Raw genomic sequence first — 115,343 nt, 5'->3', positions numbered from 1 at the left:
TTCAGCGCGAGTTTCGTACATGGCGGCTCGCTTACCACTGCGCTCATAAACCTGAGTGAGAAGGTCAAGCGCCAGCGCATGCTTTGGCTGTTTTAATAAAAAGTCGCGCAGAAGCTTCTCAGCTAATTCTGTGTCTTTTGCTTTGAGTGCCGCGTTAGCAAAGTTAAGCGTAATGACAGGCTCAGTCGGCTGCTGAATGTACTTGCCTCGTAGCCAGCTTAGAACCGTCTCGTAGTCTTCTTGCGCCAACAGAATATCGGTTTGTACATCAATGTAGAAGGGGTCATCAGGATAGCGCTCAAGTAGTGGCTGCATGAGCTTATAAGCTAAATCAATGTTGCCGTTGTCTAGCGCTCGTATGGCTAAACCATATTGCCCGGCTTGTTGGTTAATTGAATTGCTACTGGAGCGCATAGATTCAAAATCACTGTTCGTGGTGTTGCCAATGTACCGAGCCTGAACTCTGGTTTTAGCCAAGGCAAAGTCAAGGCTGGGAGCCACATCTACCCGTTGCATATTTTCAGCGCGAGCACGTGTGTCGGCTATGCGGGACTCGGGCAACGGGTGCGTCATAAGCATTTCCGGGGGCTTGCTGACATAGCGGTATTTTTCTGCCAACCGCCCGAAAAAATCGGGCGCGCCACGGGGATCAAAGCCGGCGGCTAACAACGTAGAGAGGCCTATACGGTCAGCTTCCATTTCATACAGCCGAGTGTAATTAATTTGCGACTGACCAGCCATGCCCATTGTGGCGTATAGGCCTGCAGCACCGGCCTCAGGGTTGGCCATACCGATTAAAATAGAGCCAATGATACCGGCTATGGTCATGGGCATACTGCGCTGTTGTTCCTGCATCCGGCGAACTATGTGACGTTGAGTAATGTGCGCAACCTCGTGTCCAAGTACCGCTGCGAGTTCTGACTCGGTTCTGGCTTCGTTAATCAGTCCCGTATGCACACCCACGTAGCCGCCCATGAAAGCGAAGGCGTTTATCTCTTTGTTATTTATCCAGAAAAAGTTAAAAGGGTAGCGCACGCCGCCGGTATTCCTGACCAACCGCTGGCCCATGCTGTTTAAATAACTGTCTAATACCGGATCGTGAACAATGGGCGCTTGTGAGCGTACCTGACGCATGTAAAAGTCACCGACAACACGTTCACGTTCAATACTCATGAAAGCCGCGCCGGTAGTTCCAATTTCAGGTAAACGTCGATTATCCTGCATGGCGCTTCCGGGAGCACTAAAGCTGATTGCAAAACTTAATAAACAAGCGGTGAAAGTGTGTATTATTTTGGTGGACATCAACTACTCATAGGCCAAATGAAATGGATTTAATCTGTTCTTAAGAACAAAATTCTTATCTTTAGTTCCTTTTTACTCTATGGGGTTATGGAAAGATTGCAAGGACTGATATTATCATCTCAACAAAGGTTAAGAGATAGTGGTTATGTGGGAATACATTCAACAGTGGTATCAACGGAAATTTTCTGACCCTAATGCAGTAACGTTGTTTCTGTTGCTGGTTGTTGTGGTATTGGTCATTGTGTTTTTCGGTAGCCTAATTGCACCGTTGTTAATTGCTATTTCTCTGGCGTATTTGCTGGATTGGCCGGTAATGCGACTGATGGGGCTTGGCTTATCTCGTTTAACTGCCACGATTATTACCTTCTCGTTATTTCTGGCATTAATGATGGTTACTTTGCTGACTCTGGTACCGGTTATATGGCAGCAAAGTACCACTTTGATCCAGGAAATGCCGGAGATGGTCACGAATTTGCAAATTTGGTTGCATAAATTGCCGGAAATGTTCCCGACTATTGTCGATGACAGTCAAATTACTGAATTTACACAGGAAGTAAAAAGACGAGCAGTGAGTTTAGGGGAAAGCCTGTTAACGGTTTCATTAACCTCTATCGTGGACGTCATGGCCATGCTGGTTTACCTTATCATCGTGCCGCTTTTAATCTTTTTTATGCTAAAAGACCGCGATATATTGATTGCTCATTTCAGCCGCCTATTGCCCTCAAATCGTCAGTTAATTTCGCAGGTAGGGCAAGAGATGAACCTGCAAATTATGAACTACATTCGCGGCAAAGCGATTGAAGTGGTGGTGGTGGCGATAGTTACTTTTGTCACCTTTAGCTTATTTGGACTGCGCTACTCGGCGCTGCTTTCCATTATGGTTGGTTTATCGGTTTTAATTCCATATGTTGGCGCTGCGGTCGCAACCATTCCGGTGGTGTTAGTGGCTTTATTTCAGTTTGGACCAACGGCGGCATTTGTTTGGGTCACCGTGGCTTATCTGATCATTCAGGCTTTGGATGGTAACTTACTGGTACCGCTACTGTTTTCAGAGGCAATAAGTTTAAACCCAGTCTACATTATTGCTGCGGTATTAATTTTTGGCGGCATATGGGGGTTCTGGGGCGTATTTTTTGCTATTCCGCTGGCCAGTCTGGTCAAAGCGGTATTGACAGCTTGGGACAGTGGAACCGGGGAAAAAGCAGAAGAGCAAACACCGCTTTAGCGCGGTGTTTGCTGATTGGAACTTAAGCTTGCTTAAGGTGTTCCAGCACCACGTCGTGGTGCTCTTTGGTCTTAAATTTATTAAATACTTTTGAAATGCTTCCGTCCTGCTCTACTAAAAAGCTAATACGGTGAATACCGTCGTATTCTTTACCCATAAACTTTTTCAGGCCCCATACGCCAAAATCTTCAGCCACTTTATGGTCTTCGTCGCTTAACAAGGTGAAGTTCAGCTCATCTCTGTCAGTAAATTTTGCTAAGCGCTTAGGCGCATCCGGGCTTATACCAACAGAGACAACGTTAAATTCCTCAAGCTGCTTGCGGCTGTCCCGTAAGTTTTGTGCCTGCACTGTGCAACCCGGTGTCATTGCTTTTGGGTAAAAGTAAACCAGTACCCTGTTCTTTTTTAACAACTCCGATAAGGTTACTGAGTTCTCGTTCGCATCCGGTAAAGTAAAGTCAGGCGCTTTATCGCCCTGTTGCAGTGTCTGCATTGCATTCTCCTGGAACTTAGTTAACAGTGCGAACATCATAGCGGACAGATGCCGTCTTGGAAAATACCATACCGGCAAAAGTTTATGGAACCTTCTTGGCAAGTTAGGTTCCTATCACTTGTGTTTCGTCAGGGCTGGCATTACCATTGGAGCCCCAATTTAGGACTTGGAGAATGTATGCTTAAGGGCAGTATTGTCGCTTTAGTTACCCCTTTTACAAAATATGGCAATGTTGATTACAGTGAACTCGAGTTTCTGGTTAATAAACATTGCGAAGCGGGTACCGACGCTATTGTAGCGGTTGGCACGACAGGGGAGTCAACAACCTTAACGCATGAAGAACACATTGATGTCGTTAACGCCATGGTCGAACTGAGTGCCGGGCGCATTGATATTATTGCTGGAAACGGTTCAAATTCGACCAGCGAAGCCGTGCAACTTACAGAAAAAATGACCCAGGCGGGTGTCAGTGGCTTCTTAAATGTTACGCCATACTACAATAAACCTTCTTTAACTGGCCTGGTTGCACATTATAAGGCCTGCGCCGATGCCACGGATAAACCTCAAATTTTATATAATGTTCCGGGGCGGACTAGCCTTGATATGACACCGGATATGGTCGAACAGTTGGCAAAAATTGATAACGTTATTGGTATAAAAGAAGCGACCGGTGACGTGAGTCGGGTACAGGAACTTAAAAAACGCTGTGGCGATGATTTTATCTTATTAAGCGGTGACGATCCTACCGCACGCGAATTTATGTTCGCGGGTGGTCATGGTGTTATCAGTGTTACTGCTAATATTGTTCCTGCCAAAATGAAAGAACTGGTAACTGCGGCACTCGCTGATGACAAAGAAAACGCGAATCAGCTCGATGCTGAGCTGGCACCTTTGCATAATATGTTATTCGTTGAATCCAACCCCATTCCGGTAAAATGGTCGCTTGCATTAATGGGCTGGGTCAGCGCAAATTATCGTCTGCCATTGACACCTCCGGGAGAGAGTAATCAACAATTGATTGAGTCAGTGTTACAGAAAGCAAACCTACTGAATATTCAGGAGTCGTAATGAAATTGTCTCGCCTTGCGTGGATGGGCGTAGCTGCCGTAGTTGTAACAGGTTGTTCGTCGGTAGAAAAAGAACGTGCCAGCGGCGGGTTTGAATATGTGAACATTCAACCTACTGCCACACTGAATATTCCGGATGGTCTGGAGAAGCCGGAAAAAGGAACGCAATATCAAATTCCGGATACGAACATAGCACCGGCTCCAGTCGGTTATAAAGTCAATATTATGGCTCCGCAACAGGTTCGTCCTATTGGACTGGGTAGTCGGGTGTTAGAAACTGAAACCGAAACCCGGGTGTACTTTGACATTGTCGACGGTATGGGCGATTCAGTAACCGAATTTGTTCGTCAGGCGGCATTTGATGTACTCGAAAGACGCGACGTTAAATGGGAAGAAGCCGGTGATAATCGTTGGCTTACTGAACAAATGACGGTACAGCAAACCATTGAGGGCGACAGCGGATTTTTCGGCATTGGCGGAGAGAGTGACAGTGATCTGGAAAGAACTTTCCGTTATGAATTGACTCAGGAAACCGAATCGCATCAACGCAGCACCGCACTGCGAGTCGATATTAACGACTTCACTCAGGTTGTTGGTGGTGAGCAGCAAGAAGTTGCGCCTTTGGTGGTTCGTAATTTGGAAGCTGACTTACTCAACGCGATTATTTCGGAAGTTAACCGGAAACAACAACTGGCTGTAGCTCGTGAAAAAGCGGCCGGTATCGAAACCAGCTTGTCAAAAGCTGCAGAAGGGAATTCGGTTTTCATTGTTGAAGACAGTTTTGAGCAAGCATGGCCATTAGTTAATTTAGCTCTTCAGAATATTGGTTTTGAGGTTGAAGATTTAAACCGCGAGACAGGAACCTATTTTGTTGAGTACAGCGAACCCGGCAGTGGCTTCCTGTTCATTGGTGGTGATGACTACGAAGACCTGGGCATTGCTGCAGGCGAGTACGAATTCCGTTTACTGGAAGATGGTGAGAATACCTCGGTTACTGTTTACCAGGGTGACGAAATTGTCTCTGACGAATGGGTTAATCAAGTATTTGAAGCCTTTAAAAACGCTGTTAAACAGCAAAGCCAACTTTAACTTAAGCGCGAGTGGAAAGATTCATGGAAAAACGCAGTGAACTGTATCGGGGAAAAGCAAAGACGGTCTACCATACCGACGATCCTAACCGCCTGGTGCTGGAGTTTCGTAATGATACTTCAGCGTTCGACGGCGAAAAGGTCGAACAGCTTGACGACAAAGGCATGGTGAACAATAAGTTTAATCATTTTATTATGTCGAAGCTGGAAGAAGCGGGTATACCGACGCAGTTAGATGAGCGCTTGAGCGATACCGAGTCTTTGGTTAAAAAATTAGATATGATACCGGTAGAATGCGTTGTCCGTAACGTGGCAGCAGGTTCTCTGGTGCGCCGTTTAGGTGTTGAAGAAGGCAAAGAGCTAAACCCACCGACATTCGAATTTTTCTTAAAGAACGACGCGCTGCACGACCCTATGGTCAACGAATATCATATCCAGGCCTTTGGCTGGGCAACAGCAGAGCAAATTGAGAAAATGAAAGACCTAACCTTTAAAGTGAACGACGTTTTAAAAGCTCTGTTTGCTGATGCGGGTCTGTTGTTGGTGGATTACAAGCTTGAGTTTGGCGTGTTTGACGGCCGAATTATGCTTGGCGATGAGTTTACTCCGGATGGTTGCCGCCTTTGGGACGCAGAAACTCGCGAAAAGCTCGATAAAGACCGTTTTCGCCAGGGCTTGGGCGGTGTTGTTGAAGCCTACCGTGAAGTGGCTAAGCGCCTTGGCGTAACGCTGGGCTAATCTTTATTTTTGTTTGTAGTGTCCTGGTCGGAGTCATCTTCAGTTTTGGATGATTTCGTATCAGGCCATTTAAACTTAGCGGTATACTTCAGCACCATGAGGTTACTTACAACCACGCCTACTACCAGTAATATTATTAACCACACTAAATAGCCGTCCATCCGTCGTCCTCCGTTATTGTATCAATGTACTGATTCTTTATTTGTGTCAGGTTATCCAGGATAATGGGTTTCCCCTCTATGGCTAACGAGCCTATGGTTTCTGCTAACAATTCGAGGCTTAATTGCTTACGGCACTTCTGTGAGAGTGCGCGGTAGCTTAAGTGCCAGGGCTCCTGTGCTACACCGCCCTGATAGCGTGCATAAGGAAAGAAAAAGCCACTTTCGTGGGCATGCCGGGTTAGCCATTGCCAAAGTTCGTGACAAGGGCCGGATTGGTCAATGTACTCGCCGGGAACTAATTGCAGTTTCAGTTCTCTGCCCTGAAAAGGGCGGGGGTCGTAAATATCAAAATCACTTCCCCAGTGGTGACGGCTACTGCCCGGTAATGCAGACCAATGCAAAATGGCGTGCATTTTCTCTACGTCGTCTAAGTTTGATGCATCCAGTAGCTCGCCCTCTTTGGAGCGAAGGGGAAGCTTACCCCGCCATTTTCTATTCCAGATAGACAGTTGCCGGTCCAGTGAGCGGAAGCCACTGGCTATGGCTAACTCAATACCGTCAGCAGCCGCTGCTTTTTGCATGGCGAGATAAGCTTCTGCTGCATCGGGATACAGTTTATGCCCATCGACTGCGGTTAAGTGTGTTTCGCAGGCACCTGTCAGTTCTGTGCTGCTTAACATAAAAGCTTCTCCAGACAACGGTAATAAACGTCACTGAGTTTATCTAAATCATTGACTTTAACGCATTCGTTCACTTTGTGAATGGTAGCATTTACGGGTCCCAGCTCAATGACCTGAGCTCCGGTCGGGGCGATAAAGCGTCCATCAGATGTGCCGCCTGCAGTAGAAAGTGTGGTTGAAAACCCACATTCGTGTTCAATTGCCGCCTGCACGGCTTCAACTAACGCGCCTGACTCCGTTAAAAAGGGTGGTCCGTTAAGCTTCCACTGCAGGTTGTATTTTAACGAGTGCTTATCGAGAATGGCCTCTACTCGTTGCTTAATTTTCTCGGCTGTGAGCTCGGTCGAAAAGCGGAAGTTAAACTGGGTATCAATACGCCCGGGGATAACATTGCCTGCACCGGTTCCCGCCTGAATATTAGAGACCTGAAACGTGGTTGGCGGGAAACTGGCGTTACCTTTGTCCCATTCTTCATTAATCAGCTCGCTGAGTGCCGGGGCAAGATCATGAACCGGATTTTTCGCCAAATGTGGATAAGCAACGTGACCCTGTATACCTAAAACAGTCAAATCTCCGGTTAAGCTGCCTCTGCAACCGTTCTTAACGATATCACCCAGGGTGTCCGTACTAGACGGCTCTCCGACAATACACCAATCTATGTTTTCGTTACGTTCCTGCAGTGTTTCAATGACACGCTTGGTGCCATTAATAAAGGGGCCCTCCTCGTCACTGGTTATGAGGAAGCTTATGTCGGCATCGACATTCGGATAGTCTTTAATAAACCGTTCCGTCGCGGTTACCATCGCCGCCAGGCTGCCTTTCATATCAGCGGCTCCGCGTCCGTATAAATACCCTTCGTGTGTCGTCGGTTCAAACGGTGGAAACTGCCAGTCATTGATGTCGCCGGGCGGAACAACGTCGGTATGGCCAGCGAAGCAAAACAGTTTACGGCCTTGCCCACGCCTTGCCCACAAATTAGTGGTGTCTTCAAATATCATAGACTCAAGGTTGAAGCCCTGAGCCGCAAGCCGCTCACCGATAAGTTGCTGACAGCCTTCGTCTTCTGGTGTAATCGACGGGCGGGAAATGAGCTCACGGGCAAGCTGTAATGTCTCTGAACTCATAAGTAGCGTTCGCTCCAGAGTTTCTCATTAAAACCACAATGAACAGCCTGGCCGGACTCAACTAATGGACGTTTAAACAGCGTTGGTTGTTCGGCAACTAATTCCGCTATGGCATTAGCGTCGTCAAAAGATTTTTGCTCATCTGACAGGTTGCGCCAGCTGGTGCTGCGCTTGTTCAGTAAAGATTCTGCCGGCAGTTTTTGTAACCAGCCGCTGACGGTTTCTTTTTGCAGTGGCTGCTGGCGAACATCAATAAATTCGTAATCGACTTCGTTTTTATCTAACCATTTAAGTGATTTTTTAACGGTGTCGCAGTTTTTAATGCCATAAACGCGCAACATAGGTAGAGCTCCTGTCGATGTTAATAAGTAATAAGCGGACTGTCTTTCGCAGTAATAAATCCAGCGTTTAGCCATTGCGGTGATTCGCTACCGTGCCCGGAGTTTAATGAACAAAGCAAGACAGCAAGGCGTTGTTGTGACGGCTTTAAGCTGCGCAGTAGCGACTGGTTAATCTTAACCAGAGGATCGCCATACTTAACCTCTGCCTGTTCGCGACAAAGCACAGTTAAAGCTGCATGATGTCCGAACGCATCGCCGGAACCTATGACTAATTGTAAGGAATAGGTGTCGTTTAAGCGTAACGACAAGTAATCGCCACTACTGCTGATGTGGGTCAATGAGCCATCGGCGGGGGCGTATAGTGTGCTGCCGGTCACCTCAATGACAATACCTTTGCCAAGCAGGCCATGTTGGCATACTGCGGCTGAAGGTTGTGCTGCTATGATGCGACCGGTTACCGGCGCATAAAGAGAAGGAAGCTGACTTGTTGTCACTGCTGACACCATGCGACTGACTAATTCAGGTAGTATAGTGGCAAAGCTAAAGCTTCCGTGCAACTGTATCCACATTAACTGTGGATATCTTTGTGAACTACACGGTTGTAACAGTGTAACTTAATGAAAAATAAAGATAATATTAAAAGTGCGAATATCGTACAATAGCTCAGTAATCGATTATAATTACAGCAGGTTTGTTTAAGAGGTCACCATGAGTCGTTCATTTTTAGCGGTTTTAAGAGATGGAAAGAGGTATGCCGATAAATGGCCTCATCATTCAGTTGTTGCCGCTATGGCAGAATCGCGAATTATCCCCATAACTCGCAAAGCTATTAGCTGGACTCCGGGAATAGCGGTACTCAATGCTGTTCTGACCTGGCAGTTTATGCCGCAGGAGCAATTGGCTCCGGGGCTGATGCTGTCACTCATTATGTTGAGCTTACCCTTGCAGGGATTGTATTGGCTAGGCTGGCGCTCCAGACAACCATTAAAGCCAATGTTACGGAGTTGGTATAAAGAGCTGAGAGATAAACTGAGAAAGCAGGGCGTTGAGTGTCAGCCACAGGGTGAGAAAGGCCCTGAATATATGGATTTGGCGATTATCTTGCGTAAAGCACTGGAAACATTGCCGCCGGAAGAGCATTAAGGCCAGCCGACGGCAAAATAACTATCAGTCTTTAAAGGTAGACCAGACGGGCGCATGATCCGAAGGTTTTTCTATGCCTCTTAGCTCATAGTCTATACCGCTGTCTTTGCATTGCTCGGCAAGAGCTTTAGTGGCAAGGATAAGATCGATGCGTAAACCGCGGTTGTCATCAAAGCCTCGTGAGCGGTAATCAAACCAGCTGAACTGGTTATCCACATCCGGGTTCAGCTGACGATAAGTATCAGTAAAACCCCAGTTCATTAATCTTTGTATCCATTCCCGTTCTTCCGGAAGGAAGCTGCATTTTCCGGTTTTAAGCCAGCGCTTGGCGTTATTCTCGCCTATACCAATATCCAAATCGATACGGGATATATTCACATCCCCCATAACAATTACCGGCTGATCAGGCGAAAGGTCGTTATCCAGATAGCTCATTAAGTCCTGATAAAACTTTTCTTTAGCCGGAAATTTCGTAGGGTGGTCACGGCTTTCGCCCTGCGGGAAGTAGCCATTTAAAATACGTACATGTCCACCCTCTGCCAGCGGATAATCACCCATTATCATGCGGCGCTGCGCTTCATCATCGTCAGTAGGGAAGCCAAACTGCGGATTCTCCAGTGGTTTTTTACTGAGCATGGCCACGCCGTAATGACCTTTCTGGCCGTGGTAAATAACGTGATAACCCATGGCTTCCACGTCTTTTAACGGAAACTGGTCGTCGTGTACTTTGGTTTCCTGCAGGCCGATAACATCGGGCTGATGTTTATCAATTAATGCCTGTAACTGATGCAGTCGCGCTCGTATGCCATTGATATTGAATGAAATGATTTTCATGAAATGTCCTGTAAATAAGCCTCTTTATCGGCTTAGGATAACACAGCAAAGCGCAAACTTGGGATGCGAAAGCGACAGAAAATTCGTATACTCGAGCGATGCTTTTAAGAGGGGGACTAGCGTGCAGAATGTGTTAAATAATTTGGGCATGATGATTCGCCTTCATTTTTACGAATTAGCTATGGCGATCATTGCCACTTTATTGGTTATTTATGGCGCTGAAGTAAACCGCATGGTGAAAAGGCAGGTAGCGCACTGGCACTTTGTGTTCAGGACTTTGGTCTTTATTGTGGTTTGTGCTTTTGGTTACGGTTGGCTGACCGTCTGGTTTACGCCTGTTTTAGCCGGCTGGTTAAGTCTTATTCCTTTGCATCTGCTGGCGGTCAGTACCATTGGAATATTATTCTTCTTAGGTTTTCTCGCAGAAAGAAAACGACAACTGTAAAACAGGGAAGTTGTATGACGGATTGGATTAATATAAAAGCAGGCTCGTCGGCTTATCAGCATATTCAGGAGCAGGGGCTGAGAGCCGACGACATCAGTTTGCTGTTAGGTGCCTCCGGCGGACCGAAGTGGTTTGTGCTTCAGGGATTTGATAAATGGATGTTCGGGGAATTCTTTAAAGATAAGAAAGCGCCGCTGAATACTCTGGGAACTTCTGCCGGGGCCTGGCGTTTCGCGGCATTGGGGCAACAAGATCCAGTTGCTGCCAGCGATTTATTTTGTCGTTTGTACAGAACCCAGACTTACAGTGCAAAGCCCGACAGAAATGAAATTACCAGCGAAGCCAAAGACTTGCTGGCCAAGTACGTTCCTGATCAGGCGGTAACAGAAATACTGGGACAGTCAGCGGTTCGCCATCATTTTATTGTGGCACGTTGCCGGGGCTGGACAGCAGCCGAAACAAAAAAGCAGATGCTGGGATTACTAAGTTCAGCTTTCGCCAACAGCTTGAACCGCCGCTGGTTAGGCCGGTTTTATGAGCGTGTTATCTTTCATCATCCACAATCAGACTTAAGCTTTGCAAAAAGCTGGAACGACTTACCGACACACCATGTTGAACTGACCCAAAATAACTTTCAGAAAGCGTTGCTGGCGACCGGTTCAATTCCTTTGGTACTGGACGGTGTGGCCGATATTCCCGGAGCACCTAAAGGTATTTATCGTGATGGTGGTGTTACCGATTATCACTTTGACCTGGACTTCTCTGACGTGAATGGTTTGGTGCTTTACCCTCACTTTCATAAAGAAGCCATTCCGGGTTGGTTCGATAAACGATTGAGTTGGCGCAGAACCACCGGTAAGACATGGCCGGGTGTCGTGTTTATTACGCCGTCGGAAGATTTTATTCAATCACTGCCTTACGGGAAAATTCCCGACCGCACTGACTTTGCCAAGCTGGACGCTTCAACTCGTATTGATTACTGGGAAAAAGCGGTGGACGCGGGAAAACGTATGGCGGATCAACTTCAGGATTGGGTTGCTACCGGGAAAATACGAGAAAAAACAAAGTTGTGGTTACCTTAGCCTACAAACCATGCACGTCAAAACTGGCGTCGCAAATTTGTTCAAAGCGCTCGGCGGCAAGCTGGCGGGCGCTGTTTAATTGTCTTGCCGTCAGCTTGTGCAGAAAACCATCAATAATTTTAGCGGCTTCGTTTTCACCGGCCCGATCCGCTAAGGTTAGCCAGCAACACGCGTGGAAAATACTCTCTGGTAAATCCTTACCTTGTAAAAACATTTGCCCTAAGTACAACATAGCCTTGCTGTGACCAAATAACGCTGCACGCCGAAAGTGCTTGGCGGCTTCAAATCCTTGTTCTGCTTTAAGTAAGTCTGCGGCTCGAACGTAATGATGCTTTGCAAAACGTTGCCAGTATTCAGGGCCCCGGATGGTTGGCTTTTGTCGACCAGGCAAACGGGTTTGCGCCAACTCTATGAGTTGATCAACTTGTGTCAGCAGAGCTGTTTGCCATTCATTGACGTTTGCCTGGGTCATCCGAGTTTCGTTGTTTTTATGTTATTGTTTTTGCCAGTGTACACCAAGTTGCTACTGCGGCAAACTGGTTGCAAGAAAGCCTTTAAAGTGAGTCCGAATAAATGCCGACACGTATTTCCAATGAAAACCTCGCAGCTCTGCTGAATGTGGGAAGTCATTTAAGTCTGTTTATCTGGGAAGATGCTCCGGGATGGCCGGTGCGTTTTGTTTCAGACAACATAGAAGACCTTTTAGGGTATAAGAAAACGCGTTTAGAAAGCCATGAACTTCAGTACCGGGATCTTATTCATCAGGACGACTTGCCCCGAGTCATGGAGGAAGTCAATTCACTTCTTATCAAGAAGTCCGGCTCTTCATTGACTCATCAGGATTATCGCGTAAAGCATGCTAACGGACACGACGTATGGGTATCCGATACCACGGTATTATTACGCTACGAAGATGGAGAGAATCATCTTTACGGTTATTTAATTGATATTACTGAGCGGAAGCAGCTGCAAATTGCGCTAGAAATGGAACGTAATCGGTTACGTCTTATTTTGGACGCGACCCGTTTAGGCACCTGGGAGTGGAACCCACAAACCGGCGTTACCATTTTTAACCAACGCTGGGCCAGTATGTTTGGCTGGGACGTCTGCGAGCTGGAGGCGAATGTAGAAAGCTGGTCGAGCCGATTACACCCTGAAGATTACGACGACGTATGGCAGGCCATTAAAAATCACCTGGACGGAGTAACGCCTTTTTACGAGAGTCTTCATCGTATAAGGCATCGTGATGGTCATTGGGTTTATGTGCTGGACCGCGGAAAAATCATAGAGCGGGACAGCGAGGGCAGAGCCATTCGTTATACCGGAACCGTTACCGATGTGTCGGAACAGAAGAAAGCCGAGTTAGATGCGTTAAAAGCCGCTCATGCAAAAAATGTGTTTCTGGCGAATATGTCACACGAAATCAGAACTCCGTTACACGGTATACTGGGTATCGCGTCTGTGCTGGAGTCAACTGAGCTTAACCCACATCAACAGCAATTGCTGGGCACAATAAAAAATAGCGGCGATTATCTGCTGACGACGTTAAATGATGTGCTTGATTTAACCCAGGCCGAAGAGGGGCAGCTAAAAGTCAAAAGGGGTGTTCACTCGCCGGCAAAGGTGTTAAGTCATGTCATTCAGCTGTTTGAACAGCCGGTAAAAGAGAAAGGCCTGGTATTTATTATTGATATTGATGCCGATATTCCGAAGCGAACATTAATGGATCGGGCTCGTATTGCTCAGGTGGTCAGTAATTTAGTCAGCAATGCTTTAAAGTTTACCGAACGAGGCTCCATAGCGATTAAAGCAAGCTGGGAAGCTGATAGCGAAAAGCAAAACGAAGGCGACCTTATCGTAAAAGTAAAGGATACCGGAGTAGGTATTTATGATACTCAGCGTATTTGGCAGCTTTTTGAGCAAGAGCAGGATGGATTAAACCGTACGGAAGGCGGCAGCGGGCTGGGGCTTGCTATAGTGCGTAACCTGGTGCAGTTATTAAACGGTACGATTCAGGTGGATAGCGAACCTGAACAGGGGTCCTGTTTCACGCTTTGCATACCAATGAGCGTTCAGCCTGAAAGCTTAAACCAACCGGAGCCGAATGATGTGCCTAAGTTATCGAAAAAACAGGTTCTGGTCGTTGATGATAATAAAATCAACCAATTGATAATAAAAGAAATGTTGCTGTCACTTGACCAGTATGTTGATTTGGTAAGCGATGCCCATAACGCGTTAAAGATGATGCAGGCCAGAGACTACGACGTGCTGTTTATGGATCTTCATATGCCGCATATGGATGGTATGGAAGCGACCAGAACGTTGCGGAATATGCACATTCATCAGCCTTACGTGATTGCGCTTACTGCGGATGCCTATCCCGAAACACGAACCCAGGCATTGCGTTCTGGTATGGACGATTACGTGACAAAACCCTTTGTTAAAGCCGATATAGCGAGAGTGCTGGAGCGCTTTGAACTGATGTTATCCAGAAAGCCCACCGATTAGCACCGCCAGAGTGTCTGTTGTACCATAGGTCCAATTTTAAGCTTAATGTAAAGGATATAGAATGGAATTTAGCAGTAGCTCTCAGTATGTCGTGTCGCAAGAACTGGCGACAGCCGTCAATGCCGCCGTAACACTAGAGAAGCCTTTATTACTGAAAGGTGAGCCGGGCACGGGTAAAACTCGTCTTGCCGAGGAACTGGCAAATGCTTTAGATACCGAGTTGCTGCAATGGTCAATTAAATCGACTACAAAAGCACAGCAGGGCCTGTACGAATACGATGCTGTCTCTCGTTTGCGTGATAGTCAGCTGGGCAGTGAAAAAGTACACGATATTAGTAACTACATTCGCCCCGGTAAATTGTGGCAGGCGTTTACCGCGGAAAAACGTCCGGTTCTGCTCATTGATGAAATTGATAAAGCGGATGTTGAGTTTCCGAATGACTTGTTGCACGAATTGGACCAAATGGCGTTTCACGTTTATGAAACCGGTGAGCAAATTAAAGCCGAGCAACGCCCTATTGTGCTTATTACCTCGAACAATGAAAAAGCTTTGCCCGATGCGTTTTTACGCCGCTGCTTTTTCCACTACATTCAGTTTCCTGACAGTGACACATTAAAAGCCATTGTCGATGTCCATTTCCCGGATTTACACCGTGATTTACTGGATACCGCGTTAGCGCTGTTCTTTGAATTGAGAGATGTGCCCGGGCTGAAGAAAAAGCCGTCGACATCGGAGTTACTGGATTGGTTGCGCTTATTATTGGTTGAAGATATTGATGCTAATGAATTGCGTAAAAGCCGTAAACAAGGCGGCCTACTGCCTTTATCAGGTGCGTTACTTAAACACGAACAAGATGTGGAGCGCTTAGCTGAATACGCTCGCATTCAACGGCGCTAATTCGCATTATGTTTATAGATTTTTTTCAAACCCTGCGACGGCACGGACTAAAGACCAGTATTACCGAATGGCTGGATTTACTCAGTGCCATGAAAGCCAACTTAGCTTTCGCTGATGTAGAGCAATTTTATTATTTATCGCGACTTATTCTGGTAAAAGATGAGTCCCAGTATGACAAGTTCGACCGTGCCTTCAGCGAATATGTGGATAAAGTTGCCAAAGTTGATGTGACTGAGAAAATTCCGAAGGACTGGTTAGAGAATGCCTTGAAACGCAAGCTGAGCGATGAAGAAAAGAGTAAAGTTCAGCAGTTGGGTAGTCTGGATGAGCTCATGAAAACCTTTCAGGAACGTTTAAAAGAACAACAAAAACGCCATCAGGGCGGTTCTAAGTGGATAGGTACGGGCGGAACCTCGCCTTTTGGTGCTTACGGTTATCACCCCGGTGGTATCCGCATTGGACAGGGTGGCAACCGAAACCACAGCGCAGCTAAAGTATGGGACAAGCGGGAGTTCCGCGACCTGGACGATAATGCCCGGCTTGAGCAGCGTGGTTTTCAGGTGGCGCTTAGGAAGCTGCGTCAGTTTGCCCGCACCGGCGCCGCGACAGAGCTCGATTTAAACGGCACCATCGAAGCTACCTCAAAAAAAGGCGGTTTACTTGACTTGAAGTGGCAGTCTGAGCGCCATAATGCCGTTAAAATCATTCTGCTGCTAGACGTTGGCGGCTCAATGGATGACTATGTGTATCAGTGCGAGCAGTTGTTCACCGCACTAAAAAACGAGTTCAAGCATCTGGAGTTGTTTTACTTTCATAACTGCGTGTATGAAGGCGTGTGGCGGGAAAATTCGCGCCGGCGTGAGGAGCAAATTCCGACTGAGCAGTTAATTCAGACTTATGGCGAGGACTATAAGCTGCTATTTGTCGGCGATGCTACTATGGGGCCGTATGAAATAGCTTACCCGGGTGGCAGTGTCGAACACTGGAATGAAGAGCCCGGCGAAGCCTGGATGAACCGGTTGACTGGTCATTTTGAAAAAGTCGCCTGGCTTAACCCGCAGCCAGAGGAGCATTGGCGTTATTATATGTCGGTTAGAATGATTCACGATTTAGTGGGTGAAAGAATGTACCCATTGACTCTTGATGGACTTGAAAGGGCAATGAGCAGACTGCGATGACACCTTTACTGCCCGGGTGCCCGGACAATCAGTTTAAATTGCTGGAAGATGCTCACCGGGCGCTGATTGAACGAGTGAGGTTAATACGCCAGGCCCGGCAGCACATTGCGTTACAGTACTATTTGTGGCGCCCTGACAGCAGTGGGCTTACCCTGCTGAAGGAGTTACTGGATGCCGTTGAGCGTGGTGTGCGGGTTGACCTCCTGCTGGATGATTTGCACAGCAAACCGTTAGAACCTTTATTGCGAGATTTATCCTCCCGCGCTAATTTCAATATTAAGCTTTTTAATCCTTTTAAGCACAGACGCTGGCGCTGGCTAAACTGGTTAACCGACTTTAAGCGCATGAACCGGCGAATGCATAATAAATCGATGCTGGTAGATGCTGAAGTAGGTATTGTCGGTGGGCGAAATGTTGGTAACGAGTATTTTGGTACACATGCCGGGCAATTGTTCTCCGATCTTGATGTGATAGCAAAAGGCAAAATCGTTAAGACGTTACTTGAGGACTGGCAGCAATACTGGAACTGTTCTTTATCGGTTGCGGTTAACGCCATAAGGTCGTCGGATAAACCCCGATTGTTTGACGATATTTGGATGGGTTATCAAAAGCAACCGGAGCTTAGAGATTTACACCAGTTTGTGCTTTCTGATGAACACCTTACGGGCACTCCCCAAAGTGACACTGAAACCTGGTATAGGGCTACCGGGACGGTTGTCAGCGACGACCCTTTAAAAGCTCAGCCTGATAGCAAACCGAGCCGTCTGGTGACGCAGCAGCTGACGCAAACTCTGGGTTTGGCAAAGCGATCTATTGTTATGGTTTCTCCTTACTTTGTACCAACGCCTACGGGGGTTAAAGAGCTGGAGAATTTGTCGGAGCAGGGAATAAAAATCCGAGTGTTGACTAATTCACTGGCAGTAACTGACGTTCCGGCGGTACATGCGGGCTACCAGCGACATCGACGTCGTCTGTTGTTGTCCGGCGTAAAGCTGTTTGAGCTAAAACGCACCGAGGAAAAACCCTTACGCAAAGATATGCGCCCTTATTTCAGGCGTTCGGCGTCGAGCCTGCATGCTAAAACCGTGACAGTGGACAGTGAGAAAGTTTTTGTTGGGTCATTTAATTTTGACTCGCGTTCAGCGCAAATTAACACAGAGTCTGGGCTTTTAATTGAGTCAGCGGAGATGGCGCAGAGAATTAACGCGATGTTTGAGCACGAATTGCCGTTACGAACCTATGAGGCCCGAATTAATCGTTTTTATAAACTGTACTGGCTGGATAAAAGTAAAATACCGGCGTTACGACTCTACAAAGAGCCGGGAGCCGGTATTTGGCGACGCCTGGCGGTTTGGTTAACCGCCAGGTTACCGGTTGATCATTTACTCTAGCTTAGAGTTGCTATTAATTATAAGCGATTCAGTGGAACCTTCAGGTAGACAGTACCGTTATCTTCTGCAGGCGGGAGCTGTCCGGCGCGAATGTTTACCTGAATTGATGGAATAATGAGTCGGGGCATATTCAGTGTCGCGTCGCGTTCTTCACGCCATTTCACAAACTGCGCTTCTGTGGCTTTGCCGCCAACGTGAATGTTATTTTGTTTTTGGTCCGCTATCGTTGTTTTGCATTGATGTTGACGTCCTTCCGGCGGGTAGTCGTGGCAAATATACACTTCGGTGGTGTCTTCCAGTTCAAACAATTTTTGAATAGAACGGTACAGGGTACTCGCGCTGCCGCCCGGAAAATCACATCTGGCTGTGCCTACATCGGGGTTAAAAAGTGTGTCGCCGACAAACACTTTGTTTTCATTAATTACGTACGCAATATCTGCGGGTGTGTGTCCCGGTGTATGTATCACCCGAATTGTCATTGAACCTAGGTGAAAGGTCTCGCCATCTTGCAGAAGTTTGTCAAAATGTTCTCCGTTAGGGAGAAATTCTTTGTCCAGGTTATAAACCTGCTTAAACGTTTTCTGCACTTCTGTAATGTGTTCACCAATAGCAATAGGTGCCCGTAGATGTTCTTTCAAATAAGGTGCCGCGCTTAAGTGATCTGCATGAGCGTGAGTTTCTAATAACCATGCAACACTAAGCTTATTGTCTTTAACAAACTCGATAATACGGTTAGCGCCTTCGGTGTAGGTTTTCCCGGAGGCATAATCAAAGTCGAGTACCGGATCAATAACAATGGCGTCTTTACTTTCTGAATCGTAAACGACATAGCTGAAAGTTTCGCTGTCGTTATCTAAAAACGCCTCAATCTGAATTTTCTCTACCTCACTCATGGTTTTGACTCCACGCGGTTGCGGCCTTCACTCTTGGCCTGGTACAGAGCTTTATCTGCAGCAACGAGTAAACTTGAATGGTCAGCATAGTGGTAGCTGCTTGCTACACCAATACTAACGGTAATCTTCATATCCTCAACTAAATCGTCAAAGCGGGTTGTGGCAATACGCTCGCGCATTCTCTCACTGGCTTCTCTGGCAACTTCCAGTTCAGAGTTGGTAATGAGGACCGCAAACTCTTCGCCCCCCCAGCGGGCAACGTAGTCTACCTCTCTTATTTCATCATTTAAAATTTCAGCCAGACGAATAAGCACTTTATCACCGATAGTATGCAAATAGCGGTCATTAACTTCTTTAAAATAATCGACATCAAGAATGGCCAGACTTAGATAGGTTCCGTCGCGACGACAACGATTCAGTTCATGTTGCAGGTGCTCATCAAACGCCCGGCGGTTACCCAGGTTAGTCAGAGGATCTTGTCGAGCCATGGTCTCTAAATCGGCGGTTTTCTCTTTGACCATTTGTTCAAGTTGTAAACGAGTTTTGTTGTATTGATTAAGACGCGCGCGAACGATAATTAAAATCAACAGGGCAGTGATCAAAGAGGCAATAATCCAGAACCAGGGTTGCATCCAAAAATGAGCTGACTGTCGGAATGAAAAATAGTCGGGTTGGCTCCACTGGCCTCCTGGGTATCTTGCTCTTACCTGAAAAACATAGTCTTCTGCTGGCAAAGTCGTGTATTCAACCGAATTGAATGAGTTTTTATCCACCCAGTCTTCATCAAAACCTTCTAAGCGTACCTGATAATCAATGTGCTCAGCCATAAGGTAACCGGGAGCAACGAATTCAAATACAATGCGGTCAGTATCTGCGCCCAACTCTTCGCCAAAAATCACGGTTTTGTTGTCCGCTTTTACCGACTCAATATTGACCTCCGGAGGGAGGTTACCAATTTTGGTGATGGTATTCGGGTCAACGACAGAGACGCCTTTACTTGTTGCCAGCCAGATGCGGCCATCGGAACTCTCGAGAATTGAAGGGCCACCGGTATTAATTTGGGCACTTTCAAGACCATCAACTTCGGTATAACGCTGAAAGTCCAGCGTGTCTGCTTGTCCATTTAAAACCTCTGTAAATGAGTCATGTTCCACCATGATCGGCCCCCGGCTTGAGCCAAGCCAAAGGTTTCCATCGCCGTCAAAGGCAACGGACATAAAATTATCGAAGGGAAGCCCGGTATCACGGTTAAAAATCTGCCAGCTATCCTTATTGATATTGTGAACAATCAGTCCGCGGTCGGTTGCCAGCCACACATAATCGCCTCGCTCAGTAATATGAAAGGCCAGCTGTGCATTATTAAGGTGAGTTAAATCAAGGGGCGTAATTTGATAATTAAAGCCTTCATCGCCGGCAATAATGTCTATTTGCGCGACCCCACTACCGGAACTTATCCAAAGTGTTTCGTACTTGTCCAAATGCAGCGCCATAACAAAGTCATTAGACAGTGCATCTTCTAAAGGAATATTCTGCGATACCCAAGTGCTTTGCGTATTTTGATACAAATGGGTGACGCCATTTGGTGTGGCTAGAAAAATTCCGAGTTGCTCATCGATTGCAATTTGCCGCACTTCATTTGATTGGAGCAAGTCATCATTAGTAAAATGTTGGGTAACTTTTTCACCGTCCCAGATATAAAGACCGTCGGTGTAACTGCCAATATAAAGGTTTTGTTCGTCGTCATAAGCCAGAGATAACACGGACAAATCGCTTAATAGGGTGTCCGCGGCCAGCGGGGCGATATCAAGTTTATTAATAACAGACACCCCAACACTTGAACCGACAATAATTTCTCCGTTCTTATTCTCAGCTACAGCTCTTACATAGTCTCCTGTGAGCCCATCTTTAGTCGTATAAGAGGCAAATAAGGAGTCTCTGAGTTGCACAAGGCCCCCGTGTGTTGCCACCCAAACGCTGCTTTCTTTGTCCTGAATAATGTCGAGCACGTGATTATTCGGTAAACCCTGTTCAGTGCTGAATTTTTCGATACCCGACTGGTTTATTCTTATCAAGCCGTCCTGGTAGGTTCCTAGCCAGATTTGGTTGTCGGCAGTCTGGAAAATAGTACTTATTCTGCTGTCAATTTCAGGTTTAAAAGCTTCAAACTCGGTATCATTAACCTGTTTATAAAGGCCTTTCTCTGTACCGACGATTAAATGGTTATCGTCTAGCTCGAATAAAGTGATAATAACGTCCTCTGGAATCGTTGTTATATCGATAAACTTCGACTTACCCGCTTTTTTAACCTGGAGACCTTTATTGGTTGCTGCCCAGAGGCTTCCGTTGGAATCGACCAGTGAGTCAAAAAGGAACGTGGAATGTAAACCATGCTCGGTGGTGAACTGGGCAATACGCTCATTATTTTTATAAACAAGTATGCCCAGTGTTGCAGTCGAGACCCAGAGGTTACAGTTGCTATCAATGGCTAAATCGTTAACAAAAGGCGGTGCTGACTGAAGTGTTTGCCAATGGCCATCATAAAAACGGGCTATGCCGCCTCGGTTACCGGCAACGTATACGCTGCCATCGCAAGGGCTATAAGCTAAGGTGTACATACCTATATCGGGTAACCCGGTCTCGCGTAAATTATCGTAGATATCAAAGCGACGACCATTAAAACGGGTAGGTCCCTGCCAGGTTGCAAACCACAAATAGCCTTTATCATCTTGAATAATTTCGTTAATAGAGTTGTGAGGCAAACCGTCGCGGGTTTCCCAGTGTCGAATCAAATAGTCGCTCAGTGGACGTTTTTCATTTTCTGCACTATTTTCATCAACAAAAGCTGTCGCCACTGACACTTTCAGAGACAGAAACAGGGCAACCAGCAGTAAGGAAAAGTGATACTTCATAGGTCTTCAATTATTGAACAGCATTTTTGAATGGTATGTTGTCCCTGACTGGGTTGCAATAACTCAAAAGGACTACAATCTAAAAAATGAATTGATGAGTACATTAGTGTGATAAATCAAATTAAAGGAGCAACAAATGACGAAAGCCTATGCCGCGCAATCAGAAACTTCTGAGTTAGCCCCTCATCCAATAGAGCGTCGTGAATTGCGTAGTGACGATGTTGCTATTGATATCACATACTGTGGCGTATGCCATACCGATATTCATTATGCAGAAAACGACTGGGGCGGAACGATTTACCCGGTTGTGCCGGGGCACGAGATTATCGGAAAAGTCACGGCTGTCGGCGATAATGTGAAGGGCTTTAAAGTAGGAGACTCGGTTGGAGTGGGTTGTATGGTCGACTCTTGTCGCGAGTGTTCTTCATGTGAGCAGGGGCTGGAGCAGTATTGCCTGAACGGAATGGTTCCAACCTACAACGGTGAAGACTTGCACGATAAAAGTGTGACTTACGGCGGCTATTCAGAAAAGATAGTGGTCAGTGATCGTTTCGTGGTGCGAGTACCGGAAAAACTCGACCCGGCAAAAGCAGCGCCATTATTGTGTGCTGGCATTACAACTTATTCTCCGCTGCGTCACTTTGGTGTGAAAGAAGGGCATAAAGTGGGTGTTATTGGTATGGGTGGCCTGGGTCACATGGGCGTCAAGTTCGCCAAAGCTATGGGCGCCGAAGTCACTATTTTTACTCGTTCGGAAAGTAAAGTTGCTGAAGCAAAACGACAAGGTGCAGACAATGTCATCATCTCAACCGACGATGAGCAAATGGAAGCGGCCGCTGAGACGTTTGATTTCTTGTTGGATACTGTACCGGTGCAACATGATTTAAACCCTTATATTAACTGTCTTAAAGTTGATGGCACTCATATTCTGGTCGGTTTACTGGAACCGGTTGACCCAGCGTTGCAAGCCGGAGCACTGGTAATGAAGCGCCGCGTATTGGCAGGCTCTTTAATTGGCGGTATTCCTGAAACTCAGGAAATGCTGGATTTCTGTGCGGAGCACAACATCCACTGTGATGTCGAAATGCTTGATATCCAGAATATTAACGAAGCTTTTGTACGTATGAAAAAAGGCGATGTGAAATACCGTTTCGTTATCGATATGGACACATTAAAGCAGTCTTAAACTGCAAATGAATTGACCGCGCTTTATTTGGCGTGGTCTAATTCAGACCGAGAAGAGGTGCGTACATCAGGGATTTTTGAACTTAGGCCGCCAAAGCCAGATTTAAGTCGAAAGAGAGGGGATGTCACGCCGAGGTAATATTGTCATTTTGGCGCAATGTTGCCGGTTGCAGGGTTTGAACACCCGCAACTGTCACCTTTAAGGTGGAGAGCTTCTGGTGTTTGCATCCCGCTTTGGTGGCTATATACAGCCGCTAATATCTTTCTGCAAAGCCTAAGTTCTCCGAACACTTTTTGTTTTGTTCGGGAGAAAACTGTGACTTTTATCGTTTCAAAGTTCGGAGGTACAAGCGTCGCTGATTACGCTTCAATGCTCCGCTGTGCTGAAATTATTCAAAGTAACTCATCTATCCGTCTGGTGGTTGTCAGTGCCTGTGCCGGTGTAACTAATCGTTTAGTCGCGATAGCAGACCTGCAGGGAAGGCAAGTAGAAAAGCGATTAAATGAGATATACCAGATTCATTACGCTATTCAAAAAAAGCTCAAAAATGCCAATCAGGTGAAAAAATCATTAGAGCAGCTGCACCATAAACTCGCTCTTCATTGCCAAAAAACTACGGTAGGCCGAGCTTCATGGCGGGATGAACTGCTGAGCTTTGGTGAGCGTTGTTCCAGTCTGCTATTTTCTTCACTACTTGTTGAACAGGGACTGCGCTCCAGTACTCTCGATGCCCGGCAACTACTTAAAACCAACAGTGATTTTGGTCGCGCTCAACCGGATGAAGTTACCACCAAATCTCACTGTCTGGAGCAGAAACAAAAACTTGAATCCGACGGCGTGTGGGTAACTCAGGGGTTTATTGGTTCTGACGAAAATGACCAGACAACGACTCTGGGCCGCGGCGGGAGTGATTACAGCGCCGCACTTTTAGCGGCAGGCTTTAATGCAACTGATTTACAAATTTGGACCGATGTTGCCGGCATTTATACTACCGACCCAAGAGTTTGTGCCAGCGCACGTGCTATCGCGGAAATGAGCTTTTCTGAAGCGGCAGAGCTGGCAACCTTTGGCGCTAAAATATTGCACCCCTCAAGCCTGGCTCCGGCAATAAAGAACGACATTCGCGTCTTTATTGGCAACAGTCAGGACGCGCTTGCTGGCGGAACTTATATTTCTGCCAGCCCGACAAGCCGACCTGATGTTCGCGCGGTTGCACTGCGCCGTGATCAGACCTTAGTGACAATTCATAGTTTGAATATGCTGCACGCAAGCGGCTTCCTGGCGAGGCTTTTTGAAATACTGGCTCGGTATAACGTGAGTGTTGATTTGGTTACCACTTCAGAAGTGAGCATTGCGTTAACTCTGGATGAAGGCGGCAGCGTTGCAAATGGACAGGCTTTACTACCCGCCGCAGCCCTGGAAGAATTGGAGCAGTTTTGCCGGGTGGAAGTGGAAACAGGGTTATCTCTGGTTGCTATTATTGGTAACGGTATTGGGCGCGACGCACACATTAGCCAGCTAACGTTTAACAGTGTTAATGATTATGCAGTGAGGTTAATATGTCAGGGAGCCAGCGAACATAATTTGTGCTTCCTTGTCGCAGACAGTGAAGGTGAGAATGTCATTCGCACTTTGCATGACAGAATATTGGGTTAACAATGTGTAAATAGCAGTTTTTTTGAACGCATAAACTATAGCTGAAGAGACTCTGACAAGGATATCGGCTCTTTTTGTTGCTTCGAGAATGAGTGTAGGGGGCAAAAGCAACCTCCTTTGAAGTCACCGAACAGTCGTCTGGTTACGAAATGTCTCAGCCACAGGTAGTGAAGTTTGGTGAAGGCAAATGTGAAGCCTAATCGCTTAATGTTACTTTCGTTCTGAGGACGAAACTGCCTATAATGCTCACTTTCTATTTGAGCAGAATGAAAGCGAGCATTTTTAATGGATTTCTTACAGTCGATCATCCTGGGGATTATTCAGGGAATAACCGAATTTCTTCCAATCTCCAGCTCTGCTCACTTAATTTTAATGCCGATACTTACTGGCTGGCACGATCAGGGCGTAGGCTTTGATCTTGCCGTTCATGTAGGTACCTTGCTCGCCGTAATTTTGTATTTTCGCAAAGATGTCAGTGAACTCTTTGTTGACGGACTTCGTTCTATTGCTGCACGCCAGCATGTTGGACAAAGCCGGTTGGGCTGGGCCGTTGTTGTTGGAACTATCCCCGCCTGTATCGCCGGAATACTGTTACTGGATTACATAGACACCGCACTAAGAGCTGTGGGTGTTATCATCACCACTACAGTTGTGTTCGCCGTGCTGTTAGCGGTCGCAGATCGTTTTGCGCGGGGCAGCCGGACTTTGCAGGATATTGGTTTTAAAGACGCGATTATTGTCGGTCTTGCTCAGGCTTTGGCACTTATTCCGGGAACCTCACGATCTGGAGCAACGATAACCGCCGGGTTATTTTTAGGTCTTAACAGGGAGTCGGCCTCGAAGTTTTCATTTTTTATGGCCATTCCAATTACGACTGCGGCGGCTTTGGTCAAATTATTAACCATAGCTTCAGAGTCTATAGCGGTAGATTGGTTAGGTTTTCTGGTTGGCGGCATAGTGTCCTTTTTAACCGCCATTACGGCTATTCACTTCTTCCTTAAGTGGCTAAATGCGTTCGGTATGTGGCCTTACGTTATCTACCGTCTAGTCTTAGCGGTTGTCTTGTACTTACTGTTCTTCTGAGTTGTTACTTTATGTACGAAAAAATAAAAAAGCAGTTATTTCACCTTAAAAGTAACAAAATATTTGAAGCGCTGGTGGTTGCCGTCATCATTATTTCGGCATTAGAAATTGGCGCAAAAACATACGAATTACCAGCCTTTGCTAACAGTCTGACCTTCGGTCTGGACCTTTTTATTACCTTGTTTTTCTTAATTGAAATAACCATCCGTTTCATTGCTGAAGACAATAAAAAAGCGTTTTTCAAAGACGGCTGGAATGTGTTTGATACTCTGGTCGTGCTGGTCAGTCTTATTCCAATTAATGACTCGGAACTGGCTTTGCTGGCGCGTTTAGTGAGGATTTTCCGGGTACTGCGGATGATATCCATTATTCCGGAATTGAGAACCTTAATAAACTCTTTATTAAAAGCGCTTCCGCAGATGGGCTATGTTGTGCTTCTGATGTTTATCATCTTCTATATTTACGCTGCGGTAGGCAGTTATTTATTCGCCGATATCAATCCATTTTTATGGGATAACATTGCCACTTCAATGCTTACGCTGTTCAGGGTGATGACCTTTGAAGACTGGACTGACATTCAGTACGAAACCATGGAAGTGTATGGCTGGAGCTGGATTTACTACATGACCTTTATTTTCCTGACGGCTTTTGCGTTCTTAAATATGGTTATTGGTATTGTGATTAATGTCATGGATAAAGAGAGTCGGAAAATTGAACTTGCTCAGGAAGGCTTGGATGAAAACGGTGTGGAAAAAGAACCGTCGATTACCGATCTGCAACAGGAAATTCGCGAATTGAAACAACTGATAGTGGCTCAGCAGGATGCCGAAAGAAAGTAAAAGCCTATACAGCGCGGAGCTTTTGATTAACGGTATTCCTGTAACGGTAAAGAGTAAGCGCATAAAAAATATGTACTTAAGGGTGCGTGCTCCCTCAGGTGATGTTGAGGTGTCTGCCCCCCGACAGTGTTCGTTAAATGAAATTGAACGCTGGCTGTTTGAACGTCACGACTGGCTGATAAAGCAACGAAAAAGAATTGCTTTGCAGCCGGCTCTGCCAGAGTTGCAGTTTATTTCAGGAGAGGAACACAAGCTTTGGGGGGAAAATCACCCCCTGGACGTTGTGGTAAAAAAACGCGGGACCTCGGTTAAACGGCTCGGTGATCGTTTACGGCTGATTTCTTTGCCGCATTACAATGCGGATCAGCGTAAGCAGGTAATGGATCGTTGGTATCGAGAGCAAATTACCCAAGAAGTTAAAGCGTTGCTGGATATCTGGCAGCCGCGAATGGGGGCATACAGCAGTAGCTTTGGCATCAGAGCAATGAAAACCCGCTGGGGCAGCTGTAATATTCGCAGCAAAAAGATATGGTTAAACCTGGAATTAGTTAAAAAGCCGGTAAGCTGCCTTGAGTACGTGGTAGTTCATGAGTTAACACACCTTTTTGAGCGTTATCATAACGCGCGCTTCTACGCGTTAATGGATAGCTTTCTTCCCGACTGGCGTGAACGAAAAAAGCTGACCAATCAGCTTCAATAAAAGGAATGAATTATGCAGTATTTACATACGATGGTGCGTGTACATGATTTGGAGCAATCCTTAAATTTCTACTGTGATTTACTCGGCTTAAAGGAAGTCAGCCGCAAGGATGTGGAAAAAGGCCGTTTTACCCTGGTTTTTTTAGCCGCGCCGGACGATATCGAAAGAGCAAAGAAAGATCAGGCTCCTATGCTGGAACTTACTTATAACTGGGATCCACAAACCTACCGAGGCGGTCGTAATTTTGGTCATTTAGCCTTTCGAGTCGAGAATATTTACGAGCTTTGCAAAAAGCTGATGGATAATGGTGTCATTATCAACCGTCCGCCGCGAGACGGTCACATGGCTTTTGTTCGCTCACCGGACAATATCTCTATTGAGCTTTTACAGAAAGGCGATAATTTGCCGCCGGAAGAGCCGTGGACGTCTATGGAAAACATTGGCGAATGGTAATTAAAGGGCAGATCCTCTATAATCTTCGCCACAAAACTATGTAAGTAAATGAAGCAATTTTTACTTTGGTCCAATAAATAGGAATGACTATGTCGACTGATAAAGCAAAGATTATTTATACTGAAACGGACGAGGCACCACGTCTTGCAACGTACTCGTTTCTGCCTTTTATTGAAGCATTTACTAAAGCTGCAGGTGTTTCAGTTGAGACTCGTGATATTTCTTTGGCTGGTCGTATTATTTCGCAGTTTCCGGAGTACCTGACCGAAGAACAACGTCAGTCAGATGCTTTAGCTGAACTGGGCGAAATGGCGAAAACCGCAGAAGCCAATATTATTAAGTTGCCAAACATCAGCGCGTCTATTCCGCAGATGACAGCCTGCATCAAAGAATTGCAAAACCAGGGCTACAAACTGCCGGACTACCCGTTTGACCCGCAAACCGATGAAGAGAAAGACGTTCGTTCACGTTACGACAAAGTGAAAGGCAGTGCGGTTAACCCGGTATTACGTGAAGGTAACTCTGACCGTCGCGCACCAAGCGCTGTAAAAAACTATGCGAAGAAGCATCCGCATCGTATGGGCGAGTGGTCTAAAAATTCTAAATCACACGTTGCTCACATGAACGAAGGTGACTTCTACGGTAGCGAAAAGTCTGTGACGTCAGCCAGCGATGATACTTTCAAGATTGTTTTTGAAAGTAATGGTGAGCAAAAAGTACTGAAAGAATCAGTGCCAGTACTGGCTGGTGAAGTGGTTGATGCGGCGACTATGAGCAAGAAGAAGCTACAGGCTTTCTTTGAAAAAGAAACGGTAGCGGCAAAAGAGCAGGGCGTATTGCTGTCATTGCACTTGAAAGCCACTATGATGAAAGTTTCTGATCCAATTATGTTTGGTCACGCGGTACGTGTTTTCTATAAAGATGTTTTAGAAAAACACGCCGATGTAATGAAAGAAATTGACTTTGACCCAAGCAACGGTATTGGTGACCTTTACGGCAAGCTGGATAAGCTGACTGCCGAGCAACGCGATGCCATTGAAGCAGACATGAACGCGGTTTATGCGAAGCAGCCTGAACTGGCTATGGTCAACTCGCATAAAGGCATCACTAACCTGCACGTTCCAAGTGACATTATCATCGACGCATCTATGCCGGCGATGATCCGTGATTCTGGTAAAATGTGGGATACGAACGATAGCCAGCAAGACGCAAAAGCAATGATTCCAGATCGCAGCTATGCTGGTGTTTATCAGGAAACCATCGATTTCTGTCGTGAAAACGGTGCCTTTGACCCTGCAACTATGGGTACAGTACCTAATGTTGGCTTAATGGCGCAAAAAGCAGAAGAGTATGGCTCGCACGATAAAACCTTTGAAATTCCCGCCGACGGCGTGGTGAAAGTTTTCAATAAAGCTGGTGATGTCGTTTTCGAACACAACGTGGAAGAAGGTGATATCTGGCGCATGTGTCAGGTGAAAGACGCACCGATTCGCGACTGGGTTAAGCTGGCGGTGAACCGTTCACGCTTAAGTGGTATGCCGGCAATATTCTGGCTGGACAGCAACCGTGCACACGATGCTCAGTTAATTAAGAAAGTGGAAGAGTACTTAAAAGAGCACGATACCGATGGTCTGGACATTCAGATCATGGCGCCGGTTGAAGCGACTCGCCATACGCTACAGCGTGTGAAAGAAGGCAAAGACACCATTTCTGTTACCGGTAACGTATTGCGTGACTACCTGACCGACTTGTTCCCAATTCTGGAACTGGGCACCTCAGCGAAAATGCTGTCAATTGTTCCGTTAATGAATGGCGGTGGTTTGTTTGAAACGGGTGCTGGCGGTTCAGCGCCTAAACACGTACAGCAGTTTGTTGAAGAAAACCACTTACGTTGGGACTCTTTAGGTGAGTTTTTGGCGTTAGCAGCGTCTCTTGAGCACTTAAGCCGTACTTTTGATAACAAGCGTGCGCTAGTACTGGCTGACAGCTTAGATGTGGCAACAGCTAAGTTCCTGGAAGAAAACAAATCACCGTCACGTAAAGTGGGTGAAATTGATAACCGTGGCTCACATTTCTACCTGGCAATGTACTGGGCAGAAGCACTGGCTAACCAGAACGATGATGCAGAACTGAAAGAACGCTTCAGTAAGCTGTTTGACAAACTGTCTGGCAACGAGCAGGCGATTATCAATGAACTGAATGAAATTCAGGGCGTTAAAGTGGACATTGGTGGTTACTACCAGCCAAATACCGATAAGGTATCAGCAGCAATGCGTCCATGTTCAGTATTAAATGAAACACTTGGCAGCTTATAATTTGTAGTAAGCTAGAAACTTAAGAAGCAGGCTTCGGCCTGCTTTTTTTATATCTGTATTTTTTGTCTGTACATTAGTACATTCTGAAACAAGGTTTTCATTAACACAGGTCTGGAGTAACGATTTTGGCAACTGGCAACTACCTTATTAATTTGTACGAACGCTGCTTAAAGCTACCTTTTGGGCGTAAGATTTTTTCGGCAATGTTTGCCCGAAAAGCGCCTTACTTTAAAACAATTAAGCCGCTTATTACTGAGTTAAGGCCGAACTTTTGTCAACTGACGTTTAAGAAGCGAAAGGCGGTACAGAACCATATTGGTACGGTACACGCTATTGCTGTTTGCAACGGTATGGAAATGGCGATGGGAGCATTAGCCGAAGCTTCGATTCCAAAACATCTTCGCTGGCTACCGAAAGGCATGAATGTGCAGTATCTGGCGAAAACAGACAGCGATGTGACCATAGAAGCATCTAGCTCAGAGTCCACCTGGCAACCGGGCGATCAGCTCATATCGGTAGAAGCCAAGCGCAGCGACGGCACGGTTGTAGCCGCCGGGCATATTACTGTTTATGTTTCAGAAAAGCCTAGTCGATAAGATGAAAGGACTGCTGTCTGCCGTTTAAGTAACTAACACCATCACCATCAAAAAATGCATCCTCTTCCAGCATGATGGTGATGGCTTTATCCTCGAATGTGGTTTTGTTATTAAGTTCTATAGAATAAGCCGTATTGGAAAATAGCGGGTATTCGCCACCGCCTGGTATAGCGTGCTGTTTATCCCACATGCCAATGGTAGGCCCTGATCCATGGCCGTAATAACCTATAGGATGGGTATAAATCATAGGCTCCAGACCCTCGCTTCTGGCCTCTTCCAATGCCGCAAGCAAAATGTCATTGCCTGTACGTGTCTCTTCAAACTGTTCTGTCAGAATATCCTGTAGTTTATTAGCGTTTGCTAACGCTTGTTTTAGTGCATCAGGTGCGTCTGACTCGCCTTCTTTTAAAACATAAGCATGTTGTTGAGTATCGGTGTTTAAACGCAGGTAGGTAATGCCAAAGTCTACGTGCAGTAAATCGCCGGGTTGTATGGTAACGCCGGTCGAACGAGGGTTGCCTGGTTGAGGATCATCGATGCGCTGCACACTCACTGAAGGATGGAACCAAACTGGCAGATTTTCTTGTGCAGCACGTTCACGGAACCACCACTGAAGATCTTCTGTGGTGGTTTCACCAACTGAAACCACTTTGCTTGAAAATCCCTCAGCGATAATTTGATGAGCAAGCTTAACGGCATTACGATAATAGGGCAGCTCTGCTTCTATTCGCTTTTCAAGCCAGGAAACGGCTAGCGGTTCAGCGCTCACAATTTTATTTTTTAGATTATCGGTTAAAGCGGCCACAAAAAGTTCTTTATCCGTTGCTGTAATGCCGTCGGCCTGAGCGAAATCTTTCGACTGATTAATTGCAATAGAATCTGGGCTACGCTCTGTAATAACTTCCGTCAGACGTTGCCATTGATTAGGCTGTTGCTCTGGATTCCAGGTACTTTTAAACACCTCACCAACGTTGTAACGGGCTATTGCTAAGGTTTCCAGATTTTCACCATTGCCCGGGTTATGGATAACTAAAATGGTTCTTCGTCTGGCAGATAACCAGTCGCTGGGGAGGAATGTTTTAATTACAGGATCCTCGTTATATTCGCGACTTATTAGTACCCACATATCAATGCCGGTCTGTTGCATTAACTCCGGAAGCAGTTTCTGCACACGTTGCTGAAGCAGCTCATCAACGATCTCTGCGCGTTGCTTAAGGGGCAGGGGATTTATATTTTCTGCAAGTAGGCTGGCGGAAAAAACAGTACCGTAAGTTAGGCTGGCTAATAAAATAAGTTTTTTTAGCATAAGTGCTACCGATAATAAAAAAGGGACCCGAAGGCCCCTTTCTAGCAGTTTTTCACAAAGAAGTGAATTATGGTTTGCCTACTGGCTCATTGGCATCGATGACCGCACCAGGGTGCTCGTCTTCACCATCGTCCGGCGCCAGCTTTTCCCATTTACGGGTAAACAGAGCCAATACGAATACAACCGCACCGACGCTCACACCGAATACGAAGATAGTCCAGTAAAGTTCTGGCATCGCCTGTGGGTTTTCCGGGTCAAGACCACCCGCCAGAAGACCAGCAATGACGTTACCCATGGCATAAGTCAGAACGAAAACTCCCATTAACTGTCCAGCCATACGCTTGGGCGATAATTTACTGACCGCACTCAATGCTACCGGGCTTAAACAGAGCTCACCTACAGTATGGATAAAGTAGACCGCGACTAACCAGTATGGAGCCACTTTCATGCCACTTGCCGCTGCTTGTGATGCAAAGAACATGACAATGAAACCAGTCGCCATAATGATAAGGCCAATCGCACTTTTGAAGCCATAGGATGGGTTAATCATGCGCTTGCTGAGGTTTATCCAAAGTGCTGCGAAGAAGGGTGACAAGGCAACCAAAAAGAAAGAGTTCAGCGATTGGAACCAAGTGGTTGGAATTTGAAAGTCGCCAACCATACGATCGGTTAAGTCTCGCGCAAACAAGTTGAATGAAGAACCTGCTTGTTCAAAGCCTGCCCAGAACATGGTTGAGGCAATACAGACCAGAAATAAGGCGCCGAGTCGCTTCATTTCATCTTTGGTCAACTTACCAAAAATGAATATTGATAGGTAATACACAAAAAAGATAATAGTGAAAATAACAGCGACATTACCAGCTACTAGAGTTGGGTCTATGGCAACGTAGTCAGTCAATGCTAAATACGTGAAAACCGCTAAACCAGCCAATAAGAGCCAAATAACTCCCCAGGTGCGCTTTGCCGCTTTGGGACCAAGAGGTTTAGGCGGTTTTGCTCCAACGTTGCCAAGTTTAGGTTTAGTCAGTTTGTACTGAATAAGGCCAAATGCCATACCAATAGCGGCTGCGCCGAAGCCCCAATGGTAACCGGCATTTTCCATAAGGTAACCGGTAACGATGTAACCGATGATAGAACCGATGTTAATGCCCATATAATAAAGGGTATAACCACCGTCGCGACGGTCATCGTCAGAGGCATATAGCTGGCCGACCATGGCGGTAATGTTTGGTTTCAATAAACCTGTGCCAAGTACCACCAAAATCATACCAACAAAGAAACCAGCCTTACTCGGTATGGCCAATACAATGTGGCCAAGCATAATAATGATGCCGCCGTACCAGGTGGCGCGCTGTCCGCCTAATAATCGGTCAGCTATCCAACCGCCAGGTAGACCCATAAAGTATACGGCACCGGTGTACAAACCGTAGATGGCTGTTGCAGAGGCGACGGTGAATGCTATACCGCCTTCTTGTAAGCTTGCGGTCATAAAAAGAACCAGCAATGCGCGCATACCGTAGTAACTCATGCGCTCCCACATTTCGGTAAAAAACAGGGTTTGTAAGCCCCCTGGTTGTCCGAAAAAACTTGCGTCTTTGTCGACTATTTTTGTTGGATCCATTGTTATTATCCGTTTAGTTATTGAAACTTTGGTCCTGTTCGACTTTGGTCTAAGTCAAAAAAAGTGGCGTTACTTTACTAGCGACCGCCGTGAAATAAAACCGAAAACGATGAAATACTCAATTTTTGGGGTGTTTATCCTCTGGTATGCCCTCGCGAAATGCCACTGGTTTATGGCTTTTGGCATGCTAATTTATTCGAACATGTCGGTCTCTGTAGTCCTGATAAAGTGATAGCTGCTATATTGAAAGGTATTAGTGATAAAAACAATAGATTTTAGATTGTCGACAATCTAATTTGATTTGCCTTGCAAACATGGTGTTTTTCATGGAAAATATCTGAATTAACAATTACTGTCGACAATTAATGCGAATAGTCAGTCCTTTAGAGCGTTCCGCCATTACTTCATCAGACCGCGTTTTGTTTGAAATACAACGCGCTATTGTCGAAGGAGATATTGCTGCGGGGTGCAAAATTAGCGAACCGGAGCTTGCCCGACGTTTCAATGTCAGCAGAGCGCCATTGCGTGAGGCTTTAGCCCGGCTCGAACGCTGCCATCTTATTGAACGAATACCCAATGCTGGTGCCAGAGTGGTTACCTTGTCTATGGAAGGATTAATTTCGTTATATCAAATTCGGGAAGAGCTTGAAGGCTTGGCCTGTCGTTTAGCGGCAGAGCAAATGCCTGATAATGAAATAGACGAGTTAAGACAGCTTTTAGATAAGCATCTGGAAACTCAACGGGTTCGTGAAGGTGAAAGTTACTATCAGGAAGCCGGCGATCTCGACTTCCATTATCGCATTATACTCGGCAGTAAAAATCAGTATTTAATTAATATGCTTTGCGACGAACTCTACTATCTTGTCCGTATGTATCGAGTGCAGATGGGTATGAATGGTCCGAGAGTTTCGCGCGCCTTCGATGAACATAAAGCCATTATTAATGCTATTGCTAACCGCGATGGTGAATTGGCCGATCTGCTAATGCGCCGTCATATAGGCGCATCTCGTAAGAATATTGAATTACGGTTACAAACAGAAAAGGAAACATCATGACTTATATGACAAGCCCGGGTGCTAAGTTGCGCCAAGCAATTGCCGACGAAAATCCTTTACAGATTGTTGGCACCATTAACGCCTACACCGCAATGATGGCAGAAAAAGTTGGGCACAAAGCGCTGTACCTGTCTGGTGCCGGTGTGGCGAATGCGTCTTTTGGCTTGCCTGACTTAGGCATGACATCGTTGAATGATGTTTGTGAAGACATTCGTCGTATTACTGCGGCAACCGATTTACCTCTGTTAGTTGATGCTGATACTGGCTGGGGCGGGGCATTCAATATTTCCCGTACGGTTAAAGAAATGACACGTGCCGGTGCTGCCGGAATGCATATTGAAGACCAGGTGGCTCAAAAACGCTGCGGACACCGTCCAAACAAAGAAATTGTGACTCAGGAAGAAATGGTTGACCGCGTTAAAGCCGCAGTTGATGCGCGCATTGATGACCAGTTTTTGATTATGGCGCGTACCGACGCACTGCAACAACAAGGACTGGAAGCCGCCATTGAACGTGCTCAGGCTTGCGTTGATGCCGGCGCTGACGCCATTTTTGCAGAAGCTGTCCATACACTTGACCAGTATAAAGCCTTCAGCGAAGCTCTGAACGTGCCGGTTCTGGCAAATATCACTGAATTTGGCGCAACGCCACTGTTTAATAAACAAGAATTAGCTGACGTTGGGGTGGAAATTGTTCTTTACCCTTTAAGTGCTTTCCGGGCAATGAACAAAGCCGCACTGAACGTCTACAATAGTATTTTAGAGAACGGTGACCAGAAAGCCGTGGTTGATAATATGCAGACTCGCGCAGAGCTGTACGACTTTTTGAATTATCACGATTTTGAAGAAAAATTAGACCAGTTATTTAAAAAGTAGACTGACATTTATGTCAGGTGAGATTAGACAACGTAGCCCGACATTTATCTCAGGTTTAATATCCCACCTGATGTGCACATCAGGCTACGGCAGATATCAAATACAAGAAATCAAGAAGGGAACAACATTATGGCAGAGAAGAAACTAAGCGGCGCAGGTTTGCGCGGACAGTCAGCCGGCGAAACGGCATTATGTACCGTTGGTAAAAGTGGCTCAGGTTTAACCTACCGTGGCTATGACATTTCTGAATTGGCGGAAAAAGTCAGTTTTGAAGAAGTGGCTTACCTTTTAGCTAAAGGTGAGTTACCGAATAAGCAGCAGCTAACTGATTACAAAAAGCGTTTGAAGTCACTGCGTACTTTACCTCAGGAAGTTAAAGACGTACTTGAGCGTATTCCAAAATCAGCACATCCAATGGATGTTATGCGTACTGGTTGTTCTATGCTGGGCAACCTGGAAACAGAAGAAAGCTTTGATGAAGCTGACGATCACATCGAACGTCTGCTGGCGACTTTCCCGGGTATCGTATTGTATTGGTATCGTTTTACTCATGACGGTGTTCGTATTGATACCGATTCTGAAGAAGAGTCTATTGGTGCACACTTCCTGCGCTTGTTACACGACAAAGCGCCTTCTGAGCTGCATGCTGCGGTAATGAATACGTCATTAATTCTGTATGCTGAGCATGAGTTTAACGCATCAACCTTTACGGCTCGTGTTTGTGCTTCAACCTTATCTGACATTCACTCTTGTGTGACCGGTGCCATTGGCTCATTACGTGGCCCACTTCATGGTGGTGCAAACGAAGCGGCAATGGAGCTGATTGAAGGCATGAAAGACGCTGACGATGCAGAGCAGAAGTTGAAAGGCATGCTGGAGCGCAAAGAGAAAATCATGGGCTTTGGTCATGCGATTTACCGTGACTTTGATCCGCGTAACGATGTCATTAAAGCCTGGTCTAAGAAATTGTCCGAAGAAGTGGGCGACAGTCGCTTATATGATGTGTCTGTACGTTGTGAGAAAGTCATGTGGGACGAGAAGAAACTGTTCCCGAATGCTGACTTCTTCCATGCATCGGCTTATCACTACATGGGTATTCCAACCAAATTGTTTACACCAATCTTTGTCATGTCGCGTGTTACCGGCTGGACCGCTCATGTGAAAGAGCAGCGTGCAAACAACCGTATTATCCGCCCAAGTGCCGATTATACTGGCCCAGAGCCGCGTAAAGTTCCGGCTTTAGAAGAGCGTTAATCTGTTCTTTGACTGATAAATAGTACAGGAGCAGTCATCTACTGCTCCTTTTTTCGTTTAACGATGACGATAAGTGGTAACTCATGACTTCATACCGTAAAAAACTCGCTGGTACTACGCTCGAGTACTTTGATACTCAAGCCGCGGTAGATGCGATTGAACCAGGGGCCTATGCGCGCCTGCCTTATACTTCCCGTGTATTAGCTGAAAACCTAGTCCGTCGCTGCCCGGCGGATATTCTGACGCAATCGTTAGAACAGTTGATTTACCGCAAAAAAGAACACGATTTCCCATGGTTTCCGGCACGCGTTGTCTGTCATGATATTTTAGGTCAGACAGCCTTAGTGGATTTAGCCGGATTGCGTGACGCCATTGCAGAAAAAGGTGGGGACCCCGCCAAAGTGAACCCTGTGGTTCCAACTCAGTTGATTGTTGACCACTCACTAGCAGTTGAGCACGCAGGCTTTGATAAAGACGCTTTCGAGAAGAACCGGGCTATTGAAGACCGTCGTAACGACGATCGGTTTCACTTTATTAACTGGACCAAAACCGCGTTTAAAAACGTTGATGTGATTCCTCCGGGCAACGGCATTATGCACCAGATCAATCTGGAGAAAATGTCACCGGTCGTGCAGGTTCGCGACAATGTTGCTTTTGTGGATACCTGTGTGGGTACTGACAGCCATACGCCAATGGTTGATGCCTTAGGTGTTATCTCTGTAGGTGTTGGCGGCCTCGAAGCGGAAAGCGTTATGTTGGGGCGTGCATCTTATATGCGTTTGCCTGACATTGTAGGTGTTGAGCTTAGCGGTAAGCTGCAACCGGGTATCACCAGTACAGACTTAGTGTTGGAAATGACCGAATTCTTGCGTAAAGAGCGTGTTGTTGGAGCCTATCTGGAGTTTTACGGTGAAGGTGCAGAAGCCTTAACGGTAGGCGACCGTGCCACCATCTCAAATATGACCCCGGAATACGGCGCGACTGCGGCCATGTTCTATATTGATGATCAAACCATTGATTACTTAAAGCTGACCGGTCGTGACGATGACCAGGTAGAGTTGGTTGAACACTTTGCCAAAGAGACGGGATTGTGGGCTGATAGCCTGAAGTCTGCCGAATATGGGCGGGTGCTTAAATTCGATTTATCAAAAGTTAAGCGTAACCTGGCCGGGCCATCGAACCCGCATTCGCTGTTACCGGCATCGGAACTGTCTGAGCGTGGTGTAGCTAAGCATATCGAAAACCCGGAAGAGGGCAAAATGCCTGACGGTGCTGTGATTATTGCGGCTATTACCAGCTGTACCAATACCAGTAACCCGCGCAATATGATTGCGGCTGGTCTCATTGCCCGAAACGCGAACAAACTGGGGTTAATCCGTAAGCCGTGGGTAAAATCATCGCTGGCTCCGGGTTCAAAAACGGTCAAAATGTATCTGGAAGAAGCTGAGCTGTTGCCTGAACTGGAAGATTTAGGCTTTGGCGTGGTGGCGTTTGCCTGTACTACCTGTAACGGCATGAGTGGTTCGTTAGACCCGAAAATACAGCAGGAAATCATCGACCGTGACTTGTTCTCCACAGCGGTGTTATCCGGTAACCGTAACTTTGACGGGCGTATTCACCCCTATGCTAAGCAGGCGTTTTTGGCGTCTCCACCATTGGTCGTAGCCTACGCCATAGCGGGTACCATTCGCTTTGATATTGAGAAAGACGTTCTGGGCATTGACCCTGACGGTAACCCGGTAACGTTGAAAGACATTTGGCCAAGCGACGAAGAAATTGATGCCATTGTGAAACAAAGCGTTAAACCTGAGCAATTCCGTAAGGTGTATGATCCTATGTTTGACCTGTCGGTTGATTATGGTGAGAAAAACAATCCGCTGTATGACTGGCGTCCACAAACCACTTATATTCGTCGTCCACCTTACTGGGAAGGCGCATTAGCGGCAGAACGTACCATGAAGGGTATGCGTCCGTTAGCAGTGTTAGGCGACAACATCACCACCGACCATTTGTCGCCGTCAAACGCCATTATGGCCGACAGTGCGGCGGGTGAATACCTGGCGAAAATGGGCGTACCGGAAGAGGACTTTAACTCTTACGCAACACACCGTGGTGACCATTTAACAGCGCAACGCGCGACCTTTGCGAACCCGAAACTGTTTAATGAAATGGTGAAGGGCGAGGACGGTAAGGTGATTCAGGGCTCGCTGGCACGCATTGAACCTGAAGGGAAAACCGTGCGCATGTGGGAAGCCATTGAACACTATATGGAAAATAAACAGCCGTTGATTATTGTGGCCGGTGCCGACTATGGTCAAGGCTCGTCACGCGACTGGGCGGCAAAAGGTGTGCGCTTAGCGGGTGTTGAAGTCATTGTTGCTGAAGGCTTTGAACGCATCCACCGTACCAACCTGATTGGTATGGGCGTACTGCCGCTGCAATTCGAAGAGGGCACAACTCGTAAAACACTGAGTATTGATGGCACTGAAACCTTCGATGTGAAAGGTACGCCAGAAGCCGGTGCAAGACTGACATTGGTTATTCATCGTGCCAATGGTGACAGTGAAGAAGTACCGGTGCAGTGTCGCTTAGACACTAAAGAAGAAGTGTCGATTTATGAGGCTGGTGGTGTACTGCAGCGTTTTGCGCAGGACTTTTTAGAAGCAGAAGCAAGCTAAGGAGTTCTAATAATGGAACAGAAACCACAAATCAAAATTCCCGCCACCTATATGCGTGGCGGGACTTCAAAAGGGGTTTTCTTTCGTCTGCAGGATTTACCCGAACCGGCACAACAGCCGGGTGCTGTGCGTGACGCTATATTAATGCGCGTAATCGGCAGTCCGGATCCTTATGCTAAGCACACCGACGGCATGGGAGGTGCTACCTCCAGCACCAGCAAAACGGTGATTGTGTCGAAAAGCACTCAACCAGAGCACGATGTTGATTATCTTTTTGGTCAGGTGTCTATTGATAAGCCGTTCGTCGACTGGAGCGGAAACTGCGGAAATTTATCCTCGGCGGTAGGGCCTTTCGCTATTGCTAACGGTTTGGTTGACGCAGAGCGTATACCTGAAAATGGTGTGTGCGAAGTTCGCATCTGGCAGGCCAATATTGGCAAAACCATTGTCAATAAAGTGCCTATGGTTAATGGTGAAGTGCAGGAGACCGGTGACTTTATTCTGGACGGTGTTACCTTTCCGGCGGCGGAAGTGCCGGTGGAGTTTATGGACCCATCTGCCGACGGTGAATCAATGTTTCCTACCGGTAACCTTATTGATGATTTAGAGGTCCCGGGCATTGGTACATTAAAAGCCACGATGATTAATGCGGGCATCCCGACCATTTTCCTCAATGCGGAAGAAATTGGATACGACGGCACTGAGCTGCAGGAAGTCATTAACGGCAGTCCGGAAGCGCTGGAGCGCTTTGAAACCATTCGTGCCTATGGTGCGGTAAAAATGGGCTTGATTGATTGTATTGCTGAAGCGGCTAACCGTCAGCACACGCCAAAAGTGGCTTTTGTGGCAACGCCAAAAGACTACACCGCATCCAGCGGTAAGAGCATTAAAGCCAACGATGTTGACTTGCTGGTAAGGGCTATGTCGATGGGGAAATTGCACCACGCCATGATGGGCACTGCTGCGGTAGCTATCGGCACCGCTGCCGCTATTCCTGGCACCACAGTTAACCTGGCTGCAGGGGGTAAAGACCGTACGATGGTGAACTTCGGACATCCGTCAGGCACCTTGCAGGTAGGAGCTGAATGCAAACAGGTGAATGGTCAATGGACAGCCATTAAAGCCATTATGAGTCGTAGTGCCCGAGTGTTAATGGAAGGTCAGGTGCGCATTCCGGGGGACGTTCTTTAAGTGGAAAAAACCACGCAAGTCAGGTTACTTAAAACTGCCATGATCACCGGCATTACCCTAATTTTATTAGGCCATGTTGTGCTGGCTGTGACTATCGGCAACGATGATATTGATTTTCGTGGTTATATTTTGGGGGCAGCAATGAATGCCGTTGGCATTATCCTGTCGCTGCCCACCAAAATTTACTTAACTCTGGTGCTAATGGAAAAGGAAGAAAAAAGTAATAAAAATACGCACTGGAGCGATATTAATTAGCTTTAACTTTGCAGACCTTAGTCTGTATATCCCCATGGAGTTGCAGGTGTTTCAACTGGCTCTGTTAAGTCAAAATCCACCCGAAACTCTCGACCTTCTCTAACCAAACGGTAAGTAAAGGTTTCATCGTGAATGTACATTTCCCAGGTGTTGGTATTTGATTGAGGGACGCCTAGTTCAATAAATAACTCTTTAGAATAGGCATCAACAGGAAAAGATTGTGCGGTTGCATAGCCCTTGTCAATCGTATGCCCGCCATACATAGTTAATGGGTCATAGTTGCCGTCAGGTTTACGGTGATCGTGTTTTAAGCTAATACCGGAACCTGTTTGCGTTAATATCCAGGTACGCGAGTGGTTGTCTCCAACATGAAAAGGAATTTCTATTCGCTGTTCACCACACTTACGAACGTGCATAACTAAGTCACCTTCGAACCCCTCTGACTTTGGTGTATCGACTGTTACCTCACCTGCATAAGAATTACCGCAAAGCTTGTTTATAGCAGCAAAAAATTCAGCCTGTACCTGAGTTGAAACTCTGGGAGCGGGTTTAATCACTTGATCCTGAGCGATCGAGCTGTGAGGCACTAGTGCCCCTAAAAGTAGAGTAAGAATGGAAAGCCAGATTTTCATTGTTGTTACCTTTTTGCTTTTTATAAGACCAATTTTTTATGCGATTTTCCTGAAACTAAGAGAACAAGGGTGATATTAATTGGCGCCAGAGTCCAGGCTTTTTACTTAAATTCACACGTATTCAGTGCTCAACAAGCAGATCAAGGCAGCCAAATCTCACTGAGTGGAGAATCTGGCTTAAAGTGATAGGCTATTTGAGCCTGCAAAAGTTCCGCGCACGCCAGTGCGTCAGTTAACGCATTATGCGGGGGGTAAAAGGGTAGGTTATAGCGGGTGCGACTGTCCGCCAAACGAATGGATTCCGGTTTTTTACCACGCAGTTTTTGCCATAAGGATAATGGCTTACGGTGGAATCGAGCTTCGATTTCCATTGTATCAATAAGCGGAAACTGGATATTTTCATGCAGACGTTCTTTTATCCCTCGTTGCAGGAAAGGGCGTTCAATGCCGTGGTAATGCACAACCCAGACTTTTCCGGCGACAAGCTCCAGTAGCTCATCAATTATACTTTCTAAATCGGGCGCATGCTCAATTTCGCTATGAGTAATACCATGAATAACGACAGATTCATCTGTAAGACTGCGCCGGGGTTTGACAACCCAGCTTTTTGCTTCCGAAAATAAAATTCGTTCCGTAGTCATAGGAATTGCTGCGATGCTCACGATGCCATCCTGTTCAGGATTTAACCCCGTTGTTTCAAAATCGACGGCAACCATAGGCGTTTTATTAATGGGCGTATCGGGCGAACTGATGCCCTGACTGTAATACCGTTTAAGCGCCTGAGAGTGGCTGAGCTGCTCTAAGGTCTCAAATTGTTTAGGCCAGTCAATGTTCTTAGATTTGCTGTTTTTTTGCTTTTGTTTGTTTTCCGGGGCGAGATAAAGCATCGCTTAGCCTCCCGAGTAGCGGTAACGCAAATATTTTTGTGCGTTACTTAGAATTTGAAAGGCGTCTTTTAGGTTTTTACGCTCAAAATGAGACAAGTCTTCCGGAGCAACGTTATTATCAGGCACTTCTCCTGCCGAAATGGCTAACGCCTGATGTCGAATTCTCACCATAGCAATCAGTTCCAGAGCATCACGTAAATCTGGCCCGCGACCTTGTGGCAAAATTTGTGACTCAATAATGTCTTCCAGGCGAGTAAAGGAGTTGCGCTGTGATGAACCAATGGCCAAAGCGTGAACACGGATCAAATCTGCAACTGGGCCGGTGCCGCGGCGTTTGGTATTGATGCTATCACGGTGTTTGCCATCTTTTTCCATGACGAAATCTTTAAAAAAGCCTAAAGGCGGAGTTCGGTTTAGCGCATTACGTGCCATAGAGCCTAAAAACCGTTTGTTACCTTTGGCTTTTTTCCGTATCAGTGAATTGAGCTCATCGGCAAATTTTTGCTGACCCCAGACGCCGTCCAAATCGAAAAATATGGAGGAATGCAGCAGTTTTTCGGGTGACGGATTTTCAATCCAGTCGGTAAAGTAGTTTTTCCACACTTTTAACGGTTGGCGCCAGGCATCTGTGGTGGCCATGATGCCGCCAGTACAATAGGTATAGCCGCAGGCATTTAAGCCGTCGGCCACAAAGCCGGCCAACTCTTTAAAGTAGGCATCGTGCTGTTTAGGGTCAAAGTCGTCATGTAAAACCATCGCGTTGTCCTGATCCGTGACAATACTTTGCTCGTCACGCGCCATTGAACCCAGAGCAAGAAAACAATAGGGGACTGGTGGCGGTCCAAATTTTTCTTCACCAAGTTCTAAAAACCGCTGCTTGAACGAACGACCAATAGTGGCCATCGCAGAACCTATCATGCGCGAGTTTGCATCTTCGTTAACCATGCGAACGAAGCTAGCACGGACACTTTCCGCAAGTTCAGCCAGCTCTTCAATAGAGTTTTGTTTAAAAATACCGCTCACAATAAACAGCGTGCTTTTTGACTCATGTTGCGCCACGTCCGATAAAGCGATAACGCCGACAACTTGACCTTTCTTCAATACCGGCAAATGATGAAGGTTGGTCCGCATCATCATTAATAAGGCTTCGAATACTCGGTTATTGTACTGAATAAATGTCAGGTTTTCGGTCATGATAGAGGAAACAGGGTGGGTGCTTGAGCGGTTTACAGCTAAGACGCGTTTTCGTAGATCTTTATCCGTTATAATACCTACCGGCAAATGCTGTGTCTCATCGAGAATAAGTAATGATGACACTTTTTCTTCTGTCATTTTAGCGGCAGCATCGTGAATACTTGCGTTTAAATCAATAGAAACCGGCTCACGGGTAATGATTGTATCAACCGTAGCAGAAAGCGATTCATTACGATTTTCCTGCTCTTTTACTGCTTGGTTTACGCGCCTGTGACCCTCTACTTCAACTGCATCTGCAAAGCTGTCATATTCATCGAACAAGCGATTAAATAAACTGCCGGGAATAAAGTAGATAAGCGTATCTTCTAATGCTTTGACGGGGTAGCGAACACGACCTTTACGCAGTAAACCTGCTTCACCAAAAAAGCCACCTTCGCTCAACCGATTAAACAGATCACCGTTGCGATTGTAGGTTTCTACTGAACCATGCCTAACGACGTGTAAATTAGAAATTGACTCATTATATTCAAGCAGTTGGGAACCTGCTTTGAAATAGCTGATTTCAGTACTTTTGGCCAGCTCAACAAGTTCCTCTTCAGGCAGTTCATTGAAGGGAGGGAAACGTCGTAAAAAATTAAGAATTTCCAGATGTTCGGCTTCCATAATTGCACCTGTTATAGCAAAAGCGGCGCTTTAGCGCCGCTTTTAAATGGGTAAAGGCGTAACGCGAGTCGCTACTTCGCAGGTTTACCAACTCTTGGTTCGGAACGTAATCCCTGAACTACAGCAAAACAAGCTGCCAACAGGACAAGAGTAAATGGTAAGCCAGCAGAAACGGCCATTGCTTGCAGGGCAACGAGGCCACCGCCAAGTATTAGGGCAATTGCTACTAAGCCTTCGAATGTACACCAGAATATGCGCTGAGGTACTGGAGCCTCAACTTTACCGCCGGCACTGATGGTATCGATAACCAATGAACCAGAGTCAGACGAAGTAACGAAAAATACCATAACCAGAATAATACCCACGAAGGAAGTTATTCCTGTCCATGGCAGGCCATCGAGCATAACAAAGAGTTGCAGTGATAAGTCGACGTTTGCAACTTCTTCAGCTCCTGATAAAAATTGATCTATTGCAGCAGTACCAAATACCGTCATCCAGAATACACAGGCCAAAGAAGGTATTAGCAGTACCGAGATTAAGAATTCACGTACTGTACGACCTCTTGACACGCGTGCAATAAACATCCCAACAAACGGCGACCATGCAATCCACCAAGCCCAATAAAACGATGTCCAGCCTTGTGAATAGTTTAAGTCTTCACGACCAACTGGGTTAGATAGAGCTGGTAAATTAACAATGTAATTGTAGAGGTTCTCCGCGAAGCCGGTCAGGATTGCGACCGTTGGGCCCACGATAATGACGAATAGCATCAAAATAGCTGCCAACGACATATTAACCTGCGACAGTCGCTGCACACCCTTTTCCAGACCCGCAAGAACTGATATCAACGCGATAGCGGTTATTCCGATAACGAGCAGAACCTCGGTGGTATCACCCTCAGCCCAGCCGAATAAGAAGTTCAGTCCGGCTGCAGCCTGAGACGCGCCTAACCCCAACGAGGTTGCAAGACCAAACAAGGTTGCGAGTATCGCTATGATATCGATGACATGACCTGGCCAGCCCCATACGCGCTCACCCAGAATGGGATAAAAAATAGAGCGAATAGTTAGTGGCAAACCTTTGTTAAATGAAAATAAGGCCAAGCCCAAAGCTAACACCGCGTAGATTGCCCAGGGGTGCAGAGCCCAGTGGAAAATGGTTGCTGCCATGCCGAGCCTAATTGCCGCAGCCTCATCACCACCAGCGCCACCAAGAGGTGCCCAGTCAGTGCGTAGACCGTTAGCCCCGGTTTCGGTTCCAGCCAATGCCGTGCTGAAATGCGTAATAGGTTCAGACACACCGTAAAACATGAGTCCAATACCCATACCAGCGGCAAACAGCATTGAGAACCAGCCCAGATAAGAAAAGTCAGGGCTTGCTTCAGTGCCACCTAAACGAACTTTACCTAATGGTGAAAAGATTAAGAACAAGCAAAGGAGCACAAAAATATTGGCTGCCCCGATAAAGAACCAGTCAAGGTTGGCTGTCAGCCAGTTTTTGGTGCTTGTAAATACGGGTTCGGCCTGATTTTGGAACATTAATGTTATGACGACAAAGGCAACAATGGCTAATCCCGAAATAGCAAATACGCGGTTATGAAAATCAAGGCCGAAAGGCCCTACTTTCATAACAACGTTGTCTTGTCCTACTTGATAATCGGTACTGATTGGATTGACTTCACCGTCAGGAATCATCGGGTCGTTAGCCTGGCGCTCGCGCTCGAGGTCTTTGTCCCCGCGGAGCACTTCCTCTTCTTTTTTATTCATTTGCTCTCCCCTGTATAAAGGTAAGTTTTTTTACTCTTTAAATTTAAGCGTTTATTCTTAATTTGCTGATAGAGTATAGAGCGCTACGAAGGTTTCTTAAAGTTAGATCGGTTTTTTACAGTAAAAATAATGAATGAATAACATTAGAAGTTACGGGATGAGGGGACTGACGTGCTTCTACAAAAGTCAACACGTCAGCTTTTAAGCATTTAGACTGGTAGTTAGAAGCTGGTACCGAACTGTTGCGGCTACAGTATCGACGTCCTGCTCGATTTCATCTCAATCGTATTGTTTATAACCAATGCTCCTTTATGAAACTCTCGGTCAAGACTGACTATACGATTATGCCAATCTGTTTTCCTCATCTATCTGAGCCCCCTAAAAGACTCCGTTTGTTTTATATTACTGACGCACTTATTGTGTCTAACGAAAAGGGTAATTAATCATGTTTAAGAAAACAGTACCTTTACTTTCTGCTGTAGCGATTGCGATATCGTTTTCAGCCGGAACGGGTGTTGCAAGTGCTCAGGAAAACTCATCTTATGAGGTAAATTCTTCAGAGCCTAAGTCGAACGATTTTTGGTGGCCAAATAAGCTCAATTTAGAGCCATTGCGTCAACACAGTCCTGAATCAGACCCTTATGGAGACGATTTTGATTACGCTGAAGCTTTCAGTCAGCTTGACCTTGAGCAGGTTAAAAAAGACATTGAAGAGCTAATGACCTCGGATCAGGACTGGTGGCCAGCTGACTACGGTCATTATGGCCCATTCTTTATTCGTATGGCCTGGCATGGTGCCGGAACCTACCGGGTTCAAGACGGGCGTGGCGGTGCAGCTGGCGCTCAACAACGTTTTGAACCACTAAATAGCTGGCCGGATAACGTCAGTTTAGATAAAGCACGTCGTTTGTTGTGGCCGGTCAAGCAAAAGTACGGCAGAGATATCTCATGGGCTGACTTGATGGTGCTAACCGGTAACGTTGCGCTTGAGTCTATGGGATTTGAAACCTTTGGTTTTGCCGGCGGACGTGAAGATGCCTGGGAACCTGATATTGTTTACTGGGGCCCTGAAAAAGAATGGTTAAAGGGTGACGAGCGCTACTCTGGCGACCGTGAACTTGAAAACCCTCTGGCCGCTGTTCAGATGGGTCTGATTTACGTTAACCCCGAAGGGCCTAATGGCAAGCCTGATCCGTTACTGGCCGCGAAAGACATTCGTGACACCTTTGCCCGCATGGCGATGAACGACGAAGAGACCGTTGCTCTTATTGCCGGGGGACACACCTTTGGTAAAGCACATGGTGCGCACAAGCCTGAAGAGTGCTTAGGTGCGGAACCAGCTGCTGCAGGTGTTGAAGAGCAAGGCCTTGGCTGGAAAAACAAATGCGGTAAAGGCAACGCCGAAGATACCATCACCAGTGGTTTAGAAGGTGCATGGTCAGTGAACCCGACAGCCTGGACAACTCAGTACCTGGATAATCTGTTTGGTTTTGAATGGGAACAAACGAAGAGTCCAGCTGGTGCGATTCAGTGGATCCCTGTTGACGGTCAGGCATCTGAGCTGGTTCCTGATGCACACGTTGAAGGCAAGCGTCACGCACCTATTATGTTTACGACGGATCTTTCGCTAAAAGAAGATCCTGAGTATCGCAAAATTGCTAAACGCTTCCATGAAGACCCTAAAGAGTTTGAACTGGCGTTCGCAAAAGCCTGGTTCAAGCTGACGCACCGCGATATGGGCCCTAAACAGCGTTATCTTGGCGATATGGCTCCGCAGGAAGATCTGCTATGGCAAGATCCAATTCCTGAAGTCGATTTTGAACTGATTAACGAGAATGACGTCGAGCAGCTTAAGGTTGCAATTCTGGGTTCAGGTCTTAGCGTGCCTCAGTTAGTTCGTACTGCCTGGGCTTCGGCATCAAGCTTCCGCGGTACTGACATGCGTGGCGGTGCTAACGGCGCTCGTATTGCATTAGAGCCTCAGGTGAACTGGGAAGCGAACAACCCGGCTGAGCTTAAGAAGGCATTGGACACGCTGAAAGACGTTCAGGAAGACTTTAATGATGAGCTGTCTGGCGACAAGCACGTGTCTTTGGCTGATGTTATCGTTTTAGGCGGCGCTGCGGCTATTGAGAAAGCGGCGAAAGATGCCGGTTACGATGTGACGGTGCCTTTTGAGCCGGGTCGTACTGATGCCTCTCAGGAAATGACGGACGTTAACTCGTTCTCGTTCCTTGAGCCTAAAGCTGACGCATTCCGCAACTACTATGCTGAAGGCAACCGTGTTTCACCAGCTCAGCATATGGTAGATAAAGCTGACCAGCTAACCTTAACGGTACCGGAAATGACGGTATTAGTGGGTGGCTTACGTTCGCTGGACGCTAATTATAACGACAGTGGTCATGGTGTTTTCACAGACCAGCCGGGGACGTTGAATAATGACTTTTTCGTTAACCTGCTAAGCATGGAAAACGAATGGAAAAAGTCATCGGACAACGAAGCGATATACGAAGGCTTTGATCGTAAAACTGGAGAACAGAAATATACTGCAACGACGGTTGATCTGATTTTCGGTTCAAACTCTGAATTGCGTGCTGTTGCAGAAGTTTATGCAATGAGTGATGCAGACGAGAAGTTCGTTAATGATTTTGTTCAGGCATGGACGAAAGTCATGCAGTTAGACCGCTTTGATCTGAAATAATATTTAAGTGTGTGAGCGGTGGTATTCTCTTCAGAACGAAGAGAGTATCACCGCTTTTTATCTTGTCACTTAAGCGTGCAGGCTGAGGCACCACAAATTAAAGTATTTTTGCCCGAAACTTCTTACCTTTTATTTTATTATTATTAATAAGCCCTAGAGCGTGCTTAGCCAAACGGGAATTTACGGCAACAAAACCAAAGGTGCTTTCCAGCTTTATCTTTCCAATGTCGTCAGCACTTAAAACCTTGTCCTTTGTTAGCGCGCCAACAATGTCACCCGGTCTCAACTTGTCCTTTTTTCCGCCACTGACTTGTATGGTGGACATAGTAGCTTTCAACGGTGTGTTGTCAGATAGCGCTGGCGCAGGCTGTACTTGAATAGGTTCGGCAAACGTATCCTCAAGCAAACGCATTTTGTAATCATCTTTTTCGGCAATTAGGGTTATTGCGACGCCTTCTTTGCCGGCGCGGCCAGTACGACCTATGCGGTGAGTATGGGTGTCTAAATCATGAGCCATATTAACGCTAATCACTAAATCAAGTTCGGCGATATCTAAGCCGCGGGAGGCTACGTCAGTCGCAATAAGCACCCGGGCACTGCCATTACTAAATTGTATAATGGCCTGATCGCGATCTTTCTGTTCGAGCTCACCATGCAGAGCCAACACGCTGAACTTATTGGCCCGAAGTGTGTTAAAAATATCTTTTACTTCGTTTTTGGTATTGCAGAAAACCAGACAGTTTTCGGGTTGATGCTCGCCCAATAAATTCATTACCAGCTGTGCGCTGTCTTCATTATTCATGGCATAAAAGAGCTGTTCAATTTGTGGCTTTGCTTGCTCTTGAATGGCCTCAATATTCCTTGCCTTAGTTGTCACTTGTTCTGCTAAGGCGGCGATATTTTTAGGGTAGGTGGCACTGAATAATAGTGTCTGTCGCGCCTTTGGAATGTGCTTAACGATAGCACTCAGGCTGTCCTGAAACCCCATTTCTAACATTCGGTCGGCCTCATCAAGAACCAGAGTTGTCAACATGGACAAATCGACATTGCGCTGCTCAAGATGATCAAGCACCCGGCCGGGTGTGCCAACCAACACATGAGCCCCATGTTCAAGCGAGTTAGTCTGAATACGTGATGGCTCGCCACCACACAAGGTCAGTATTTTGATATTAAGCATTGATTTAGCCAGCTTACGAACCTCGTCAGCAACCTGATGGGCGAGTTCACGAGTAGGACACAATACCAACGCCTGTGGCGAAAAGCTTTTTGCCTCCAGCTTTGCCAGCAAAGTCAGCGCAAAAGCGGTGGTTTTTCCGGAGCCGGTATCCGCGCGAACAACGGCATCGGTGTTGTTTAAAATAACCGGCAAGCTTAAGGACTGCACCTGTGTCATTTGTTGGTAACCAATTTCATCAAGCCGTGTCAGTAACGCCGACGGCAGGTTCAATTGGTTAAAATGAATGAGTTCAGGTGAATTCTCAGGGGTGTTTTTATCGCTAATTATGGGCATTAAAGGCGGCCATTTTCTGTGTCAGGTTTCTGTGGTTATTGTAACAGGGTTCTGGGCAAATATACTGAGGTAATCTGTGCAAAAACCTCAGTGTTTGCTGGAGTAAACCCCTAAAGCTGTTACGGTAGTCAATATTATCAGCATTCCGAGTACCTGCGTATAAGCCAGTACCTCACCTAAAATAATGACTCCGAATAGCGCTGCCGTAACGGGCTCTATTGTTGCTACTATGGAGGCCAGTGCTGGCAGGGTTCTTCTCAGTCCAATAATATAAAGAATAAAGGATGCACCGCCACCCAGTACTCCGAGAATAGCAAAGAGCGGCCAGTCAGTGGAGTCCAGAACTCTTCCGGCTTCCTCTATATCAATTAACGTGCCCAGAACCAGAGTCAGGGTAGAAAATGCGATTGCAAGAACGGCCTGAGGGCTACCTTGCCTGGCTGCGTATTTAAAACCAAAAATAAAAAGCGCCAGTGACATACCCGAAAGAAGCCCGGCTATAACGCCTATAGGAGTAATACCACCGCTGTCGACTTGATATACACGGGTGAGTAAGACGACACCAGCCATTACCAGCAGTATTGCGGCGCATTTGCTTATCGTGGGACGTTCAATTTTAACGGCGAAAGAAATTAGGTAAACAAATATGGGAGCGCAATACATAAGGGTTGCCGCAACCGCAACGCTGCTCTCGGAAATACTGAAGAAATAGAAAGCGAAATTTCCCGAGACTCCAAGCCCTGCGATGATAGACCAGAACCATAACTTACTGTTAGTCAGCCCACTATTGCCAGGTCTTAAAACCAACCACATCAGCACAAATATAAGCCCGACAGCACCCCGGCAAAAAGATACTAAAACGGCATTCCAGCCGTCGTTGATGAGAATGCCCGCTATTCCGCCGGACAGTCCCCAGAAAAGCGCCGCTGACGCCACCAGTATAATGCCTGAATTCGTCATGCTTCGGTCAACTTCTATTGAAATATTGAATAAGCCTAAAGTATTGAATTTAGAAGATAAGAAGGAGAATTTCAATTTTCAAATAGTGCTTAGGCATTGAATTGCCTCGCAAGCTTATTCGAGATTCAGGCACTATGGCGATATGTTTCGGTATTTTTTGTTGTACTTGCCGGCCGATAATCATATTAAATCAACTAAAAAACAACAAATAGTCAAAGAACTTTTCGTTATTATGACATACATTGCTTCGCTAAATGAAGCAGTGCTGCCTGGCAGCTTGGAAGTAGTAAGTGCGGGACACGCACGACATAACGGAGTATTAAAGAATGAAAAAAGCAGTATTAGCTACACTTATCGGCGCCGCGTTATTCAGTGGTGCAACTTTAGCCGCAGACCAAGGTTCACACTTTGATCGCGTAGAAGCACGTTACATTGATTACAGTGATGATGGCGATGGTTTTGGCCTTAGTGGTCGCGCAATGCTGAGTGAATCTATTTATTTCACTGCAGATTACTCTCAGCTTAGCGAAGGCGATGCGGATTTTGATCAAATCTTTGCTGGTGTTGGTTACAAGCATGACTTCAGTGAAAAGTTCACTGGTTTTGCTGATGCGAACCTTTATTATGTAGATGTTGACGCTCCGGTAGTCAGCGACGATGATACTGGTTATGCAGTGCAGGTTGGTGGTGTTTATCGTTTAAACCCAGCAGTTGAGTTTTCAGGTCTGGTACGTCACATCGATAACGATGTTTTCGCAGATTCTGAGCAAGAATACGAATTAACTGCTCGTTGGTACATCAATAACCAGTTCAGCTTAAGTGCAACTTATGTTGATGGTTTTGATAGTGACTGGTCCGATGGTTACTCCATTGGCGCTGCTTGGCACTTCTAAGCAAGCCAGTTAAGCCTGCCGCCTGTCGTTATAGACGGGCGGCAATTTACTTTAAAAATTTTCCTTAACTTCTTAAAGCTCGCGCTAGTTAAACTTCAATACAAACAACGCTTCATTTCCATTAAGAAAACCACAGATCAGTGATAAACATTTTAAGTACATAGAGGTCAAATACGGCCGTCCGATTCGACACCATAAAAACAGACTTGTTTAATTTCATCAGTTTGGATTCAGATAGAAGCCACCGATGAAAGTGGCTTCTGATCTGCTACAAGCAGACGTTAAAAGAAATAACGAGCCTGAAGTGTCACAACACGCGGTGCTAAATACTGCTTACTGGTCACTCCCACACCGTATGTATCGGTATGAACAGAGGCAACAGAGTCGTCGTCGAATAAGTTACGCACGTTCAGCTCTAAATCCCAATTACCATGTGAAGGAATGTAATTCACATTGAAATGAGCGATATCATAGCTTTCTACGACATCACGTTCAGGAGAATTAAACACACGAGCGAAATAGTCACCTCGGTGCGTATAGCCCAACGATGATCTTAATGTGCCCCCATTATTGAGCTGATGTGCATAGCTTAAGCGAACATTAGCGACTAAATCTGGCGTTTTCGCTAATTCGTTACCCGTTAAGTTGACAGCAGTTGCCTCGCGGGCGGCGTTAATTGCCTCGGTTGGGGCTCCATTTAAGATCAATCCGACTGAAGCATTTTCAGCTTCTGCTCTATCAATTGCATCGCGTCCGTCAATAACCTCTGACTCCATCCAGGTTAAGTTGGTATCTAAACGCCAGCCTTTACCAAGGTTCGCCTGAGCCTCAACTTCTAAGCCATAGACTTCTGCTTCAGGCAAATTTGATGCGCCTGAATTAAAGCGTTCAATACCACTTGATTCAAATAAATAGTCACTGTAGTCATAATAGAAAGCGGCGGTATTTAAACGTAACCGGTTATCAAATAAATCATTTTTGAGACCAAGTTCGTAAGCGATGATTTCTTCCTGATCAAATTTTTCAGGGAAAAAACGCGTGTCGGTCGAGCTATTTGAGCCTGCTGGTTTTACGCCACTTGCAACAGATGCGTAACCCATAGTTCGCTCTGTGAACTGATAGTCCAGCGCAAACTTCCCTGTCACGTTATCAGTTTCATCAGATGGTGTGCTGGTGATAGGAGAGCGAGTGGGAACACAGTTTAAACTGCAACGCTCATCAGAAAACTCGTTATTAGTATAACGTAAGCCTGTCGTCATACGCAGTGCGTCTGTCAACGCATAACTGACTTGGCCAAAAACTGAATACGATTGAAAGTTACGGAAGTCCGAGTTTATGAAATCAATATCTGCATTATTGTCGAACACATTGGGTCCTGCAACAACTTCACTGACTGGGTTGCCATCTCTGCCGCCGTCGTAAAAGTTACGTGTATTTGAGAAAATTTCAGTATCAAGGTAAAAAGCACCAACTAACCATGTTAAATCAGCCGTTGCATCAGGTGATATCAAGTTAATTTCAGCCGTATAGGACTCATCTTCCTGTCGCAAATTACCGATAAATTCCGGTATAGGAACTTCTCCTAAACTTGTCGGCTCTTCACCATCAGACAGAGGAAATGGTGCTGGATCATTGGCAGTCAAACTGCTTCTATCCATATCCAGGCGACGGCGCATGTCATAGTTTTGCTGGCTGAATATACCGCGTAACTGAGCCCAGTCCATAGCATAATTCATATGCAAACTGGTCATATCCATGTCTAATTTATAGTACTCACGGGTATCGTGGTAAACCACGCGAGGATCATCGCTAATTAAGTCAAAATTGCCTTTCAGCGCAGGGCCATTTGTATCTGAGCTGAACTGCATATGCTGAAGCTGAATATCGAAGTCTTGAGTGGGTTGCCAACGTAATTGTGCTCTAACTGTCGTGTCATTTTTATCGTCTAAACGATAATCATGAGTAAGCGCTCTATTTTCTGTGAAGCCGTCATGCTCTCGGTGAGATCCAGAGAACCGTACTGCCAAATTGTCGTCTAACTTCAATGTGGTAGCACCACGAAAGTTCATCGTGTCGTACTGACCCATTGTTGCTGATACTGAGCCATCACCATTTATAAAGTCAGGCTTTTTGGTGTGCACGTTAATGGCTCCGCCTGTCGAACTATTTCCATAAATGGTTCCGTCAGGGCCTCGAGTGACCTCAACACGATCGATATCAACTAAGTCAGCCCAAAGTGCATAATCATTGGCCATAAATACACCATCAATATGATATGCCACAGCTTGCTTGGTTCCAGCGTTATCAGGTATTTCATTGCCGACGCCTCTAATTGATACAGAGGGGCGATAGCCTTGCACGCTCGATACCACAAGCCCGGGTACTTGATCACTCAAGTCAAATATATTTGCAACATTAAGTTGATCCAGTGCGCTTCCTTCGACAACAGAGACTGCGTCGGGCACTTCTTGAAGGCTTTGCTCTGATTTTTGCGCTGTCACAATAATGGTTTCAAGCTGATCTGTTTGTTCTTGGGCGTTAACGGTGAAGGAGCTCCCAAGTAACAGGGCGCTCGTTACTGCAAAAGATAACGCGTTTGGTCGAAACACTGACATTAATTATTCTCCCTGAAGCAGGTTATTTTACGATTTAATCAATTGTAAAGGCGTGCGAGAGAGTAATAACTTAATATGACATTTCACATATGCTTTTGCGTCATTTTGATGACATATTTAAGTCACAGGCAATGTATTCTTACTGTCATATTAATGCGGTTTAATAGAGCAAAGCTTAATCCCCTTAATTAAAAGGAGTGCACTTTGAAAACGTTGCGCGACCTGTTTATCTTACATTCACTATTTTTTAGTTTGCTGCTGGTAAGCACTGATGCTTTCTCCTACGCTAGGGACGTAATTCAGGTAGCGCCACTTGAACTGCATAAGAATAGCCCGTTTGATCGAGCCTACACTCTTGCTCCTATTTCGGATAGAACCGGAAGTATTGAAGTAAAATGGCCTGATAACTGGCCATCAAAAAAAACATCGGAACATTTAAAACTACGAATTTTCCACATCAATGATTTACACAACAAACACATAATAGAAAAAGACGATGGCAGTGCTCGCTTTGTGACTGGCCTCATGGCTGCCCATGTTAACAAGGCTCGTCGTGAGGCAAGTTCAAAAAACGAGCATGTATTATTTTTATCCGCCGGAGATGATCACACCGGTGCCGTATATGATGAATTGCTCGGTTACAGTCCAGGATCTTTCAAAAAAAGCTTGGCCTACCACGCTTATTCATCAGCAGGTCTTGATGCCGCAGTATTGGGTAATCACGAATTTGATCGCGGCACTCAAATCCTAAAGCAAGCCATTAACGCTGATGCCAATTTCCCACTATTGAGTTCAAATCTTGTTGCGTCTAAAAATTTAGATGCTGGCGATTACGCTTCTGCGTTACTTGGAGTAATTAATGGGTGGCGAATCGCGATAGTCGGCCAAACATCATCAGAAGATACGAAAAGTAACCTGGCTGACGATCCGCAATTAAAGGTTGCTCCGCAACTGGAAAACATGAGGCAAATACTGACCGCTGTTAAAGATAAGGTTGATGTCATTATCGCACTGACACATATTGGCTATCAACAAAGCGGAAAAGTTGGCGATCAAGACATCGCAGAGCTATTAGCAAAAGCGTCGGTTCCCGCTATTGTCATCGGCGGTCATTCGCACGATACACTGCATAAGTCAGGGATTAATAAAGAGCACATTTACAGTGGAGTTCCGGTATTTCAGGCTGGACAGTGGGGCGATTACATTGGGGATATTCAACTGAACTTGCGACATGACTCAAAAGAAGTCGTAATATCTAACAACACCGTTTTGCATTCTCTAAAGCAAAATAGCGCGTCGCTTATAAGCTTTAGTGAGGAGTTTTATAAAACTTCCATTGCTCCTATCATCACTGATTTTGACGATGTATTAAATGAGCCGTTAGGGCGCATCCCTGATGACTCAGCACTAACAAAAAATGCGATACTGGTTGACCGTTATACTGCAGAGCTTGCAGTTGCAAACTTTATAACGGATGCTGTTATGCAAACGGTTAATACAGATAATGAAATCGCTGATTTGGCAGCAATCAATGCATCCAGTATTGTTAACGGCTTTGAGCCGGGCGAAATGGCGACTTTTTCTGATTGGTACAATGTTATTCCCTATGCAGACACGCTTCAATTAATTGAGCTTACGCCTAATCAACTCAGAGAGCTTATAAAGTCTAACGCTCAACGCCTAGTTATGCCATCAGAGCAAGAAAGCCTCGATTTAACCGGCTTTATTAATCAGGGTTTTTTACACTTCTCGGATGCGTTACGTTATGAAGTGACTTACGAACAAGATAGACGACCCCAAGCAACCAATATTCAGTTCAACGGTAAGCCTCTCGAACATTATGCTGGTCAAACGATCAAATTGTTAGTTGGAGATTATATAGCTTCTGGCAATCTAGGATGGAGGGGCCAAACGATACATTTCCCGAATGGTGACAAAGTGGCTGGTTTTGATATTAAGTCGCTCCCAATAAAGCCCACAACTTACAAGCTCCGCGACAGCGTTTTAAAAAACCTGCGAGCGTCACATCATAAAACTATTGATATCAGAAAAGACGGAAGAATTAAGTTTAGCCGAATAAGCCAGCAAGCCGAACAAAACAAATAATAGCGTAATTAAGCAGCCATCCAAAACGCCGCAAAGTAATCATATCGAGGATGGGGCGGGGTTAATGCGGTTTAGTGTGCAACCGCTGCGTCGGGAATCCCCCACCGACATTAGGTGGGGGAGGCTGTCAATAGAACACTGAGCTAGATCTCAAGTTCAGCGCGTTATAAGCGCCTCGGTGAGCTTAAAAAGATAAAGAGAAACCAATACTGACAGCTTCGTTTTCAATGCTCTCATTATTATGGCTCTCAGCTTCCATTGATGACAGCTCTGCTGACACTGTAAACATTTGCCATAATGTATGATAAACACCCAAACTAAATTTACTTTGTTTTTCTACCTGACTAAGCTGGTCAATTCCGGCTAAATCTACTTCTGATACACCATAATTCAAACCAACCTTAGTCGCTCCAAATGTTTGCGTTACCTGGGTAAACCAACCAGAGCTATCGCGCGGCGTACCGTTAGCATCCGCAGCATCTATCAGTAGCCCATAGTAACCGAGTCCCTTAGCATCAAATAGTGAGAGGGAGATACGAGTGTTATCCAATTGAAGTGCGCCGGTTAAATCGACACCTCTAGCGCTATAATCTCCGATATCGGTTGTGACATGTTGATTGTAAAACGTTGTAGAAATAAAGCCGCTATCATGATTGTAGCGCAAGCGGCCATGAACTCCTGGGCGCTCTGAGCCGGAATCACCCACATAGCCGTTTCCTCCGAAGCTTACTGAGTCTAGAGGTTGAAAAATACCAATATCAGCTTGCCAGTTGTCAGCAAATGACCGACTGTAAGTGATTTGAGATAACCTATCTGCAAAAATATAACCATAGCCGGCAGCGCCTAAGGTTGTGTTTAATGGACTACGGATTGATGCCGGTGCACCAACACCTCCCAGCGCCATGTCCTCAATCACCACATCAATACCGAACACACCATAACCACGACCAACTTTGAGTGTTCCTACATCGTCATTACCGACAGTAAAGTAAGCACGATATGCACGGTTATCTCCGTTCCCGTTAAATGCGCTGTTATCAGTTGAGCCCGGCTCGATTGCAAGAAACGCTTTTAGATCGAAGTCCTGAGCCTGGGTCGTCGCTGAAAATTGAAAACTGGAAGGGCTATAACCGTTTGATACGGAAGTTGCATCTTCCCCTGTGCACAGCAAAGCGTTGCCGGCTACTGTAGCCCCTGAGTCATCGCAGCTCGCATACACAGCGTGAGCATTTATGTATCCGTTAAAGGAAAAATCCCATTCCGGTGCAGAAACTGACTGAGCCATAACCGCACTACTTGCCAACATGGTTGAGACCAATGTCGTAGTTGTAAGAGCCCGCAGTTTAAGCTTATCGTTATTTTTCATGTGGTATTCCCCTGTTTTTTTCTTGTTATTAAGAATGTGCAAGATAAGCTCTGCAACGGTTATGCCAAAGCCTGAAAACTTTTAAGGCACTGTTTTTTATATAAATATTTAAAGTCGAACCAAATCATTTTGATGAATAATTTCATCATTTTCTCTTTTTTTTGATGGCTTAAAGTCATCAGAAAAGTAAGCTAGATTTATTTCTCGTGGTACGGTGATTAATTAAGTGCAATAAAAACAATGGCTTAAATTTTTAATCTAAGTTGGCACAGGGTTTGCTGTGTTATTGATAATAAAGTGTTAAAAAATAACGACAAAAAAGGAAACGCAATGACTGAGACACGCGTGCAAGTATTTAAAACCGCTCGACGGTTACTGACGGGATATGGTGCAAGTGCACAATTGGCGGCAGAGGCCGAGGCTCTCATGATGAAACGCCCTTTAATTGTTACCGATAAAGGAGTAATGGGTTCTGGCGTTATTGAACCAATTTTAGAGCGCTTCAGACACACCTTTGCAGACAATATAGCACTATACTCAGATATTTCGGCCGAGCCGGAAACACATGTAGTCGAAGACTGCCGTCACAGTTTTATGGCAAATAAATGCGACGGCATTATAGCTATAGGTGGGGGCAGCGCGATGGATACGGCTAAAGCCGTCGCCGTCTATATCGGTGATGATAGAAAATTGGAGGCGCTCTTTGGTGAAGATCAGGTTCGCACCAGAGAAACTCCCCTTATTTGCTTGCCGACCACAGCAGGAACAGGCTCTGAGGTGACCAATATTGCGATTTTGTCAGACGTAAACGCGCAGTTAAAAAAGGGCATTGTGAGTAACCAGTTGTTGCCTGACGTTGCCATTGTTGCACCGGAATTGACAGTGAGCTGTCCACCGGCCGTCACCGCTGCGAGTGGCGTTGACGCCTTAGTGCATGCCGTTGAAAGTTATTTATCCAATTTCTCTACTGAGCTCACTCGACCATTATCATTACGCGCGATGACGATGATTAATAAATCACTGTTACAAGCCTACCAAAACCCCAAAGATATGAATGCGCGCGAGCAAATGGCTACAGCCAGCCTTATGGCTGGCTTAGCCTTTGGGAATGCTGGAGTTGGAGCCGTCCACGCACTGGCATACCCCCTGGGAGGACGTTTTCACTTGTCACATGGTGTCAGTAATGCCGTTATGTTTACGGAAGTGATGCGTTGGAATTACGCTAATTGTCGAGCTCTATTTCTTGATATTGCCCATGCGTTGGGAGCTCCTCACACTTTGGTAAAAGAAGATGCTGGGGAATTTGTGGTTGAGCGACTGGCCCAGCTATGTGAGCAAGTTAATATTCCTAAAACGCTACGCGAGTTTGATATTCCAAGAGAAGCTATTCCTGAGTTGGCTGAGTCCGCTCATGGAGTAACTCGACTGCTACGCAATAATCCTCGGGAATTGAGCGTGGACGATATTGCAGCTATTTACACTGCTGTTTACTGAGGAAACGAGCTATGTCGTTATGGAAGCATCGTAAACCGGGCGCGGAAGCATCATTTTGGGGATTAGGGCCATTTAAAATTAGGCTGCCGTTTTTACATTACCGCTTCGAGTGGCCTGATTACTTTCAGGGATTGTTGATGTGTGCGGTGGATTTAGCCGCGATTTCATTAATGGCCGAGCTTCTGGGTATGCCGTTTGAAGCTGCACTCGCGATCGTCCTGATCAATGGTCTATTTTACTTGCTTCACCATTTGCTTGGTGATCCAGTCGTACCAGGGTGGATAACTCCTGCAATACCTTTGTTAATGATGTATGTCTCAACCTTTCCCGAGGGGGAGAGTCGTGTACATGCATTAATCGCCTTTCAAATGATGTTGGGCGCATTTGCCATGGTATTGGGTGCTTCGGGGATCGCCCGACGAGTTGTTCATTATATTCCAAGCGCGATCAAGGCTGGCATCATTATGGGCGCCGGCTTAGCGGCTGTTGCTGTGGTATTTGAAGAAGGGGGGCGTTTTGAATCTTTCCCCATGACAATATCTATTGCGGTTGGAATTGCATTCTACCTAATTTTTTCACGTCACTTTGCAGCCATTCAAAATAAACATTGGTTATTATCGCTGATAGGTAAGTTGGGAATTTTCCCCATCATTGCACTTGCCATCGTGGTCGCACCGCTGTTTGGTGAGGCTCCCTGGCCAGATATCGAGTGGGGGCTGACATCACCAGATTTTGTCACGATGTTTACCGAATACACGCTCTTCGGTGTTGGACTGCCACCATTAATGATGTTTGTTACAGCAATTCCGACGGTGCTAGCGGCTTATATAGTACTTTTTGGTGATGTCCTGCAGAGCAAGGCTATTTTGGATGAAGCTGATGAAGCTCGCCCGGATGAAAAAATTGATTATAGCCCTGATCGTGCTCACATGATTTTTGGAGCTCGCAATTTTGGTATGAGCATTATTGGACCGGACGTAGCAATGTGCGGACCTCTATGGGCGGCAATGCATGTTGTAATTGTGGAACGTTTTAAAAAAGGCCGCAAGGCGATGGACTCCATCTTCGGTGGTGCAGGATCGTTTCGCTGGGGCACCAATACAGGCTTACTACTACTGCCAGTAGTCAGTCTAGTGCAACCGATCTTGGGGATTGCTCTGGCACTGACACTACTGATCCAAGGTTACGTCAGTGTACGCATAGGTATTCAGGAAGCCAAAAGCGAGCGCGATCTGGGAATTGCCGGTGTTATTGCCGCAATTTTGGTAGTAAAAGGTGCAACTTGGGCGTTCGCTGCCGGGCTTTTATTGTGTTTTTTGATTTATGGCTGGCGTCTACGGACACCTCTTAAGGAGACACGCTGATGTTTCACGGCGATAACCTGCAACGGGTATTAGATGCCATGAGTGATGGCGTTTACATAACCGATGGGAACGGAGTTACCGTAACAGTAAATAAAGCCTATGAGCGCATAACAGGTATTCCAAAGCGTGCTCTGCAGGGCATGCACATGTCAGAGGTGGTTAAAGCCGGCTACATTTCACGTTCGGTATCGTTAGAAGTATTGAAAGAGCGACGCGCTGTAACACTGACGCAGGCTCTGACCGATGACCATAAAATTTTGGTATCGGGCACTCCAATGATTGATGGCCGAGGACGCATTGAATACGTAGTTACAACGGTTCGAGATGTAACCGAGTTATTGCAAGCCAAGCGTGCTGAAGAGCAACTAGAACAGTTGTTAAATGTGCGAGAGCAATATGGTCCGGCACAGCATGACTGGCCGGCTGAGCCATTTATCGTAAGCCCTCGCACCCAAGCATGTTACGAGCTTGCCAAGCGCGTAGCTAATTCAGCGGCAAAAGTACTGTTACAAGGCGAGACTGGGACTGGTAAAACATTATTAGCACGCACTATTCATCAATATAGCCGATGCAGTAACGGACCCTTTATTGAGCTTAACTGTGCGGCAATGCCCGAGTCACTGTTGGAAGCAGAGCTATTCGGTTATGTACCAGGCGCATTTACTGGTGCGTCAAATAAAGGAAAAACAGGGCTGCTTGAAGCTGCTAATAACGGCACTCTGTTTCTGGATGAGATTGGCGACTTACCCCTGTCGTTGCAAGCAAAGCTATTGAAGGTGATTGCCGAGAAGCGTTTTTTGCCAGTTGGAGGGACCGAGTTCAGGCAAACGAATTTTAGACTCATTTCAGCCACGCATCACGATTTAAAGGCACTAGTTGCCGAGAAACTTTTTCGGGCAGATCTTCTTTACCGAATATGTGTGGTACCTATCGAGCTACCTGCGCTTCGCGAGCGCACTGAGGAAGTTGAGCCGCTACTGCAACATTACCTTTGCTATTTTAATCAACAATACGAATTTGACTGTCGCTGGCATCAGAGCGTTATTGAGCGGCTTACTCGTTACGATTGGCCGGGAAATATTCGAGAGTTAATAAATTTAGTAGAGCGATTAGTGGTGACTAGTGAACAAGCATTAATTACGACCGCTCATTTACCTCGAGAGCTTATCGGTGAGCAGTTTGTTGGAAAGCAGGGACTTTCGTTGAAACATCAGATGGATGAGCTTGAGTTAAGGCTTATAACTGAGGCTCTCCAGGTTCATGGTACGACACGATCTGCAGCTCAAGCATTGGGGATAGACCAGTCAACATTAGTAAAAAAACAACAACGATTACGAGAAAAAATGAAGGGAAATCTAACTCAAGATGATGAATGAGCAACAGGTAGATTTAAAGCAGGCGGCCTTAATTGGCGTACATTGGATCCGGTGTAGCGGGAGCAATACGCTGAAGGTTTTTAATCCGGCTAACGGAGAGTTGCTAGGCACTGTTCCAAAGCTCTCTGAGGAGCAAGTGCACTATGCGATCACCATTGCTGAGCAGGCTTTCAATAGTTGGCGTAAGAATTCGATAAACGAGCGTTGTGCAGTACTCAACAAGTGGTACCAAAAGATAAAAGAAAACGAAGCGCGGCTAGCATCGATTATTACTCTAGAGCAAGGAAAGCCCTTCAGTGAGGCCTTAGGAGAAGTTCGCTATGCGGCGAGTTATATACAGTGGTACGCACAACCGGCGTTGCAGGATAACGGCAGCGAAATGCCGAATGGTTCCGCGAATGAGTCGTTGAAAACAGTCACAGAGCCGGTCGGTGTCTGTGCCGCGATAACTCCCTGGAACTTTCCAGCGGCGATGTTAACACGAAAGGTAGCACCAGCTCTGGCTGTAGGGTGTTCAATGATAATAAAACCTGCACCTGAGACTCCATTTACAGCACTTGCATTATCAGAGCTGGCTCTTCGGGCCGGGGTTCCCCCGGGTTTGATCAATGTAGTAACTGGTGACGCACAACTTATAGGCGACATAGTGTGCACCAGCAAGCAAGTTAAAAAGCTCAGTTTTACTGGATCAACAGCTGTGGGGCGGCACTTGATGCGAACTTGTGCCTCTACCGTTAAGCGCCTCTCGCTTGAATTAGGCGGTAATGCCCCGTTTATAGTCTGTAGTGATGCTGATATCGATAAAGCAGTTGAAGGAGCCATGCAGTCAAAGTTTCGCAATGCCGGACAAACTTGCGTCTGTGCAAATGCGTTTTATGTTCATGATTCGCTATACGATCGTTTTGCTAGTGCTTTTGAAAAGCGAATAAAAGCGCTCTCCTTAGGCTCAGGCAGTGACCCTCACATCGATATTGGCCCTCTCATTAATGAGCAGGCGCTGGAGAAGGTAGAGGCACTAGTTAGAGATGCCAGAGAAAAAGGCGGCAATATAGTGTATGGAGGCGAGCGTTGGGCAGAGTCGGAGCGTTGGTATCTTCCTACATTGATCACAGAAGCAACAACCGATATGCGCTGTGTTCAAGAAGAAGTTTTCGGCCCAGTAGCCCCTTTAGTTCGCTATAGCGATGAAGATTCGCTCATTGCGTCACTTAGAGCACAGGATACAGGTTTAGCGGCTTATTTTTACAGCGAAAGTCTGAAACGGATCCACCACCTCGCTGCGGAGCTAGAGGTGGGTATGGTAGGCGTTAACACTGGCGTCATCTCAGATCCAGCGATGCCTTTTGGCGGTGTTAAAAGTTCTGGCTTAGGCCGAGAAGGAGGTCGACAAGGCATTATGGAGTACCTCGAAACAAAGTACATCAAGCTTTGTTATTAACAAGTAAAAACTATGAGCAACAAAAGGAAAATAACAATGAAAAAATCGAATAATATCTTATCTGTCGCTGTGCTGGGTGCCCTTGTTGGGCTGAGTTCTTCATCACTGGCTTTTGCTCAAAGCAGTGATATTGAAAATTTACAGAAGGATATGCCGAAAAACTGGGGTAAATGGGGTGAGAACGACCAAATTGGCGCATTGAATTACCTCGATGATGAACAAGCACTGCGAGGCGTTAAGGCTGTAAAAACAGGTGAAAAATTCACCCTGCAATTACCGATTACTCATGGAGTCGGACCTGTCTTTCCTGGAAGAGTGCCAGCCATGCATTTTATGACACAGGATGAAAGTATGTACTCTGTGGATAAACTTGATGAATTAGCCGGTGGGGTGAAGTACTCCGACGATGCTGTATTTATGTATTTACAAGGCACGACTCATATGGATGCATTAGGTCACGCTTGGTATGGCGACAAAGTCTATGGTGGCGTTTCAGCCGATAGTACAGTACATGGGCACGATCATGTTGATGTAGGCAAACTTGCTGAGCACGGCATTGTTGGTCGTGGTGTCTTATTGGATGTTGGGAGTTACAAAGGCGGTCAGTCTAGCCGTTTGGCACCAAGCTCTTGCGTTACACTTGATGATTTACAAGAAACAGCTGAAGCGCAAAACGTAACAATCGAGAAACGAGACATTTTGTTGATAAGAACGGGGTCCGTTGGCCGCTTTTATCAGGACGAACCAGACGCGCCATGGAGCGCAACTACAGAGCCCGGATTGTGTTATAGCAAACAACTAATCAACTGGATTGATGATATGGAAATACCAGTGATTGCAGCGGATAACCTTGCTGTCGAACTGGTTCCGCAAACTATTGACGGAAAAGATTACGTGATACCACTACATGGTGCACTTATCCGGGATTTAGGTGTTGTTCTTAGTGAGTTGTACTGGCTGGATGACCTTGCAAAAGACAGCGCTGAAGATGGGCAGTATACCTTTATGTTTACAGCAGCGCCGCTAAAAATGGAACGCGGCTCAGGCTCTCCTATTAACCCAATTGTGATTAAATAAAATAAAGGAAAGAAAGAAAGGGGGAAAGTGTTTCCCCCTTATAAAAACACCGTTAAACCAGCTGGTTAGCCGGCGCAAAAGTGGACGATAACCGTTTTTTCGGGTTTCGTCGCCACACGGCCATCAGCAATGCGTCTAACACGAGCTCTTTGGTCATCCGCTGTTGCATTGACCAGCCAATGACGCGCCTTGAGAACAAGTGGACCACCACCGCCAGATCCAGCCAGCCTTCGTGCGTTCTGATATACGTGACATCAGTTACCCAGGCCTGATCAGGCTTGTTATAGCCGACCTGTGCCTTAATTTTGCTGAGCTTCATCAGGCGGTGAACACGGTTAATCCCAATGTTTTCGTCGTATTCACGCATATCGCTGTAAATTTTGCGATAGCTATAGACACCGCCTGATTCAAGCCAGAACTGCTTAATCAGGCCAGCTTGACGTACGTCACGCTTCTGACGTTTTGAACGAGGATTCTTAAGCCATGCATAGAACCCACTCGGATTTACTTCCAGAAGTCGGCACAGCTTGCGCACTGGCCAGCAGTCCTTGTGCTCTTTGATAAAAGCGTACCTTAGTCGGACTGCTTCAATTTTAAATTCGTCGGGGTATCGTTTGTTGGTCATAAGAACCTCTTTATATGCCATTATCTATGGCTATGAGGTGTCTAGCAAATCAGTGGCGATTCAGTTGTCAGATATGCGCGACTCATCGTAATATCTCCAGCCAACAAAAAGTGTTTTTAATAGATTAAAATTGTCTACAGAAGATAAAAAAGGTCTATTGAATGATAAACTCTAACATTGCTGTTCTTTTAGCCGAGAGAAAGTTAAAGATGTCAGATCTTGCCAAGGCGACAGGAATTAATAGGGGCACGATCCAGCGGATGTACCACGATGAAGCTGCTCGAATAGAAATAGAAGTCATGAACAAAATGTGTGAATTTTTTGAATGTACGCCTGGTGATCTATTTATTTATAGCCCTGATGAGTAATTATTCTTTTTGATTATCGATAGATTTTGTGTAAAGCCGTATTCATAAAACTGAATAATTAGTCAGATCAGCCTTTGAGCGCGTAGTACAAAAGATTTTGAAAAAAGCGGGTGCTAAAATAGGCTAGGGCACTGAATGGTCACCGTTTGGTCACCAATAAAATTTGTGGCTGAAATAGTGGATTTATCGTGGGTATTAACTTGTTTAGTATTTGAGGTTTTTCTTGATAAGAGAATGGTGCGTCCGAGTAGACTCGAACTACCGACCTCTGCCATGTCAAGGCAGCGCTCTAACCAACTGAGCTACGGACGCACTTTATGGGGAATGTCGTTAACGACGGGCGGTATATTAGTGATTTGCGCTCACAGGTGCAAGCGATTTTTTACTAAATGCATTTGTTTGTCGAAATTCTATTCAGCTTTGCAGGACTATGCTTAGTTTCTTAAGAAGGCTTTTGCTAGAATGTTTGGTGAACTCAGTTCTTAATAACTGAAGAGAGGTAGTAAAATGTTTACTGTTTTGCGAGTAATACGGGCGTTTGCCGGGCTTCTTTTTCTTGCCGGAATAGTGGGTATCGTTGTGCAGCTTGGGTTTAACATTCTGAATGTTGATATTTTGATGCGTTCATCGGTCATCGTTATTATGGTTGGTATATTATTTGCCGCGTTCTGGCTGTGGGTCTTTCTTGGCTTGCGTTACGTTATCAATGAAATTCATGAGAAAGAACAAGGTAAACCACACCCCAGCCTGACTAAAAAGTGGCATCTGTAAGCGTAAAGTAGGAGTGAATAAATTAAGCCCGGCTCTAATCAATCCCTGGTGTAAAATCACAGGCGCTGTAGAATTTTTGCCACGGACGGACAAAATGCACTGACGCATCGGTGAGTTTTTTACTGAGCGAGCCCAGTTCTGCAATGTAGCTTTTTAGCGCCGGTTGAGGTGCTATACCTTTCAGGTTATCCAAAAGCATCAGTAAGCGCTGATGTTGTTCAATCATTGCGGCTATATCGCCTTGCATTTCTTCGAGATAGATGGCGTTAAAAGCATCTTTGAGCGCTAATGCGGCATTTGGGATATTCCCATTTTGACAATAAACTGACTCGGGAACTTCAGGTAGCAGTTCGGTCATTCTCTCCAGTTTATAAGAGTAATCCAACATCGTACGGAATAAATCGGGAAGGTAGCTACTGCTCTCTAGACGACCGAGCATTTTTATCAGTTCATCGGGGGCGTCGGCTTCTTTTGTGTAATTCCAGCGCTCTAGTATGCGGGTAAAGCGCTCCAGCGCATTCATAGCGTAATTGTATTCTGTTACATGTATTTTGGGTAAAGGGTTATTACCTACAGACAGGGCTTTTCTCAACCCATCGTCACGGGCAAAAGCGTTTGCCAGGCTGTTTTGCAGTTGCGATTCTTTATGCGCCAACGCCTCTTTCAATTTGTCTTTAACATTGGTCGAATCAGGATGCTCAATGCATTTCTTCAGTGCCTGAATCATGGTGAGATCAGCATGGTAGCGGCTAAATCCATCTTTTAGTCTTCCCAGTGAACTGTTGTTTTCAGCTATTAGCTGGCCTAACTGACAATGGTTAAGCCGAAGGCTCTCCAGCAAGCCCATGCTTGTCCGTTCAATATTTCGGGTTAGCGCGCGTTTTGCCGGATACTGGAGTTGAGGTTTAGGAGCTTCTATTGAGTTATTGGGGAGCTTGAGTGTGCTCTGGACGCGGCTATGCAGTTCATCCGCGTATTCCGTCAGACCCGGGTCATCCGAGCAGGCTGATAATCCAAAGGCGACGAACGCATAGCCAAATGAGCGGAAAATCAGTACACTTCGCTTCATTGTATTATTCCTTGCAATAAGGTTCTTATCGATGTTTACCGGTATTGTTCAAACCCAAGCTACGATATTTTCAGTCTCTGACCAAGTAGTTTCTGATCACAAGACATTTCGACACCTGGTTGTTAAAACTGAACCTCAATTTCTAGAAAACCTGGCGATTGGTGCAAGTATTGCCATAAATGGTTGCTGTTTAACGGTGGTCGAATTCAGCGATACTCAAGTGCACTTTGACGTCATAGATGAAACTCTGCGGCTAACCAATTTGGGGTTGTTAGGTGAAGGGAATAAGGTCAACTTCGAAAGGTCACTAAAAGTAGGCGATGAAATTGGCGGGCATGCAGTTTCAGGTCATATTCACTGCCAGGGCAAAGTGACTAAAATTGACACGTCTGATAATAACGTTGCTATGTGGATAGAGCTACCAGAGAGTTACACACCGTATTTGTTTGCCAAAGGGTTTATTGCGGTTAATGGTGCCAGTTTGACGGTAGGTCAGGTGGAGGAAAATTGTTTTAGTCTGCATTTAATTCCCGAAACTTTGCGCCTGACCAATTTGGAATCAACGGAGGTGGGTGACAGTCTGAACATTGAACTTGATCAGCAAACTATCACCATTGTTGAAACCGTTGAGCGTGTACTGGCCAAACGTCAGTAAAACTGCTCATCGTTACCATCTACTTTCACCCGTGCCTGCTGGTTAACTTCATCAACGTGTAACTGAACATGAATGAGGTCTCCGCAGGCAGCACATTCTTCCTGATAATCCTGATTTCCCTCCGAGGTATCAATTTCTAAAAAGGTATTGTGCCCACAGTGCGGGCACTTCACCGGCACACTTTGTAAGTTTTCTTCGTTCATTGGTAACTCCTTTGCCAGGATGCCAGAGTTTATTCGCGCATCCCCAACGAAATAAGGTTCTGCTTCTTACTATAGAAATAAAATACCGATTCCGCCCAATGAGATTAACGCTCCGGTTATAGAGCGCGGGGTAATTCGTTGTTTTTTCAGTAAAGAAATCGGTATCAAAAAAAGTGGCGCAGTTGATAATAAAGTCTGGGTAAGACCCGGGTTGATGTTGGCGATAGAAATTTGCTGTAACCAAATAGCAAGAAAAGTACCGAATAAAATAGCGCCGAGCAGAGGCAAAGGGTTGATAGAACGAATTTGTTTTATGATTGCGCTATACGCACCTCGCTTTGAAACCCCGACAATTATGGCTAGCAATAAAGACCCGGCGGCAAGACGCACAAATGCTGCATCTATAGCGTTTACGCCAGATTGCATTAGTACCGCAAACGCCATGACTAAGCCGGTTGCCTGACAAAATGCCGCGCCGCAACCCATGAATATACCGGATAATGAAAGCGCAGGCTGTTTGTCCGGCGCTTTTTCAGTAACAACCCATAGAACGCCGCTTAAGGTTATGACCGCACCGGTAATTTCAATGGTTGATAAACCGTCGTTTAAAAACACCCAAGCCATGAATGCAGCCAGTGGTGGTGCCAGATATTCCAACAACATTGCGTGCCAGGGCCCTAAACGCCGCAAGGCAGTAAAATGAAAGCTGTCGCCAATGGTAATACCGATAATGCCGCTTAGGGCGAGTAACCAAAGGCCTGAGCTTAGCTCTAATGAGTTACCCAGCAACAAACTCATAGTTAAAAGCAGGGGAGTGGCAACAACGCCTTTAACTAAGTTCATTTGTATGGGCGAGAAGTGGCTACCGGCGCGGTGATACAGTACGGTAGCGACAGCCCAAAAGCTGGCAGCTAGTAAAGCGGCGAGTTGTCCGGTTAACTCTCCAGTAATGTCTGATGTCAAAGCAGGCTCGGCGGTTGCTCAAATGTAAGCGGTCGATTATAGTAGCCTCTCGCGTTCGATGGTACCGAACGCAAAAATTTCGTAGGTTTTTCTATAAAGCAGATAAAACCAAAATAGAGCACGTGGCACTTGGTAGGTGTCACCACTGGTTGGAAAGGAAGTTTCATGCCTGTAATTACTCTCCCTGACGGAAGTCAACGCGAATTCGATAAACCTGTAAGCATTATGGAAGTTGCCGCCGATATCGGTGCTGGCCTTGCGAAAGCAACAGTTGCTGGCCGTATTGACGGTGAGCTGGTTGATGCCTGTGAACTCATTGAACATGACGCTCGCATTGAAATTGTGACACCGAAAGATGACGACGGCGTAGACATTATTCGTCACTCTTGTGCTCATTTAATGGGGCACGCGGTGAAGCAGATGTGGCCAAACGCAAAAATGGCAATAGGCCCGGTCATCGACAACGGTTTTTACTACGACATCGACGTTGATCACACTTTCACTCAAGAAGATCTGGAGAAGATTGAAAAGCGGATGAAAGAACTGGCTAAAACGGAATATACCGTTATAAAGAAAAAAGCCAGCTGGAAAGAGGCCCGTGAAACTTTCGTAGAACGCCATGAACCCTACAAAATAGAAATCCTTGACGAAGACATTCCGACTGATGCAACGCCAGGGCTCTATCACCACGAAGAATACATCGACATGTGTCGTGGTCCGCATGTACCCAACATGAAGTTTTGCCAGCATTTTAAAATTATGAAAATGGCTGGTGCGTACTGGCGTGGTGATTCTGACAACAAAATGCTGCAGCGTATATACGGTACGGCCTGGGCAGATAAGAAACAGTTAAAAGCTTATTTGCAGCGTTTAGAAGAAGCGGAAAAACGCGATCACCGTAAAATTGCTAAAGCTCAGGATTTGTTCCACTGGCAGGAAGAAGCGCCGGGTATGGTGTTTTGGCACCACAATGGCTGGACTATTTTCCGTGAGTTAGAAACTTACATTCGTGAAAAAATGCGCGAATACGAATATCAGGAAGTCAAAGGTCCAATGATGATGGACCGGGTGCTGTGGGAGAAGTCAGGTCATTGGGAGAAATTCTCTGATTTGATGTTTACCACGTCATCGGAAAACCGGGAATATGCGGTTAAGCCAATGAACTGTCCGGGACACGTTCAAATTTTCAATCAGGGCTTAAAGTCTTATCGCGACTTGCCGTTGCGTATGGCTGAATTTGGCAGTTGTCACCGTAATGAACCTTCAGGTGCCTTGCATGGCCTAATGCGTGTTCGAGGTTTCACACAAGACGATGCGCACATATTTTGTACCGAGGAGCAGGTACAGGAAGAAGTCGCGGGTTGTATCAGAATGGTATACGAAACTTACAAAACCTTTGGTTTCGAGAACATCGATGTGAAGCTTTCAACCCGTCCTGAGAAGCGCTTAGGCGACGATGCGACATGGGATCGCTCGGAGACAGCTCTCGCAGAGGCTTTGAAAAAGAATGACATCGATTTTTCTTATTTACCGGGTGAAGGTGCCTTTTATGGCCCGAAAATAGAATTTACTTTGTTCGATTGTCTGGGCAGAGCGTGGCAATGTGGTACAATACAGCTTGATTTTGCGTTGCCAGGGCGTTTAGGTGCCACTTATGTGGGTGAAGATAACGAGCGACATACGCCAGTTATGATTCATCGCGCTATTTTGGGATCACTTGAACGTTTCATGGGTATTCTCATTGAAGAGTACGCTGGGAATTTCCCGTTATGGTTGTCGCCAACGCAAGTTGTGTTAATGAATATCACGGATAATCAAAGCGATTATGTACGAAAAGTTGTCAAAACCCTGAACGAAAAGGGAATTCGTGCATCAGCCGACTTGAGAAATGAGAAGATAGGCTTTAAAATCCGTGAATACACATTAAAACGTGTTCCATATTTACTGGTTGTCGGCGACAAAGAAGTCGAGGCTGGTGAGGTTGCGGTACGTACACGGGGTGGTGAAGACTTGGGTAAATTCCCATTAGAAGACTTTATCAGTCGTGTAGAGGACGAAGTCCGTACTCGCAAAATTGATTAATTATTTGGAGGAATAAACCATTAAAGGCGGAAAAAGAACTCAGAAAGCTGCAGATAAAAACCGTATCAACGAAAAAATCACAGGCGTTGATGAAGTTCGCTTAATCGGAACCGATGGCGAACAAGCTGGTGTCGTCAGTATTAACGAGGCTCTTGATGCAGCAGCGGAAGCTGGTGTTGATTTGGTGGAGATGAGCCCTAACGCAGAACCACCGGTCTGCCGCCTGATGGATTACGGCAAGTTCCTCTTTGAAAAGAGTAAAGAACAGAAAGAGCAGAAGAAAAAGCAGAAACAGATTCAGGTCAAGGAAGTTAAATTCCGGCCTGGTACTGATGAGGGCGACTACCAGGTAAAACTGCGCAACCTGCGTCGTTTCCTCGAGGGAGGTGACAAAACCAAAGTCACTATCCGTTTCCGTGGCCGGGAAATGGCACACCAAGAGTTGGGTATTGAATTGCTAAATCGTGTTAAAGACGATTTAGAAGAAATCTCAATTGTTGAGTCGTTCCCAAGACGTGCCGAAGGGCGCCAGATGATTATGGTCTTGGCACCCAACAAGAAGTGATCGTGGTTTACAAGTAGTCTGATTGTCAGGCTCACCCTTTCACACTTTTATCAACAATGCGGAGTTTAATTTCATGCCAAAAATGAAATCGAACAAGGGCGCTTCCAAGCGCTTTAGAAAAACTGCTTCTGGTGGTTTTAAGTGCAAGCAATCTCACTTGCGTCACATTCTGACTAAGAAGAGCCCTAAGCGTAAGCGTCAGCTTCGCGCTAAGAGCATGGTCCATGAGGCCGACGTTAAATTAGTCGCTCGCATGTTACCGTACGCATAAGGAGAGATAGCAAATGGCACGAGTAAAACGTGGTGTAATCGCGAGAGCGCGTCACAAAAAAGTCCTGAAGCAGGCGAAAGGTTATTATGGTGCCCGTAGTCGCGTTTATCGCGTAGCGGTCCAGGCAGTAACTAAAGCAGGTCAATACGCATACCGTGACCGTCGCAATAAGAAACGTCAATTCCGTCAGTTATGGATTGTTCGTATCAATGCTGCGGCTCGTCAAAACGGTTTGTCTTACAGCCGCTTTATTAATGGCCTGAAAAAAGCATCTATCGAAATCGATCGTAAAATCTTAGCCGATATCGCTGTTCATGATCAAAACGGTTTTGCCGCTTTGGTTGAGAAAGCAAAAGGCGCACTGTAATTATTCAAAACCTTTAGGGATTAGAATAAACAGATTTAGAAGGGAGCCAATTGGCTCCCTTTTTCATTGAAAATTCGCTATCATAGCGCCTTTATTATTTATCTTGTGTTGTTGAGGGATACGATGCAGCTAGAGCAAATTGTTGAGCAGGCTGAATCGGCCATTGCGGCCGCAGATTCACCGACTGCGTTAGACGAAGTCCGCGTCGAGTATATGGGTAAGAAAGGGCAGCTTACCGAGCTTTTAAAAGGCTTAGGTAAGCTAGACCCGTCTGAACGTCGGGAAGCCGGACAGAAAATTAATGAAGCCAAGCAACAAGTGCAGACCAGTATCAATGCCCGCAAAGAGCTATTGAAAGCGGCTGAGTTAGCACAGAAGCTGGAAGCGGAACGTATCGATGTTACTTTACCCGGGCGGCATTCTGCGGTAGGTGGTGTGCATCCGGTTACTCAGACGATTCGCCGTATTGAACAGTTTTTTGGTGATTTAGGCTTTAGTGTAAAAGAAGGCCCGGAAGTCGAAGACGGTTTTCATAACTTTGACGCGCTGAATATCCCTGCGAATCATCCGGCTCGCGCTGATCACGATACGTTTTATTTTACCCCCTCAACAATGTTGCGTACGCAAACTTCTGGTGTACAAATTCGTACCATGGAGAATGAGCAGCCTCCGTTGCGGATCATTTCTCCCGGACGTGTGTACCGGAACGACTATGACCAGACCCACACCCCGATGTTTCATCAGGTAGAAGGGTTAATGGTTGATACCGATGTCAGCTTCACGCAGTTAAAAGGAATTCTGGAAGATTTTCTGAATCACTTTTTCGAAGAGTCGCTAACGGTGCGCTTCAGACCTTCCTACTTCCCGTTTACCGAACCTTCGGCAGAAGTTGACGTCATGGGTAAAGACGGTAAGTGGCTAGAAGTTTTAGGTTGCGGCATGGTGCACCCAAACGTATTGAAGGCGGTGGGTATTGATTCGGAAAAGTACACCGGCTTTGCCTTTGGTATGGGCGTCGAGCGTCTTACCATGTTGCGCTACGGCGTGAATGATTTACGTGCGTTCTTCGAGAACGATCTGCGTTTCCTCAAACAATTTAACTAACGGGCAGTAAGCAATGAAATTCAGTGAACAATGGTTAAGGGAATGGGTTAACCCCGACATCAGCAGTCATGAATTGAGTGAACAGCTCAGTATGGCGGGTCTTGAAGTAGATGCTGTTGAGCCGGTTGCCGATGAATTCCATACTGTCGTCGTTGGTGAAGTGATTGATTGTGGTCCTCATCCAGACGCAGATAAATTACAAATTACAAAAGTAGATGTTGGCGAAGCTGAGCCGGTAGATATTGTTTGCGGCGCGTCTAACTGCCGCTTAGGTATTAAGGTTGCAGTTGCTAAAGTTGGTGCGGTATTGCCTGGTGATTTCAAAATTAAGAAAGCGAAGCTTCGCGGTCAGCCGTCAAACGGTATGCTGTGCTCGTTCAAAGAACTGGGGCTCATTGATGAGCACGACGGCATTATTGAGCTTCCGGCAGATGCTCCGGTCGGAGAGGATTACCGTAAATACCTGCAGCTTGATGACAACAGTATTGATATTGACTTAACCCCTAACCGTGGTGATTGCCTTAGCATTAGAGGTATCGCCCGTGAAGTAGGTGTGTTGAACCGTCTGGATGTAACAGTACCAGAAAGTAATGAAGTAGCGGCCAGTATTGAAGATACGCTAAGCATTACCTTGTCTGCTGCTGAGCAGTGTCCGCGTTATTTAGGCCGCGTTATCAAAGGTGTCGATTTAACTCGCCCAACGCCGGTATGGATGACAGAAAAATTAAGACGCAGCGGTATTCGTAGCATTGACCCGGTAGTTGATGTCACTAACTACGTGTTGCTTGAACTGGGTCACCCCATGCATGCATTTGACCTCGATTCACTTGAAGGGAACATCGATGTTCGCTTAGCCAAGCCTAAAGAAAAGCTTACTTTGCTTGATGATCAAGAAGTTGAGCTGGACGACGATACTCTGGTTATTGCTGATGAGAAAAGAGCACTGGCCATGGCGGGTGTCTACGGTGGTAAAAACAGTGGTGTAACAGAAAATAGCAAAAATATTTTTCTGGAAAGCGCGTTCTTTGCACCGGATGCCATCTTAGGGAAAGCACGCCGTTACGGTCTACATACCGATGCGTCACATCGTTATGAGCGCGGCGTAGACCCTCAGTTGCAACGTACGGCAATGGAAAGAGCGACAGAACTGTTGTTGGCAATTTGCGGTGGTGAAGCGGGGCCGGTAACCGAAGCGGTGGCAGAGCCATTTTTGCCTAAGCGTGATGGCATTACCCTAAGAGCTAGCAGATTGGCTAAAGTACTGGGTGTCAGCATTGCTAATGACAGTGTCACTGAAATTCTTGAGCGTTTAGGCTTTGATGTTTCATTTGACAGTGAACAATGGCAGGTTGGCATTCCGTCTTATCGTTTTGATTTGAGCATTGAAGAAGATTTAATTGAAGAAGTGGCCCGTGTTTACGGTTATAACTCAATTCAGGCTGCACCGCCGGCAGCGCAACTGCGCATGACTGAGCGTAAAGAAAGCCAGCTTAGCGCCCATCAATTGGTGGATGCTATGGTCAGCCGTGGTTATCAGGAAGCGATAACCTACAGCTTTGTTGATCCAAAACATCAGGCACTGATGTTTGATGAGACCGCAGCGCTGACTTTGCCACACCCAATTTCGGTTGATATGTCATCTATGCGTGTGAGCCTATGGCCGGGATTAGTCGGCGCGGTTGCTCATAATCAGAAGCGTCAACAGTCTGTTTTGGCTTTTGTAGAAACGGGTTTACGCTTTATTCCAGATGAGTCAGCTGAAAATGGTGTTCGCCAGGAAGCGGTTATTAGTGGCATACGTTCTGGTAAAGCGCACTCCGAGCACTGGTCGGAAGGTGATAGTGCGGTTGATTTTTACGATGTAAAAGGCGATGTTGAAGCGTTATTGGCTCAAACAGGTAATGCTGCAGCGTTTCGTTTTGTTGCATCACAACATCCAGCACTGCACCCGGGGCAATCAGCGGCAATTTACCGCGGCTCTGAAAAAGTTGGCGATATCGGCGCTTTACATCCTAAGTTTAATAAAGCTTTAGGGCTTAACCAGCGTACCTTTGTGTTTGAACTGGCCTTATCCGCCGTGACTGAGAGGCCTTTACCGCAAGCTAAGCCGGTATCTCGTTATCCTTCTATTCGTCGCGATCTTGCTGTCGTGGTTGATAAAGACCTTGCGGCAGGTGAGCTGATCGCTGCGATGGAAAATGTTGGCGTAAAACAGTTAGTTGACCTAAACTTATTTGACGTTTACATCGGTGATGGTGTGGCAGAAGGTAAGCAAAGCTTGGCTTTATCCGTTACTCTTCAAGACAGCGATAAGACTTTGGAAGAAGCGGAGGTCACTGAGCTTATGACTAAATTTATTGAGACATTAAAGAGTGAGTTTAATGCAACATTGAGGGATTAAACTATGGCGCTGACCAAAGCAGAACTGGCAGAGGTGCTGTTCGACAAATACGGTGTTAGTAAACAAGATGCCAAAGTGTTAGTTGAAGATTTTTTTGAAGAAATCAGAGTTGCTTTGGAAAAAGGGGAGCAGGTAAAGTTGTCGGGCTTTGGCAATTTTGAGTTGCGAACTAAAAATCAGCGCCCCGGACGCAACCCTAAAACGGGCGAAGAAATTCCAATTTCAGCGCGTCGGGTTGTGACCTTCAAACCGGGTCAAAAATTTAAAAGCAGAGTCGAAAACGCAGAACCCGAGGATTAACCTCGGGTTCTTTTTTATTAAATCTTTGTACGCTGAGTCGCTTGAAATTAACGAAAGAAAAGCTGACTAAAGGGGTTTAATAACCTACTGATACCAGAGGTAAAGTGTAAGGGAGCGTTCAGAGTTGCCAGGGTTAAACAGTCTTCATCCTGAGTTTCCGGCGTATGGGTACGATTCGGATCAAGCAACATAAAATCGCCGTCCCTGTACTCGCTTTGCTCGTCATTAAAAACACCATCAATAACCAGTGTCGCTTCCTCTCCTTTATGCGTATGTTCCGGGAGCTTTGCTCCTGGCGCCATGTAAATTAAGTTGGTCTGATTCCCATTGTCCAGAGTTAATGGTGCGCGCCAGAGCTTACCGACCAGTTTCGACCACTCTCCAATACGATGACTGTTGTGAGCCAGAGTACGAGGCAGTGTAAAGCGACGACCTTCCAGAGAGAGCATCTCATTCGGTTGGTTTACTTGTTTGTTGCATGCAGAAGAGGCAAAAATAGCCTCCAGCATTTGGTCACACTGAGACTTGCTCATTGTTGTACTGGCAACACTAACCAACGTGTCCAAATTCTCTTCACACAACTTCTGTTCAATCTCGCACACGGTTTGACGACATGCTTTACACATATCGATGTGTGTGCCGACAACTAAAGTCATGGCCGCACTAAGGTCGCCAGAGGCATACTGATATAAAAGGCCTTCGCCCGGGTGTGATTTAATCATCATCGACTATCAACTCTTTCAATTTTTTTAATGCTAGACGAGTTCGGGACTTAATTGTCCCTAAAGGCACTCCCAGGGCGTCAGAGACTTCCTGTTGAGATTTACCTTCAATATAAATCTTCTCAATAACGACCCGTTGTGCATCGGGCAATTGAGCGTAATAGAAAGAAATTTCCTGCATCAGAACATCGTGATCCAATGCGTATCCATCATCAAGGCTATCGTTCTGCTCTGACAGAATCGGCCAGAGTTCATCAGCACTGATGTCATCTTTGCGTTTTTTGTTTTTGCGAAGCAAATCGAAGCGGATGTTACGAGCTATGGTAAATATCCAGGTGGAAGGAGAGCCACGGTCAGGCTTGAACAAATGCGCTTTGTGCCAGACGTTTGTCATGGTTTCCTGGACGAGATCCATCGCCGTTTGTTCATTACCAAATTGTCTTGTAGCGTAAGACTGCAGTTTGGGTGCAAATAACCTGAAGAGCTCGCTAAAGGCAACGCGATTCCTATTTTCCGCAATCTCTGCCAGCAGTTCCCCTGCTTTTTCGGCAGCGTCTGTCTGGGTGGTAGCCATAGACCCCCGATTCGATGTTCTTTCTGACACCATTTGCATAATTAGACCTGCTTCTTTTCACACAATGTTCTAACTATTACGGGGTGTTGAGAAAATGGATCACCCGGATGGCAGAATGTTTACTCAATTAACGGATTAAGTCTAACAGATATTCTTTCGCTTTTAGACAATTTTCGCATCTTATCAGTTCTTGTTTCGTATAGACATCCAAAGGCAGTATTTCAAGCCACCTTGAACAGACCCAATCAAGTTTCTCGTAGCCTAGATTGGGTAGTAACTCAGACAGTTCAGGGTAGGTCTCGAACGCTTCCTGTAATCGAGTTTTGAGTTTGTCGTCGGAATTATCCAGGGTAATTTCAGGCCAGTTTTCAAGATACTCTATCTTGCCAAACCTGAGTTTATCGCTCTCCGACCAATGCTCGTCAATACGAACCCGATTTTTTCCTTCAATGGTTATTCCAAGTAAACCATCGTCTCGTGGTTCAAAATCAATAATCTTCACGGTGGTAGCGTACGGGAGAAGGTAATCGCTTGATGTCGTTGCATGTTCATTGTTAAACATGGCCACTACAAACTCACTGTCATTTTGCAGACATTCTTTTACCAGCCTGGTGTAACGAGGCTCAAACACCTTTAATTTCATGCGTCCGCCCGGCATTATATGCGATGTAAGCGGGAATAGCGGTAACTGCTGCATATAACCTCATTTGGCTAGTAGTTTAAACAATTAAGAAACATTACGTTGAGGTGGGTCTGGTTGGATCTTTTTTATCGAGTAAAGGCCAAACTATTTTTAGCAATATACCGTACATTATCATCATTGAAATTTCGCAGAGGTTACAATGGCAAAATTAAAAGTGGGTATTAGTTCCTGTTTAATGGGCGATGAAGTCAGGTTTGACGGAGGACACAAGAAATCCGCATTTTGCGTTGATGAATTAAATCGACACATGGAACTGGTACGCTTTTGCCCGGAAGTTGGTATTGGGATGCCGGTACCAAGACCGACAATCAGGCTCGAGCAACATGATGATGTACAGGCGGTAGTACCCAAAACCGGTGAAAATGTTACGTCACAGCTAGCGGATTTTGCCGATAAGATTCAGGTGAAAATAGAACAGTTAAGTGGCTACATTCTATGCGCGAAATCTCCCAGTTGCGGTATGGAGCGGGTCAAGTTATATGATCCGGAAACGGGGCATGCACAAAAAGCAGGAATGGGAATTTTTACTGCGCGACTAAAGGAAAAGAATCCCGCTCTGCCTTTAGAAGAAGATGGCCGGCTCAATGACCCGCATTTACGTGAAAATTTCGTTATGCGGGTTTATGTGTTTAGTCAATGGAAAGAAATGACGCAGACGCTTTCTAAACATCAGCTTTTGCAGTTTCACCAACGCTGCAAGTTACTTTTGTTGGCTCATAATCAGCAACGTTACCGCGAGCTGGGTAAGCGTTTGGGTGAGCAAGAGACCATCGACGGTGCTTTTGCGGAGCAGTACATTATTGATGTGATGGACGCTTTATCAAAACCTGCCTCTCGTAAGAACCACACCAATGTGCTCCAACATATCCAGGGCTATTTCAAATCAGATCTCGGCCATGAAAGACGGGAAGAGCTGAGTGATATCATTCTCCAGTATCACGATGGCATTCTCCCTCTTATGTCACCTCTAACGTTAATACGGCATTATTTGCGCGAGTTCCCAAAAGAGTATTTAGAAGGGCAATGGTATCTGACGCCTTATCCTGATGATTTAAAATTACGTTATGGGCTGTAGCGATGCGAGAAGTAATTTGGTTTCGTAGTGATTTAAGAATATTAGACAACCCGGCTGTCTTTTCTGCATGTCAGGGCGATGAGCCACCGTTGGCGATATTTTTTGTGTGTCATGAAACATGGGAAAGCCATGACTGGGCGCCGATAAAAGTAGACTTTGTTTGGCGAAATTTAGAATGCCTGCAGCAGGATTTAGCCGAAAAGGGCATTGAGCTGGAGGTGCAACTCGTCCCCAAATTCAGTCAGATTCCCGGCGCTGTAAGAGCTTTTTGCCGGGAAAATGAAATTGCCCGGGTACATATTAATGCAGAGTATGCGCTGGATGAAAAACGCAGAGATGCAGCGACCAATGCAGTATTAAGCAATGACGATATCGAACTGGTTTCGCACCATGGAAATCTGTTGGTGTCGCCGGGAGAGGTCAGAACGCAACAAGGTGACTATTACAAAAAATTCACGCCTTTTAACCGGCGTTGGCGACAAGTATTAAGCGAAAAAGCTTATAGCGAACCGCTGCAAATCAAATCTTATTCTCGAGTTACCGCAAAAGGCCTCCCTGACTGTCCGCTGGCTAGAAAAGACTCGTCTGACTGGAGTGCTGGCGAGCAGCAAGTTCTGGGGAAACTGGGGCAATTCGTCGGCCACAGTATTGATGATTATCAACAAGGCAGAGATCTGCCGGCTGAAAACGGAACCTCACAACTTTCCGCTTATTTGGCGCAGGGAGTTATTGGGCCGCAGACGGCTGCCCGGGCGCTACATAAGTTTTCGCCAGAGTTTCCGTTTGGACTTGCTTCCGGTGCTGATACCTGGCTTACCGAACTGGCATGGAGAGAGTTCTATCAGCATCTAATGTACTTTGTGCCGCGCTTATCAAAAGGGGAAAGCTTTCAGACTGAAACGGACAGCATTCAGTGGTTAGAGGACGATGACGCTTTTCAACGTTGGTGTAATGGCCGCACGGGGTACCCAATTGTTGACGCCGGAATGCGTCAATTGACATCAACGGGGTGGATGCACAACCGCTTAAGAATGATCACAGCCAATTTTCTGGTAAAAGATCTATTAGTAGATTGGCGAAAAGGTGAAGCCTTTTTCATGCAGCATTTAATTGATGGCAGTTTCCCGGCAAACAACGGTGGCTGGCAATGGAGTGCTTCGGTTGGAACTGACGCCGTTCCCTATTTTCGTGTTTTTAATCCGGTTAAGCAAAGTGAGAAATTTGATCCTGACGGGCAGTACATTCGTAAGTGGGTAGACGAACTTAAGGAAGTACCAACAAAGTATATTCACTGGCCTCATAGTTGGCTTCAGCAACAAAGCAGTAATAACTATTGCGAACCCATAGTCGAGCACAAATTTGCTCGTGAACGATTCTTAACAACGTTTAAGCAGGTGAAAAATGGATAACAGTGAATTAGTCGAAAAACTCAAAGAGTTCTACGATGAACTAAAAACCGAAAATCTTGATGAACTGAATGAGTTATACCATGACGAAATAGCGTTTACTGATCCAATCCAACACGTTGTCGGGTTGGAGGATTTTCGAAAATATCTAAAACACACAATGGAAAACGTTGAATATTGTCATTTTGCTTTTGACGACGAATGCGTTGGCGAAGAGCAAGCGTTTCTTACATGGCAGATGCGTTACGCACACCCCAAGCTTGCCAATGGCATGGAAATTATTCTGCCGGGAGTTTCGTATTTAACCTTTGAAGACGGCAAAATCAGAGAACAAAGAGATTATTACGACCTTGGCGCAATGCTTTATGAACACGTACCGCTAGTCGGTTATGTCATTGATAAAATTAAGAATAGGCTAACAGACGAATGAAAGTCTTAATTACAGGAGCTTCATCAGGTATTGGGCGTCAGCTGGCTTTGGATTACGCAGCTGACGGCAATGACGTCGTTGTGTGTGGAAGAAATAACGACGCGTTGTCAGAGATACAAAAACAATATCCTGAAAAAATAACCTGCAGCGCCTTTGATATTACAGACAAAGAGTCGGCAAAAAATGCGTTAGCACAAGTTAATGAGATTGATGTCGCAATTCTGTGCGCGGGCGTGTGTGAATACCTCGACGTTAAAGCTTTCGATGCCGACATGTTCGAGCGTGTGTTTAAAGTAAATGTATTCGGCACAATGAACTGTGTGGAAGCTTTACTTCCCCAATTCAGTGACTCGGCGCGTCTGGTCATTGTTGACAGTCTGGCGAGACTTCTTCCGTTCACCCGGGCTCAGGCTTATGGTGGTTCAAAAGCAGCAATGCATTATATCGCGCGGGGACTGGAAGTTGACCTCAAGTCTCAGGGAGTCAAAGTTCAAACCGTATCGCCTGGGTTTGTTAAAACACCAATGACTGATGCCAATGATTTTGAGATGCCAATGCGCGTTGACGTTGAATTTGCGTCTAAGGCAATAATAAAAGGTATTAATAAGAACAAACGGGACATCGCATTTCCGTGGCTATTTAGTAGTCTTTTGAAGTTAATGTCTGTCTTGCCGGAAGGCTTACAAGTGAAACTATCAGAACAAATGGCAAGGAAGCAGTCCTCATGAAGATAGCCGTTATTGGAAGTGGTATTGCGGGTCTTACCAGCGCTTACTATTTAAGCCGTGAACATCAAGTCAGTGTATTTGAAAAAAATGATTATATTGGCGGGCATACATGTACCAGTGATGTGAAAATTAATGGCAGCATGTATGCCGTAGATACAGGTTTTATTGTTTTTAATGATAAGACATATCCACGTTTTAAACGTCTGCTAAAAGGTCTGGAAGTGGCTTGGCGTGACACTGAAATGAGTTTCAGCGTACGTGATCCTAAGTCGGGTCTGGAATTTAATGGACACAATCTCAATACCTTGTTTGCGCAACGGAAAAATTTGTTTAGCTTGTCTTTTTACCGTTTGTTGCAGGGTATTTTGAAATTTAACGCCGCCGCGAAAAGTGCGTTAGAAGAGGATGTCAGCGAGGCTGACAATGTCACGTTGGCAGAATTCCTCACTCGGCACAATATTCCGGAATCGGTTTCGCATTACTACTTATTACCGATGGTTTCAGCTATCTGGTCTGCAAGCCTGGCCGACGCGAAAGACTTTCCCCTGGGCTTTTTCCTTCGTTTTTTTGATAATCATGGGTTATTGAATGTTAGCGACCGTCCTCAGTGGCATACTCTTATCGGTGGCTCTCACGCGTACATTCCAATGCTAACCGAACCGTTTAAAGAACGGCTTGAATTAAACAGTGAAATTGTTGCAGTTAAGCGTCAACAGGAGCAGGTTGTTCTTGTTTTTAGTAATGGTGAAGAACGGTATTTTGATGAAGTGGTTTTCGCGTGTCACAGTGACCAGGCGCTTGCGTTACTCGATGACGCCAGTGCTGACGAAAAACGTATTCTTGGTGAGATAAAATACTGCCCGAATGAGGTTGTTCTGCATACTGATGAGAACTTGTTACCCAGAAAGCGACGAGCCTGGGCCAGTTGGAATTATCTATTAAGAGAAGATGATGCAGCAGAAGAGCAGCCCAGCTCAGTAACCTACAATATGAATATTCTGCAAGGACTGCTGTGCGACAAAACCGTATGCGTTACATTAAACAATACAGCCGCAATTGCTCCTGACGAGATCATTAAAACCTTTACCTATGAGCATCCACAGTATTCTGTTCAGTCTTTAAAAGCCAGAGCCGAAAGAAATGTAATTTGCGGAAAGAATAGCACCCATTTTGTTGGTGCTTATTGGTATAACGGTTTTCATGAAGACGGTGTAAGAAGCGCCATTGATGTTGTTAACCGCTTGAATACAGAATTGATTGATAACTCATGAAGAGTGCGATTTATTGGGGGAATGTCTTTCATGTAAGGCATCGCCCCAAACACCACGCCTTTAATTACCGTTTCCAACAATGGTGCATCGATTTATCCGAGCTCGATGAAGTTAGTTCGACAAGCCGTTGGTTATCGTGTAAAAATTTTGCGCCTCTTTGGTTTCGTCGAAAAGACTATCTGAAAGGTGAAGAGGGCAGTTTACAGCAGGCTGCACTGAATAAAATGTCCTCCCTTGCAGCGAAGAATTTAACTGGTGAGGTTTTATTTGTCGGAAACTTACGTACCTTTGGAATTTTTTTTAGCCCAATTAACTTGTATTTTCTTCGTCAGAACAACGACGAATATACACACATGTTAGCTGAAGTCAGTAATACGCCCTGGCTGCAACGTCACTATTATTTGGTCGATTTGTCAGAAGAGTCTCCAAAAACCAGTAAACAATTTCACGTTTCTCCGTTTAACCCTATGGATATGACCTATCACTGGCAAATAGAACCTCCCACAGAGAGTTTAAAAGTCACTTTAAGCGCCCACCAGCAAGAGAAAGATTTTGTTGCCGGCATGAAATTAAATAGGCAACCGCTAAACCGTAGTGAAATTTATCGCGTATTAAGGACAGTACCTGTCATGGCGCTAAAAATTATTGGTGGCATTTATTGGCAGGCGTTAAAGCTTTTTATCAAGCGGGTTCCATTTTACGGAAACCCTGGTAACTAAAATAATTAGAAGGCAGTTTGTATGTCCAGTAGTGAAACAACTATGGTAGCGCCTATTCAGTATGGTGTGTTGGATAAGCTTTTCCGTACTATCGCTTTTAAGTTATTAGCTCATTTGCAATATGGGCAGCTGACAATAAAAGAAAAAGGCACGTTCATTGAAACTTTCGGGCACCCCGATAAAGATTTGAATGCTGAAATTGACGTGAAAGGCTCGTCTTTTTACCGTCGCCTGGTAACTGGTGGCAGTATTGGCGCAGCCGAATTATATATTGATAAGCACTGGGATACGCCCGATTTAACGTCGGTTATTCGTATTTTTGCCCGCAATTTACCGGCCTTAGATAAGCTGGAGACACGGCTGGCCTGGTTAACTTTTCCTTTTAATAAATACCAGCACTGGAGTAACCGAAACCGCAAAGGACAAGCTAAAAAGAATATCTCCGCTCACTATGACCTGGGTAACGAGCTCTATACGCGTTTTCTTGACAGCGCAATGCAATATTCCAGCGGATTATTTAAAGAGTCCACAGATTCGCTGGAGGAAGCCCAGCGCAACAAGATGCAGCGTTTGTGTGATGCACTCGACTTAAAAAAACAAGATCATTTGTTGGAAATAGGTACTGGCTGGGGTGGCCTGGCCATTTATGCAGCAAAAAATTATGGTTGCCGGGTAACAACGACGACAATTTCAGATGAGCAATTTCAGTACGCGAAGCAGCAAGTGGAAGCGGCGGGCTTGTCCGACAGAATTGAATTATTGAAGCGTGACTACCGTGACTTAGAAGGGCAGTACGACAAGTTGGTCTCGGTTGAAATGATAGAAGCGGTGGGGAAAGAATACTTACCGACCTTTTTCAAAACCTGCAATAAACTGTTAAAAGAAGACGGAAAAATGTCGTTACAGGCTATCACTATTGCCGATCAGAGAGCGAAATCCTACGCCCGTTCCGTAGACTTTATTCAAAAGCATATCTTTCCCGGCGGCTTTCTTCCGTCTTTGAGCCAAATGACGCAATTGTTTACGCGTTACACTGACTTGGTGGTTCGTGACGTACACGATTTCGGTTTGAGTTATGCGAAAACCCTTAGAGAATGGGAAGAGCGGTTTAACGCTCACGAAAGCGAGCTCGAAAAGCTTGGCTACGATGAACGCTTTTCCAGACTTTGGAATTACTATTTCAGCTATTGTGAAGGCGGCTTTCTGGAACAACGGGTATCGGTTGTTCAGGTTACCGCTAGTAAATCGCAGGCGTACTAATGACTTCTATTCAGCATAAAATTGTCAGTTTTGTTCTGTTCAATGCGCTTTGGTTCAGTGCCGTTTCCGGGCGCGAGAACTACATTGTGCTTAGTGGTGTTTTATTAGCCTTTCAATTTTTCTACAGCATTGCCGTAGCCAAAGTTAGCTGGACCTTAATTTTGCGGCTGTTTGCGGTGGGGTTATTGTTGGAGGCTATTGTGATAAGCCTGGGTGTTATCGATTTTTCCGGAGGATATTTTCCTTTGTGGCTGGTCATGCTGTGGCTGGGTTTTTCATCTATGGCGCCGGTTGCACTGGACTGGCTGGCACCTAAACCCGTAATAGCGGTTTTGCTTGGTGCTATTTCAGGTCCCCTGAGCTATGTTGCAGGAATAAAACTTAATGCAGCAACGATTGACTCAATGCCGGTTGTTGTTGGCTGTTATGCTGCTGTATGGGGACTAATGATGGCGTATTTCGTTTTCTCCATGTCAATTAAGAAAGAACAGGGAGTCTAGAGTATGCGATTTATTTTATGCGGAATTATTGCTCTGTTTAGCCTTAATTCTTATGCCGCTGAATGTTCCGGCTCAGTACCCGATGACTTCTCTAAAGTTGGTGAAACCCGGCTCAGTGTGTATTTCTGGGATGTTTATGACGCCACTTTATATAGCCGGTCAGGTGAATATAAACAGGAAGAACGGCAGGCTCTGTTACTGGAATACCTGCGCGATATAAAGGCGAAAGATCTTATCGAAACGACGGAAGAAGAATGGCAGAAGCTGGGTTTGAACAGTGATAAGCATGAACAATGGTTAGAAAGACTTGAATCTATCTGGCCCGATATTAAAGAAGGCGACTGCCTTCTCTTAGTTGAAAAGAAAGACGGAACAGCGGCGTTTTACCAAAGCGATAAGTTGCTTGGAGAAATTGACGATAAAGACTTTACCGAACAGTTTTTAGCTATTTGGTTGTCGGAAAATAGCCGCTTTGAATCTGAGCGCAATGAACTCATTGGGGAGAAATAAAATGAAGGCTTTAAAGGTTTTAGGCTTTACCGTTTTACTTAGTTTACTTGCGGCGTGCTCAACCGGCATTGATGCTTATAAATCAGCTGAGCCAAAGTTAAAGCTTGAAGAGTTCTTTAACGGTGAACTGGTTGCTTACGGTATGGTTCAGGACTACAGCGGGGAAGTGATTCAGCGTTTTGAGGTAACCATGACAGGTACCTGGGAGGGTAATAAAGGCGTTCTCGACGAACATTTCACTTATGCCGATGGTCGTGAGCAGCAAAGAGTCTGGCACATAACAAAAACCGGCCCGAATAGTTATGAAGGGCGTGCAGACGATGTTGAAGGTGTTGCTAAAGGTACAACAGCAGGCAATGTTCTTAACTGGGAGTACCAACTGGAAGTTGTGGTAGACGGCGAGCCTTTGGTATTGACGTTGGATGACTGGCTGTATCTTATTGATGAGAACAATATGATCAATCGTACCGACATGTCTAAATGGGGCTTCCCTGTTGGGGAGATAACGCTTTATATTGGTAAGAAATAAATATCAAGAATCTCTGTCGGTGACCGATAATAGGAGTATAATCCTGGTATTGATATAGCCTTAAAAGGTTTAGGGAAACGGCAGTGGCAATTAATTATCCGACATTTTCTTATAACAACCCCCGCATACAAGGGCAGACGGTTTTTATTAAGCGTGGACCGCATCAGGGGAAGTTAGGAATTATAGCAAAAACACTGGATAATGATCGCTTCCTGGTGTCTCAGGCTGATTTTGGTTCTGAAAAAGTCATTTTCAAACGCAGTGACTTTCTGGTGCACCGTTACCGTAAAATTAGAGTTCCAATAGACCGCGTTGCCGGTAAAAATCCAGACGTTCTATAACAAAAAAGCGACCATTAAGGTCGCTTTTTTGCTTATAGCGGTGAATTACGCACTGCCTCGAGGTAAACGACAATCGCTGTTTTTACCATTTAACTTTTGTTTCCACAGTTCTTTTGCGGTTAAGCCGCCAGAGCTGGATTTTTTCACCGGGGATTTTTTTGCAGCAGGCTTTTTCGCTGCTGATTTCTTAGTCTCGGCTTTCTTAGGCTCTGACTTTTCAGCTGCTGATGACTTCTCATTAGTCAACTCTTTTGCTTCGTCTGCTAACTGAGTAAGACGTACATTCTTACCACCATTAACGCTATACCAGCCATTGCTGCTTTCTATTTCCGGCTTTTTACCGTGAGCCTTTTGATAAGCTTCGGTATATTCGGCTAGTACCTTTTCTTTATCCAGTTTGCTCATTGAAATGTTCCTTTATTCAAGGTTTGGTTGTAAAAGTTTTGTATAAAAATGCTTCGCTATTCGTTTATACCGTTTTTTCGGATTATTGTCTAATTTCGGGTAAACTGGAGCCATTCATCAAAGCAATTTGGTTTTCAGATATGCCGATAAATAGAAATGAATTACAAAATTATCTTAATAAACTATTAAACAGTGAGCAGATTAAAGACTATTGTCCTAATGGACTGCAAGTAGAGGGGAAATCTGAAATCCGCAAAGTAGTCAGCGGAGTAACCGCATGTCAGGCCCTGGTTGACAGGGCAGTTGACGAGAACGTTGATGCGATTCTGGTTCATCATGGCTATTTCTGGAAGGGCGAGCCGGCGGAAGTTGTTGGTATGAAAAAGCGTCGACTACAGCAGCTGTTGAAGCATGATATCAATTTATTTGCCTATCACTTACCGCTGGATGTCCACCCTGAACTGGGAAATAATGCGCAGTTGGCCAAACTGATGGATTGGCAATTCGATGGGCCGGTGGATCCTTCTGATCCGGCATGTCCGCTGGTAACCGGTCAGTTAGCTAAAGCCGTTTCCTCCGACGAATTAGCCAATGAACTGGAACAGCGCTTAGAGCGACCGTTGGTGTGTCGAGTCGACAGTTTAAATAAAATTAAAACAGTTGCCTGGTGCACCGGTGGCGGGCAAGGCTTTATTGACCGGGCGGCCCAGCTTGGAGTCGACGCCTTTATTACCGGTGAAGTCTCGGAGCCGACGATACACAGTGCGAGGGAGCAAGGTATTGCATTTTTTGCGGCCGGGCATCATGCCACCGAGCGTTACGGCGCAAAAGCGCTGGGCGAACACTTAGCACGCCAGTTTGAGCTGGATGTTAAGTTTATTGATATTGATAGTCCGGCCTGATGAAAAGAAGCCTTTATGAATAGAAAAAAACAGGAACGCGGCGACTTCAGCGGTATTAGCCAAAAATTCTCCAAATCTATTTATGACACCACTAAAGGGCAACTCAGGGTTGAGGTGCTCAAGCGTGATTTAGCGCCGCTGTTAGCCACTGAGCCATGTTTAGTGCTTGATGTAGGAGCCGGGCTTGGTCAGGTAAACCAGTGGTTTCAGGAAAATGACTTCGCGGTGGTGCATTCTGATCTTTCAACCGAAATGGTTGAAGAAGCTGAGCGCCGTCACAAAGCGGCAGGCCTCGGACATAAGTGCAAGTACGTTTCGGCAAGTTTAACAGAGCTTGCTAATCAGCAGCCGCTAAATCAGTACGATATTATTCTTTGCCACGCCTTGCTGGAATGGCTGCCGGACACCGAGCTTGCCATTCATCAATTGGCTTCACTATTAAAGCCTGGCGGAAAGTTGTCGCTTATGTTTTATAACTATCATGCTAAGCTTTTTGCCAATGCCATTTACGGCAACTTTGATTATATTGAGCGCGGGCTGAAGGTGAAAAAGACCGTTCGTTTGAATCCTCAGAACCCAGCTGTACCGGAACAAGTTGACGACTGGCTAGATCAAGAAGGGTTAAACGTTCAGCAAAAGACCGGTGTTCGCTGTTTTCATGACTACTTACGTGACCTGACTCATCAGCAACGGTTCGATGAATTACTGGCACTTGAGATGAAATACAATCAAATGTCCCCTTATCGTGAGCTGGGACGTTATCAACACTGGCTTATTGAAAAACCGAATTAGTTTGGAGAAATGACGATGTCAAAGCAATGTGCATTTATTGGATTAGGCGTTATGGGTTACCCAATGGCCGGTCACTTACAAAAAGCGGATCATAAGGTAACGGTTTATAACCGCACTCAGGCTAAAGCCGAAAAATGGGCAAAGGAATATTCCGGACGCTGCCAGCCAACCCCGGCTGAAGCTGTTAAGGAAGCTGACTTTGTTATGGTTTGTGTTGGTAACGATGACGATGTACGTAACGTATTTTACGGCGATGAGGGTATTCTGGCGAATTTAAAATCCGGAGCTGTTGTTATTGACCATACTACAGCTTCCGCTGAATTGGCACGAGAGCTTGAACAAGCTGTAAATGAAAAGCAGGGCAGTTTTTTAGATGCGCCGGTTTCAGGCGGCCAGGCCGGAGCGGAAAACGGTGTTCTAACGGCGATGGTGGGTGGTGAACAACATACTTTTGAAGCTGCGGACGAGCTTTTCCAATGCTATGCCAAAACTCGTCAACTGATGGGACCTGCCGGTAGTGGACAATTAGCGAAAATGGTCAATCAGATTTGTATTGCCGGCGTTTTGCAAGGCTTGTCTGAAGGGCTTCAACTGGCACGTAAAGTCGGCTTAGATCCTGATAAGCTTATTGCGGCGATTAGTCAGGGTGCTGCAGGCTCCTGGCAGATGGAAAATCGTTATAAGACTATGTGGGATAACCACTACGAGCATGGCTTCGCTGTAGACTGGATGCGTAAAGATCTAAAAATAGCCTTGGCTGAGGCCGACCGTCAGGGCTTGTCGCTGCCGGCGACTGCATTAGTTGACCAATTCTATGCTGACGTTCAGAAAATGGGTGGCAGTCGCTGGGATACATCGAGTCTTCTGGCTCGTCTGGAAAAGTAGCCTGATGCTATTGCATCAGGTGAGATGACCCGTAACAACCGCGATGCTGCTGCCTTCTTAATGTAATAACGTCAAGCTACGTAGAACTCACCAGGCTACGGACATTAAAAAAGGAGACTCAAATGAGTCTCCTTTTTACGTTTAAGCGGTATTGGCTTATCTGAAGCCTTTACGGCGTAATGCGTTAGTACTGAAGTCTTCACGGCTTGGTGAAATATCCCATTCCATGTAAGGGTCTTCTTCATTCCCTAACCCAAGAGATATGTAACGACCCGAATTCAGGTCATATAACGCTTCTGCAGCCATCCACGGAACGTCCTGGTTATAGAACTGAGTATTCAGAGCTTCACCAACACGCCATAGTTCGCCACGTCCGTCGTAGTGATCAACCAGTGACGCTGTCCAGGTATCTTCATCAAGGTACATTGTACGCTTAGAATAGATATGGCGTTCCCCGTCTTTCAAAGTGCCTTCGACAACCCACACACGGTGTTTTTCATAGCGGATCAAGTCCTGGTTCATATGACCTGCTTTTATAATGTCTTCATAGTTAAGCTCAGGATCCATGATCTTGAAGTTGTTGTAAGGAATATAAACTTCTTTCTTACCTTTTAATTCCCAGTTGTACTTATCTGGTGCACCGTTGTACATATCCAGGTTGTCAGAAGTACGTAAGCCATCTGCCGCAGTGCCTGGTCCGTCATAAGCAACGTTCGGTGCACGACGTACACGACGCTGGCCGGCATTATAAATCCAGGCGCGACGGCCTTCTTTTACTTGGTTAATGGTTTCATGAACCAGCAAAACAGTACCAGTTAAGCGAGAAGGCGCTTCAACTTCCTGCATAAAATAAAACAGAACGTTGTCGTCGGCTTCCTGGCGACCGGTTTCTAAGTACTCAGGGAATACCAAGGTCTCCTTAAGTTCTACTGTGTTGTAGTCTCCGTTAGCCAGAACCGGGAACTGGGCTACGTTACGAGTTACAGCGCCGCCACGGTAACGGGTAATATGGTTCCACACCGCCTCTAACCCATTTTCGGGGATAGGGAATGGAATGGTAGTATCGAAGTTTTCGACGCCGTTACCACCGGCAACCATTTCTGCATTTTCTGCGTTAGATTTTATTTTAGGCCAAAGCTCGTCCGGATAAGTTGCCGAACGGTGGGTTGGATAGACAATCATTTTATAATCTGAGTATTCATTGAACATAGCGATTTGGCCTTCGCTTAGATGTTCTTTGTGCTCATCCAGGTTGTCATGAGTAATCGTAAATAACGGCTTATCATCGGCAAATGGGTCATTACCGCGAACAACTTCTACCGAATGATCAGAGTAACCACCGTCCCAGGCCGGGATAGAGCCGTCGGCATTTGCCGCTTTTTCAGCACCAATCGGGGTTAGATCCTGACCAAGCCTTGCGGCTTCTTCTGGTGATACCTTAGCCGCAACGCTCGCGGAAATCACCGACATGGCAAAAACGCCAGCTTTTAGCATCAGTTTATTCATTATAATTTTCCTTGTTGTTCTACTTTCCAACATCACTTTGCCAGAGGACTGACCTCTCAAGCAATACTTTAACGAAAAAAAGCACGAATTTAACGAAAAAAGGTTTTCAAATAATCTTGAGCTTATACAATCCTATGACATTTTTAGTACCTTGGAGGTTCCATGCGCTTGTCTTTAACCCCATTAGGGGTGTTGTTGGGGGCTTTTTTTAGCACCACAGTGCTTGCACAGGATGGCGACACAACAACAATTACTGATTACGACGTGATCAGTGCACCAGCATTGTCATCAGACAGAATTAAAAGCGAAGTGCTTATTGAAGTGACGACCGTTGGAACGCGAATTATAGCCGTCGGTGCGCATGGAAATATTATCTGGAAAGAGAGCGATAACTGGGAACAGGCTAAAGTAGATACCAGTGTACTTTTAACGAGCGTCGCTTTTGCTGACGAGCAAAACGGATGGGCGACTGGGCATCATGGTGTCATTATTAAAACCGAAGATGGTGGTAAAACCTGGAAGCGGCAGTTAGATGGCTTTGAACTAATGACGTTAGAAAAACGTTATTTTGAACAGCGTATTGAAAAACTGAAAGAACAACTAGAATCAACGAACGATGAAGATGTTATCGGTGAGCTTGAATGGCAGCTTGAAGAGGCTCAGTTCCAGATCAGTAATATAGAGGCAGCCAGAGAAGAAGGCCCCAGCAAGCCTTTTTTAGACCTTTACGCGAAAGACAGTCAGACCGTGATGGCGATAGGCGCTTATGGTACCTTCCTTAAAACCGAAGATGGCGGCGAAAGCTGGCAGGTTATCTCGGGTCGTTTGGAAAACCCGGGCGGTTATCATTTGAATACTATTTTTGGCCAGGGTGATGACTTATATATTTTTGGGGAAGCCGGGTTAGCCTTTGCGAGTCACGATGGTGGTGAGAGTTGGGAAACCCTGGACTCGCCTTATCGTGGGTCGCTGTTTGGCGGGCACCTCGATGCTGAGAGCCGTGTATGGGTTTATGGCCTGCGTGGAAACGCCTTTGTATCAGACGATAAAGGTCAAAGCTTTACAACCGTTGATACAGGCACCAGAGTTAATTTGTCGGCCGGAACCAACACTAACAAGGGTACTCAGCTCATTGTCGGGCATTCCGGAACCATTCTTGAGATTAATGGCCAGCTAGAAGTAAAGAACAGGACACATCCGAGCAGTTCGGTTCTGACCGATATTATTGAAGTAGCCGACGGTGAGTGGATTATGACGGGCCGCAGTGGTCTGTTGCACTGGCCGGCCAAGATCACTGAAAAAGAAGCCCTGGCAACAGCAACGCAACAAGGAGCGCAGTAAATGGATAATCCGAGTGCGAATAAATCAGCAGGACTGCTGGAGAAGTTATTGTTCACGGTACGGGCTCCTTGGCTAATTGTCTTTTTATTACTGACCTTGTTCCTGGGGTATCATGCGTCGCAGGTTCGCCCTGACGCCAGCCTGAGCAAAATGATCCCGACTAACCATCCGTTTATTCAAAATTATTTTGATTACCAGGACGACTTAGCCAGTTTGGGGAACGTTGTCCGAGTGGCTGTTGAAAATAAAGACGGCGATATTTTTGAAGCCGATTTTCAACAGGAATTGCAAAAAATAACCGATGAAATTTTCTTCATTCCGGGCGTTAACCGCTCCGGGCTTCGCAGCTTATGGACTCCCAATGTTCGCTGGATGGAAGTTACCGAAGAAGGTTTTGTCGGCGGCCCGGTGATTCCCGATGGTTATGACGGCAGTGAAGAATCCTTAGATGAACTAAGAACTAACGTTCTGCGCTCAGGTGAAGTAGGTAACCTGGTTGCAAATAACTTTGAATCTACCATCGTCTATATTCCGCTGGATGAAGTTAACCCTGAAACTGGCGAAAAGCTCGATTATCAGGAATTTTCTGAAAAGCTGGAAACCCTGGTTCGCGATAAATACCAAAGCGAAGATATTGAAATTCACATCACCGGTTTTGCGAAACTGATAGGCGACCTTATTGAAGGTGCTGAGCAGGTTGGTTTGTTCTTCCTGCTGGCTATCGCTATCACGCTTGTCATGCTTTACCTCTATAGCCGCTGTTGGCGCAGTACCTTTATGGTCCTTAGCTGCTCAATTATTGCGGTTATCTGGCAGCTTGGCATTATTGAGTTGATAGGCAGCGGTATTAACCCGTACTCAATGCTCGTGCCATTCCTGGTGTTTGCCATAGGGGTTTCGCATGGCGTACAGATTATAAATGCAATTGGTACCAACCGGGTTGCCGGGCTTGATAAAGTTGCTGCTGCTCGCACTGCGTTCCGCGGTCTGTATATTGCGGGGTTAACCGCTCTGGCAAGTGACGCCATTGGCTTTACGACCTTGATGGTTATTGATATTGAGGTCATCAAAGAGTTGGCAATAGCGGCCAGTATTGGTGTTGCTGTGGTGGTGCTGACTAACCTGGCTTTACTGCCTATTTTGATGTCCTACCTGGGAACCTCGGACAACGGTGTTGCTTACCAGAAAAAAATAAAGGACGAGCGTCATCCACTGTTTGATTTCTTTGCTAAATTTACTCAGCCAAAATGGGCGTATTCAGCCCTCGTTGTTGCTCTAATTATGCTGGCCTGGGGCTTAGTCAATAGTCAGAATATGGCAATTGGTGACCTCGATAAAGGCGCGCCGGAGCTTCGTCCTGACAGTCGCTATAATCAGGACAATGCCTTTATTGTAGAAAACTACAGCTCCAGTACCGATATTTTTGTGGTGATGGCGGCATCTGCGCCTGAACAGTGTATTGCCTACGATAATCTAGAGATTATGGAGCGTTTTAGCTGGCATATGGAAAATACCGGCGGTGTTCAGGACGTTAAGTCTGTCGTCTACGTTTCTAAAATGGGCATGTTTGGCATAAATGAGGGTAACCTTAAGTGGTTTAGTTTAAACCGCAATAAATACGTTACTAACGCCTCTTTAAGCCGTATTCCGGACGGTTTGATCAACAACGATTGTTCAATGGCGCCAGTCATTATTTACCTTGATGACCATAAAGCTAAAACCTTAAAGAATGTCGTTGGCTCGGTTAACGAGTTTAACCAGAACTATCAGCAGGAAGGGTTGGAGCTGTTGATGGCAGCGGGCAACTCGGGTATTGAAGCTGCGACTAACTCGGTTATAGAGGCGGCGCAGACTAAGATGCTGCTGTGGGTTTATGGTGTTGTTATCGTGCTGTGCTTTATTACCTTCCGTAGCGTTCGTACGGTGGCCTGTATCGTACTGCCGCTGGCCTTTACTACTGTTATGAGTCAAGGACTAATGGCGGTGTTAGGCATAGGCATTAAAGTGGCTACCTTGCCGGTTATTGCCTTAGGGGTTGGTATCGGCGTCGACTACGGCATTTATATTTACAGTAAAGTGAAAGAGGGCTTGCAGCAGGGCATGTCGTTGCATGAAACCTACAAGTACTCGCTGGATAACACTGGCAAGGCCGTTGGCTTTACTGGCTTAACGCTGGCCATAGGTGTCGCCACCTGGATATTCTCACCCATTAAATTTCAGGCGGACATGGGGATATTGCTGACCTTTATGTTCCTATGGAATATGCTGGGTGCGCTGATTCTAATCCCGGCACTGGCAAGATTATTTGGTGTAGGAAATAAAAAAGCCTAACGTGGTAATCTAATCTGAGTTAGTAAATTGAGGCGTCGGCTTTTATTAAGTCGGCGCCTTTTTCAGCTATAGCGATAGTAGGAGCGTTAGTATTGCCACTGATAACGGTAGGCATAATGGATGCGTCTATTACTCTGAGTTTCTCAACGCCTATTACTTTTAACTCAGGATCGACCACAGCTTCGGCATCGTCTTTAGGCCCCATCTTACAAGTCCCCGCAGGATGATAAATAAGCCCGGCCTTGGATTTTATCTGCTCCAGAAGTTCGGCGTCGCTTAAACTGGGGTCGGGGAAAATGATCCCGCCATTGTGTTTTGCCAGAGCAGGTTGCTTCAGTATCTCTAACGCTTTTCTTATGCCGCTGAGTAAGGCCTTATGATCACTTTTTTCGCCTAAAAAACCATAAGTAATTTGCGGTTTTGCCATTGGATCGTCAGGGTTTAGGCGCACTGTCCCACGTGATTCTGGGCGTAACAAGCAGACATGACAGGTGAATCCGTGTTTTAAGGTAGGATTCCAGTCGTAGCCGCTGTCGTTAAACATAACGGGTAACAAGTGAGCCTGAATGTCAGGTTCTTTAACCTCATCCGATGAGCGGAAAAAGGCTCCGACTTCAGCAAGTGAATGTGCCAGCTGGCCTTTGCTAGTGAGTAAATATTGAATAAAAGGTACTGAGAGCTTGATTAACCCCAGCGGACTCAGGGTCAGGCCGTCTTTCATTTTGTTTTTGCAGTGTATGCTAACGTCCACGTGCTCCTGCAAGTTCTTACCGACAGCCGGGTTGTCATAAACCCTTTCTATTCCAAATTTTGCAAGCTCTGATGCTGAGCCTACACCGGAGCGCATCAGAATTTGGGGGGAGTTAAAGGCACCGGCACTAAGAATAACTTCTTTTTTCGCACTGGCTATGTATCGACGGTTATTCTGCTGATAACAGACTCCGGTCGCTTTCTTCCCTGAAAAAACCACTCGCTCGGTCAGGCACCCGGACAATACCGTTAAGTTGCTTCGTTTCAGTGCTGGCTTCAGGTAGGCATGATAAGCACTGCATCGCTTCCCATCTTTCATTGTGAACTGGTATGGACTGTGTCCTTCCAGTTGTGCGCCGTTAAAGTCCGGGTTAGGCGGCAAGCCATATTCGCTGCAGGCATCTAAGAAACATTTTGATACCGGGTAAAAGGGAGATACATCGGATACGGTTAAGGGTCCTCTGCTTCCATGATAGTTCGAGTTACCGCGACTATTATTCTCACTCTTTATAAAATAAGGTAGTAAGTCGTTGTAACTCCAGCCCTCGTTACCTTTAGCTGCCCAAGAGTTGTAGTCACTGGTGAGCCCGCGAGTATAAATCATGGCGTTAATGCCGCTACTGCCACCTAGCATTTTCCCTCGCGGTGTATAACAACCTTTGGGGTTAGTCAGTTGGGGTTCTTTTTGACTTCGGTAAAGCCAGTTGAATTTGCGGCTATGCATAAAGCGGGCAAAACCTGAAGGCATGTCCGAAAAGAACCCACCATGTGAGGTTCCGGCTTCCAGTAATAACACTCGAAACTTACCGCATTCTGTGAGTCTGTTGGCAAGGGTGCAACCGGCAGAACCGGCTCCGACTAAAATGTAATCGAACGACGCGTTAGCGTCAGAGAGATGCGGCGTAGTCATACAGTGATTTTAGCAACCGCAGCTTATGCGCGTCTTCCTGTTGCTGATTCGCCAAGTCTTCAAGCTTCAGTGCAAAGTCCTCTGCGGACAATAAGCCTTCTGGCGGCTCAATTAAGCGCTGCTGACAAAACAAACGCCACTGATTCAGTTCTTTGTCGCTAAGAGTCGACGGGTAGTTTCGTGCCCGGTAACGAAACAGCAGTGCAGGCATACGCTTGTCCTGAAAGTCCAGCTCCAGACCGGCCAGTTGCTGTGGCTCTGACGAACGGATAATCTCCATATGCTTTTTATCCTGAGGAGAGAAAAAGCCGTCATATATCTGGTGATCAACGTCGGTTCTGGGGGGAAACTCTTTGGTTTGTTCAAACACCTGCATGAGTTTGTCGCGGAAGTCGCTGTTTTCCTGTAACCATTTAGCGTTTGTCTCCAGGGCGGCTGTATCTAATGCGGCACTATCAGCAGCTTCAGCAGAAATGGTTTTAATGGGCGCTAAGAAAGGACAGCGACCCAAGTGAATATTTTGTATACCGCTTTTCTGTAAGCCTTGCTCTTCCAGTTCCCTACGACTGGTGTAGGTTAGCTCCGTTAATTCTTCTACCGATTTATCGGCAAAATCCATGGGCGGAATGCGCAAGTCCCAGGCAATAACGTTGCTATTTTGCTTAGGATGAAAGCCCAGCGGCAATATAGCCGACAAATAGCGGTTAGCCGTACCGTAAAACCCACTGACATGGGCCAGAGGCTCTGGTGCCTGCCAGTTAAACAGGTTTAGTAGTTTCTGTTTACGGCGAATACTGTAAGCCCACTGCCACAGCTTAGGCTGTTTTTCGCTGATAAGTTTTGCCAGGCCAATGGTCGCGTGAACGTCTGACATAGCGTCGTGCGCCTGGCCGTGCTCAATGCCATTGGCAACACTCAAATGCTCCAGTTTTAGGCTGGGTTGTCCGTCAGAATTCTCCGGCCAGTTAATACCGTCAGGGCGTAGCGCAAAACAGGCTCGCGCCACATCAATTAAGTCCCAGCGGGAATTGCCGTTCTGCCAGCTGTATTCGTAAGGGTCATAAAAATTGCGATAGAAAAGCAAACGGGTAACTTCGTCATCAAAACGGATGTTGTTGTAGCCAATAATGGTGGTGTTAGGCTTTTGAAACTCGTTTGCTATGGCTTTGCTGAACTCGGCTTCACCGACACCTTGCTTCGCAGCAAGCTGCGGTGTTATTCCGGTAATTAAAGTCGCTTCCGGGTTAGGCAGAAAGTCCGGAGTAGGTTGAGCGTAAAGCGTTAAAGGCCGACCGATAACATTAAAATCAGTGTCTGTGCGTAAGCCGGCAAACTGTGCAGGGCGATCCACTAAAGGGTTAGCGCCCCATGTCTCATAATCGTGCCAGTAGAAAGTTTCTTGTTCGTTATGTGCCATAAGCCTAACTGCTCAGCGGAAAAGGAAAACTATAGCACGAGCCCGCAGATAAATTCAGCCACTCACTCCCTTTCAATTTTATTCACTTGCACATCATAGGCTTTATCCAGCTTTTGCTCTAATGTACGGTCATCTTCGTGGCGAAAAGCAAGTTCAGCGTGCGGCAGAATGCGTTCAGCTAAACGCTGTGCGACGGCGTCTCTGAACTTTTGTTCGTTATCTAGTGCTTCATTATCGACTTCCAGGGTAATTTGCTGTCTGTCGCCTAAGTGTGTGTACTCAACGCGATAAGTCGGCATCTGAATATCTCCTCGTTGTCAGTTCGTTGCTTTCCTGCGACTATGTTATGACTAACAATCTAGCCTATAACAATAAAATCGAGGTCAGAATGAAAAAACTCTACTTATCTGCATTACTTGCCACCGCTGCGTTTGGATCGCTATTACCAGCCGCAGAGGCGGATGACCATGATGTTGAATACGCTATGGCCATTCATGGCGGAGCGGGTACTATTACTCGCGCGAATTTAACCGCTGAACAAGAGCAAGCCTACAAAGATAAATTGACGGAAGCTTTAGAGGCTGGCCGTAAGGTATTGAAAGAAGGTGGTGACAGCACCACCGCAGTTATTGCGGCTATTCAGGTAATGGAAGCATCGCCACTGTTTAACTCTGGCAAAGGCGCGGTTTATACCTGGGACGGAGAACATGAACTGGATGCTTCGTTAATGGAAGGTCTGAACGGCAATGCAGGTGCAGTTGCTGGCGTGAAAACGGTAAAAAGCCCAATAGAACTGGCTCGTGAAGTAATGGAAGAGTCGGTACACGTCATGCTAAGTGGTAAAGGCGCAGAGCAGTTTTCCCGGCAGCAAGGGCTGGAGCAGGTCGAGAATAGCTATTTCAATACCGAGCACCGTTATCAGCAGCTGCAAAACGCCAAAGAAACCATTAAGAAAAGTGAACAGCCGGAGCAACAAGCCTGGGAGTACCTGGATTTAGATTACAAATACGGCACAGTAGGTGCTGTGGCTGTTGATAAAAACGGGTTATTAAGTGCAGGCACATCAACCGGCGGCATGACAGCCAAACGTTATGGTAGAATAGGCGATTCCCCCATTATTGGTGCCGGTACCTGGGCGGATAACGGCAGCTGTGCGGTGTCTGCGACCGGACACGGTGAATACTTCATTCGCTTCCACGTGGCGGCTGATATCTGCTCGCGGGTTAAGTATAAAGGGCTTTCGGTAAATGAAGCCGGCGATGAGGTCATTCACGGTGTGCTGGAACAAGCGGGTGGTACCGGAGGCGTTATTATTATTGACGCAGAAGGCAATATTGCTATGCCGTTTAATACCGAAGGTATGTATCGTGGCTATATTAAGGGCGAAGGTGATGCCCATATTGCTATTTATAACGAGGATGAATAAGTTCGGAGTCTATGAGTCGTCAAAAATCGCACGATAAATCACAAAGTCAGCCTTTTGTTGATAAATTTCAGACACAATTAGAGCAATGTACAACACAACAGGCCGCGCTTTTGCGCGGTCGTTTGCGTGGTCTGAGTAAAATTAAAAATGAGCAACGACAGCAGCAGGTGCTGGAGCGGATAGCGGGCGATATAGAGACCGCTGAGTTGGCGTACCTGGAGCGTCAGCAGCAACAGTTTCATATTAGTTACCCCGAAGAGTTGCCGGTTGCCCAGCAGCGTGGTGACATTAAAAAAGCCATTGAGCAGAATCAGGTGGTGGTCATTGCCGGTGAGACGGGTTCAGGTAAGACCACGCAGCTACCGAAAATGTTGCTGGAACTGGGGTATGGTCGCAAAGGTACCATTGGTCATACTCAGCCCCGGCGGCTGGCTGCACGCAGTGTTGCTGCCCGTATTGGGGATGAGCTGCAGGATCACGCGAAAAAGCAGGTGGGTTATAAAATCCGCTTTCAGGATGAGACCGCACCGACGACGGCAATAAAACTCATGACCGACGGTATGCTGTTATCCGAACTGCAGCAAGACCCTCTGCTACTGCAATACGACGCCATTATTATCGATGAAGCACACGAGCGCAGTCTGAATATCGATTTCTTGCTGGGGGTTCTGCATACGCTGCTGCCCAAACGCCGTGATCTTAAAGTTGTTATTACCTCCGCGACTATTGAAACCGAACGTTTCTCCAAACACTTTCATGATGCTCCCGTACTGACGGTAACCGGCCGAACCTACCCGGTGGAAGTTCGGTATCGACCGCCAAAAGAAGACGGCAAGGCTGCTGATGCCGACGTACTTCAAGGCGTTTGTGACGCGGTTGAAGAGCTGCAGCGGGAAAGCGAAGGCGACATTCTTATTTTTGCCAGCGGTGAGCGCGAAATTCGTGATTACGCGGATGCTATTGGGGAGTTACAGCTGCGTAATACGGAAGTTTTGCCCTTGTATGCGCGTTTGTCGTCGCACGAGCAGAACCGTGTATTTCAGTCGCACAGTCAGCGCCGGGTGGTTATTGCTACCAACGTGGCAGAAACCTCGTTAACGGTTCCGGGCATACGCTTTGTAATTGACCCGGGCACCGTGCGCATGAGCCGTTACAGTTACCGCACTAAAGTGCAGCGCTTACCCATTGAGCCCATTTCACAGGCCAGCGCCAACCAGCGCAAGGGGCGTTGTGGCCGTATTGGTCCGGGTATTTGTATTCGCTTATACAGTGAAGAGGACTTCTTGCAGCGTCCGGAATATACCGATCCGGAAATTCTCCGTACCAATTTGGCGGCGGTTATACTGCAAATGTCGTCGTTGCGCCTGGGTGACATTCGCCAGTTTCCTTTTGTACAAAAGCCCGATGAGCGTTTTGTTAAAGATGGCCTGAACTTACTGGAAGAGTTGCACGCTATTAAGCCAGGACGTAAAAATGAGCAACCGAAATTAACGGATACGGGACGTCAACTGTCGCGGCTGCCGCTGGATCCGCGACTGGCCAGAATGGTCATAGCCGGACAGCAATATGGTTGTGTCCGTGAAATGCTGATAATTACCGCGGCTCTGAGTATTCAGGACCCGCGTGAACGGCCACACGATGCACAGCAGAAAGCAGACGAATGGCACCAACGTTTCCGTGATAAAAGCTCTGATTTTATGGCGTTTCTCAACTTATGGAACTACGTCAAAGAACAGCAGAAAGCCTTGTCAGGAAACCAGTTCCGTAAGCAAATGGGTCGTGAGTTTATTCATTTTATGCGCTTGCGTGAGTGGCAGGATATTTACACGCAGAGCCGACAAACGGTTCGGGAAATGGGGTTATCCATTAATGAAGAACCTGCCACTTTCGAGCAAGTACACCGGGCTTTAATTACTGGTTTATTGTCTCAGGTGGGTTTTAAAGAAGACCGACACGAATATCAGGGCACGCGGCAAACGCGTTTTCATATTTTTCCGGGCTCAGGTTTGTTTGGTAAGCCACCAAAGTGGGTTGTTACCGCAGAGCTCGCCGAAACCTCAAAATTGTATGCGCGTATTAATGCCGACATCGACCCGCTGTGGATAGAGGAGGCGGCTCCTCATTTAGTCAAAAAGCAATACCTTGAACCTCACTTTGAGAAGAAGCAAGGCAGTGTGATTGCCGATGAGCAGGTCACGTTACTGGGGCTGATTCTGGTGCCCAGAAGGCGCGTTCAATTCGGCCCAGTGTCGCCGATTAAGGCCAGAGAAATATTCATTCGCGAAGGGCTGGTTAATTCGCAGCTAACGCGCAAGCTGCCTTTTATTCAACACAACCTAAGGTTAATTCAGGATGTTCAGGCGCTGGAGGCGAAATCTCGTCGTCGCGATATTCTGGTGGATGAAGAGGTGTTGTTCGAGGCTTATGACCGCGCCATACCCGAAGGCATATATAACGAGAAGTTGCTGGCAGGCTGGTGGCATAAGGCGGCTAAAAAAGAGCCTAAACTGCTGTTTTTTGAACGCGACGACCTTATTGCCGGCGACACCGAACACATTACAGAAAATGAATATCCGGAGTTTTGGCGCCAGGGCAACTTGCGATTGCCGTTAAGTTACCATTTTGAACCTAACGCAGAAGACGATGGTGTCAGCGTGAATATTCAGCTGGGTATTCTGAATCAGGTGAGGCCGGAAGGTTTCGACTGGCATATTCCGGCGCTCCGTGAGGAACGAATTGCTCACTTAATTAAGTCGCTGCCGAAAACCTTACGCCGGAATTTTGTACCGGCACCTAACTTCGCTGGCGCGATTATAGCCGATATTGAACCGCTGCAAGGGCGCTTAACCGATGCTATGGCGACTAAGTTGCGCCGTATGACCGGCGTGACGGTTCCGGAAGAAAGTTGGGATGAGTCCTCGCTGCCTGATCATTTACGCATGAATTTTAAGATTCTTGACGGCAAAAAGTTGGTTAGTCAGGGACGTGACTTACAAGGTCTTCAACAGAAGCTGTCGGGTAAGGTGCAGCAGCGGCTGGAGAAAACCGCCGGTGACGATATTAGCCGTGAGCGCGTCGATAGCTGGGACTTTGATGACTTACCGGAAGTGATTACCGAGCGCCAGCAAGGTTTTGAGCTGAAGGCGTATCCGGGCTTAATTAATAAAGGCAAAGGACAGGTTGCTCTGCAATTGTTCGATAACCCGGAGCAGGCGAAGAAGCATCATAAAGCCGGTGTACGCGAGTTGGTACTGCAACAAATACCGTCGCCAATTAAGCATTTACAGAAATCACTGTCGAATAAAGCCAAATTGGCCATGTACTTCAACCCCTGGGGAAAAGTGGATGCGTTAATAGCCGACTGTATAGCTGCGGCAGTGGACGGCCTGATTCATGAACAAATTGAGCAGGGCAATGGGCTTAGGGAGCAGAAGAGCTTTGAGCAATTAAAAGATATTGTTCGTGCTAATTTAAATGATCGTGTTGAACAAATAGCCCTGGAAGTTGAACAGTGCCTGCTATTGTCACAACAGGTTCGAAAGTCTCTTAAAGGTAAAATTCCACTGGATCAGATCCAGTCCCGGGGCGATATTCAGGACCAACTGGATAACTTAGTCTTCGCCGGGTTTGTCTCTGCTTTTGGTGGGGAGCGCCTGAGTGACATTGTGCGTTATTTAAAAGCTATTCAGCGTCGGTTAGAGAAACTACCGGTTGACCCGAATAAGGACAGATTGATGACTCTGACCCTGGCCAACCTTGAAGAGCAGTATAAAGCCGCGGTGAAGGCTTATGAAAATAAAGGCTCGGTGGTTCCCGATGACATTACTGAAATTCGCTGGATGATTGAAGAGCTGAGAGTGTCATTTTTCGCGCAGACACTGGGAACCAAGTATCCAGTGTCAGAAAAGCGGGTTAAACAAGCAATAGAGGCGGCTAAATAGCCGCCTCTACGATAGGGTTACATTACTTACACAGAATTATGCTGTATAAAGCCCTAAGTTCTCTTTTGCGTAGGCTTCAAATTCTGTGAAACCGCCAACGTGTTGTTCGTCGACAAAAATTTGAGGAACCGTTTGTACCGGTTTGCCTACCGTTTTTTCCAGGTCAGCTTTGCTGATGCCTTCAGCGTGAATGTCGACATAGCGATAATCAAAATCTTCCATATCGGCTTTTAATTTATCCGCAACTTCTACGGCGCGAACACAAAAAGGACAACCCGGACGTCCAAAAATGACTGTAAACATGAAATACCTCTCTCACAAAAATTTATAGTGCCATTATCCAGATTTTATTGCTGGTTAACAATTGTTCTGCACGATGGCCACAATCGGTTTAATGAATAATACTTAGTGGTCAATGTCCAGATCTGACTCCGGAACGCAGCAGCAGGGCAGAATGTCGCCTTTTCTGACATAAGCCAGAGGTTCTGTTGTATAACGGATTTTACCGGACTTTAGGGTGCTACGGCAGGCACCACAAAAGCCACTGCGGCAGTGGTAGTGCATTTCTAACTGATGCTTTTCTAAGGCCTCGAGTAAGGTGCCTTCAGTCGCGTCAACGGCAAGTTCGGGCCCACCGTTGACAGTGACTTTAAAGGTGTTAGCCATAGCTTAGAGATCAAAGTCCCCAAGGTCGGAAGCATTCACTTCGCTGTCTATCTGACCAACAAGATAAGAGGTAATTTCTGATTCCTGCGGCGCTACTTGAACGTTGTCTGAAACCAGATACTTGTTCATCCACGGTAGTGGGTTGGAACGCTGGTTCTCAAACGGTGCGTCAAAGCCAATGGCCTGCATACGTAAGTTCGCAATATATTCTACATACTGACAGAGCATGCTCTCATTCAGGCCAATCATTGAGCCGTCTTTAAACAAGTAGTGCGCCCACTGCTTTTCCTGCTTCACTGCTGTCATGAAAATATCATAGGCATCGTCGCGCAGTTCTTCGGCAATTTCTTTCATTTCCGGGTCGTCTTCGCCGTATTGCCACAAGTTAAGAATGTGCTGTGTCGATGTCAGGTGAACGTTTTCGTCGCGGGCAATCAGCTTAATAATTTTTGCGTTGCCTTCCATTAACTCACGTTCTGCAAAAGCGAAAGTACAAGCGAAGCTGACGTAAAAGCGAATAGCTTCCAGGGCGTTAACCGAATTAATGCATAAAAACAGTTTTTTCTTAATTTCTCGCTGCGTTACGGTATGAGTTTTACCTTCAACAACGACATCGCCTTCACCGTGCGTCTGCAACAGTTGAGTATAGAAAATAAGATCATCGTAGTATTTAGAGATGTCATTAGCGCGAATTTTAATTTGCTCGTTAATGACGATGTCTTCAAAGACTTCGCTGGGATCACTAAACAAGTTACGCAGAATGTGCGTGTACGAGCGCGAATGAATGGTCTCAAAGAATGACCAGGTTTCAATCCAGGTTTCTAGCTCAGGAAGAGAAACAATAGGCAATAACGCGATATTCGGCGAACGCCCCTGAATTGAATCTAACAGTGTTTGATACTTCAGGTTAGAAATAAACACATGCTTTTCACTGGCTGTTAACTTGTTAAAGTCGATGCGGTCACGACTGACGTCGATTTCCTCAGGTCGCCAGAAAAAACTGATTTGTTTTTCAATGAGCTTCTCAAAAATGCTGTGCTTTTGCTGATCGTAGCGAGCAACGTTAACGGAGTTGCCTAAAAACATTGGCTCAGTTAACGGGTTATTCTGCTCTTGATTAAAGGTTGAGTACGACATTCGCTAACATCCTTCTTATTAAATTTTGCAGGCGCCGCCGGCACAGTCATCATCTTCTTCAATGATCACTTCTGTCGGTTGAGCTTGAGACGCAGCAGCACCTTTACGTGCAGCAATATCGGATTGATTATCCGCAGCACCGTCACGGGTGTTGTGATAGTAAAGCGTCTTAACGCCAAATTTATAGGCCGTTAATAAGTCCTGCAGAAGCTGCTTCATTGGTACTTTCCCGGCTTCGAATTTACTTGGGTCGTAATTGGTGTTCGCAGAAATTGTCTGGTCGACAAATTTTTGCATAATACCAACCAGCTCAAGGTATCCTTTGTTGTTAGGGATTTGCCATAACAGCTCGTACTTGTCTTTTAAGTTTTCGTAGTCTGGAACAACCTGTTTGGTGACACCGTCTTTTGATGACTTAATACTGACAAAACCACGAGGCGGCTCAATGCCGTTGGTCGCGTTAGAAATCTGTGACGATGTCTCAGAAGGCATTAACGCTGATAACGTTGAGTTACGCATGCCGTGTTGTTTGATGTCGGCACGAAGCTTGTCCCAGTCCAGACGCAGAGGTTCATCACAAACCTTATCCAGGTCTTTCTTGTAGGTATCGGTTGGCATAATGCCCTGAGAGTAGGTGGTCTCATTAAATTTAGGGCAGGCACCTCTTTCTTTAGCCAGGTTCATTGACGCCAGCATTAGATAATACTGTATTGCCTCAAAGGTCTGGTGAACCAGGCCGTTTGCAGAGCCGTCTGAATATTTAACACCGTGCTTGGCTAAGTAATAAGCAAAGTTAATAACCCCAATACCCAGAGTACGGCGGTTCATTGTCGCGTTGTACGCGGCCGGGACCGGGTATTCCTGATAATCCAGCAGGCTATCCAGTGCGCGAACGGCTAGGTCGGCAAGGTTTTCAAATTCACTTAAGCTCTCAATTTTGCCTAGGTTAAAGGCCGACAGAGTACAAAGGGCAATTTCGCCTTCTTCGTCGTTTACATGACTTAGAGGCTTAGTTGGTAACGCAATTTCAAGGCACAGATTACTCTGACGAATAGGAGCAACTTTAGAGTCGAATGGGCTGTGCGTGTTGCAATGGTCAACGTTTTGTACATAGATACGGCCAGTACTGGCGCGTTCCTGCATAAACAAACCAAACAACTCAATGGCTTTAATACGTTTTTTGCGGATGCTCTCATCCTGTTCGTACTGAAGGTACAAACGCTCAAATTCGTCCTGATCTTCAAAGAACGCGTCGTAAAGGCCTGGCACATCCGACGGGCTGAACAAGGTAATGTAATCGTCTTTAATCAGACGCTGGTACATGGTGCGGTTAAACTGCACACCGTAATCCAGATGACGAACCCGGTTTTCTTCAACACCGCGATTGTTTTTTAGTACCAATAAGCTTTCAACTTCCAGGTGCCAAAGCGGGTAGAACAGGGTAGCCGCGCCACCACGAACACCACCTTGCGAACAACTTTTAACTGCTGTCTGGAAATATTTATAGAACGGAATACAACCTGTGTGGAAAGCTTCGCCGTTACGAATAGGGCTACCCAGAGCGCGAATACGCCCTGCATTAATGCCAATACCGGCGCGCTGAGAGACGTATTTTACGATGGCGCTTGACGTGGCATTAATAGAGTCGAGACTATCACCGGCTTCAATCAGAACGCAGGAGCTGAACTGACGCGTAGGCGTGCGCACACCCGACATGATAGGTGTTGGTAGCGAGATTTTGAATTCAGAAGCGGCATCGTAGAAACGTTTAACGTAGTCCATACGAGTGCTTTTCGGGTAGTTGGCAAACAAACAAGCTGCTACCAGAATGTATAAGAACTGAGCGCTTTCGTAGATATCGCCGGTAACCCGATTCTGAACCAGATATTTGTTCTCGAGCTGCTTCACTGCTGCGTAAGAGAAGTTCATATCACGCCAGTGATCCAGAATGTCGTCCATCTGGTCAAATTCTGCTTCAGTATAGTCTTCCAGCAGGTGCTCATCGTAGCGATGCTCTGCAACCATCTTCTTGACCTGGTCGTAAAGACGGGGGGCTCAAACTTACCGTAGGCCCGTTTACGCAGGTGAAAAATAGCTAGACGCGCAGCCATAAATTGATAGTCGGGCGCTTCTTCTGAAATTAAATCAGCAGCGGCTTTGATGATGGTCTCGTGAATATCTTCGGTTTTAATACCGTCGTAAAATTGAATGTGAGACTTAATCTCGACCTGAGAAGCTGAAACGTTGTTAAGACCTTCAGCGGCCCACATGATAACCCGATGAATTTTATCGAGGTTTAGCGGTTCGCGTTCGCCGCTGCGTTTAGTGACATATAGTTGCTCGTTCATTCTGCGCCGACTCTTAGCTTTTTGTTATATGTATGTAGCCACTAGATATTGTGCTTATTAGTTGTACAGGGCGATATTCACACAATATCTAGTGTCTTAGGAATGGACAGTATGCTAGGTCTAACTGCCACTTCGATCAAGTAAATTTACGGGCAAAAATAGGAATAATTTTGATTTAGAAATCTTGATTTTTTGTCAGCCTTTGTTTGGCGTGAGTTTGCGCTGGTAATCTTGCTATATAATTTTTTGATCTTTCAAAAGATGTTTATAGATCAAGAGTTATCGATAGCAAGCAACTTCAGTAATTCGAGTGGTGACGCGATATGGTAGTCGGCTTGCCAGCGTTGTGGCTGATCCTCATTGCTAATATAGCCATATTCAGCAAGCACCGTAACCATACCCGCATTGCGGCCGGCTTCGATATCTCGTTCAGCGTCTCCGACATAAAGACAGTCGGCAGGTTCTACTCCCAGTTTTTCAGCCGCATAGAATAAAGGTTCCGGCGAGGGTTTCGCCACGCTTAAGGTATCACCGCTTACGACCACACGAATAGCTTCAAACTCCGGAAAGTGAGGCAGTAATTGTTGGGTTAAGCGCTCTGGCTTATTGGTAACTATGGCAACCTCAATGGATTCGCTCTGCAGCAAGGCAAGTAGCTCCAAAACGCCGGGGTAGGGTTGCGTATGAATGGCTATGTTCTCTTTATAAGCATTAAGAAATGCATGCCGGAGTTCAGCTTCCATGTCGCTGTACTCTTCGGCAAAAGCTAGCTGCAGCATACCTCTGGAACCATGAGACGCGACTGGTGTAAACACCTCAGCCGTAATGGCAGGGCGTTCGTATTGTTCGCATACGACGTTCAATGCAGCTCCCAGGTCGGGTGCTGTATCAAGCAAGGTGCCGTCTAAATCAAACAGTACCGCCTTTACGGGAGAACTTTTATCTGACGAGCTCATTTATTCTCCCGGTTTTTTTAAAGCGACAATATAGTTCACATCAACATCTTTCTCTGACAGCACAAAGCCTTTTAGCGGGTTAAAAATCAAACCGTTAATGGCGATATCTTCTAACGCGGCGGCATCTGTCATACGCAGTAGCTCTGATGGTTTGATAAAACGTTGATGCTGATGAGTTCCTTTGGGAACCCAGCCTAAAACATGCTCAGCGGCAACAATACCTAATAGCCAGGATTTTACATTCCGGTTTAGTGTGGAGAAAAAGATCTTCCCGCCAGGTTTTAGTGCTTTAGCACAGGCTTTTACAATAGCCTCAGGGTCAGGCACATGCTCCAGCATCTCCAGACAAGTCACCACATCAAAGCTTGCTGGTTGCTGCTCCGCCAGGGTTTCGATAGCAATGCATTGATAATCGATTTGACGGCCGCTTTCTGATGCGTGCAAACGCGCTACTTTTAATGATTGTTCGGCCAAATCGACACCGGTAACCTGAGCCCCACGTTCAGCCATAGCTTCGCTGAGTAATCCACCGCCGCAACCAACATCCAGTACCTTTTTGCCGAATAGGCCTTCAGTATGGTTTTCAATAAACCCTAGTCGAACGGGGTTTATTTCATGTAAGGGTTTGAATTCTCCATCGGGATCCCACCATCGCGAGGCCAGGGCTGAAAACTTTGCGATCTCTTCCGGATCGACGTTTTTTTGTTCACTTTTAGAGCTGCTGCTGGTCATAGATTACGCGTCTTTAAGAGATGGATAACGCGGCTAGTCTACCTCAGGCAAAGAATAAGAAAAAGAGGGTGCGAGACGCGTTTGGGATGGGTACAATGATTGGATCAAAATAACAATGAATATGCGGATCTATATTTAGGGAATAAACTATGAGCGATCTAGCCAGAGAAGTGTCACCGGTAAATATCGAAGACGAACTGAAAAGCTCGTACCTCGATTATGCCATGAGCGTCATTGTTGGGCGTGCTTTACCAGATGTTCGTGACGGCCTGAAGCCAGTACACCGACGTGTCTTGTTCGCAATGAACGAATTGCGCAACGACTTTAATAAACCTTATAAAAAGTCAGCTCGTGTCGTTGGTGACGTTATTGGTAAATATCACCCGCATGGTGATAGTGCTGTTTACGACACTATTGTACGTATGGCACAGAACTTCTCCTTGCGTTATATGCTGGTCGACGGCCAGGGTAACTTTGGTTCGGTTGACGGTGATTCTGCTGCGGCGATGCGTTATACCGAAATTCGCATGGCGAAAATTGCGCATCAGTTACTCGCCGATTTAGATAAAGAAACGGTTGACTTTGTCGACAACTATGATGGTACTGAGCGTATTCCTGACGTTCTGCCTACCCGAGTGCCTAACCTGTTAGTTAACGGTTCTTCTGGTATTGCCGTTGGTATGGCAACCAATATCCCACCGCATAATCTGACCGAAGTTATCGACGGTTCACTTGCCATGATTGATAACCCGGATATTGATGTTGAAGGGTTGATGGAATACATCCCGGGACCGGACTTCCCGACAGCGGCAACAATTTCTGGCCGTAGTGGTATTGTCGAAGCTTATAAAACGGGTCGTGGGCGCATTCATTTGCGCGCTCAGGCGGAAATTGAAGTTGATGAGAAGACCGGTAAAGAAACCATCATCGTTACGGAAATTCCGTATCAGGTGAATAAAGCTCGCTTAATTGAGAAGATTGCGGAACTGGTCAAAGAAAAACGCGTTGAAGGTATTAGCGCGTTGCGTGATGAGTCTGATAAAGACGGTATGCGTATCGTTATCGAAATCCGTCGTGGCGATGTGGGGGAGGTTGTTCTCAATCATTTGTACGCCAATACGCAGCTACAGGTTGTGTTTGGCATCAACATGGTAGCTCTGGATAAAAATCAGCCACGCCTGTTTAACCTACGCGATATGCTGGATTGCTTTATTCGCCACCGTCGTGAAGTGGTGACACGTCGCTCAGTCTACGAATTACGTAAAGCTCGTGAACGTGCTCATATTTTGGAAGGCTTAGCGATATCGCTGGCCAATATCGACGAAATTATTGAGCTTATCCGTCGCTCGCCAACACCGGCTGAAGCTAAAGCTGGTCTAATTGCCCGCGCATGGCAGTTGGGAGATGTCGCTTCAATGCTGGAAACAGCCGGCGTTGATGCTGCGCGTCCTGATCATCTGCCAGAAGAATACGGCATCCGGGGTGGCAATTATCACCTGACCGAAGAGCAAGCTCAGGCTATTCTGGATTTACGCCTGCACAAACTGACCGGTTTAGAACACGAAAAAATTCTGGATGAATATAAAGGTCTGTTAGAACAGATTGCTGAACTGCTGCATATCCTCAACAGTTCAGAGCGCCTGATGGAAGTGATTCGTGAAGAACTGGTAGAAATACGTAACAACTTCGGTGATGAGCGTAAAACGGACATTACTGCTGCTGCACACGACATCAGCATGGAAGACTTAATCAACGAAGAAGACGTAGTTCTGACGCTTTCTCACGAAGGTTATGTGAAGTATCAGCCACTGACTGAGTACGAAGCTCAGCGTCGTGGTGGTAAAGGTAAAGCCGCCACTAAGATGAAAGACGAAGACTTTATTGAAAGGCTGTGGGTAGCGAACACGCATGACACCATTTTATGCTTCTCAACCCGTGGTCGTATTTACTGGATGAAAGTTTACCAGTTGCCGCTGGCAAGCCGCGCGTCTCGCGGTAAACCTATCGTCAACTTGTTACCGCTTGAAGCCGACGAACGTATTACCGCTATTTTGCCAACACGGGACTATCCGGAAGATAAGTTCGTTGTTATGGCAACGCGCAAAGGCACTATTAAGAAAACACCATTACCAGAGTACTCACGTCCTCGTAACGGCGGAATTATTGCACTGAACCTGGTTGATGACGATGAACTGATTGGCGTTGACATCACCGACGGTAATGGCGAAATTATGCTGTTCTCTGACGCTGGTAAAGTGGTGCGTTTTGCTGAAGAGCAGGTGCGTTCAATGGGCCGTACCGCGACCGGTGTCCGTGGCATTCGCTTAGAAGAAGGGCAACGTGTTGTATCACTGATTGTTCCTCGCGAATACGAAGAGGAAGAAGCGAATGTATTAACCGTGACTGAAAACGGTTATGGTAAACGTACACCGTTAAGTGAATACCCAGCTAAGAGTCGTGCGACCAAAGGTGTTGTCTCTATTAAAGTCAGTGAACGTAATGGTTCAGTTGTTGGCGCTATGGAAGTTATTGATGGCAATGAGATCATGCTTATTAGTAACAAAGGTACTTTGGTAAGAACGCGTGTCAACGAGGTTTCAACCGTTGGTCGTAACACTCAGGGCGTGCGCTTAATTCGCACCGCAGATGACGAGAAAGTCGTTGGCTTACAGCGTATCGATGAAATTGATGAAGATGAAATGTTAATTGATGGCGAGGTTGCTGCTGAAGAAGGTGAAGCCGCAGCTGAAGACAATATTGAAAACCAAGAAGGTTCCGACGAGTCATGAGTCAGTTGTTTAACTTTTCTGCCGGACCGGCAATGTTGCCGGTCGACGTTTTGAAACAAGCTCAGGAAGAGTTATTGAATTGGAATGGACAGGGCGTATCTGTGATGGAAATTTCTCACCGCGACCCTGTCTATGTCCACATGGCACGTGAAGCCGAGCAAGACTTGCGCGATCTGTTAAACGTGCCGGACGACTATGAAGTACTCTTTTTGCAAGGTGGTGGACGCGGCCAGTTTTCTGCGGTCCCGCAAAATATTGCGTCACCGGATGCTACCGTAGATTATCTGGATACAGGAATTTGGTCTGGTTTTGCTATCCGGGAAGCCGAAAAATTTGTTTCCAAGGTGAATATTGCGGGGAAGGTTCAGGAAGGCGCTAAAGGCAAAGAAATTCAGTGTCCAGAAGACTGGGAACTGTCTGAAAATGCCGCTTATTTTCATTATTGTCCTAATGAAACTGTCGATGGTATTGCACTGCATGAAGTTCCTGACGTAAAGGCGCCAGTTATCGCCGATATGTCATCAAACATTCTTTCTGAACCACTGGATGTTTCAAAGTTTGGCGTTATATATGCTGGAGCCCAGAAGAATATTGGTCCTTCAGGTTTTGCCATTGCTATTGTTAAAAAGTCTTTATTAGGCGAGCCGCAGAAGCAGGTGTCGTCTATTATGGATTACCAACTTCAGGCGAAAGACGGGTCTATGTACAACACACCCAACACCTTTGCCTGGTACCTTGCTGGGCTGGTATTCAAGTGGTTAAAAGCGCAGGGCGGGTTAGTCGCTATGGGCGAACGCAATCGCTATAAAGCGCAGCTGTTATATGATTTTGTCGATAAGTCCGATTTTTACAGTAATACGATTAATCCGGCTTACCGTTCAATTATGAACGTTCCTTTTCAGTTGGCCGACGACAAGCTTGATGCGGAATTTTTACAAGGCGCTAAAAACGCAGGTTTATTAGGGTTAAAAGGGCATCGCTTTGTTGGTGGCATGAGAGCCAGTATTTATAACGCAATGCCGGTAGAAGGTGTGGAAGCATTGCTAAGTTATATGGCAGATTTCGAGCGTAAGCTTGGCTAAATAAATAGAATAAAAAAGGTAGTGAATCGCTATGGCAGAATTTAATGCATTAGAACTGGTTAATTCCGGAGTGAAGCAATTACGTCCGTATCAGGCAGGTAAGCCTACGTCTGAATTACAGCGTGAGTTAGGTCTGCAGCACGTGGTTAAGCTGGCTTCAAACGAAAACCCTCTGGGTTTGAGTGGAAAAGTAAAAACCGCGCTGGAAGCCGAGTTAACGGATTTAGTGCGTTACCCTGACGCCAATGGTTACTACCTTAAAAGCCGGCTGGCTGAGTTACATGAAGTTGGAACGCAGCAAATAACTCTGGGTAACGGTTCTAACGATGTTCTGGAAATTTTAGCCCGTACCTTTGTGTCGGATAAGAACGAAGTAATTTTCTCACAACACGCATTTGTGGTGTATCCGCTGGTTACTCAGGCTATCGGTGCTAAACCTGTTGCTGTTCCTGCAGTAGATTACGGGCACGATCTTGATGGTATGGCAAAAGCCGTTACCGATAAAACCAAGATGATCTTTATTGCTAACCCGAATAACCCAACGGGCACCTTTTTATCAACCTCAGCGCTAAAAGACTTTCTTGCTAAGATACCGCAAAATATCATTGTGGTTCTGGATGAAGCTTATTACGAGTATGTTCCGGAAGACGAGCGAGCGCCGTCGGTAGAGTGGATAAAAGAATATCCTAATCTGGTGGTTAGCCGGACGTTTTCTAAAGCCTATGGCTTAGCCGGTTTGCGCGCGGGATACGTGGTCAGTGACGAGAGTGTGGCAGACGTCCTTAACCGTATTCGTCAGCCGTTCAATATGAACTCGTTGTCACTGAAAGCAGCTGAAGTGGTATTAGATGATCACGCCTATTTGCAAAAAGCCGTTGAATTAAACGCACAAGGTATGAAGCAGTTAACTGACTTTTGTGAAGATTCAGGACTTAACTACATTCCATCTTACGGTAACTTTTTAACCATAGAAGTTGGGTCCGGTGCTGAGAAGCTTTACGACGAGCTTCTGCATGAAGGCGTTATTGTACGTCCTGTAGGTGGCTATGAGTTGCCTAATCATTTACGTGTCAGCATTGGTCTGCCTGAAGAAAATCAAGCCTTTATTAAGGCAATGAAAAAGCTGCGTGGTTAATTCTATTCATTTAGAGCCGCGGCAGCATTGTCGCGGTACTGTCACCTTACCAGGTTCAAAAAGCATTGCTAACCGGGCACTGCTTATGGCTGCTTTATGCCAGACTCCCGTCACCTTACATAATTTACTGGTTAGCGATGACACCAGCCGCATGCGTGAAGCTCTTAATGCATTGGGAGTGAGCTTTGAAGATGACAAACTCACTACCCGGGTGCATGGTTTAGGAGGGCATTGGAACAAACCTGCTTCTGATCTCTATCTGGGAAACGCCGGCACGGCAATGCGGCCGCTCATAGCCGTGTTAGCGGCAACATTAAAAAGCGAACATCAAGCGGTAGTGTTAAAAGGTGATGCCCGAATGCATGAGCGCCCGGTTAAGCACTTAGTTGATGCTTTACAGCCTCATAATGCCGGGGTTAACTATCTGGGGGAGACAGGGTTTCCTCCGTTAGAAATGACTTCTGGTTTAAAGTCGGGTCACTTTGAAATTGATGGTTCGGTATCCAGCCAATTCATTTCGGCTCTGCTGATGGCGCTTCCGTTACTGCCCGGTGATTCAACCCTGACATTAAAAGGGAATGTGGTTTCACGACCTTACATTGAACTGACGCTGCAAATGCTGTCTGATTTTGGCATTTCTATAAAAGAAGACTCTCCTCAGCGCTACGCTATTACCGGCGGACAATGTTACCAGTCGCCCGGCGAATACTGGGTAGAAGGTGATGCCAGCGCCGCATCTTACTGGATGGCCGCCGCGCTCTTAGGAAAAGGTCCT

General features: G+C 46.1%; 102 protein-coding genes, 1 tRNA gene, 2 pseudogenes and 1 riboswitch (2 of these 106 only partly in view). Of the genes and pseudogenes, 65 read left to right on the top strand and 40 right to left on the bottom strand.

The annotated features are described in order from the left end of the window. A protein-coding gene (locus U0358_RS07770; protein WP_322405882.1) for a beta-barrel assembly-enhancing protease crosses the window boundary here: on the bottom strand, window positions 1-1,224 show its 5' portion. 150 nt of this gene lie to the left of the window's left edge; only the first 1,224 of its 1,374 coding nucleotides appear in the window; it begins with the start codon at window positions 1,222-1,224; its stop codon lies beyond the left edge, outside the window. A 223-nt stretch (window positions 1,225-1,447) separates the two neighbouring features. On the opposite strand from U0358_RS07770, the gene U0358_RS07765 reads away from it, so the two are divergent. Next, complete coding sequence (locus U0358_RS07765; RefSeq protein ID WP_322405880.1) at window positions 1,448-2,527, top strand: AI-2E family transporter; 1,080 nt, start codon at window positions 1,448-1,450, stop codon at window positions 2,525-2,527. A gap of 22 nt (window positions 2,528-2,549) precedes the next feature. Here the strand turns inward: U0358_RS07765 and bcp are convergent, their stop codons facing one another. Then, window positions 2,550-3,020, bottom strand: coding sequence for a thioredoxin-dependent thiol peroxidase (bcp, locus tag U0358_RS07760; RefSeq protein WP_317497082.1), 471 nt, complete (start codon window positions 3,018-3,020; stop codon window positions 2,550-2,552). A 177-nt stretch (window positions 3,021-3,197) separates the two neighbouring features. On the opposite strand from bcp, the gene dapA reads away from it, so the two are divergent. Genes dapA through purC form a run of 3 tightly spaced genes read left to right on the top strand, consistent with a single transcriptional unit; the run spans window position 3,198 to window position 5,913 of the window. Further along, window positions 3,198-4,088 carry a 4-hydroxy-tetrahydrodipicolinate synthase gene (gene dapA / locus U0358_RS07755; protein WP_322405878.1) on the top strand — a complete coding sequence of 297 codons (891 nt, stop codon included), beginning with the start codon at window positions 3,198-3,200 and terminating at the stop codon, window positions 4,086-4,088. Next, window positions 4,088-5,176 (top strand): NlpB/DapX family lipoprotein, encoded by a 1,089-nt coding sequence (bamC, locus tag U0358_RS07750; RefSeq protein ID WP_322405877.1) that lies wholly within the window; start codon window positions 4,088-4,090, stop codon window positions 5,174-5,176. Before dapA ends, bamC begins: the two co-directional genes overlap by 1 nt. A gap of 23 nt (window positions 5,177-5,199) precedes the next feature. After that, window positions 5,200-5,913, top strand: coding sequence for a phosphoribosylaminoimidazolesuccinocarboxamide synthase (purC, locus tag U0358_RS07745; RefSeq protein ID WP_317497079.1), 714 nt, complete (start codon window positions 5,200-5,202; stop codon window positions 5,911-5,913). Here the strand turns inward: purC and U0358_RS07740 are convergent. The 5 genes from U0358_RS07740 to U0358_RS07720 are packed head-to-tail and all read right to left on the bottom strand — an operon-like array spanning window position 5,910 to window position 8,788. Beyond that, on the bottom strand, window positions 5,910-6,074 hold the full coding sequence (locus U0358_RS07740; protein WP_322405874.1) for a DUF2897 family protein: 165 nt from the start codon (window positions 6,072-6,074) through the stop codon (window positions 5,910-5,912). The two genes, purC and U0358_RS07740, sit on opposite strands and share 4 nt — an antisense overlap. Continuing rightward, window positions 6,059-6,754, bottom strand: coding sequence for a M15 family metallopeptidase (locus U0358_RS07735; RefSeq protein WP_322405871.1), 696 nt, complete (start codon window positions 6,752-6,754; stop codon window positions 6,059-6,061). Before U0358_RS07735 ends, U0358_RS07740 begins: the two co-directional genes overlap by 16 nt. After that, on the bottom strand, window positions 6,748-7,878 hold the full coding sequence (gene dapE / locus U0358_RS07730) for a succinyl-diaminopimelate desuccinylase (RefSeq protein ID WP_322405870.1): 1,131 nt from the start codon (window positions 7,876-7,878) through the stop codon (window positions 6,748-6,750). Before dapE ends, U0358_RS07735 begins: the two co-directional genes overlap by 7 nt. Continuing rightward, window positions 7,875-8,219, bottom strand: coding sequence for an arsenate reductase (locus U0358_RS07725; RefSeq protein WP_317497075.1), 345 nt, complete (start codon window positions 8,217-8,219; stop codon window positions 7,875-7,877). The genes dapE and U0358_RS07725 overlap by 4 nt, the downstream gene beginning before the upstream one ends. Window positions 8,220-8,239: 20 nt before the next feature. Beyond that, window positions 8,240-8,788, bottom strand: coding sequence for a PTS glucose transporter subunit IIA (locus U0358_RS07720; RefSeq protein ID WP_322405868.1), 549 nt, complete (start codon window positions 8,786-8,788; stop codon window positions 8,240-8,242). A 139-nt stretch (window positions 8,789-8,927) separates the two neighbouring features. Between U0358_RS07720 and yfbV the strand changes: the two genes are divergently transcribed. Then, on the top strand, window positions 8,928-9,362 hold the full coding sequence (yfbV, locus tag U0358_RS07715) for a terminus macrodomain insulation protein YfbV (RefSeq protein WP_322405866.1): 435 nt from the start codon (window positions 8,928-8,930) through the stop codon (window positions 9,360-9,362). 24 nt (window positions 9,363-9,386) lie between these two features. Here yfbV and xthA read toward each other — a convergent pair whose 3' ends face one another. Further along, the gene (gene xthA, locus U0358_RS07710; RefSeq protein WP_322405865.1) at window positions 9,387-10,196 is read right to left on the bottom strand and encodes an exodeoxyribonuclease III; all 810 of its coding nucleotides are present in this window, start codon (window positions 10,194-10,196) and stop codon (window positions 9,387-9,389) included. A gap of 121 nt (window positions 10,197-10,317) precedes the next feature. On the opposite strand from xthA, the gene U0358_RS07705 reads away from it, so the two are divergent. Beyond that, window positions 10,318-10,641: a DUF3392 domain-containing protein gene (locus U0358_RS07705; protein ID WP_322405863.1), complete on the top strand. Its 324-nt coding sequence runs from the start codon at window positions 10,318-10,320 to the stop codon at window positions 10,639-10,641. Between the two features lie 14 nt (window positions 10,642-10,655). Beyond that, window positions 10,656-11,723: an alpha/beta hydrolase gene (locus tag U0358_RS07700; RefSeq protein WP_322405862.1), complete on the top strand. Its 1,068-nt coding sequence runs from the start codon at window positions 10,656-10,658 to the stop codon at window positions 11,721-11,723. A gap of 1 nt (window position 11,724) precedes the next feature. Here the strand turns inward: U0358_RS07700 and U0358_RS07695 are convergent, their stop codons facing one another. Further along, entirely contained in the window at window positions 11,725-12,195 is a 471-nt protein-coding gene (locus tag U0358_RS07695; protein ID WP_317497070.1) for an SEL1-like repeat protein, read from the bottom strand. Between the two features lie 101 nt (window positions 12,196-12,296). On the opposite strand from U0358_RS07695, the gene U0358_RS07690 reads away from it, so the two are divergent. From U0358_RS07690 to U0358_RS07675, 4 genes are all read left to right on the top strand, one after another. Continuing rightward, the gene (locus U0358_RS07690) at window positions 12,297-14,231 is read left to right on the top strand and encodes a PAS domain-containing hybrid sensor histidine kinase/response regulator (protein WP_322405860.1); all 1,935 of its coding nucleotides are present in this window, start codon (window positions 12,297-12,299) and stop codon (window positions 14,229-14,231) included. A 61-nt stretch (window positions 14,232-14,292) separates the two neighbouring features. Then, window positions 14,293-15,129: an AAA family ATPase gene (locus U0358_RS07685; protein ID WP_317497068.1), complete on the top strand. Its 837-nt coding sequence runs from the start codon at window positions 14,293-14,295 to the stop codon at window positions 15,127-15,129. 8 nt (window positions 15,130-15,137) lie between these two features. Further along, on the top strand, window positions 15,138-16,307 hold the full coding sequence (locus U0358_RS07680) for a vWA domain-containing protein (RefSeq protein ID WP_322405858.1): 1,170 nt from the start codon (window positions 15,138-15,140) through the stop codon (window positions 16,305-16,307). Then, window positions 16,304-17,698, top strand: coding sequence for a phospholipase D family protein (locus U0358_RS07675; RefSeq protein ID WP_322405857.1), 1,395 nt, complete (start codon window positions 16,304-16,306; stop codon window positions 17,696-17,698). The genes U0358_RS07680 and U0358_RS07675 overlap by 4 nt, the downstream gene beginning before the upstream one ends. A 17-nt stretch (window positions 17,699-17,715) precedes the next feature. Here the strand turns inward: U0358_RS07675 and U0358_RS07670 are convergent, their stop codons facing one another. Together U0358_RS07670 and U0358_RS07665 are read right to left on the bottom strand one after the other, a co-directional pair. After that, window positions 17,716-18,591: an MBL fold metallo-hydrolase gene (locus U0358_RS07670; protein ID WP_322405855.1), complete on the bottom strand. Its 876-nt coding sequence runs from the start codon at window positions 18,589-18,591 to the stop codon at window positions 17,716-17,718. Beyond that, window positions 18,588-21,500 carry a ligand-binding sensor domain-containing protein gene (locus U0358_RS07665; protein ID WP_322405853.1) on the bottom strand — a complete coding sequence of 971 codons (2,913 nt, stop codon included), beginning with the start codon at window positions 21,498-21,500 and terminating at the stop codon, window positions 18,588-18,590. The genes U0358_RS07670 and U0358_RS07665 overlap by 4 nt, the downstream gene beginning before the upstream one ends. Window positions 21,501-21,636: 136 nt before the next feature. On the opposite strand from U0358_RS07665, the gene U0358_RS07660 reads away from it, so the two are divergent. The 8 genes from U0358_RS07660 to U0358_RS07625 all read left to right on the top strand — a co-directional run bounded on the left by U0358_RS07660 (window position 21,637) and on the right by U0358_RS07625 (window position 30,328). Next, on the top strand, window positions 21,637-22,686 hold the full coding sequence (locus U0358_RS07660) for an NAD(P)-dependent alcohol dehydrogenase (RefSeq protein WP_011234686.1): 1,050 nt from the start codon (window positions 21,637-21,639) through the stop codon (window positions 22,684-22,686). 44 nt (window positions 22,687-22,730) lie between these two features. Then, window positions 22,731-22,908: riboswitch (Lysine riboswitch) on the top strand. Between the two features lie 93 nt (window positions 22,909-23,001). Next, complete coding sequence (lysC, locus tag U0358_RS07655; protein WP_317497062.1) at window positions 23,002-24,342, top strand: lysine-sensitive aspartokinase 3; 1,341 nt, start codon at window positions 23,002-23,004, stop codon at window positions 24,340-24,342. A gap of 285 nt (window positions 24,343-24,627) precedes the next feature. Further along, on the top strand, window positions 24,628-25,425 hold the full coding sequence (locus U0358_RS07650; protein WP_322405849.1) for an undecaprenyl-diphosphate phosphatase: 798 nt from the start codon (window positions 24,628-24,630) through the stop codon (window positions 25,423-25,425). 11 nt (window positions 25,426-25,436) lie between these two features. Beyond that, window positions 25,437-26,264: an ion transporter gene (locus U0358_RS07645; RefSeq protein ID WP_317497060.1), complete on the top strand. Its 828-nt coding sequence runs from the start codon at window positions 25,437-25,439 to the stop codon at window positions 26,262-26,264. Beyond that, window positions 26,248-26,964: a M48 family metallopeptidase gene (locus U0358_RS07640; protein WP_322405847.1), complete on the top strand. Its 717-nt coding sequence runs from the start codon at window positions 26,248-26,250 to the stop codon at window positions 26,962-26,964. The genes U0358_RS07645 and U0358_RS07640 overlap by 17 nt, the downstream gene beginning before the upstream one ends. Before the next feature lie 12 nt (window positions 26,965-26,976). After that, complete coding sequence (locus U0358_RS07635) at window positions 26,977-27,417, top strand: VOC family protein (RefSeq protein ID WP_317497058.1); 441 nt, start codon at window positions 26,977-26,979, stop codon at window positions 27,415-27,417. A gap of 89 nt (window positions 27,418-27,506) precedes the next feature. Then, a complete protein-coding gene (locus tag U0358_RS07630) occupies window positions 27,507-29,732 on the top strand; it encodes an NADP-dependent isocitrate dehydrogenase (protein WP_322405845.1) in 2,226 nt (741 codons plus the stop codon). 125 nt (window positions 29,733-29,857) lie between these two features. Then, window positions 29,858-30,328 (top strand): hotdog fold domain-containing protein, encoded by a 471-nt coding sequence (locus tag U0358_RS07625; protein ID WP_317497056.1) that lies wholly within the window; start codon window positions 29,858-29,860, stop codon window positions 30,326-30,328. Here U0358_RS07625 and U0358_RS07620 read toward each other — a convergent pair. Both U0358_RS07620 and U0358_RS07615 read right to left on the bottom strand, forming a co-directional pair. Continuing rightward, complete coding sequence (locus U0358_RS07620; protein WP_322405842.1) at window positions 30,318-31,634, bottom strand: M24 family metallopeptidase; 1,317 nt, start codon at window positions 31,632-31,634, stop codon at window positions 30,318-30,320. The two genes, U0358_RS07625 and U0358_RS07620, sit on opposite strands and share 11 nt — an antisense overlap. 67 nt (window positions 31,635-31,701) lie before the next feature. Further along, complete coding sequence (locus U0358_RS07615) at window positions 31,702-33,255, bottom strand: peptide MFS transporter (protein ID WP_322405840.1); 1,554 nt, start codon at window positions 33,253-33,255, stop codon at window positions 31,702-31,704. A 365-nt stretch (window positions 33,256-33,620) separates the two neighbouring features. Between U0358_RS07615 and U0358_RS07610 the strand changes: the two genes are divergently transcribed. The 6 genes from U0358_RS07610 to U0358_RS07585 all read left to right on the top strand — a co-directional run bounded on the left by U0358_RS07610 (window position 33,621) and on the right by U0358_RS07585 (window position 40,563). Then, entirely contained in the window at window positions 33,621-34,310 is a 690-nt protein-coding gene (locus U0358_RS07610; protein WP_322405838.1) for a GntR family transcriptional regulator, read from the top strand. Next, the gene (gene prpB / locus U0358_RS07605) at window positions 34,307-35,185 is read left to right on the top strand and encodes a methylisocitrate lyase (protein ID WP_322405837.1); all 879 of its coding nucleotides are present in this window, start codon (window positions 34,307-34,309) and stop codon (window positions 35,183-35,185) included. Before U0358_RS07610 ends, prpB begins: the two co-directional genes overlap by 4 nt. A gap of 129 nt (window positions 35,186-35,314) precedes the next feature. After that, complete coding sequence (gene prpC, locus U0358_RS07600) at window positions 35,315-36,439, top strand: bifunctional 2-methylcitrate synthase/citrate synthase (RefSeq protein ID WP_317497051.1); 1,125 nt, start codon at window positions 35,315-35,317, stop codon at window positions 36,437-36,439. Between the two features lie 83 nt (window positions 36,440-36,522). Continuing rightward, complete coding sequence (gene acnD / locus U0358_RS07595) at window positions 36,523-39,117, top strand: Fe/S-dependent 2-methylisocitrate dehydratase AcnD (protein ID WP_322405835.1); 2,595 nt, start codon at window positions 36,523-36,525, stop codon at window positions 39,115-39,117. 12 nt (window positions 39,118-39,129) lie between these two features. Beyond that, window positions 39,130-40,308, top strand: a complete 1,179-nt coding sequence (gene prpF, locus U0358_RS07590; protein WP_322405833.1) for a 2-methylaconitate cis-trans isomerase PrpF — start codon at window positions 39,130-39,132, stop codon at window positions 40,306-40,308. Continuing rightward, complete coding sequence (locus U0358_RS07585; protein WP_317497048.1) at window positions 40,309-40,563, top strand: hypothetical protein; 255 nt, start codon at window positions 40,309-40,311, stop codon at window positions 40,561-40,563. Between the two features lie 17 nt (window positions 40,564-40,580). Here U0358_RS07585 and U0358_RS07580 read toward each other — a convergent pair whose 3' ends face one another. From U0358_RS07580 to U0358_RS07565, 4 genes are all read right to left on the bottom strand, one after another. Beyond that, complete coding sequence (locus U0358_RS07580; protein WP_322405832.1) at window positions 40,581-41,195, bottom strand: hypothetical protein; 615 nt, start codon at window positions 41,193-41,195, stop codon at window positions 40,581-40,583. Between the two features lie 140 nt (window positions 41,196-41,335). Beyond that, window positions 41,336-42,082 (bottom strand): 3'-5' exonuclease, encoded by a 747-nt coding sequence (locus U0358_RS07575; RefSeq protein ID WP_317497046.1) that lies wholly within the window; start codon window positions 42,080-42,082, stop codon window positions 41,336-41,338. Window positions 42,083-42,085: 3 nt separating this feature from the next. Beyond that, complete coding sequence (locus U0358_RS07570) at window positions 42,086-43,939, bottom strand: DUF294 nucleotidyltransferase-like domain-containing protein (RefSeq protein ID WP_322405830.1); 1,854 nt, start codon at window positions 43,937-43,939, stop codon at window positions 42,086-42,088. 71 nt (window positions 43,940-44,010) lie between these two features. Beyond that, window positions 44,011-45,705 (bottom strand): BCCT family transporter, encoded by a 1,695-nt coding sequence (locus tag U0358_RS07565; protein WP_411161926.1) that lies wholly within the window; start codon window positions 45,703-45,705, stop codon window positions 44,011-44,013. 445 nt (window positions 45,706-46,150) lie between these two features. Here U0358_RS07565 and katG point away from each other — a divergent pair, with 445 nt between their 5' ends. Further along, a complete protein-coding gene (gene katG, locus U0358_RS07560; protein WP_322405828.1) occupies window positions 46,151-48,406 on the top strand; it encodes a catalase/peroxidase HPI in 2,256 nt (751 codons plus the stop codon). A gap of 97 nt (window positions 48,407-48,503) precedes the next feature. On the opposite strand, the gene dbpA is transcribed toward katG, so the two are convergent. Both dbpA and U0358_RS07550 read right to left on the bottom strand, forming a co-directional pair. Then, window positions 48,504-49,916 carry an ATP-dependent RNA helicase DbpA gene (gene dbpA / locus U0358_RS07555; protein ID WP_322405826.1) on the bottom strand — a complete coding sequence of 471 codons (1,413 nt, stop codon included), beginning with the start codon at window positions 49,914-49,916 and terminating at the stop codon, window positions 48,504-48,506. An 87-nt stretch (window positions 49,917-50,003) separates the two neighbouring features. Further along, complete coding sequence (locus U0358_RS07550; RefSeq protein WP_322405824.1) at window positions 50,004-50,876, bottom strand: DMT family transporter; 873 nt, start codon at window positions 50,874-50,876, stop codon at window positions 50,004-50,006. A gap of 326 nt (window positions 50,877-51,202) precedes the next feature. On the opposite strand from U0358_RS07550, the gene U0358_RS07545 reads away from it, so the two are divergent. Beyond that, complete coding sequence (locus tag U0358_RS07545; protein ID WP_322405822.1) at window positions 51,203-51,769, top strand: porin; 567 nt, start codon at window positions 51,203-51,205, stop codon at window positions 51,767-51,769. Between the two features lie 281 nt (window positions 51,770-52,050). On the opposite strand, the gene U0358_RS07540 is transcribed toward U0358_RS07545, so the two are convergent. Next, a complete protein-coding gene (locus tag U0358_RS07540) occupies window positions 52,051-54,384 on the bottom strand; it encodes a TonB-dependent receptor (RefSeq protein ID WP_322405821.1) in 2,334 nt (777 codons plus the stop codon). Between the two features lie 204 nt (window positions 54,385-54,588). Between U0358_RS07540 and U0358_RS07535 the strand changes: the two genes are divergently transcribed. After that, window positions 54,589-56,490 carry a bifunctional metallophosphatase/5'-nucleotidase gene (locus tag U0358_RS07535; RefSeq protein ID WP_322405820.1) on the top strand — a complete coding sequence of 634 codons (1,902 nt, stop codon included), beginning with the start codon at window positions 54,589-54,591 and terminating at the stop codon, window positions 56,488-56,490. Window positions 56,491-56,674: 184 nt separating this feature from the next. Here U0358_RS07535 and U0358_RS07530 read toward each other — a convergent pair whose 3' ends face one another. Beyond that, the gene (locus tag U0358_RS07530; RefSeq protein WP_322405819.1) at window positions 56,675-57,856 is read right to left on the bottom strand and encodes a porin; all 1,182 of its coding nucleotides are present in this window, start codon (window positions 57,854-57,856) and stop codon (window positions 56,675-56,677) included. A gap of 330 nt (window positions 57,857-58,186) precedes the next feature. Between U0358_RS07530 and U0358_RS07525 the strand changes: the two genes are divergently transcribed. Genes U0358_RS07525 through U0358_RS07505 form a run of 5 tightly spaced genes read left to right on the top strand, consistent with a single transcriptional unit; the run spans window position 58,187 to window position 64,605 of the window. Then, window positions 58,187-59,350 carry an iron-containing alcohol dehydrogenase gene (locus U0358_RS07525; protein ID WP_322405818.1) on the top strand — a complete coding sequence of 388 codons (1,164 nt, stop codon included), beginning with the start codon at window positions 58,187-58,189 and terminating at the stop codon, window positions 59,348-59,350. A gap of 11 nt (window positions 59,351-59,361) precedes the next feature. Then, window positions 59,362-60,714: a hypothetical protein gene (locus U0358_RS07520; RefSeq protein ID WP_322405817.1), complete on the top strand. Its 1,353-nt coding sequence runs from the start codon at window positions 59,362-59,364 to the stop codon at window positions 60,712-60,714. After that, complete coding sequence (locus tag U0358_RS07515; protein WP_322405816.1) at window positions 60,714-62,090, top strand: sigma-54 interaction domain-containing protein; 1,377 nt, start codon at window positions 60,714-60,716, stop codon at window positions 62,088-62,090. Before U0358_RS07520 ends, U0358_RS07515 begins: the two co-directional genes overlap by 1 nt. Further along, window positions 62,080-63,528: an NAD-dependent succinate-semialdehyde dehydrogenase gene (locus U0358_RS07510; protein WP_322405815.1), complete on the top strand. Its 1,449-nt coding sequence runs from the start codon at window positions 62,080-62,082 to the stop codon at window positions 63,526-63,528. The genes U0358_RS07515 and U0358_RS07510 overlap by 11 nt, the downstream gene beginning before the upstream one ends. Before the next feature lie 36 nt (window positions 63,529-63,564). Next, a complete protein-coding gene (locus U0358_RS07505; RefSeq protein ID WP_322405814.1) occupies window positions 63,565-64,605 on the top strand; it encodes a cyclase family protein in 1,041 nt (346 codons plus the stop codon). Window positions 64,606-64,693: 88 nt separating this feature from the next. On the opposite strand, the pseudogene U0358_RS07500 reads toward U0358_RS07505, so the two are convergent. Beyond that, window positions 64,694-65,194, bottom strand: a pseudogene (locus U0358_RS07500) (DDE-type integrase/transposase/recombinase); the annotation flags it as partial. A 197-nt stretch (window positions 65,195-65,391) separates the two neighbouring features. On the opposite strand from U0358_RS07500, the gene U0358_RS13205 reads away from it, so the two are divergent. Further along, window positions 65,392-65,598 (top strand): helix-turn-helix domain-containing protein, encoded by a 207-nt coding sequence (locus U0358_RS13205; RefSeq protein ID WP_416182985.1) that lies wholly within the window; start codon window positions 65,392-65,394, stop codon window positions 65,596-65,598. A 235-nt stretch (window positions 65,599-65,833) separates the two neighbouring features. Here U0358_RS13205 and U0358_RS07495 read toward each other — a convergent pair. Further along, a tRNA-Val gene (locus tag U0358_RS07495) sits at window positions 65,834-65,910 on the bottom strand. 195 nt (window positions 65,911-66,105) lie between these two features. Between U0358_RS07495 and U0358_RS07490 the strand changes: the two genes are divergently transcribed. Next, entirely contained in the window at window positions 66,106-66,369 is a 264-nt protein-coding gene (locus U0358_RS07490) for a hypothetical protein (protein ID WP_322405813.1), read from the top strand. Between the two features lie 34 nt (window positions 66,370-66,403). On the opposite strand, the gene U0358_RS07485 is transcribed toward U0358_RS07490, so the two are convergent. After that, complete coding sequence (locus tag U0358_RS07485) at window positions 66,404-67,438, bottom strand: DUF3080 domain-containing protein (RefSeq protein WP_322405812.1); 1,035 nt, start codon at window positions 67,436-67,438, stop codon at window positions 66,404-66,406. A 31-nt stretch (window positions 67,439-67,469) separates the two neighbouring features. Between U0358_RS07485 and U0358_RS07480 the strand changes: the two genes are divergently transcribed. Next, window positions 67,470-68,093 carry a riboflavin synthase subunit alpha gene (locus U0358_RS07480; protein ID WP_322405811.1) on the top strand — a complete coding sequence of 208 codons (624 nt, stop codon included), beginning with the start codon at window positions 67,470-67,472 and terminating at the stop codon, window positions 68,091-68,093. Here the strand turns inward: U0358_RS07480 and U0358_RS07475 are convergent. Both U0358_RS07475 and U0358_RS07470 read right to left on the bottom strand, forming a co-directional pair. After that, entirely contained in the window at window positions 68,087-68,296 is a 210-nt protein-coding gene (locus U0358_RS07475; RefSeq protein ID WP_317497030.1) for a CPXCG motif-containing cysteine-rich protein, read from the bottom strand. The genes U0358_RS07480 and U0358_RS07475 overlap by 7 nt on opposite strands. A gap of 69 nt (window positions 68,297-68,365) precedes the next feature. Further along, on the bottom strand, window positions 68,366-69,259 hold the full coding sequence (locus U0358_RS07470; RefSeq protein ID WP_322405810.1) for a DMT family transporter: 894 nt from the start codon (window positions 69,257-69,259) through the stop codon (window positions 68,366-68,368). 165 nt (window positions 69,260-69,424) lie between these two features. Here U0358_RS07470 and thrS point away from each other — a divergent pair, with 165 nt between their 5' ends. From thrS to U0358_RS07435, 7 genes are all read left to right on the top strand, one after another. Further along, window positions 69,425-71,341 (top strand): threonine--tRNA ligase, encoded by a 1,917-nt coding sequence (gene thrS, locus U0358_RS07465; RefSeq protein WP_322405809.1) that lies wholly within the window; start codon window positions 69,425-69,427, stop codon window positions 71,339-71,341. Between the two features lie 19 nt (window positions 71,342-71,360). Next, window positions 71,361-71,906 carry a translation initiation factor IF-3 gene (gene infC, locus U0358_RS07460; RefSeq protein ID WP_317497197.1) on the top strand — a complete coding sequence of 182 codons (546 nt, stop codon included), beginning with the start codon at window positions 71,361-71,363 and terminating at the stop codon, window positions 71,904-71,906. A gap of 73 nt (window positions 71,907-71,979) precedes the next feature. Further along, window positions 71,980-72,177 carry a 50S ribosomal protein L35 gene (gene rpmI / locus U0358_RS07455; protein ID WP_317497027.1) on the top strand — a complete coding sequence of 66 codons (198 nt, stop codon included), beginning with the start codon at window positions 71,980-71,982 and terminating at the stop codon, window positions 72,175-72,177. Window positions 72,178-72,190: 13 nt separating this feature from the next. After that, window positions 72,191-72,544 carry a 50S ribosomal protein L20 gene (rplT, locus tag U0358_RS07450; protein WP_011234642.1) on the top strand — a complete coding sequence of 118 codons (354 nt, stop codon included), beginning with the start codon at window positions 72,191-72,193 and terminating at the stop codon, window positions 72,542-72,544. A gap of 123 nt (window positions 72,545-72,667) precedes the next feature. Next, the gene (gene pheS, locus U0358_RS07445; RefSeq protein ID WP_317497026.1) at window positions 72,668-73,648 is read left to right on the top strand and encodes a phenylalanine--tRNA ligase subunit alpha; all 981 of its coding nucleotides are present in this window, start codon (window positions 72,668-72,670) and stop codon (window positions 73,646-73,648) included. A gap of 13 nt (window positions 73,649-73,661) precedes the next feature. Beyond that, window positions 73,662-76,049, top strand: a complete 2,388-nt coding sequence (pheT, locus tag U0358_RS07440; protein ID WP_322405808.1) for a phenylalanine--tRNA ligase subunit beta — start codon at window positions 73,662-73,664, stop codon at window positions 76,047-76,049. A gap of 3 nt (window positions 76,050-76,052) precedes the next feature. After that, window positions 76,053-76,349 (top strand): integration host factor subunit alpha, encoded by a 297-nt coding sequence (locus U0358_RS07435; RefSeq protein ID WP_253620011.1) that lies wholly within the window; start codon window positions 76,053-76,055, stop codon window positions 76,347-76,349. Window positions 76,350-76,396: 47 nt separating this feature from the next. On the opposite strand, the gene U0358_RS07430 is transcribed toward U0358_RS07435, so the two are convergent. The 3 genes from U0358_RS07430 to U0358_RS07420 all read right to left on the bottom strand — a co-directional run bounded on the left by U0358_RS07430 (window position 76,397) and on the right by U0358_RS07420 (window position 78,342). Next, window positions 76,397-77,074 carry a ChrR family anti-sigma-E factor gene (locus U0358_RS07430; protein ID WP_317497023.1) on the bottom strand — a complete coding sequence of 226 codons (678 nt, stop codon included), beginning with the start codon at window positions 77,072-77,074 and terminating at the stop codon, window positions 76,397-76,399. Further along, the gene (locus tag U0358_RS07425; protein WP_317497022.1) at window positions 77,064-77,684 is read right to left on the bottom strand and encodes a sigma-70 family RNA polymerase sigma factor; all 621 of its coding nucleotides are present in this window, start codon (window positions 77,682-77,684) and stop codon (window positions 77,064-77,066) included. The genes U0358_RS07430 and U0358_RS07425 overlap by 11 nt, the downstream gene beginning before the upstream one ends. An 88-nt stretch (window positions 77,685-77,772) precedes the next feature. Further along, window positions 77,773-78,342, bottom strand: a complete 570-nt coding sequence (locus U0358_RS07420; RefSeq protein ID WP_317497021.1) for an LON peptidase substrate-binding domain-containing protein — start codon at window positions 78,340-78,342, stop codon at window positions 77,773-77,775. Between the two features lie 145 nt (window positions 78,343-78,487). Here U0358_RS07420 and U0358_RS07415 point away from each other — a divergent pair, with 145 nt between their 5' ends. The 11 genes from U0358_RS07415 (at window position 78,488) to U0358_RS07365 (ending at window position 87,117) form a co-directional block, all read left to right on the top strand. Then, a complete protein-coding gene (locus U0358_RS07415; protein ID WP_317497020.1) occupies window positions 78,488-79,423 on the top strand; it encodes a YbgA family protein in 936 nt (311 codons plus the stop codon). A 2-nt stretch (window positions 79,424-79,425) separates the two neighbouring features. After that, a complete protein-coding gene (gene phrB, locus U0358_RS07410) occupies window positions 79,426-80,832 on the top strand; it encodes a deoxyribodipyrimidine photo-lyase (RefSeq protein WP_317497019.1) in 1,407 nt (468 codons plus the stop codon). Continuing rightward, window positions 80,825-81,259, top strand: a complete 435-nt coding sequence (locus tag U0358_RS07405) for a nuclear transport factor 2 family protein (protein ID WP_317497018.1) — start codon at window positions 80,825-80,827, stop codon at window positions 81,257-81,259. Before phrB ends, U0358_RS07405 begins: the two co-directional genes overlap by 8 nt. Next, on the top strand, window positions 81,256-81,987 hold the full coding sequence (locus tag U0358_RS07400; RefSeq protein WP_322405807.1) for an SDR family NAD(P)-dependent oxidoreductase: 732 nt from the start codon (window positions 81,256-81,258) through the stop codon (window positions 81,985-81,987). Before U0358_RS07405 ends, U0358_RS07400 begins: the two co-directional genes overlap by 4 nt. Beyond that, window positions 81,984-83,258, top strand: a complete 1,275-nt coding sequence (locus U0358_RS07395; protein ID WP_322405806.1) for an NAD(P)/FAD-dependent oxidoreductase — start codon at window positions 81,984-81,986, stop codon at window positions 83,256-83,258. Before U0358_RS07400 ends, U0358_RS07395 begins: the two co-directional genes overlap by 4 nt. Continuing rightward, entirely contained in the window at window positions 83,255-83,977 is a 723-nt protein-coding gene (locus U0358_RS07390; protein ID WP_322405805.1) for a DUF1365 domain-containing protein, read from the top strand. The genes U0358_RS07395 and U0358_RS07390 overlap by 4 nt, the downstream gene beginning before the upstream one ends. A gap of 21 nt (window positions 83,978-83,998) precedes the next feature. Next, window positions 83,999-85,237, top strand: a complete 1,239-nt coding sequence (locus tag U0358_RS07385; RefSeq protein ID WP_322405804.1) for a class I SAM-dependent methyltransferase — start codon at window positions 83,999-84,001, stop codon at window positions 85,235-85,237. Continuing rightward, window positions 85,237-85,737, top strand: coding sequence for a DUF2878 domain-containing protein (locus U0358_RS07380; protein ID WP_317497013.1), 501 nt, complete (start codon window positions 85,237-85,239; stop codon window positions 85,735-85,737). Before U0358_RS07385 ends, U0358_RS07380 begins: the two co-directional genes overlap by 1 nt. Window positions 85,738-85,740: 3 nt before the next feature. Next, window positions 85,741-86,247 carry a chalcone isomerase family protein gene (locus tag U0358_RS07375; protein WP_322405803.1) on the top strand — a complete coding sequence of 169 codons (507 nt, stop codon included), beginning with the start codon at window positions 85,741-85,743 and terminating at the stop codon, window positions 86,245-86,247. 1 nt (window position 86,248) lies between these two features. Further along, entirely contained in the window at window positions 86,249-86,776 is a 528-nt protein-coding gene (locus tag U0358_RS07370) for a DUF3833 domain-containing protein (RefSeq protein WP_322405802.1), read from the top strand. Between the two features lie 83 nt (window positions 86,777-86,859). Further along, complete coding sequence (locus U0358_RS07365; protein ID WP_322405801.1) at window positions 86,860-87,117, top strand: DUF3912 family protein; 258 nt, start codon at window positions 86,860-86,862, stop codon at window positions 87,115-87,117. A 45-nt stretch (window positions 87,118-87,162) separates the two neighbouring features. Here the strand turns inward: U0358_RS07365 and U0358_RS07360 are convergent, their stop codons facing one another. Then, window positions 87,163-87,522 (bottom strand): hypothetical protein, encoded by a 360-nt coding sequence (locus tag U0358_RS07360; RefSeq protein WP_322405800.1) that lies wholly within the window; start codon window positions 87,520-87,522, stop codon window positions 87,163-87,165. A gap of 140 nt (window positions 87,523-87,662) precedes the next feature. Here U0358_RS07360 and U0358_RS07355 point away from each other — a divergent pair, with 140 nt between their 5' ends. Genes U0358_RS07355 through U0358_RS07345 form a run of 3 tightly spaced genes read left to right on the top strand, consistent with a single transcriptional unit; the run spans window position 87,663 to window position 90,101 of the window. Then, window positions 87,663-88,424, top strand: a complete 762-nt coding sequence (locus tag U0358_RS07355; protein ID WP_322405799.1) for a Nif3-like dinuclear metal center hexameric protein — start codon at window positions 87,663-87,665, stop codon at window positions 88,422-88,424. A gap of 15 nt (window positions 88,425-88,439) precedes the next feature. Next, window positions 88,440-89,216 carry a methyltransferase domain-containing protein gene (locus U0358_RS07350; RefSeq protein ID WP_317497007.1) on the top strand — a complete coding sequence of 259 codons (777 nt, stop codon included), beginning with the start codon at window positions 88,440-88,442 and terminating at the stop codon, window positions 89,214-89,216. Between the two features lie 15 nt (window positions 89,217-89,231). After that, entirely contained in the window at window positions 89,232-90,101 is an 870-nt protein-coding gene (locus tag U0358_RS07345; protein ID WP_322405798.1) for an NAD(P)-dependent oxidoreductase, read from the top strand. A 156-nt stretch (window positions 90,102-90,257) separates the two neighbouring features. Here the strand turns inward: U0358_RS07345 and U0358_RS07340 are convergent, their stop codons facing one another. Beyond that, window positions 90,258-91,607, bottom strand: coding sequence for a DUF1329 domain-containing protein (locus U0358_RS07340; RefSeq protein ID WP_317497005.1), 1,350 nt, complete (start codon window positions 91,605-91,607; stop codon window positions 90,258-90,260). Window positions 91,608-91,769: 162 nt separating this feature from the next. Here U0358_RS07340 and U0358_RS07335 point away from each other — a divergent pair, with 162 nt between their 5' ends. After that, on the top strand, window positions 91,770-92,948 hold the full coding sequence (locus U0358_RS07335) for a WD40/YVTN/BNR-like repeat-containing protein (RefSeq protein ID WP_317497004.1): 1,179 nt from the start codon (window positions 91,770-91,772) through the stop codon (window positions 92,946-92,948). After that, complete coding sequence (locus U0358_RS07330; RefSeq protein ID WP_317497003.1) at window positions 92,949-95,279, top strand: efflux RND transporter permease subunit; 2,331 nt, start codon at window positions 92,949-92,951, stop codon at window positions 95,277-95,279. 19 nt (window positions 95,280-95,298) lie between these two features. On the opposite strand, the gene U0358_RS07325 is transcribed toward U0358_RS07330, so the two are convergent. The 3 genes from U0358_RS07325 to U0358_RS07315 form a co-directional block, all read right to left on the bottom strand. Next, window positions 95,299-96,939, bottom strand: a complete 1,641-nt coding sequence (locus U0358_RS07325) for a GMC family oxidoreductase (protein WP_322405797.1) — start codon at window positions 96,937-96,939, stop codon at window positions 95,299-95,301. Beyond that, entirely contained in the window at window positions 96,917-98,356 is a 1,440-nt protein-coding gene (sbcB, locus tag U0358_RS07320) for an exodeoxyribonuclease I (RefSeq protein ID WP_322405796.1), read from the bottom strand. Before sbcB ends, U0358_RS07325 begins: the two co-directional genes overlap by 23 nt. 62 nt (window positions 98,357-98,418) lie before the next feature. Further along, a complete protein-coding gene (locus U0358_RS07315; protein ID WP_253619994.1) occupies window positions 98,419-98,655 on the bottom strand; it encodes a hypothetical protein in 237 nt (78 codons plus the stop codon). A gap of 89 nt (window positions 98,656-98,744) precedes the next feature. Between U0358_RS07315 and U0358_RS07310 the strand changes: the two genes are divergently transcribed. Next, entirely contained in the window at window positions 98,745-99,782 is a 1,038-nt protein-coding gene (locus tag U0358_RS07310) for an isoaspartyl peptidase/L-asparaginase family protein (RefSeq protein ID WP_322405795.1), read from the top strand. An 11-nt stretch (window positions 99,783-99,793) separates the two neighbouring features. Continuing rightward, window positions 99,794-103,723, top strand: coding sequence for an ATP-dependent RNA helicase HrpA (gene hrpA, locus U0358_RS07305; protein ID WP_322405794.1), 3,930 nt, complete (start codon window positions 99,794-99,796; stop codon window positions 103,721-103,723). Window positions 103,724-103,759: 36 nt separating this feature from the next. Here hrpA and U0358_RS07300 read toward each other — a convergent pair whose 3' ends face one another. The 6 genes and pseudogenes from U0358_RS07300 to ubiG all read right to left on the bottom strand — a co-directional run bounded on the left by U0358_RS07300 (window position 103,760) and on the right by ubiG (window position 109,562). Continuing rightward, entirely contained in the window at window positions 103,760-104,026 is a 267-nt protein-coding gene (locus U0358_RS07300) for a GrxA family glutaredoxin (protein WP_011234612.1), read from the bottom strand. A 102-nt stretch (window positions 104,027-104,128) separates the two neighbouring features. After that, on the bottom strand, window positions 104,129-104,389 hold the full coding sequence (gene yfaE, locus U0358_RS07295) for a class I ribonucleotide reductase maintenance protein YfaE (protein ID WP_317496998.1): 261 nt from the start codon (window positions 104,387-104,389) through the stop codon (window positions 104,129-104,131). 3 nt (window positions 104,390-104,392) lie between these two features. Continuing rightward, a complete protein-coding gene (gene nrdB / locus U0358_RS07290) occupies window positions 104,393-105,526 on the bottom strand; it encodes a class Ia ribonucleoside-diphosphate reductase subunit beta (RefSeq protein WP_317496997.1) in 1,134 nt (377 codons plus the stop codon). Between the two features lie 18 nt (window positions 105,527-105,544). Continuing rightward, window positions 105,545-107,874: pseudogene (nrdA, locus tag U0358_RS07285) on the bottom strand (class 1a ribonucleoside-diphosphate reductase subunit alpha). 272 nt (window positions 107,875-108,146) lie between these two features. After that, entirely contained in the window at window positions 108,147-108,830 is a 684-nt protein-coding gene (locus U0358_RS07280; protein WP_317496995.1) for an HAD family hydrolase, read from the bottom strand. Then, a complete protein-coding gene (ubiG, locus tag U0358_RS07275; RefSeq protein ID WP_322405793.1) occupies window positions 108,831-109,562 on the bottom strand; it encodes a bifunctional 2-polyprenyl-6-hydroxyphenol methylase/3-demethylubiquinol 3-O-methyltransferase UbiG in 732 nt (243 codons plus the stop codon). A gap of 149 nt (window positions 109,563-109,711) precedes the next feature. Here ubiG and gyrA point away from each other — a divergent pair, with 149 nt between their 5' ends. The 4 genes in view from gyrA to aroA are tightly spaced (at most 31 nt apart) and all read left to right on the top strand, a layout consistent with a single transcriptional unit that may run on beyond the window. Continuing rightward, window positions 109,712-112,351: a DNA gyrase subunit A gene (gyrA, locus tag U0358_RS07270; protein WP_317496993.1), complete on the top strand. Its 2,640-nt coding sequence runs from the start codon at window positions 109,712-109,714 to the stop codon at window positions 112,349-112,351. Further along, window positions 112,348-113,433 carry a 3-phosphoserine/phosphohydroxythreonine transaminase gene (gene serC, locus U0358_RS07265; RefSeq protein ID WP_322405792.1) on the top strand — a complete coding sequence of 362 codons (1,086 nt, stop codon included), beginning with the start codon at window positions 112,348-112,350 and terminating at the stop codon, window positions 113,431-113,433. Before gyrA ends, serC begins: the two co-directional genes overlap by 4 nt. Window positions 113,434-113,464: 31 nt before the next feature. Beyond that, a complete protein-coding gene (gene hisC / locus U0358_RS07260) occupies window positions 113,465-114,568 on the top strand; it encodes a histidinol-phosphate transaminase (protein ID WP_322405791.1) in 1,104 nt (367 codons plus the stop codon). Then, window positions 114,561-115,343 carry the 5' portion of a 3-phosphoshikimate 1-carboxyvinyltransferase gene (gene aroA, locus U0358_RS07255; protein ID WP_322405790.1) on the top strand. The gene runs 507 nt beyond the window's last position, so the window shows 783 of its 1,290 coding nt (coding positions 1-783); it begins with the start codon at window positions 114,561-114,563; its stop codon lies beyond the right edge, outside the window. Before hisC ends, aroA begins: the two co-directional genes overlap by 8 nt.

Origin of the sequence: Idiomarina sp. PL1-037 (genome assembly GCF_034422975.1) — a bacterium.
Classification (GTDB): Bacteria; Pseudomonadota; Gammaproteobacteria; order Enterobacterales; family Alteromonadaceae; genus Idiomarina.
Note: the sequence above shows the minus strand (reverse complement) of the source record. Positions and strands in the feature narration are given on the sequence as shown.

Coding starts and splice junctions, on each gene's coding strand:
- U0358_RS07765 (WP_322405880.1), top strand. CDS start 1,448: ATGTGGGAATACATTCAACAGTGGTATCAACGGAAATTTTCTGACCCT.
- bcp (WP_317497082.1), bottom strand. CDS start 3,020: ATGCAGACACTGCAACAGGGCGATAAAGCGCCTGACTTTACTTTACCG.
- dapA (WP_322405878.1), top strand. CDS start 3,198: ATGCTTAAGGGCAGTATTGTCGCTTTAGTTACCCCTTTTACAAAATAT.
- bamC (WP_322405877.1), top strand. CDS start 4,088: ATGAAATTGTCTCGCCTTGCGTGGATGGGCGTAGCTGCCGTAGTTGTA.
- purC (WP_317497079.1), top strand. CDS start 5,200: ATGGAAAAACGCAGTGAACTGTATCGGGGAAAAGCAAAGACGGTCTAC.
- U0358_RS07740 (WP_322405874.1), bottom strand. CDS start 6,074: ATGGACGGCTATTTAGTGTGGTTAATAATATTACTGGTAGTAGGCGTG.
- U0358_RS07735 (WP_322405871.1), bottom strand. CDS start 6,754: ATGTTAAGCAGCACAGAACTGACAGGTGCCTGCGAAACACACTTAACC.
- dapE (WP_322405870.1), bottom strand. CDS start 7,878: ATGAGTTCAGAGACATTACAGCTTGCCCGTGAGCTCATTTCCCGCCCG.
- U0358_RS07725 (WP_317497075.1), bottom strand. CDS start 8,219: ATGTTGCGCGTTTATGGCATTAAAAACTGCGACACCGTTAAAAAATCA.
- U0358_RS07720 (WP_322405868.1), bottom strand. CDS start 8,788: ATGTGGATACAGTTGCACGGAAGCTTTAGCTTTGCCACTATACTACCT.
- yfbV (WP_322405866.1), top strand. CDS start 8,928: ATGAGTCGTTCATTTTTAGCGGTTTTAAGAGATGGAAAGAGGTATGCC.
- xthA (WP_322405865.1), bottom strand. CDS start 10,196: ATGAAAATCATTTCATTCAATATCAATGGCATACGAGCGCGACTGCAT.
- U0358_RS07700 (WP_322405862.1), top strand. CDS start 10,656: ATGACGGATTGGATTAATATAAAAGCAGGCTCGTCGGCTTATCAGCAT.
- U0358_RS07695 (WP_317497070.1), bottom strand. CDS start 12,195: ATGACCCAGGCAAACGTCAATGAATGGCAAACAGCTCTGCTGACACAA.
- U0358_RS07690 (WP_322405860.1), top strand. CDS start 12,297: ATGCCGACACGTATTTCCAATGAAAACCTCGCAGCTCTGCTGAATGTG.
- U0358_RS07685 (WP_317497068.1), top strand. CDS start 14,293: ATGGAATTTAGCAGTAGCTCTCAGTATGTCGTGTCGCAAGAACTGGCG.
- U0358_RS07680 (WP_322405858.1), top strand. CDS start 15,138: ATGTTTATAGATTTTTTTCAAACCCTGCGACGGCACGGACTAAAGACC.
- U0358_RS07675 (WP_322405857.1), top strand. CDS start 16,304: ATGACACCTTTACTGCCCGGGTGCCCGGACAATCAGTTTAAATTGCTG.
- U0358_RS07670 (WP_322405855.1), bottom strand. CDS start 18,591: ATGAGTGAGGTAGAGAAAATTCAGATTGAGGCGTTTTTAGATAACGAC.
- U0358_RS07665 (WP_322405853.1), bottom strand. CDS start 21,500: ATGAAGTATCACTTTTCCTTACTGCTGGTTGCCCTGTTTCTGTCTCTG.
- U0358_RS07660 (WP_011234686.1), top strand. CDS start 21,637: ATGACGAAAGCCTATGCCGCGCAATCAGAAACTTCTGAGTTAGCCCCT.
- U0358_RS07650 (WP_322405849.1), top strand. CDS start 24,628: ATGGATTTCTTACAGTCGATCATCCTGGGGATTATTCAGGGAATAACC.
- U0358_RS07645 (WP_317497060.1), top strand. CDS start 25,437: ATGTACGAAAAAATAAAAAAGCAGTTATTTCACCTTAAAAGTAACAAA.
- U0358_RS07640 (WP_322405847.1), top strand. CDS start 26,248: ATGCCGAAAGAAAGTAAAAGCCTATACAGCGCGGAGCTTTTGATTAAC.
- U0358_RS07635 (WP_317497058.1), top strand. CDS start 26,977: ATGCAGTATTTACATACGATGGTGCGTGTACATGATTTGGAGCAATCC.
- U0358_RS07630 (WP_322405845.1), top strand. CDS start 27,507: ATGTCGACTGATAAAGCAAAGATTATTTATACTGAAACGGACGAGGCA.
- U0358_RS07620 (WP_322405842.1), bottom strand. CDS start 31,634: ATGCTAAAAAAACTTATTTTATTAGCCAGCCTAACTTACGGTACTGTT.
- U0358_RS07615 (WP_322405840.1), bottom strand. CDS start 33,255: ATGGATCCAACAAAAATAGTCGACAAAGACGCAAGTTTTTTCGGACAA.
- U0358_RS07610 (WP_322405838.1), top strand. CDS start 33,621: ATGCGAATAGTCAGTCCTTTAGAGCGTTCCGCCATTACTTCATCAGAC.
- prpB (WP_322405837.1), top strand. CDS start 34,307: ATGACTTATATGACAAGCCCGGGTGCTAAGTTGCGCCAAGCAATTGCC.
- prpC (WP_317497051.1), top strand. CDS start 35,315: ATGGCAGAGAAGAAACTAAGCGGCGCAGGTTTGCGCGGACAGTCAGCC.
- acnD (WP_322405835.1), top strand. CDS start 36,523: ATGACTTCATACCGTAAAAAACTCGCTGGTACTACGCTCGAGTACTTT.
- prpF (WP_322405833.1), top strand. CDS start 39,130: ATGGAACAGAAACCACAAATCAAAATTCCCGCCACCTATATGCGTGGC.
- U0358_RS07580 (WP_322405832.1), bottom strand. CDS start 41,195: ATGAAAATCTGGCTTTCCATTCTTACTCTACTTTTAGGGGCACTAGTG.
- U0358_RS07575 (WP_317497046.1), bottom strand. CDS start 42,082: ATGCTTTATCTCGCCCCGGAAAACAAACAAAAGCAAAAAAACAGCAAA.
- U0358_RS07570 (WP_322405830.1), bottom strand. CDS start 43,939: ATGGAAGCCGAACATCTGGAAATTCTTAATTTTTTACGACGTTTCCCT.
- U0358_RS07565 (WP_411161926.1), bottom strand. CDS start 45,705: ATGAATAAAAAAGAAGAGGAAGTGCTCCGCGGGGACAAAGACCTCGAG.
- katG (WP_322405828.1), top strand. CDS start 46,151: ATGTTTAAGAAAACAGTACCTTTACTTTCTGCTGTAGCGATTGCGATA.
- dbpA (WP_322405826.1), bottom strand. CDS start 49,916: ATGCCCATAATTAGCGATAAAAACACCCCTGAGAATTCACCTGAACTC.
- U0358_RS07550 (WP_322405824.1), bottom strand. CDS start 50,876: ATGACGAATTCAGGCATTATACTGGTGGCGTCAGCGGCGCTTTTCTGG.
- U0358_RS07545 (WP_322405822.1), top strand. CDS start 51,203: ATGAAAAAAGCAGTATTAGCTACACTTATCGGCGCCGCGTTATTCAGT.
- U0358_RS07540 (WP_322405821.1), bottom strand. CDS start 54,384: ATGTCAGTGTTTCGACCAAACGCGTTATCTTTTGCAGTAACGAGCGCC.
- U0358_RS07530 (WP_322405819.1), bottom strand. CDS start 57,856: ATGAAAAATAACGATAAGCTTAAACTGCGGGCTCTTACAACTACGACA.
- U0358_RS07525 (WP_322405818.1), top strand. CDS start 58,187: ATGACTGAGACACGCGTGCAAGTATTTAAAACCGCTCGACGGTTACTG.
- U0358_RS07520 (WP_322405817.1), top strand. CDS start 59,362: ATGTCGTTATGGAAGCATCGTAAACCGGGCGCGGAAGCATCATTTTGG.
- U0358_RS07515 (WP_322405816.1), top strand. CDS start 60,714: ATGTTTCACGGCGATAACCTGCAACGGGTATTAGATGCCATGAGTGAT.
- U0358_RS07510 (WP_322405815.1), top strand. CDS start 62,080: ATGATGAATGAGCAACAGGTAGATTTAAAGCAGGCGGCCTTAATTGGC.
- U0358_RS07505 (WP_322405814.1), top strand. CDS start 63,565: ATGAAAAAATCGAATAATATCTTATCTGTCGCTGTGCTGGGTGCCCTT.
- U0358_RS13205 (WP_416182985.1), top strand. CDS start 65,392: ATGATAAACTCTAACATTGCTGTTCTTTTAGCCGAGAGAAAGTTAAAG.
- U0358_RS07490 (WP_322405813.1), top strand. CDS start 66,106: ATGTTTACTGTTTTGCGAGTAATACGGGCGTTTGCCGGGCTTCTTTTT.
- U0358_RS07485 (WP_322405812.1), bottom strand. CDS start 67,438: ATGAAGCGAAGTGTACTGATTTTCCGCTCATTTGGCTATGCGTTCGTC.
- U0358_RS07480 (WP_322405811.1), top strand. CDS start 67,470: ATGTTTACCGGTATTGTTCAAACCCAAGCTACGATATTTTCAGTCTCT.
- U0358_RS07475 (WP_317497030.1), bottom strand. CDS start 68,296: ATGAACGAAGAAAACTTACAAAGTGTGCCGGTGAAGTGCCCGCACTGT.
- thrS (WP_322405809.1), top strand. CDS start 69,425: ATGCCTGTAATTACTCTCCCTGACGGAAGTCAACGCGAATTCGATAAA.
- rpmI (WP_317497027.1), top strand. CDS start 71,980: ATGCCAAAAATGAAATCGAACAAGGGCGCTTCCAAGCGCTTTAGAAAA.
- rplT (WP_011234642.1), top strand. CDS start 72,191: ATGGCACGAGTAAAACGTGGTGTAATCGCGAGAGCGCGTCACAAAAAA.
- pheS (WP_317497026.1), top strand. CDS start 72,668: ATGCAGCTAGAGCAAATTGTTGAGCAGGCTGAATCGGCCATTGCGGCC.
- pheT (WP_322405808.1), top strand. CDS start 73,662: ATGAAATTCAGTGAACAATGGTTAAGGGAATGGGTTAACCCCGACATC.
- U0358_RS07435 (WP_253620011.1), top strand. CDS start 76,053: ATGGCGCTGACCAAAGCAGAACTGGCAGAGGTGCTGTTCGACAAATAC.
- U0358_RS07430 (WP_317497023.1), bottom strand. CDS start 77,074: ATGATGATTAAATCACACCCGGGCGAAGGCCTTTTATATCAGTATGCC.
- U0358_RS07425 (WP_317497022.1), bottom strand. CDS start 77,684: ATGCAAATGGTGTCAGAAAGAACATCGAATCGGGGGTCTATGGCTACC.
- U0358_RS07420 (WP_317497021.1), bottom strand. CDS start 78,342: ATGCAGCAGTTACCGCTATTCCCGCTTACATCGCATATAATGCCGGGC.
- U0358_RS07415 (WP_317497020.1), top strand. CDS start 78,488: ATGGCAAAATTAAAAGTGGGTATTAGTTCCTGTTTAATGGGCGATGAA.
- phrB (WP_317497019.1), top strand. CDS start 79,426: ATGCGAGAAGTAATTTGGTTTCGTAGTGATTTAAGAATATTAGACAAC.
- U0358_RS07405 (WP_317497018.1), top strand. CDS start 80,825: ATGGATAACAGTGAATTAGTCGAAAAACTCAAAGAGTTCTACGATGAA.
- U0358_RS07400 (WP_322405807.1), top strand. CDS start 81,256: ATGAAAGTCTTAATTACAGGAGCTTCATCAGGTATTGGGCGTCAGCTG.
- U0358_RS07395 (WP_322405806.1), top strand. CDS start 81,984: ATGAAGATAGCCGTTATTGGAAGTGGTATTGCGGGTCTTACCAGCGCT.
- U0358_RS07390 (WP_322405805.1), top strand. CDS start 83,255: ATGAAGAGTGCGATTTATTGGGGGAATGTCTTTCATGTAAGGCATCGC.
- U0358_RS07385 (WP_322405804.1), top strand. CDS start 83,999: ATGTCCAGTAGTGAAACAACTATGGTAGCGCCTATTCAGTATGGTGTG.
- U0358_RS07380 (WP_317497013.1), top strand. CDS start 85,237: ATGACTTCTATTCAGCATAAAATTGTCAGTTTTGTTCTGTTCAATGCG.
- U0358_RS07375 (WP_322405803.1), top strand. CDS start 85,741: ATGCGATTTATTTTATGCGGAATTATTGCTCTGTTTAGCCTTAATTCT.
- U0358_RS07370 (WP_322405802.1), top strand. CDS start 86,249: ATGAAGGCTTTAAAGGTTTTAGGCTTTACCGTTTTACTTAGTTTACTT.
- U0358_RS07360 (WP_322405800.1), bottom strand. CDS start 87,522: ATGAGCAAACTGGATAAAGAAAAGGTACTAGCCGAATATACCGAAGCT.
- U0358_RS07355 (WP_322405799.1), top strand. CDS start 87,663: ATGCCGATAAATAGAAATGAATTACAAAATTATCTTAATAAACTATTA.
- U0358_RS07350 (WP_317497007.1), top strand. CDS start 88,440: ATGAATAGAAAAAAACAGGAACGCGGCGACTTCAGCGGTATTAGCCAA.
- U0358_RS07345 (WP_322405798.1), top strand. CDS start 89,232: ATGTCAAAGCAATGTGCATTTATTGGATTAGGCGTTATGGGTTACCCA.
- U0358_RS07340 (WP_317497005.1), bottom strand. CDS start 91,607: ATGAATAAACTGATGCTAAAAGCTGGCGTTTTTGCCATGTCGGTGATT.
- U0358_RS07335 (WP_317497004.1), top strand. CDS start 91,770: ATGCGCTTGTCTTTAACCCCATTAGGGGTGTTGTTGGGGGCTTTTTTT.
- U0358_RS07330 (WP_317497003.1), top strand. CDS start 92,949: ATGGATAATCCGAGTGCGAATAAATCAGCAGGACTGCTGGAGAAGTTA.
- U0358_RS07325 (WP_322405797.1), bottom strand. CDS start 96,939: ATGACTACGCCGCATCTCTCTGACGCTAACGCGTCGTTCGATTACATT.
- sbcB (WP_322405796.1), bottom strand. CDS start 98,356: ATGGCACATAACGAACAAGAAACTTTCTACTGGCACGATTATGAGACA.
- U0358_RS07315 (WP_253619994.1), bottom strand. CDS start 98,655: ATGCCGACTTATCGCGTTGAGTACACACACTTAGGCGACAGACAGCAA.
- U0358_RS07310 (WP_322405795.1), top strand. CDS start 98,745: ATGAAAAAACTCTACTTATCTGCATTACTTGCCACCGCTGCGTTTGGA.
- hrpA (WP_322405794.1), top strand. CDS start 99,794: ATGAGTCGTCAAAAATCGCACGATAAATCACAAAGTCAGCCTTTTGTT.
- U0358_RS07300 (WP_011234612.1), bottom strand. CDS start 104,026: ATGTTTACAGTCATTTTTGGACGTCCGGGTTGTCCTTTTTGTGTTCGC.
- yfaE (WP_317496998.1), bottom strand. CDS start 104,389: ATGGCTAACACCTTTAAAGTCACTGTCAACGGTGGGCCCGAACTTGCC.
- nrdB (WP_317496997.1), bottom strand. CDS start 105,526: ATGTCGTACTCAACCTTTAATCAAGAGCAGAATAACCCGTTAACTGAG.
- U0358_RS07280 (WP_317496995.1), bottom strand. CDS start 108,830: ATGAGCTCGTCAGATAAAAGTTCTCCCGTAAAGGCGGTACTGTTTGAT.
- ubiG (WP_322405793.1), bottom strand. CDS start 109,562: ATGACCAGCAGCAGCTCTAAAAGTGAACAAAAAAACGTCGATCCGGAA.
- gyrA (WP_317496993.1), top strand. CDS start 109,712: ATGAGCGATCTAGCCAGAGAAGTGTCACCGGTAAATATCGAAGACGAA.
- serC (WP_322405792.1), top strand. CDS start 112,348: ATGAGTCAGTTGTTTAACTTTTCTGCCGGACCGGCAATGTTGCCGGTC.
- hisC (WP_322405791.1), top strand. CDS start 113,465: ATGGCAGAATTTAATGCATTAGAACTGGTTAATTCCGGAGTGAAGCAA.